Genomic DNA, 114,173 nt, shown 5'->3' with positions numbered 1-114,173 from the left:
TTGAGCTGGTCCATCGCCCGATCCTGATCGTTGATCTTCTGCTTCAGGTTTGAAATCTCGCTGCTGTTCGAGCTGGAGCTCGAGCCACTGTTGCGCTTGAGGTCTTCGACCTGACGGCCAAGTGTGTCCAATTCACGATCCTGCTCTTTGACTTTGTTCTTCAGCTCATCGATTTCCTTGCTGCTGGCACTGCTGCTCGAACCGCTGTTGCGTTTGAGCTCTTCAATCTGGCGCGACTGATCATTGACGGTGTCGCGCATCTTTTTCAGTTCATCGATGCTGATGTCGCTTCTGATGACGACCTCTTTGCCGTAATCGTTGTGAATCAGAGAAACCTTGTCGCCATAGGAGGGGCTGCTGGTGCTCAGTTCAACGGCCATTGCACTGGCCGGCAGGGCCAGTGCAGCCATTAAAGTGGTGACGGAGACAATGGAGGACATCTTCGAAAAGCTGCGCATCACTGGTTTTCCTTGTGAACAGCGGAGAGGGTGCCGAAGTGGCACATCGCTATGACTCGAAATCCACCGTTATGTTCCGCAGGTCAACTTTTTGTGGGAGAGATGTAAAGAGCCGTGTAATTCGTCATGCAAACGTCCTATATTCGGTGCCTGCATGAGCATCGCCCAGCAGTTTTCAGATGATCCCGAATGGTTCCGAAGGCCGGACAAACCGCGTCAGAGAGATCCTTGATGATCCAGATCCATCCTCCATTCTTACGATCAGCGAGAACGCCATGACCGAATTAACTCAAGAGCAACGTCACGAACAAGCGCTGGAGAAATACAAACTCGATGCGCCGCAGCTATTGGAAGAGATCAAGGATCTCAGTCCCGATGATCAGAAAGATCAGATCCAGTGGGCGTTCGAAGACGAAGCCGAAGCTCAGGGCTTGCAGCCGTGGGAGTTGACGCTCAAGTACACGAGCACGCCAGAGGAGTTCGAGGCGCAGCGTCTGGTGCTGCACAAAGAGGCGGCCGAAGTGCTGGGCGTCGAGTGGCAAGAGTATTGCGAGATGAATAATCTGGTGGTCTGAAACAAAAACGCCAGCCTCAACCGGGCTGGCGTTTTTTATCGCGTGAAGGTCTTAGAGACTCAGGCGCATCGACAGATCCACCGCTTTGACATCCTTGGTCATCGCGCCAATCGAGATGTAATCGACCCCGGTCTCGGCGATCGGCAGCAGCGTGCTTTCGTTGATACCGCCGCTGGCCTCCAGTTTTGCCTTGCCGCCGTTCAGGCGCACGGCTTCGCGCATGTCGTCCAGGCTCAGTTCGTCGAGCATGATGATGTCCGCGCCGGCCGCCAGTGCTGCTTTGAGCTCATCCAGACTTTCCACTTCGATTTCCACCGGTTTGCCCGGGGCGATCTTGTGCGCGGCGGCAATGGCTTGCGCGATGCCGCCGCTGGCAGCGATGTGGTTTTCCTTGATCAGAAACGCGTCGTACAAACCGATGCGGTGGTTATGGCAACCGCCGCAGGTCACCGCGTATTTCTGCGCCAGGCGCAGGCCCGGCAGGGTCTTGCGGGTGTCGAGCAGCTTGACCTGAGTGTCGGCCACGAAGTCCGCCAGGTATTGCGCATGCGTTGCCACGCCAGAGAGCAGTTGCAGGAAATTCAGAGCACTGCGTTCGCCGGTCAGCAGCGAACGGGCCGGGCCTTCCAGATGAAACAGCGGCTGATTGGGCTTCACCCGCTCGCCATCAGTCACCTGCCAATGCACGGCCACCCGTGGATCGAGTTGGCGAAATACCGCATCGACCCACGCGGTGCCGCAGATGACGGCCGCGTCCCGGGTAATGATGGTGGCTTTGGCCAGGCGTTCGGCCGGGATCAGTTGCGCGGTGATGTCGCCGCTGCCGATGTCTTCGAGCAACGCACGGCGCACGTTGGCTTCGATTTCGGCGGTCAAATCGGCGAGACGTAGATTCGGCATAACGGGCTCCACAAACAAAGTGGGTCGATTATAGGGGCATGGCACGAACCAACCCAAGGCGGGAACGCGCGTGCTGGTCTGCATTCGGTCGATTTTATGTGAGCAAACCCGGCGAACGCGCGGTCATTGCAAGGTAGGCGGGCATAGGGGAAACCCTGACGCCTCTGGCGCTGGAGACATCTTTTGCAAGATAATCCGCCTTGCATTTGACGTCATAGCTTTGACATCTCCTGCGCTCGAGGTTTGTGCTCAAAGAAGAATCACCGTTCCAGGAGGCTTGGATGCACAACGACGGGAAAGTAGTGCCTTTGCACAAGGCCGCTACCGATCAGGCGAATCACTCGCCGCTCGCCCGCCTGCCAGTGATTCTGCTTCAGGTTCGCGACAAGGCTGCCCAGCAACTTCGCCAGGGTTTGCAGGAGCTGTTCGATAACGCCGATGACACCTTGTTTGAAATGGCCGACCGCGCACGCAACGACGTCGAGCAGAATATCTTTTTCGAAGCCATGCGCGACCTGCGCCTCAAGCGCAAGAACATTGAGCGCGGCTTTCTCGAACAGTTCTTCGAAGCCTTTGTCGGCCTCACTCAATACGATTTCACGCACAACACGCTACCGCACGCCCTGATTTACGAAGACCTGGCACCGCGCACCGATGACATGGAGCGCAATGTGGCGGTTGAAACCATGGTCGGTCGAGTGCTCAAGCGCGATGGCTTCGCGCTCGATCAACTGAGCACCCGGTTCAACGCGCTGCTCGGCAACACCCTTGACGATCAAACCAACCCGCTCGGCCCGGCGCTGCTCTGCGAGTATTTCCTGCAAGCCGGACGCAACCTCGGCGTGGAGATCAAGGTCAAGTTGATCCTGCTTAAACTGTTCGAGCGCTATGTACTGGCGGACACGGAACAACTTTATGCCGAAGCCAATCAACTGCTCAGCGCAACTGGAGTGTTGCCGGACCTGAAACCGGCACCGGCGCGGCGAGCTATCGATCGTGCTGCGGCCACGGTGGACAGCGAAGAAAGCCAGGGCCCGCCGCCCGCGGACGACAGCGTGCAGGAAGTCTTCGCCGCGCTGCAGGCGTTGTTGTTGCAGGTGCGCGGCAGTGTCGCGCCGACTCTGGAACCCAGCGTTTGCGCCCAGCCGATCACCACCCGCGACCTGCTGCGCCTGCTGTCACACTTGCAGCAATACGTGCCGGCGTTGGCAGCGCAAGACGATTTCGATCTGCGCAATCAGCTCGAACAGTTGCTGACGCGGGTCAGTGTCAAAAGTGGCAAATCGCGGATTGTCGGCGGCGCAGACGAAGACGTGATCAACCTGATTGCCATGGTGTTCGACTGCATTCTCGATGACCGCAATCTGCCGGACTTCCTCAAGGCCTTGATCGCCCGCTTGCAAATCCCGATGCTCAAGGTGGCGGTGCTGGATAAGAGTTTCTTCAGCCGCAGCAGCCATCCGGCGCGGCGATGGGCTGGGGCAATTGTGACGGTGATGCGCGCGACAGTTTGTATCAGCGTATCGAACAAGTGGTGCAGCGCTTGCTGACGGATTTTGTCGATGACCCGGCGATTTTCTCCGAGTTGCTGGCCGACTTCCTCGCTTTCACCAGCGACGAACGTCGTCGCAGCGAGTTGCTCGAACAGCGATTACGCGATGCAGAAGAGGGCCGGGCGAAAACCGACCTGGCGCGGCGCCGAGTCGAGCAGGCGCTGAATCAGGCACTGTTGGGTAAAGTCCTGCCACCGTCGGTGGTGACGTTCGTGCAGGACGCCTGGAGCAAAGTGCTGCTGCTGACCTGCCTCAAGCATGGCGATCAATCCGCCGAATGGCAGGCCGATGTGCAAACCATGACGCAACTGATCTGGAGCGTGCAACGGCATGAAGACGAGCAATCGAGCCTGCGTCTGCTGGCGCTGGTACCGGGGTTGCTCAAGTCATTGCGTGATGGCCTGAACGGTTCGGCGTTCGACCCGTTTGCCACCAGCGAATTTTTCAGTGAGCTCGAAGCCTTGCATGTTCGCGTGCTGGAGCGTTCCGCAGAGGCGGATGAGGCCACGGCGCTGGTCGAGGTGTCGCAGCAGATCGTCTTGCAAACCGCTGATGAGGACGGCATGGCGCTGGTTCGTTTGCCTTGCGATGACGCCGGGCTGCGTCAGGTCGCTCAACTGCGTCTGGGCAGTTGGGTGGCGTTCGAGGAAGATGAGGAACATACCCTGCGCTGCAAACTCGCGGCGATCATCGAAGCCACCGGCAAGTATGTGTTTGTCGACCGCACCGGGATGAAAGTGCTGGAGCGCAGCCGTATCGGCCTGGCCCTTGAGTTTCGCCGTGGTGCGGTACGCGCATTGGACGACACCTTGTTGTTCGACCGGGCGCTGGAGTCGGTGCTGGGCAATCTGAGGCGACTCAATCGCGCCAAGTGATCGCGCGCCGGGGGCCGATCACGGCATACTGGGCGCCAACACAGTCGGCGTTGAAGGAATCGGTATGCAGTTGGATCCCGCTAGCGGGTGGTGTCACGGGGTGCAGGTCTGCCCATCGCCCAACTTCAATGAACGCCCTGCGGGCGAAATTTCCCTGTTGGTGATCCACAACATCAGTCTGCCGCCTGCGCAATTCGCCACCGGCAAGGTGCAGGACTTTTTCCAGAACCGTCTGGATGTCACCGAACATCCCTACTTTGCAGGTATTGCCGACCTACGAGTCTCGGCGCATTTTCTGATCGAGCGTGACGGCAAGGTCACCCAGTTTGTCTCCTGTCTTGAGCGGGCGTGGCATGCGGGCGTGTCGATTTTTGACGGGCGCGAAACCTGTAACGATTTTTCCGTGGGCATCGAACTCGAAGGCACCGATGATCTGCCGTTCACCGATGCGCAATATCAGGCACTGACAAGGCTGACGCGGCAGTTGCAAACAGCATTTCCGGCGATCACCGGCGCACGCATCTGCGGACACAGCGACATTGCACCCGGGCGCAAGACCGATCCTGGCCCGGCATTCGACTGGGCGCGTTACCGCGCTGCCCTGGCACAAGAGGAAGGACAATGAGTTTTCTGGTGTTACTGCTGGCAGTCTGGGTCGAGAAGTTCTCGGCCCTGCGCCATCGGGTTCAACGCGATGGCGGATGGATCCGCGAACTGAACAAACTCGAAAGCAGCGCGCGATTGGCCAATCGGCCGTGGCTGGTGCTGACGATTCTGGTGTTGCTGCCGGTGGCCTTGCTCGGCTTGTTGCTGGTGGTGCTGGAGCCTGTGGCTTATGGCTTGCTGGCCTTGCCGGTGCACTTACTGGTGGTGATTTACAGTCTGGGGCGCGGCGACTTGCTGGGCGGTCTCGGGCCGTTTCGCGATGCCTGGCGCCGTGAGGATCTGCAAGCGGCGGCCCATGTTGCCAAGCGTGATCTGGATATCTGCGCCGACAGTGGCGAGCAATTGCTCGATCAGGTCCAGGGCCATTTGTTGTGGCAGGCCTATCAGAGCTTCTTTGCGGTGATCTTCTGGTATTTCGTGCTCGGCCCGGTGGCTGCGCTGGCCTATCGCTTGTTGGCGCTGGCCGAAGAACATGGCCAGAACCCGGCACTGGTTGAACGGGCCGCGCAACTGCGCCATGCCTTCGACTGGGTGCCGGTGCGATTGTTGGCGGCGAGTTTTGCCCTGGTGGGCAACTTCGTTGCGGTCAGTCGGGTGATGCTGCATGAACTGTTGAACTGGAACATCAGTGCTGCGCAACTGATCAACAAGGTCGGATTGGCGGCGGGGGAGATCCCGCCACCTGCGGTGGGCCCTGAAGGCATCAACACCCTTGATTGCCTGTGGGAACTGCTGCTGCGTGCGGCGGTGCTGTGGTTTGCCGGGTTTGCCTTGTGGACAGTTCTGATTCACTGATAGAGGGTGCCGAGGGAGTCATTTCCCTCGGCACACCCCGCCGTTAACCTTAAGTTACAAAAACTCCCTTCGTTTTGAGCTATACAGAGATGGCGCTCGATAGTGGCTATCTGCTGTCGCCCCGCGCCTGCCAATAAAAACAAGAAAAACCAAGGGAGACTTCCAGTGAAGAGCTTGCTCTATCCCGCCGTCTCGCTGATGAACCGTCTGAGCTTCGGTATGAAGTTCAGCCTGATCAGCGTGCTGTTCCTGGTGCCGATGCTGGTGACCAATTTCTATCTGGTACGCGATTCCTATCGTGAGTTTCAGGGCACCCGAGTCGAATTGCAGAGCCTCGACCTGCTGGGCAGCAGCCTGGCCTTGCGCCGGGATCTGGAGACCCTCAACAATCTGGTGCAAATCAACGTCACCCTCGGCCAGTCCGGTAAGGCGAGTAACGTCGAGTCGCAGATCACCACCCTCGAACAGACGGTATTGGCTCGCCTGCAAGGGTTGACGGCGATGAGCGACGATCCTGAGCAGATCAAGGTATTCGACGGCAAGCGCGATGAAATGCTTGCTGCATTCAAAGCCCAGCAAGCGGAACGCTCGCTGCAAAGCAAAAGCGCCCTGATCGCAAAGCTCTTGGCCAGTGCGCAGATTTTCAGCCAGATCATCAGCAGTCAGGCCGGGTTGAGCCGCGACAACCAGGGCGATATCCGTCAGCTCAGCGAACTGGTGACCCTGATCACACCGACCGTCACGCAGACCCTTGGCGACGGTCGGGCCATGGGTTCGTACTCGTTGGGCCAGGGTTTTCTCAACAGTTCGTCGAGCACCCGTTTTGACGAGTTGCTGGTGCAGATCGAAAAGCTCCAGGCCGAGTACGGTTTGAAATTGAAGGATGCCCTCGGCGCCAGCAACGTGGCGCGTGAAGCCCTCAGTGCTCAGGCCGACAGCAGCAAGGCGTCGCTCAAAGAGGCCAGCGAGTTGTTCGAAGAGCAAGTGGTGATGGCCGACACCCTGGATGCGCCGTGGCAGGCGTTTTACGACCAGGTCACCGTTCTGATGGACAAAACCTACCTGCTCAACGAAGCGACGTTGAAATTCCTCGACACCCAATTGCAGCAGCGCCTGGTGCAAAACCGCACGCACATGGTCTTGCAGGCTGTGGCGTTGTCGGTGGTGTTTGTGCTGATCTTCTATCTCTACGGCGGCTTCTACGCCTCGACCCGCACCACGCTCAAGCGCCTCGGCGCGATGATGGACAAGGTGGCGGCAGGCGACATGACGGTTAATTTCAAGGCCAATAGCCGCGATGAACTGGGCGAATTGGGCGAGGTGTTCAACGGCACGGTGAAGAAGATTCATGACTTGATCGAGCGCGTCGGCCAAACCGTTGGCGAAGTCGAGCGTCAGGCCGGGCAAGTGGAGGATGTCTCTGCACAAAGCAATCAAGCTGTCGCCGGGCAACGCTCGCAGATCGAGCAAGTGGCGACCGCGATGAACCAGATGTCGGCCACCTCGCTGGAGGTGGCACGCAGTGCCGCAGCAGCGGTAAGCAGCGCCCACAGCGTGAATGAAGAGACAGTCAGTGGGCGCTGCCTGGTTGAGTCGCAGCAGGGCAGCATTGCTGCGCTGGCCAGCGAAATCGACCAGTCAGTGCAGGTGATCAACCAATTGGCCAGCGACAGCCAATCGATCAGTCGCGTGCTGGAAGTGATCAAAAGCATTGCAGAACAGACCAACCTGTTGGCGCTCAACGCCGCAATCGAAGCGGCCAGGGCCGGGGAACAGGGGCGAGGTTTTGCGGTGGTGGCGGACGAAGTTCGCACGCTGGCCAAGCGCACGCAGCAATCGACTGAAGAAATCGAGCAGATGATCGGCAAGCTTCACGGCGGCGTCGGTGCCGCCGTCAAAGCCATGGGTGTCAGTCATCAGATGGCCAATGGCACGGTGGGGCAGTCGGAAAAGGTCCAGCAGGCGCTGGAAAATATACTCGGCGCTGTAGGCATGATCGTCGATCAGAACCAGCAGATTGCCGCTGCGGTGGAGCAGCAGACGGCGGTGGCCCATGACATCGACCAGAACATCGTCGAGATCAACCGCGCCGGTGAGCGTACCGCGCAAGGCGCGCACCAGACCGAGAACGCCAGTCGGGCGTTGTCGGCTCAAGTCGTGGAACTCAAACACCTGATCAGCGCGTTTCGCGTCTGATTCATGAAACACCTTGTTTCCTGTGGGCGTGGGCTGTCCGCTCCCACAGGTCCGGTTTTTTGTCTGAATGGCTTGTAGTCCTTGCTTGCCAGCCTATGTAAGACATTTCTTGTTTTTCTCCATGCTCTGGCATTTCGCCTTCGATCAACCAAGATCACGCTTCACAAGGCTGCATGGAGAAGGCCGCTAATGACTGTTGCAGCTCTGGGCATCCAGGGCCACTGCGCCCACTGCCAGATCACCCTGGTGCTCAAGCCCTGGCAACTCAATGCCATCGCAATCAATGAACCGTTCACCTGCCAGCATTGCCACAAAAGCCTGGAGCTGCGCTGCCCGCAACAGATCAAACGCTTCAAGTCTCTCGATTCGCTGGCGTTGTTGCGCTTTGGCGTGTCAATAACGGCGTGCATTGCGTTGCTGTTGGCGTTGGTGATGGAGTGGATAGGGCTGCTGAGCGTCACCGAGCAGTTGAATGCGTCGCTGATAACTATTTTTCTGTACTTCGTTGCCGTTCGATACGCGCGTCAGCGCCAGCATCTGACGCTGGTGCTAGAAGCCGCCAAGGCTCACGGCGACTGATTACCAGCCAAACACTTCGCAGCTGTTGGCCGTGCTGGCGTCGGCCAGTTGTGGCGCACTGATGTTCATCAGTGCGGCCAGCGCCTCGCAGATCGCCGGCAAGTGCGCCGGGCTGTTGCGCTGGCCGGGAAACATCGCGGGCGGCATGTCCGGTGAGTCGGTTTCCAGCACGATCGAATCCAGCGGCAGATCCGCCAGCACCCGATGCATGCGCAACGCTTGCGGCCAGGTCGGCGCGCCGCCTAAACCCAGTTTGAAACCGAGTTTGATGTACTCGCGCGCCTCTTCACGGCTGCCGGCAAACGCGTGGATGATCCCTGCACGTTTCAATCGAAAACGCTTGAGCGTGGCAATCACCGCCGCGTGGCTGCGGCGTACATGGATCAGCGCCGGTAATTCAAAGTCCGCCGCCAGTTGCAACTGCGCCTCGAACAGCGCCTGTTGGCGTTCGCGGTCGAGGGTTTCGATGAAGTAATCCAGACCGATCTCGCCCACCGCACATAACTGTCGATGGCTGCGCAACCGCGTCAGCCAGTCGCCGAGTGTCTGTAAATCTTCGGGGCGATGCTGATCCAGATACACCGGGTGCAAACCGAACGCCGCGTACAGATCAGCATCGCTTTGCACCAGATCCCACACCCGTTGCCAGTTGCCCTCATGGACGCCCAGCACCACCATCCGCCGCACCCCGAGGGCGCGGCTTTCGGCCAGCAACGCCGAGCGATCGGCGTCGAAATCGGGAAAATCCAGGTGGGTGTGGCTGTCGATCAACTCCACGGTTCAGCCCTGGTGAATACGCTGCTTGAAGGTCCGCGCGATGGCCTGCACGCCGGGCTTGTACTCCGACTGCTCGACCGCCGCCAGGGCCAGTTCCAGCGCCTTGTCGGCGATCAACTGGTGCTGCTGGGCCATGGCATTGACCGGCAGCGGCAGGAAGTCCAGCAACTGCGTATCGCCGAACGTGCCGAGGCGCAGCGGCCGCGACTTGAGCGGGAAGTCATGCAGCGCATCGAACACCCCCTGCAACAGCACGTAGGACGTGGTCACCAGCGCGTCAGGCAAATGCCCCAGGCGTTGCAGGAGCTCTTCCATCAATTGCTTGCCGCATTCGCGGCTGAACGATTCGGCGTGTTCGACCAGCACTTCGCCTTGGAAATCGGCGAGGGCTTGTTTGAAACCGGCGGCACGCTCCTGGCTGATGCTCAGCTCAGCACGGGCACCGAGCAACACGATCTGCTTGGGCTGCGGATCGAGCAGGCTCTGGGTCAGGTGCAGACTGGCTTCGCGGTCGTCGCTGATCACCGAGCAGAAATGCTCCGGTTCCATGACCCGGTCGATGGCAATGATCGGCAGCCCCTTGGCCTGCAACTGACGATAACTGTCGTCACCGGCCGGCAGGCAACTGGCGACGATCAATGCATCGCAGCGGCGCGCCTTGAACAGTTGCAGCAATTGGCGCTCGCTGTCCGGCGCATCGTCGGAACTGGCGATCAGCAACTGATAGCCGCGCGCCCGCGCACCTTGTTCCAGCAGTTTGGCAATTCGCGCATAACTGGGGTTTTCCAGATCCGGCAGGATAAACCCCAAGGTGCGCGTATGCCGACTGCGCAGCCCGGCCGCCTGAGGGTTGGGCGTGAAGCCGTGCTGCTCGACCACCGCACGCACACGCTCGACGGTGGCGGTGCTGATGCGTTGCTGTTCGGCCTTGCCGTTGATGACGTAGCTGGCGGTGGTCACGGACACTCCGGCCAACCGCGCGATATCACTGAGTTTCAACCCGGTATTTCCTTGTGTTTTCGAGCTTGCCGCGAAATTTTCGCCAATCCTACCCGATTAGGACAGACGACTATTGCCGGCGCGCATCCGACAAGTTGGACTTCAAGGATGAGACATTATCGAGTAACGTGCCGATCAATCTAGATTAAACGTTTCAGCAAGCGTATTTTCTACGTTTTAGACGCCTTTGACCGGTTCTGCCGTGAAACCGCCAAAAATGCCCCTGAAAAGGAAGCTGACAAGCGCCTAAGCTGCAACCATTCAAAACAATACCTGGCACCTTCATGTGCCAAAAAGGAGATCGCATGCTCGAGCTCACTATAGAGCAGATATCCATGGGCCAATCGGCTGTGGATAAACCCGCTGCCCTGCAATTGCTGGCCAATCACCTGGTCGCCGATGGATTGGTCGCCGACGGATACCTCGCCGGATTGCAGGCTCGCGAAGCCCAGGGCTCGACCTTTCTCGGCCAAGGTATTGCCATCCCGCACGGCACCCCCGAGACCCGCGACCAAGTGTTCGCCACTGGCGTGCGCCTGATGCAGTTTCCCGAGGGCGTGGATTGGGGCGATGGTCAGATCGTTTATCTGGCCATCGGTATCGCCGCCAAATCCGATGAACACCTGCGCCTGTTGCAACTGCTGACCCGCGCCCTCGGCGAGACCGATCTGGGCCAGGCCCTGCGCCGCGCCAGTTCCCCCGAAGCGCTGCTGAAACTGCTGCAAGGCGCGCCGCAGGAATTGGCGCTGGACGCGCAGATGATCGGCCTCGGTGTCTCCGCCGACGATTTCGAAGAACTGGTCTGGCGTGGCGCGCGTCTATTGCGTCAGGCCGATTGCGTGAGCAACGGCTTTGCCGGTGTGTTGCAGCAAGTCGAAGCGCTGCCGCTGGGCGATGGCCTGTGGTGGCTGCACAGCGAACAAACGGTGAAACGCCCGGGCCTGGCTTTTGTCACCCCGGACAAACCGATGCGTTATCTCGGCCAACCGCTCAGCGGTCTGTTCTGCCTGGCCAGCCTGGGCGAAGCGCATCAGGCCTTGCTTGAGCGCTTGTGTGCGTTGCTGATCGAAGGTCGCGGTCACGAACTGGGTCGTGCCACCAGCAGCCGTAAAGTCCTCGAAGTGCTTGGCGGTGAATTGCCGGCCGACTGGCCGAGCGCACGTATTGCGTTGGCCAATGCCCACGGTTTGCATGCGCGTCCGGCGAAGATCCTCGCGCAACTGGCCAAAAGTTTTGATGGCGAAATTCGTGTGCGCATCGTCGACGGTCAGGACAGCGCCGTGTCGGTGAAGAGCCTGAGCAAACTGCTGAGCCTGGGCGCCCGTCGTGGTCAGGTGCTGGAGCTGATCGCCGAACCGAGCATCGCCGCCGATGCGTTGCCCGCCTTGTTGGCCGCCATCGAAGAAGGCCTCGGCGAAGAAGTCGAGCCGTTGCCGGCCGTGAGCCAGCAACGCGAAGTGGTTGCCGATATCGCCGAAGTCGTGGTCGCCCCGGCGTCCGGCAGCCTGCTGCAAGCGATCCCGGCGGCACCGGGCATCGCGATTGGCCCTGCGCACATTCAAGTGCAACAAACCATTGATTACCCGCTGCGCGGCGAGTCCGCCTCCGTCGAACGCGAGCGTCTCAAGCAGGCGCTGAGCGATGTGCGCGGTGATATTCAGGGCCTGATCGAACGCAGCAAAGCCAAAGCCATTCGCGAGATTTTCATCACCCATCAGGAGATGCTCGACGACCCGGAGCTGACCGACGAAGTCGACACGCGCCTCAAGCAGGGCGAAAGCGCTGAAGCGGCGTGGATGGCAGTGATCGAAGCCGCGGCCAAACAGCAGGAGTCGCTACAGGACGCCTTGCTCGCCGAGCGTGCGGCGGATCTGCGTGATATCGGTCGCCGTGTATTGGCGCAACTGTGTGGCGTGCAGACGCCGAGCGAGCCGGAGCAACCGTACATTCTGGTGATGGACGAAGTCGGCCCGTCCGACGTGGCGCGGCTGGACCCTGCGCGCGTGGCGGGGATTCTCACCGCTCGCGGCGGTGCCACCGCGCACAGTGCAATCGTTGCGCGGGCTCTGGGGATTCCAGCGCTGGTCGGCGCCGGCGCGGCGGTGTTGCTGCTGGCGCCGGGCACGCCGTTGCTGCTGGACGGTCAGCGCGGTCGCCTGCATGTCGACGCCGATGCCGCAACCCTGCAACGCGCCGCCGAAGAACGCGACACCCGTGAGCAGCGCCTCAAGGTGGCCGCCGAACAACGTCATCAACCGGCGCACACCACCGACGGCCACGCCGTCGAAGTGTTCGCCAACATCGGCGAAAGCGCTGGCGTCATCAGCGCGGTGGAGCAGGGCGCCGAAGGCATCGGTCTGCTGCGCACCGAACTGATTTTCATGGCCCACCCGCAAGCGCCGGACGAAGCGACTCAGGAAGCCGAATACCGCCGCGTTCTTGATGGCCTCGCCGGGCGGCCGCTGGTGGTGCGTACGCTGGACGTTGGCGGCGACAAACCGCTGCCGTATTGGCCGATCGCCAAGGAAGAAAACCCGTTCCTCGGCGTGCGCGGCATTCGCCTGACCTTGCAGCGTCCGCAGATCATGGAAGCGCAACTGCGTGCCTTGCTGCGTTCGGCGGACAACCGTCCATTGCGCATCATGTTCCCGATGGTCGGCAGCGTCGAAGAGTGGCGTCAGGCCCGTGACATGACCGAGCGTCTGCGCCTGGAAATCCCGGTGGCCGATTTGCAACTGGGGATCATGATTGAAGTCCCATCCGCCGCGTTGCTCGCGCCGGTGCTGGCCAAAGAAGTCGACTTCTTCAGCGTCGGCACCAACGACCTGACCCAATACACCCTGGCCATCGACCGTGGTCACCCGACCCTGTCGGCCCAGGCTGACGGCTTGCACCCGGCGGTGCTGCAACTGATCGACATCACCGTACGCGCGGCCCATGCCCACGGCAAATGGGTGGGCGTGTGCGGTGAACTGGCGGCGGACCCGTTGGCGGTGCCGGTGCTGGTTGGCCTTGGCGTCGATGAGCTGAGTGTGTCCGGACGCAGCATTGCCGAGGTCAAGGCGCGCGTGCGCGAACTCAGCCTGACCCAGGCGCAAACCCTTGCTCAACAAGCCCTCACCGTGGGCAGCGCCAATGAAGTGCGTGCATTAGTGGAGGCCCTGTAATGGCCAAGATTCTCACCCTGACCCTCAACCCGGCGCTGGACCTCACGGTTGAGCTGCCAGTGCTTGCGCCCGGTCAGGTCAACCGCAGCGACGAAATGCACACCCACGCCGCTGGCAAAGGCGTGAACGTTGCGCAGGTGCTGGCCGACCTCGGGCATCAACTGACGGTCAGCGGTTTTCTCGGCGAAGACAACCTGCAAGCGTTCGAAACCCTGTTCGCCAAGCGCGGTTTTGTCGACGCGTTTATCCGTGTACCGGGTGAGACGCGCAGCAATATCAAAGTCGCTGAAAGCGATGGTCGCATCACCGACATCAACGGCCCTGGGCCGTTGGTCGATGCAGCCGCGCAGCAGGCGTTGCTTGAGCGTCTGGTGCAGATTGCGCCGGGGCATGACGCGGTCGTGGTCGCCGGCAGTTTGCCGCGTGGCGTGACTGCGCAGTGGTTGCGCGAATTGATCGAGCGGCTGAACTCGCTTGGCCTGAAAGTCGCCCTCGACTCCAGCGGCGAAGCGTTGCGCCAAGCGTTGAAGGCCAGCCCTTGGCTGATCAAACCGAACACGGAGGAACTGGCCGATGCCTTGGGTTGCGAGGTGGTTTCCCACGCCGCCGAGGCTCAAGCGGCGAGTCGACTGCACGCTCAAGGCATCGAGCATGTCGTGATCTCCCACGGTGCCGACGGTGTGAACTGGTTCAGTGTCGGCTCGGCGCTGCACGCCTCGCCGCCCAAGGTCAGCGTGGCCAGCACCGTCGGTGCCGGCGATTCGCTGCTGGCCGGCATGCTCCATGGTTTGCTCAGCGCCGACACGCCTGAGCAGACCTTGCGCACGGCCACCGCGATTGCGGCGATGGCGGTGACGCAGATCGGTTTTGGCATCAACGACGCCGCGCAACTGGCGCAGCTCGAACAGGGCGTGCGCATTCGCCCCCTGACAGAACAATAAGAGGGTTTGTCATGAAGTTAGCCATTGTTACGGCCTGCCCGAACGGCATGGTCACCAGTGTGCTGTGCGCCCGTTTGCTTGATGCGGCAGCGCAGCGTCAGGGCTGGAGCACCAGCGTTGAAGTGGTTGATGCGGCGCATCCGGAACGCGAATTGTCGGCGGCGACCATTGAGGCGGCGGAGTGGGTGTTACTGGTGGCCACCGGCAACGTCGACATGACGCGGTTCGTCGGCAAACGACTCTTTCAGATTGCCCCGGCACAAGCCCTGCAGGACGTCGAAGGCGTACTGCGTCGCGGTGCCGAAGAAGCCGAAGTATATGTCGCAACCGAAGCCGCCCCTGCTGCGGTTGCGCAACGTGCACCGCGCATCGTCGCCATCACCGCATGCCCGACCGGTGTCGCCCACACCTTTATGGCGGCCGAAGCGTTGCAGCAAACGGCCAAGCGTCTGGGCTATGAACTGCAAGTCGAAACCCAAGGTTCGGTGGGTGCGAAAACACCCCTGAGTGCGACAGCGATTGCCGAGGCGGATGTGGTGTTGCTGGCGGCGGATATCGACGTTGCCACCGAGCGTTTTGCCGGCAAGAAAATCTACCGCTGTGGCACCGGCATCGCGTTGAAACAGTCCGAAGCGACGCTGAAAAAAGCCCTCGCCGAAGGCCAGCAGGAAAGCGCTGCCAGCGAGGGCAAGGCCCCGGTCAAGTCGGAGAAAACCGGCGTCTACAAACACCTGCTGACCGGCGTGTCGTACATGCTGCCGATGGTGGTGGCGGGTGGTTTGATGATTGCCCTGTCGTTTGTCTTTGGCATCACCGCGTTCAAGGAAGAAGGCACGCTGGCGGCGGCACTGATGCAGATCGGCGGCGAGACCGCGTTCAAGTTGATGGTGCCGCTGCTGGCCGGTTACATCGCTTACTCGATTGCCGACCGTCCAGGCCTGGCGCCGGGGATGATTGGCGGCTTGCTCGCCAGCACCCTGGGCGCCGGGTTTATCGGCGGAATCGTCGCCGGTTTCATTGCCGGTTACGCGGCCAAGGCGATCAGTCGATATGTCGCGCTTCCGCAAAGTCTTGAAGCGTTGAAACCGATTCTGATCATCCCGTTGTTCGCCAGCCTGTTCACCGGTCTGGTGATGATCTACGTGGTCGGCAAACCCGTAGCGCAGATGCTCGCGGCGCTGACGCATTTCCTCGACAGCATGGGCACCACCAATGCGATTCTGCTGGGTGTGTTGCTCGGCGGCATGATGTGCGTCGACCTCGGTGGGCCGATCAACAAAGCCGCGTATGCCTTTTCGGTGGGGCTGCTCGCCTCGCAAAGTTATGCGCCGATGGCCGCGACCATGGCGGCAGGGATGGTGCCACCGATTGGTCTGGGTATTGCCACGTTCATCGCCCGACGCAAGTTCGCCCAGACCGAGCGCGAAGCGGGTAAGGCGGCGTTCGTGCTGGGGCTGTGCTTTATCTCCGAAGGGGCGATTCCGTTTGCCGCGAAAGACCCGCTGCGGGTGATCCCGGCGAGCATCGCGGGCGGTGCGTTGACCGGCGCGCTGTCGATGTACTTCGGCTGCAAACTGATGGCGCCGCACGGTGGCTTGTTCGTGCTGGCGATTCCGAATGCGATCAATCATGCGCTGCTTTATCTGCTGGCGATTGTCGCCGGTAGTTTGCTGACGGCGGTGGTGTACGCGACGGTCAAACGTCCCGAGTCCGTCGACCTCACAATGGCACCGGCGAAGGCCTGACGTACATCCCCTGTGTGTGAGCTTGCTCGCGAAAGCGGTGCGTCAGTCGATTCGATGTTGGCTGATACGACGCCTTCGCGAGCAAGCCCGCTCCCACATGGGGGGGGCTGATGTCATGCCGGGTTCATAAACCCGTGCTTTAGTTTTCCTTTTTCCAGGGAGAACACCATGAGCGATTTCAACCTCGGTCGCCGTCGTGTCATGCAAGCCGTGGGCGCGGGGCTGTTGATGCCGGGGCTGGCGCCGGCGGTGATCGCGTCCGTCAAGGATCGTCCGCAACTGACCGATGGCGTGCAGTCCGGCGACCTGCAAGGCGATCGGGCGATGATCTGGAGTCGCAGTGATCGTCCGGCGCGGATGGTGGTTGAGTGGGACACGCGCAGCCTGTTCGGCAACCCCCGCCGATCTGTCTCGCCACTGGCCGACGCCCGCACTGATTTCACCGCTCGTGTCGAGCTGACCGGGTTGCCCGCCGATCAGGCGATTTTCTATCGTGTTTACTTTGAAGACGCGCAGACCGGCATCGCCAGCGAACCGTGGTTCGGCCATTTTCGCAGCGTGCCGACGGCCAAGCGTGATATTCGATTCGTCTGGAGCGGCGACACCGTCGGCCAGGGTTTTGGCATCAACCCGGACATCGGTGGCATGCGTATCTACGAAGCCATGCGTCTGCGCCTGCCGGACTTCTTTATCCACAGCGGCGACACCATCTACGCCGACGGCCCGGTGCCGGCGCAGCTTGTGACGGAAGGGGGGCGGGTGTGGCGCAACATCACCACTGAAGCGAAAAGCAACGTCGCGCAGACCCTCGACGATTATCGGGGCAACTACCGCTACAACCTGCTGGATGAAAACATCCGCCGCTTCAATGCCCAGGTGCCACAGATCTGGCAGTGGGACGACCATGAGGTGGTCAACAACTGGTCACCGGGCAAGCAACTGGATGAGCGCTATCAGGAGAAAGATATCCACACGCTGGTGGGCCGAGCGCGTCAGGCCTGGCTCGAATACGCGCCGATGCGTTTGCAGACCGCAGACGGTGGCGGGCGGATTTATCGCAAGCTCAGTTACGGGCCGATGCTTGATGTGTTTGTCCTCGACATGCGCAGTTATCGCGAGGCCAACGATGACAACCTGGGGGCGGCGAAACCGTTTCTTGGGCGTGCGCAACTGAACTGGCTCAAGCAGGGTCTCAAGGGCTCGCAAGCGCAATGGAAAGTGATCGCCGCTGATATGCCGATTGGTCTTGGTGTGCCCGATGGCGAGGTCAGTCCAGGTGTGGCGCGTTGGGAAGCAGTGGCCAACGGCGATCCGGGACCCGCGCAGGGGCGTGAGCTGGAAATTGCCGAATTGCTCGGATTTCTGCGGGCGCAGCAGGTGCGCAATTTTGTCTTTCTCACGGCCGATGTTCACTACTGCGCGGCGCATCACTATCACCCGGATCGTGCGGCGTTTCAGGATTTCGAACCGTTCTGGGAGTTTGTCGCCGGGCCGTTGAATGCCGGGAGTTTCGGGCCTAATCCGCTGGACAAGACCTTTGGGCCTGAGGTGGTGTTCGAGAAAGCCCCGCCGGCACAGAACACTTCGCCGTTTGCCGGGTTTCAGTTTTTTGGCGAGGTGAATATTGAAGGGCAGAGCGGGGAGATGAGCGTGGTGTTGCGCGATCTGGATGGGGTGGCGGTGTTTGAGCGCAAGTTGCAGCCAGTCTAATCACCGCACACCCTGTGGGAGCGAGCAGGCTCGTTCTCACAGGGGGGATGGGGCACGGTCAATAAACGTCGCGGCGGTATCGGCCCTGTTCGATCAGGCTTTCAACTTCAGCAGCACCAAGGACTTCACTGAGCACTTGATCCACGCCTGATGCCATTCCCTGCAAGCTGCCACAGATAGAGATGACAGCACCGTCGGCCAGCCATTTTTTCAGTTCATCGGCCGATTCACGCAAGCGATCCTGTACATAAATCTTCTCGGCCTGATCCCGCGAAAACGCCAGATCCAGTCGCTCCAGATCACCGTTGATCAACCACTCCTCCAGCTCCGTTCGACAGAGGAAGTCGTGCTCACGATTACGCTCGCCAAACAGTAACCACTGGCGTTGCTGACCGTCGGCAATACGCGCTTTGAGCAAACTGCGTAACCCGGCAAGGCCCGTGCCGTTGCCCAGCAGAATCATGGGCACTGGCTCGTTCGGCAAGTGGAAACCGCTGTTGCGGCGCACTCGCAGACTGATGCTGCCACCCACCGGCGCGTGTTCGGTCAGCCAGCCGGAACCAATGCCAAGGCTGCCATTGGCGTGTTGTTCCTGACGCACAATCAGCTCCAGCACGCCATCGGCGGGAATCGAGGCAATCGAGTATTCGCGCATCGTCAGCGGCACCATCGCGTCGACCAGCGCCTGCGCATGCAGGCCGACCAGATGCGCGCGGTGCTCCGGCAACTGACGGGTGGCCAGGGCGACCTCCAGCGGCTCTTCCAGGCCATTGATGATCACCTTGGTCTCGCCGCGAATACCGAGGCCGTCGAGGAAGTGTTCGATGGCCCAACCGCCGTTGCGCGGCAGCACTTCTACCAGGTCACCGGCCAGCCAACTGCTGGTGTCCGGTGCGCTCAGAGCGATCAGAAAAACCGGCGAGCCGCTGCTGTCCGGGTTCATCCGCTCGCGGCGCAGCAGCGTCCAGTTGTCGTAGTTCGGCGCTTGCCAGGTGTCGACCGGTGCTTGCCCGGTGATCTGGCCGAGCTGGGTTTGCCAGTGACCCAGGGCGTAGGGATCAGCGCTGTCGACTTCCACGGGGGCGAACAAGGTCTTGGCGCCATGCTCGCTCAGCCATTGATGCAAGCGCCGGGCGAAGCCGCAGAAGTGCGGGTACTGGCGATCGCCAAGGCCCAGCACCGCATAGTTCAGGCTGTCGAGTGTCGCCGCGTGGCTGAGCACTTTGCGCTCGAAACCGCGGGCGCTGTCTGGCGCCTCGCCGTCGCCGAAGGTACTGACGACAAACAATGCGTTGGCCGACTCACGCAGATCCTGCTCACTGACGGTTGCCAGCGGTTGCACGTTCACCGACATCCCGGCGGCTTGCAACTGGCCTGCGCTCTGCCACGCCAGTTGCTCGGCGAAACCGCTCTGGCTGGCGAAACCGATCAACCACGAAGCCGCATCGCCGGCCGGTTGTTCAAGGCCTTTGCGGGCATTGTGGATCTGCTGCTTCTTGCGCCGACGATCCAGATACAACAGCCATCCCGTGATGAAGAACAGCGGCATGCACACCGCAGCGAGGGTGATGATGAGCCGCCCGACAAGGCCGAAATAGCTGCCCACGTGCAGCGCATAAAGGCTGGTCAGCAGTTGCGCCTTGAAACTCTTGTCGGCGTAGCGATCAACGCGTTTGACGATGCCGGTGGCCGGGTCGAGGGTGATCTGGTTCAGCGCGCGATCATGGGGCGAACGGTCGAGCAGGTAGAACACCGTCGCCGGTTGGCCAGCCACGGGCGGCATGCGGATGTTGTAGGCAGACAGGCCCGGGCCGGCGGCGCTGTAGATGCTGCTCCACATCGCCATGTAGTCGGCGGTTGGCGCCGGACCCTCTGGCGCCGGACCGCGGCCACCGCGCACGCGCTCGTTCTGCGGTGCGTCGGACAGCAGTTTGGTCAGGCCTTTGTTGTACCACTCGTACGACCACGACAACCCGGTCAACGCCAGCAGCAAATACACCAACAGGCACCAGGTTCCCGCCACGGAGTGCAGATCCCAATTGAACGCGCGGCCCTTTTTCTTCCAGTCCAGGGTCAGCCACACGCGCCACTTGTTCCACTGGCGCGGCCAGCGCAGGTAAAGGCCGGACAGGCAGAAGAACAGCAGAATCAAGGTGCAGGCGCCGGTGATGGTGCGCCCGGTGTCGCCCATGGCGAGGAAACGGTGCAGTTGCAGCATCAGGCCGAAGAAGTCCTGGCCGGTTGCGTCACCCTTGAACTCTGCGGTGTACGGATCGAAGTAGCGCATCTCGCCGCGACGTTGGCCTTTTGGCGGAGTGAAGAACACCTTTGCGGCGTTGCCGCTGTCGGTCTCGACCCAGAGCATCGAGACTTTCTTGCCCGAAGTGGCCTCGATGCGCTCCACCAGTTCGACCGGCGGCAGGACCCCGGCGACGTGTTTTTCCACCTGCAGCACCGACGGGTTCAGCGCTCGCAGGATTTCGTCCTGAAACGAATAGGCCGCACCGGTAATGCCCATCAAGGCCAGCACCAGCCCTGCGGTGATGCCAAAAAACCAGTGCAACTGGAACAGGGTTTTCTTTAACACGTCACTCGCCGTCCGTTCGGAAATTGTCATCACGGCGCGCATTATGCCGTGGCTTATCGAGAAGCGTTCTTTATTACGCACAAAAGCCCCGTTCAACTGAATGAACGGGGCCGTACCTTGCGGCGCATTCCTTGTGGGAGGGGGCTTGCTCGCGAATGCGTCATGTCAGTCGATATCTATTTCTCTGACACACCGCTTTCGCGAGCAAGGCCGCTCCGACATTTACAGCATTGATCAAAAGTGGAAATTGGTGCTCAACAGTGCCGTACGGCCCGCCGCCTGGTTGGCGAAGTGGGTCGCGAAGGCTTTGTCGTAATAGGTTTCGTTGGTCAGGTTCTGCACGTTGAGTTGCAGGTCGACGTTCTTGGTCAGCTTGTAGGCCGCCATCGCGTCGTAACGCACGTACGAATCGACCAGGGTGGTGTTGGCCACGCTGCCGAACACCTCATCGACGTAGAACGCACCGCCACCAATGGTCAGCTTCGGTGTGACCTGATAAGTGGTCCACAGGCTCGCGCTGTTTTTCGGCGTGTTGGGCAGTTGGTTGCCGTCGTTGGCCTTGCCCATCGGGCCGCCGTCGACCTGCTCGCTGTCCATGTAGGCGTAACCGGCGAACACTTGCCACTGTTCGGTGATCTTGCCGCTGGCCGACAGTTCGATACCTTGTACGCGGGTTTTTCCGGCGTTCTCGTACGACGTGGTATCGACTTGCACGCGAGCGTTATCTTTCTCGGTGCGGAAGACATCAGCCGTCAGCGACAAGCGATCGTTGAGCAGATCCCACTTGGTGCCGATTTCGTAGTTCTTGGTGGTTTCCGGCTCCATGTCGCTGCTGAGCAAGTTGCCGGCGCGGTTCGGGGTGCCGCCCAACGGGTTGCCTTCCTGGCCTTCGCCGAGGGTGTTGCCCGGCGGGGTGGCGGAGGTGGCATAGGATGCATAGATGCTGCCGTTATCCGCTGGTTTGTAGACCACGCCGAACTGACCGGTAACGAACTCGCTGGTGTCATCACCCTTGGAGGTGGTTTTGCCGGCCGCGGTGTAGGTTTTGTATTCGGTGTCGAAGTGGTCGTAACGCAGGCCCATGTTCACAAGCCATTGCTCGGACAGTTCCAGGGTGTCGAACACATACAGCGCGTAAGTGTTGGCCTTGGTGTCGGTGCCGGCGTAGTTGCGCGAGATAGCGCCGTTCCACGGATCGTTCGGGTTCGGGTTCGACAGCGAGGTGCAGTTGTAGCCGCTCGACGCGCCGATCATCGACGGCGTGCAGTTATTGTTGACAGCGGTGGTGCGCGGCGTGGTGTCGGTGTTGACGGTGTACGAGGACTTCTGGCCTTGCTCGCGGGTGTATTCGACGCCGGTGGAGAAGCTGTTCTTGAAACCGGCGACGTAGAAGTTGCCGAACAGGTCCGTCTGGTTGGTGGTGGTCTCGGTGTTGCTCACGCGAGTGTTCGCCCGACGCCAGACGCTGCCGTTGTTGACGTTTCCTTTGCTGTCGTCCGGCTGGGTCAGGATGTAATCCTGCATGCTGGTGCCGTGGCGCAGGGTGTTCTTGATCGTCAGCGAGTCGCTCAAATCGTGCTCAATGGCGAAGGTCGCAGTGTCGGTGCGGCCCTTGCGGAAATCGCGATCCAGACCGTAGAAATTGCTGTGGTCACCGCCGGCGTACGGCTTGTCCGGGTTGGATTTGCTGCGTGCTGCCGAACCACCGGCTGGAATGGTGTACGGCACGCCCGAGTCCGGTGTGTCGTTGCTTTCCAGATGGTAGTAATCGAGGTTGACGCGGGTGTCGGTGCCCAGGCCGAACGCCAGCGACGGCGCGATGCCCCAACGGTCGTAATCGACCTTGTCGCGGCCGGCGACGTTGCTTTCGTGGCTCATCAGGTTCAGACGCCCGGCAGCGGTGTCGCTGAACTGGTAGTTGCCGTCCAGGGTGTAGCGCTGGGTCTGGTCTGAGCCCCAGGTAAAACCACCGTCGAACGAATCGCCCAGGTGGGCTTTCTTGCTCACCAGGTTGATGCTGCCGCCGGCTGCGCCGCGACCACCGATGGCCGAGTTCGGGCCCTTGCTGACTTCGATGTTTTCGACGGCGAAGATCTCGCGGCTCTGCGAACCGGTGTCGCGCACGCCGTCCAGGTAGGTGTCGCCCTGGGCGTCGAAGCCGCGGATGAACGGACGATCACCCTGCGGGTTGCCACCCTCACCGGCACCGAAGGTGATGCCCGGCACGGTACGCAGCGCATCCTGCATGTTCAGGGCGCCGGTGTCTTTGAGCACTTGTTGCGGGATCACGGTGACCGAGCGCGGTGTGTCGACCAGCGGCGCGGTGTACTTGGGCGAGGAGGCTTTCTCGACCTGGTAGGACGTGGTGTCCTGCACTTCGCCGGTGATGGCGGTGGCGTCCAGGGCGATGGCATTGCCAGAGGCTTTGCTGTCGGTCTTTTCGGCGGCGAATACCATGTGGCCCGCGGAGCCTGCGGTGATTGCCACGCCAATTGCAGAGGCGAGCAAACGTGGTGAACTGACCGGTATTTGAGCGTGTTGACGTGCCATTTGAATTCCCCTCCCCAAGGATTTGAGGCGGCGGAATATAGGGTAAACAGGTATTTGTATCAATTGCGAAATATTGTTATTCGCACCAAATTTACATTCTTTACAATTTGGCCTTACGGTTTTTACTGATTCATTCGTCTGGGTGTTTTACATGGTCAATAAGAATCAATACCATTGGCAATCTTTTACCATCAGGTACGTTTGCCATGCTGCTGCACATTCCCGGCCTGTTCGCGAAAGAAGAAGTGCAGCGCATCCGCCAGGCGCTCGAAGAGGCGGACTGGGCCGATGGCAAGATCACCGCCGGCTACCAGTCGGCCAAGGCCAAACACAATCTGCAATTGCCTGAAGGCCACCCACTGGCCAAGGAAATTGGCGCAGCGATGCTTGAGCGGCTGTGGAAAAATCCGCTGTTCATGTCCGCCGCGCTGCCGCACAAAGTGTTCCCGCCGTTAGTGAACTGTTACACGGCCGGCGGCAGTTTCGACTTCCACATCGACAACGCCGTGCGCCAACCGAAGGGCAGCATCGAGCGGGTGCGCACTGATCTGTCGGCCACGCTGTTTTTCAGCGAGCCTGCGGATTACGACGGCGGCGAACTGGAAATCCAGGACACCTTCGGCACCCAACGGGTGAAGCTGCCCGCAGGCGATATGGTGCTGTACCCCGGCACCAGTCTGCACAAGGTCAATGCGGTCACTCGCGGTGCGCGTTATGCGTCGTTCTTCTGGACGCAAAGCCTGGTGCGCGAAGACAGCCAGCGCGCGCTGCTGTTCGAGATGGACGGCGCGATCCAGCAACTCACCCAGGACATGCCTGATCACCCATCGCTGATCCGCCTTACCGGCACGTATCACAACCTGCTGCGGCGCTGGGTCGAGGTATGAGTTTTAAACTGCGTCGCGAGGAAATCCTCAGCGGTGAACAACTCAGCGCCATGCTCGAAGAAAGCCCGGCCCGTGCCGCGCAGGCGATTTTGCTGGCGGCGGGTGAGGGCGAAGTTGAAGCCCAGGCGTTGCTGGGGCAGATCCTTCTGGAGGGGCAGGGCATTGCCAGGGATCAGCCGTTGGCGCTGCGCTGGTTTGGCATCGCCGCCGGGCGCGGCCACTTGATGGCGCGCAATATGCTCGGGCGGTGCCATGAGCATGGTTGGGGGTGTGGCGCAGATGCGTCTGTTGCGGCGCAGCATTATCGGATCGCCGCGGATGCCGGGCTGGATTGGGCGATGTACAACCTCGCCAATTTGCTGGCGACCGGGCGCGGTGTGGTGGTGGATCATTTGCAGGCGCTGGCGCTTTATCGGCGCGCGGCTGAACGAGGCCATGCGAAATCGATGAATCTGCTGGGGCGTTATCTGGAAGAAGGGCAGGCATGTCCGGCGGATCCGGTCATGGCGCGCGAGTGGTATCGACGTTCGGCCAAGGGCGGGGATTTTCGCGGGCAGTTCAGTTTTGCCGCAGTGTTGGCGGGGGAAGGGCGGATTGATGAGGCGGTGGTTTGGCTTGAGAAAGCCTTGGCTGGCGGTAATCTGAATTTTCTGCGGGTGGCAAGCAAGACGCTGTTAAATGCAACAGATCCAGAGATTCAGGCGTTGGCCTCCAGGTATCAACAGCGTACGGATGAGCTGAGCCGCAGCGCATAACCCTTGTGGGAGCGGGCTTGCATCGACGCACAAAAAAGCCCACGACATGTCGTGGGCTTTACGCATTACCGGTTCAACAATTACACGTAATACGATTTCAGCGGCGGAAAGCCATTGAACTCAACCGCGCTGTAGCTGGTGGTGTACGCACCGGTCGACAACCAGTACAGACGATCACCAATCGCCAGGTTCAGCGGCAAGCCGTACTTGTAGTTCTCGTACATGATGTCGGCGCTGTCGCAGGTCGGGCCTGCGATCACCACTTCTTCCATCTCGCCTTTCTTCTCGGTCCAGATCGGGAACTTGATCGCCTCGTCCATGGTTTCGATCAGGCCGGAGAACTTGCCCACATCGGTGTACACCCAGCGCTCGACGGCGGTGCGCGATTTACGTGCGACCAATACCACTTCGCTGACCAGGATGCCGGCGTTGGCGATCAGCGAACGGCCCGGCTCCAGAATGATTTCCGGCAGGTCATCACCGAAGTCTTCTTTCAGGAAACGGATGATTTCTTCAGCGTAGGTTTCCAGGCTGTTGGTGCGGGTGATGTAGTTGGCCGGGAAGCCACCGCCCATGTTGATCAGCTTCAGGTGAATGCCGTCTTCTTCTTTCAGACGTTCGAAAATCACTTTGACCTTGGCGATTGCCGCGTCCCAGACGCTGATGTCGCGCTGCTGTGAACCGACGTGGAACGAGATGCCGTAAGGCACCAGGCCCAGGTCTCGGGCGAGGATCAGCAGGTCCATGGCCATGTCGGTCTGGCAGCCGAATTTGCGCGACAGCGGCCAGTCAGCGGTGGTCGAGCCTTCAGTGAGGATGCGCACATACACTTTCGAGCCCGGTGCAGCCTTGGCGATGTTGCGCAGGTCGGCTTCGGAGTCGGTGGAGAACAGACGCACGCCCTTCTCATAGAAGTAGCGGATGTCCTTGGATTTCTTGATGGTGTTGCCGTAGCTGATACGGTCGGCGCTGACGCCGCGATCCATCACTTTGTCCAGCTCGTAGATCGAGGCGATGTCGAAGCTCGAACCTTTCTCTTTGAGCAGGTCGATGATCTCGACGGCCGGGTTGGCCTTGACCGCGTAGTAGACCTTGGCGAATTCGAAACCGGCGCGCAGGTCATCGTAGGCCTGGCTGATCATCGCGGTGTCGATCACCACGAACGGGGTTTCCTGTTTGTCGGCGAACGCCTTCATTTTGTCGAATGTAGCGCGCGCGAAATAGTCTTCGACCTGGATCGACATGCTGGGAGCTCCTATGGGCAAACAAGTAAAAACAATGGGTGCAAATGAACGTCCTCCGTATCCCCACTTTGGTTCGCCTACTTCCCAAGGTATGTCGCCGAAAGCAAAAAGGCCACGGGCGCCGATGCTGCCCTTGGCCTTGCTGTCTCGTCGTCAGTACTTGAGCCGGATGGATCGTTTCCAGCATGGACGTTCGGCGCGAACTTTAGGGCGTGAGGGGCCTGAGATCAACAAAAAATGTCGCGTTTTTGCACGCTTCCGTCGTGCGGTCTTCCACCGGTACTGATGTAACCGACCGACATGACAGGCTGATGTTCCCTCGAGCATGGATTTGCGTAGTTGGTATGGCTGGAAAAAACGGAAATAAGCCACAGACGTTTAATTCCAAAAAAGCCTTGAGACAACCGTCAGGACTAGTATTTCTGACAGGTGTCTAGACGCGGTTTTCTTTCTAGGATGAGGGCGCCGATTAGTTCTGAAAGAAAGTCTGGTGATCGGCGAGCACAGTATTTTTTGTTATTGGAAATGGCTCCGTCGACCCGTTTGCATGATGGGGGGAGTGCGCCTGTCTATCAATTCAAGCGGATGCTGGGGTAACAAGGATGAATAGAATATTACTGTGGCTAGTTGTATTGACTCTGTCAGGTTGTGCCACTCACGAAGTGGTTCAGCCGTCTGTTCCCGTATCGCGAGAGGAAGTGCTCGGGACCGCATCGACTGGGGTGATGGGCGCCGGCACCGGGCCACAGATTGCCGCCTATCTCACGGAGGCCTACCACAACAAGCTGAACATGTGCCGAAATAACCCTTCAGCCCCGGCATTCCTGTGTTCCGGGGTCATGTTGAGAGCCACTCAACACTCCACACAGTTTCATTTCTGGAACCCTAATCCAACGTCTACCGGCGTGTCTTTTTCCTATTTGCGGGCGGATGCGAAGTTCAGCAAGTTGGTCTTCGGTTATCACAACGGATTTATCTTGTATCCGTACTTTTTCAAACCCGTGGGTAAAATAGAACCAGAGATACTTTGTTTCTTTCCGGTGGACGGTGCAACGACCCCGCGCGCAGATCAGGGCTGCGGTCAAAGTCCGGGAATAGTTTCCAGTCGACCCTGCCAGTCACAAGGGATCAATACGGCCGCGCAATACATCGCGCATTACAATCAGCAAACGAACAAATACGGGCATCTGTGCGGCTTTGATGTGAGCGACGATTTGAATCAGGCAGCCACCACCGCTTTCAATGAGGCAATCAAGGCCCAGGGGATGGGCGGCACGTTCGCCTTCAATACGCAGAACGAGTTCCGGCTGGCCAAGTGGGGGCAGAATCTGGGCACGACGTTGCCAATCGAGGCGGTGTTCTACATCGGTGACGCCGGCAAGGCCGGTGCGCAGTATGACCAGCAGGATTTCAAGAACCAGACAGGTATCTGGATTCCGGCAATCAGGATCACGCTGCCCCAGACGCCATCGGCTGATGTGCGGTTCGAGTTCATTGCCGGTGACCAGGCCATCTCTTCCTGATCCATTCAATTGTGCCGTGCCCTGCCAGAGGGGCACGGCACATCAGCGCTCTATCAGGCCAGCGCTGTCTCGGCGGGGGAGATGATGCTGGTCTTGCCACCGCGGGATTTGCCGGAACTCAGATACTCGGCAATCGACTCCTGCGTGACCTCGCCCAGGAACACCCGCTCGGCGTCCAACACCGGCAACCACGAACGATTGAACTCGTACATGCGCGACAGCAGGATGCGCAAATGCTCGTCATACGCCGCCGTGGCGTTGAACTCACGCAGGAACTGCGCGCAGGTGCCGGTCTGGCGGTGCAGGTCGCGGCGACGCACATAACCCAGCGCCTTGTTCTCGGCACAGGTGACCACGACGTAGCGGCGGTCATGTTCGTCCATCAATTCCAGCGCATCGGCCACCGGGGTTTCCGGGCTCACCGACGGCGCGTTGTCCGCCGCGTCTTCTGCCTTGACCAGCAGCAGGCGCTTGAGGGTGCTGTCCTGGCCGACGAAGTTGCTGACAAAGTCGTCCGCCGGGTGTGCGAGCAGGGTGTCCGGGTGATCGATCTGCAGCAGTTTGCCGGCGCGGAAGATCGCAATCTTGTCGCCGAGTTTGATCGCCTCGTCGATGTCGTGGCTGACCATGATGACGGTCTTGTTCAGCGCGCGCTGCATCTCGAAGAACTCGTTCTGGATCATCTCTCGGTTGATCGGGTCGACCGCACCGAACGGCTCGTCCATCAGCAACAGCGGTGCGTCCGCCGCCAGCGCACGAATCACGCCGATGCGCTGTTGCTGGCCACCGGACAATTCACGCGGATAACGATGCAGATACTGCTTGGGCTCAAGCTTGATCATGCTCATCAGTTCACGGGCGCGGTCGTGGCATTTCTGTTTGTCCCAGCCGAGCAACTTCGGCACCACCACAATGTTCTCTTCGATGGTCATGTTCGGGAACAGACCGATCTGCTGGATCACGTAGCCGATGTTGCGGCGCAGGGTCACTTCGTCCAGGTCGGTGGTGTCTTCACCGTTGATCAGGATCTTGCCCGAAGTCGGTTTGATCAGGCGGTTGATCATCTTCAGCGTGGTGCTTTTGCCGCAACCCGATGGCCCGAGGAACACACAGATTTCGCCTTCATTGACGGTCAGGCTCACCGAGTCCACGGCTTTGATGTCTTTGCCGTTGCTTTGGAAGGTCTTGCTGAGGTTTTGAAGTTCGATCATTTGAGGAGTCCTTTTGGAGTCAGCGCGCGTTGCAGCCACTGCAGGAGGAGGTCGGCGAAGATCGCCAGAAGACTGACCAGCAGCGCGCCGACGATGAGCATCGACATGTCACTGCGGCTGATGGAGGCGAGGATCAACACACCGAGACCGCCGGCGCCGACGGTGGCGGCGATGGTCATCACGCCGATGTTCATCACCACGGCAGTGCGCACACCGGCGAGGATCACCGGTACCGCAATCGGCAACTCGACCATGCGCAGGCGCTGGCCGAAGGTCATGCCGATGCCGCGTGCGGCTTCACGGATGCCCGGTTCGACGCCGGTCAGGGCCAGGTAGGTGTTGCGCATGATCGGCAGCAGTGAATAAAGGAACACCGCCGTGATCGCCGGCATCGGGCCCAGGCCTTGGCCGAACTTGGAGTAGAACGGCAACAGCAGGCCGAACAGGGCAATCGACGGCACGGTCAGCAGCACGGTGGCGCTGGCCTGTAAAGGGCCGGCGAGGCTCGGAAAGCGGGTCATCAGAATGCCCAGCGGCACACCGGCGACAATCGCCAGACTGACGGCGATCCCCACCAAAGAAATGTGCTGCAAGGTCAGGTGCAACACCTGCTGCCAGTCAAGATGGGAAAAGGCGTTCAAGAATTCCATGACGTTTCCTCCCTTCAATTCAATGGATGTTGGCGCAGGAAATCAGCGGCCACAGCGGATGGGCTTTCATGATCGACATCGACCCGCGCGTTGAGCCGGCGCATGGTTTCGTCATCAAACAGTTCGGCCAGCGGCTTGAGTTGCCCGGCCAGTTTCGGGTGGGCGTCCAGATAGGCCTGGCGCACCACGGGCGCGGCGGTGTAGTCCGGGAAGTAATGCTTGTCGTCCGCCAGCAATTTCAGATTGAAGGCGCTCAGGCGACCGTCCGTGGTGTACACCAGGCCGGCGAACACTTGGCCATTGCGCAGGGCGGTGTAGACCAGACCGGCGTCCATCTGGCGGGTGTTCTCGCGTGTCAGGTTCATGTCATAGAGCTTGACCATGCCGTCCAGGCCGTCGGAGCGGTTGGCGAACTCAGTGTCCAGAGCCACCAGATGATTGGCCTCGGCCTCATCCCGCAGCACGGTGTTCAGTTCGCTGATGCTGTTGATCTGCGGGTACTGGTCGGCGATTTTTTTCGGCAGGGCCAGTGCATAGGTGTTGCTGAATTTCGACGGTGCGAGCCAGGTCAGGCCTTTTTTGGCATCGAGTTCTTTCACCCGAGCGTAGGACTGTTCGCTGTCGAGTTTTTCGGTGACATGGTTGTAGGACACCAGCGACACCCCGGTGTACTCCCAGAGCATGTCCAGTTGGCCACTCTCCTGAGCGCTGCGCGCCAGATTGCTACCCAGCCCACCGGTGATTTGCGCGTCGTAGCCTTTGCTGCGCAGGTACTGCGAGGTGATTTGCGCCAGCAGGGTTTGTTCGGTGAACACCCGGGCGCCAATGCGGATAACCGGTTTGTCGGCGGCTTGGGCGATTCCTGCGAACAGCAGGGCGCAGCCTAAAATCAAGCTAAGTCGTTTCATGAAGATTCCTTTGCCGGGGCTTAAGACGGGCGCAAGCCGCGTTCGAGCCAGAGTCGACTGCCCAGGGTGACAGCGCCATCGAGCAGCAGCGCCAGTAAGGCGGTACACGCGGCGCCGAGCAGCAGTTGCGGCTGATTGTTCAGCGCGATACCCGGGAAGATCAGGCTGCCAAGGCTGTTGGCGCCGATCAGAAACGCCAGCGGCGCTGTCCCGACATTGATCGCCAGCGCCACACGCACACCACCGACGATGATCGGCACGGCATTGGGCAACTCGACTTTCCACAGCACCTGACGCGGGGTCATGCCGATGCCGACGGCGGCTTCTTTGAGTGAACCCTGAACGTTTTTCAGGCCTTCGTAGGTGTTGCGCACAATTGGCAACAGTGACGCGAGGAACAGCGCGAAGATCGCCGGGCCGCTGCCGATGCCCAGAATCCCCAGGGCAATTGCGAGTACGGCCAACGGCGGCACGGTGTTGCCGATGTTGAAGATCTGCATGAAGCGTTCGGCGCGCCCGACCATGCCTGGGCGACTGAGGAAGATGCCGGCGGGGATGCCCACGACGAGGGCAGCGAGCATTGAAGCGAGGACGAGAACCAGATGAGCTTGCAGGTAAAACAACAAATCGTCGCGGTAGTGTTCGATCGTGTTGATGCCGATCCAGTGGACCAGCAGGGCCAGGAGCGCGATCACCACCGCACCTCCCATCAGCCCTTTGCCATAGCGGATAGCCACAGGCGGACTCCTTTTTTTTAGTCGGCGAACGCCATCCTGCGTGGCAGGCCAAACCTTGGCTGCCGGGAAAAAACGTTCGCGAGAAGCAGCTCCCTCAGCACCGGCAAAAAGCGGTCTGAAAGCGAGCCATGAGCGCAGCCTCGTCAGGCTAACTTGCTGATTTTTCAGCCCCTGACGAAACGTCGTAACAGGGGATGGACGTCTCCGTGCTTTAAAAGGTTCCCATCCGAGACAGCATTTGGCCACCCCTGATGTGCTCAACGGTTCGGTTATTGTCTGGACTTGGGCTATAATCGCGGCCCTTTTTTGAATCACCGCCAGGCGATTTCCCATGACCAACCAGGCCGCCGAAGTCGCGAAACGCCGCACTTTCGCCATTATTTCCCACCCCGATGCCGGTAAAACCACGATCACCGAAAAGCTCCTGTTGATGGGCAAGGCGATTGCGGTGGCCGGTACGGTGAAATCCCGTAAATCCGACCGCCATGCGACATCCGACTGGATGGAGATGGAGAAACAACGGGGTATTTCCATTACCACGTCGGTCATGCAGTTCCCGTATCGCGATCACATGGTCAACCTGCTCGACACCCCGGGCCACGAAGACTTCTCCGAAGACACCTACCGCACTCTGACGGCAGTGGACTCGGCCTTGATGGTCCTCGACGGCGGTAAGGGTGTTGAGCCACGGACCATCGCGCTGATGGACGTTTGCCGTCTGCGAGACACGCCGATCGTCAGCTTCATCAACAAACTCGACCGTGACATCCGCGACCCGATCGAACTGCTCGACGAAATCGAAGCCGTTCTGAAGATCAAGGCGGCGCCGATCACCTGGCCGATCGGTTGCTACCGCGACTTCAAAGGCGTGTACCACCTGGCCGACGACTACATCATTGTCTACACCGCCGGTCACGGTCACGAACGCACCGAAACCAAGATCATCGAGAAGCTCGACTCCGACGAAGCCCGCGCGCATCTGGGCGACGAGTACGACCGCTTCATCGAGCAGTTGGAACTGGTACAGGGCGCCTGCCACGAGTTCAACCAGCAAGAGTTCCTCGACGGCCAACTGACCCCGGTGTTCTTCGGTACCGCACTGGGCAACTTCGGTGTCGACCACGTGCTCGACGCCGTCGTTGACTGGGCGCCGCGCCCGCTGGCACGCGTGGCCAACGAGCGCACCGTGGAACCGGTCGAAGAGAAGTTCTCGGGCTTCATCTTCAAGATCCAGGCGAACATGGACCCCAAACACCGTGACCGCATCGCCTTCATGCGTATCTGCTCCGGCAAGTACGAAAAAGGCATGAAGATGCGTCATGTGCGTACCGGCAAGGACGTGCGCATCGGCGACGCCCTGACGTTCTTCTCCTCCGAGCGTGAGCAACTGGAAGAGGCGTTTGCCGGCGATATCATCGGCCTGCACAACCACGGCACCATTCAGATCGGCGACACCTTCAGCGAAGGCGAAGCGCTTGGTTTCACTGGTATTCCGCACTTCGCCCCGGAACTGTTCCGTCGCGTGCGTCTGCGTGACCCGCTGAAATCCAAGCAACTGCGCCAGGGGCTGCAGCAGTTGGCTGAAGAAGGCGCGACCCAGGTGTTCTTCCCGGAGCGCAGCAACGACATCATTCTCGGTGCCGTCGGTGTGCTGCAGTTCGACGTGGTCGCCAGTCGCTTGAAAGAGGAATACAAGGTCGAGTGCTCGTATGAGCCGATCACTGTTTACTCGGCGCGCTGGATTGAATGCGACGACAAGAAGAAGCTTGAGGAATTCTCCAACAAGGCTGTGGAAAACCTGGCAGTCGATGGCGGTGGGCACCTGACTTACCTCGCTCCGACGCGGGTTAACCTGGCGTTGATGGAAGAGCGCTGGCCGGATGTGAAATTCCGTGCGACGCGTGAGCATCACTAAGCGCTGAATTGTTTTGTCCAAAGCCCCCTAGGTGTATGCCTAGGGGGCTTTTTTTGCTTGGTTGGTTTGGGTGTATATCCGTTTCTGCGGGTGTTGCGGCTGACGGTTTCGCCCTTACGGCGACTCACTTTTTTTACAAACGCCTAAAAAAAGTAAGCAAAAAAACGCTTGCTCCTACGTGCGGCCCGCTCGCTGGGGCTCGGGGTTCCTTCGCTGCGGGATTGATCCGGGGGGCATCGCCTCCGGTTTGCTGCGCTGCACCTCCTCTCGATGTGTTTGGCTTCGCCAAACGGTCGCTGCGCTCCCATCCCCGGATCAATCCCTCCACTCAGCCTTCCGACGTCGCCCGTGGATCAAGGTCAAGAGCTGCAGCCGAGCTAACGCTCATCCTGTTGAGTGGTGAGTAGCAGAGGGGATACGCGTTCTGCTCATGCTTTTTTGTGTGCGAGCCTGCTCGCGAAGGCGGCCTGACGGCCGACCATTTTCTGACTGAGTGCCTTCAATCTGCCTGATCTGCCGAAGGTTGCACCTGCATGGGGCTGTAGGGCGACTCCGTTTTTTGTGATCTCGACATACTTGAGCGCGACAATCCGCGAGCTGACCGTTAGTGTCTCAGGTTTGCGAAAGTCGCTTTGAGAGGTCAAAGGAATGACAAGTCGGCTGACTTACCTGCTGCGACTCAATGGCTATTTTGGCGTAATGGCCTGGGTGCTCGCGGCGCTGCTGTTCATCAATCGCCTCAGCAGTATGGTCAAGCTGTTCATGGCGTTGTATCTGCGTCAGGAGCTGGGGCTGGCGATTGAAACCGTGGGCTGGCTGCTGTCCGGTTACGGCGCGGGGCTGTTGATCGGTTCGATGGTCGGTGGGTTGCTCAGTGATCGCTTTCCCACGGCGCGGCTCACGGCGGCGCTGTTTTTCCTGTCGGTATGGACCCTGATCCTGTTGGGGTTGGTCACCGACGTGCCGTGGCTTGCGGCGTTATTGCTGTTGAGCGGTGTGCTCGACGGGGCGATCCGCACCCTGCATCAACGGTTGATCATGGAGTATTGCGAGGTTGCGCAGCGTTCGCGTGCGCAAGCTTTGAGCCGGGTTGCGAGAAATCTCGGGATGGCCGCTGCCGGGGTGGCTGGCGGGGTGTTGGCGCAGACGGATTTTCGCTCGGTGTTTTTCGCCAGTGCGGCGATGACGCTACTGGCGTTGCTCTGGTTTGTCCGCACGACCTGGCGTCGACCGGTGTTGATCGTTGAGGCGTCAGCCGACGCGGGCTCCGGCGCATCCTCTGCGTATCGCGACAAGGCGTTTCTCTGGTTGCTGGCAGCGGCGGTCTTGCTCGGCATGGCGTTCGATACCGTCTACAGCACGCTGGGCAACTATCTGCGTGACTACTACCACTTGAGCACAGAAGCCATCGGTTGGCAGTTCGCGCTCAACGCGATACTGATTGTGGCCCTGCAGATTCCGCTGTCCCATTGGGGCGAACGGTGGGGCATGCGGCGGCAACTGGTGGCCGGCAGTCTGTTGCTGGCTATCGGGCTGGGCATGTTGCCGTTGGGCACCGGACTGTTTTTCGTCTGCCTGTCGACGGTGGTCTGGACACTGGGCGAAGCGCTGTTCATGCCGCCGCTCAATGTGTTGGTCATGCAGCATGCACAGAGTGGCAAAGGCGGGCAGTACTTCGGTCTGTTTTTCATGAGCTGGAGTGCGAGCGCACTGGTATCACCGGTGCTGAGCGGTCAAATGTACGGATACTTTGGCGGGCACAGTGTCTGGCTGGTCAGTGCGACGCTGGCGCTGTTGGCCATCCCGCTGATTTATCAGGCCACTCACACACGCGTCTCGGACGGGCCTTAAGGGCAGGCCGGCGTCCTTTAGCGGCTCCGGCTATTGGCGTTATTCGAAACCAGTCTTTGTGTCGAGGGTATTTCTGCCGGCTGCTGAGTGTCTTGTCTGGTGAGCCCGGCGGATCGGAACTAGATTTCATTCATCGCCGGATCGGCATGTTTGTCTCACCCGCAGAGGATGGAATCGATCATGAAAAACAGATTGCTACGCGTTTTGCTGCTGTTGAAAGTGATGGTGATGTTCTCCCTCGGCACCGCGACGGCTTGGGCCGAGTGCGAGGATCACGATGCCCAGGCCTTCAGCGGGCAGGTGGGGCACAGCGGGCTGATGCTGGCCAAGTCTGATTCTGAGGGCGGTGATAAAGGCCAGGGCGGCAGCGAAGGCGATGATGATTCGACCACCGACGAGCCGGCCACCGACGACAGTGACGAAGGCGACAGCCAGACGTAAATGGCAGACAAAAGAAAACCCCTTCTACCTCGACTGATGCGCAATCGAAGCGGAAGGGGTTTGGTTAACACTTTGACTCTAAGTCCAACACAATCTCTGTGGGAGCGGGCTTGCATTTGCCTCGGGATTTGCTTACGCCGCGCCGTCGAGGAACTGCTCGGCGTAGTGGCACGCCACCTGCCGGTTGTCGAGCTCGCGCAGGGCTGGCTCTTGAGTGCTGCAACGCTCGGTCGCATACGGGCAACGCTTGTGGAACGCGCAGCCTGCGGGCGGGTTGAGCGGGTTGGGCAATTCGCCGACGATCTTGATTTTCGGCTTGTCCGGATCCGGGTGAATCGTCGGGGTCGCCGACAGCAGCGCCTGGGTGTAAGGGTGCAGAGGACGATCATAGATGGCGTTTTTCGGACCCATTTCCACCGGGCGACCGAGGTACATCACCATCACGTCATCGGCCACGTGTTGCACCACCGCCAGGTTGTGCGAGATGAACACGTAGGCGGTGTTGAACTCCTGCTGCAGATCCATGAACAGGTTCAGCACCTGCGCCTGAATCGACACGTCCAGCGCCGAAGTCGGTTCGTCCGCCACCAGCACTTTGGGTTGCAGCATCATTGCTCGGGCCAGGGCGATACGCTGGCGCTGACCGCCGGAAAACATGTGCGGATAACGCTGGTAGTGCTCGGGACGCAAGCCGACCTGCTTCATCATCGCCTGGACTTTCTCGCGACGTTCGGCGGCGGACAGGTTGGTGTTGATCAGCAGCGGCTCGCCGAGCTGATCACCGACTTTCTGCCGTGGGTTCAACGACGCGTACGGGCTCTGGAACACCATCTGCACGTCTTTGCGCAGTTGCTTGCGCTGGGCCTTGTCGGCACCGGCCACTTCCTGGCCGGCGATTTTCAAGGAGCCGGACGACGGCTCTTCAATCAGGGTCAGGGCGCGGGCGAGGGTCGATTTGCCACAGCCCGACTCGCCGACAACCGCGAGGGTCTTGCCGGCTTCCAGTTCGAACGACACGCCGTTCAGCGCGCGCACGGTGGCGTGGCCCTTGAACAGGCCACGGGAGACTTCGTAGTGACGGGTCAGGTCGCGGGCGGTAAGTACGACGGCCATTACGCCACCTCCTGGTTCAGCGGGTAGAAGCAGCGGGCGAGGCTGTGGCTTTTCGGGTCAAGGGTCGGACGTTGCGCGCGGCAGCTGTCCTGCACGTACGGGCAGCGCGGCGACAGCAGGCAGCCCTGCGGACGGTCGTAACGGCCCGGGACGATGCCCGGCAGCGTCGCCAGACGCTCGGCGCCCTGGCTGTGCTCCGGAATCGCCTTGAGCAGCGCTTCGCTGTACGGGTGCGCCGGGATGTCGAACAGTTGTGGCACCTGACCGACTTCAACGGCTTGGCCGGCATACATCACGCACACGCGCTGGGCGGTTTCAGCCACGACCGCGAGGTCGTGGGTGATCAGCACCAGGCCCATGTCCTGTTCTTTCTGTAACGCCAGCAGCAGATCCATGATCTGCGCCTGAATCGTTACGTCCAGTGCAGTGGTCGGTTCGTCGGCGATCAGCAGTTTTGGCTCGCCGGCAATCGCCATGGCGATGGCGACGCGCTGGCTCATACCGCCGGACAGTTGATGCGGGTAGGCGTCCATACGGCTGGCGGCGCCCGGGATTTCCACTTTTTCCAGCAGTTCGATGGCACGTTTACGCGCTTGCTTGCCGGACATTTTCAGGTGCAGGCGCAGCACTTCTTCGATCTGGAAACCGACGGTGTAGCTCGGGTTCAGTGCGGTCATCGGGTCCTGGAACACCATTGCCAGGTCTTTGCCGACGATCTGCCGGCGCTGGCGGTTGCTCAGGGTGAGCATGTTCTTGCCGTCGAAATTCAGGGCGTCGGCCGTGACGATCCCCGGGTGCTCGATCAGGCCCATCAGGGCCATCATGGTCACGGATTTGCCCGAACCGGACTCGCCCACGATCGCCAGTACTTCGCCCTTGTCGACTTTGAGGTCGAGGCCATCGACCACCGGCACGGCGGTTTTGTCGCCGAAGCGAACGTTGAGATTCTTGATTTCTAGCAGTGACATGGGAATCTCCTCAGGCGGCGTTCTTGAGTTTCGGGTCCAGCGCATCGCGCAGACCGTCGCCCATCAGGTTGATTGCCAGCACGCTGAGCAAAATGGTCAAACCAGGCAGGCTCACCACCCACCAGGCGCGTTCGATGTAGTCGCGGGCCGAGGCCAGCATGGTGCCCCACTCAGGGGTTGGCGGTTGTACGCCAAGGCCGAGGAAGCCCAGGGCGGCGGCATCGAGAATCGCCGAGGAGAAGCTCAGGGTCGCTTGTACGATCAGCGGTGCCATGCAGTTGGGCAGCACGGTGATGAACATCAGGCGTGGCAGCCCGGCACCGGCCAGGCGCGCGGCGGTCACGTAGTCGCGGTTCAGTTCGCCCATGACGGCGGCACGGGTCAGACGCACGTAGGACGGCAGCGATACCACAGCAATCGCAATCACGGTGTTGATCAGGCCAGGGCCGAGGATGGCGACAATCGCCACCGCCAGCAGCAAGGACGGCAGGGCCAGCATGATGTCCATCAAACGCATGATGGTCGGGCCGAGGACTTTGGGGAAGAAACCGGCGAACAGACCCAGCAGGATGCCCGGGATCAACGACATCACGACCGAAGACAAACCGATCAGCAGCGACAGGCGCGAACCCTGGATCAGACGCGACAGCAAGTCGCGACCCAGTTCATCGGTGCCGAGCAGGAACTGAATCTGCCCGCCTTCGAGCCACGACGGCGGCGTCAGCAGGAAGTCACGGTATTGCTCGCTCGGGTTATGCGGTGCGACCCACGGCGCGAACAGCGCGCAGAAGACGATCAGCAGCATGAACAGCAAACCGGCAACTGCGCCCTTGTTCTTGGAGAAGGCTTGCCAGAATTCTTTGTACGGTGACGGGTACAGCAGGCTTTGATCCACGTCGGACGCGGCGGTGGCTGCTGAGGAAGTTGGAGTGCTCATGGGTAATTGACCTCAGCGCTGATGACGGATGCGTGGGTTGGCAAAGCCGTAGAGGATGTCCACTACGAAGTTGACCAGAATCACCAGGCAGGCGATTAACAGGATGCCGTTTTGCACAACCGGGTAGTCCCGGGCGCCGATGGCTTCGATCAGCCATTTACCGATGCCGGGCCAGGAGAAGATGGTTTCGGTCAGAACCGCACCGGCCAGCAGCGTGCCGACTTGCAGGCCGACCACGGTCAGGACCGGAATCAGCGCGTTACGCAAACCGTGGACGAACACCACGCGTGCCGGCGACAGGCCTTTGGCCCTGGCAGTGCGGATGTAGTCTTCACGCAGGACTTCGAGCATCGAGGAGCGGGTCATCCGCGCGATCACCGCCAGCGGGATGGTCCCCAGCACGATGGCCGGCAGGATCAAGTGATGCAATGCGTCGAAGAATGCGCCGACGTCATCGGCCAGCAGCGTGTCGATCAACATGAAACCGGTGCGCGGCTCGATGTCGTAGAGCAGGTCGATCCGCCCGGACACCGGGGTCCAGCCCAGGCTCACCGAGAAGAACATGATCAGGATCAGGCCCCACCAGAAGATCGGCATCGAATACCCCGCCAGGGAGATGCCCATCACCCCATGGTCGAACAGGGATCCTCGCTTGAGTGCCGCAATCACCCCGGCCAGAAGGCCCAGAATGCCGGCGAACAGCAGGGCGGCCATGGACAGTTCCAGGGTCGCCGGGAAAAGGGAGGTGAACTCGGTCCAGACGCTGGTGCGCGTACGCAGGGATTCGCCGAGATCGCCGTGAGCCAGTTTGCCGATGTAGTCCAGATACTGGGCATACAGCGGTTTGTTCAGACCTAGGCGTTCCATTGCCTGAGCGTGCATTTCGGGATCGACCCGACGTTCGCCCATCATCACTTCCACGGGGTCGCCCGGAATCATGCGAATCAACGCGAAAGTCAGCAAGGTGATGCCGAAAAACGTGGGGATCAACAACCCCAGTCGGCGGGCAATAAAACTAAACATCTTGTGTGGTACCTCATCAGCCGGTTAGGCGTACCCGGCTTCCCTGGGGTCAGGGAGGCCGGGCGTTTCTTATCTACTTCACCTGGGTGGTGGCGAAGTTATTAGTTGTCAGAGGGCTGATGTGGTAGCCCTCTACGTTGTTGCGCATTGCAGTGAACATCCGGGTGTGGGCCATGCTGATCCACGGTTGGTCCTGATTAAACAGGACCTGGGCTTGCTCGTAGAGTTTCGCGCGTTCGGCCGGATCTACTTTAGCCCGTGCTTCATCCAGCAGAGCCTGGAATTTCTCGTTGCACCAGCGCGCGTAGTTCTCGCCATTCTTGGCCGCCTCGCAACTGAGCATAGGCGTCAGGAAGTTGTCCGGATCGCCATTGTCGCCCGCCCATCCGGCCGAGACCATGTCGTGCTCACCGGCCTTGGCGCGTTTGAGCATTTCGCCCCATTCCATCACGCGGATGTCGATCTTGATCCCGACTTTCGCCAGGTCAGCCTGCATCATCTGCGCGCCGAGCATCGGGTTGGGGTTGGTCGGGCCGCCGCCGTTGCGGGTAAACAGGGTAAACGTGGTGCCTTCTGGAACACCGGCTTCCTTGAGCAGGGCGCGAGCCTTGTCGAGATCGCGAGGCGGGTTCTTCAAGTCATGGTTGTAGCCCAGCAGCGTCGGTGGGTACGGGTTGACTGCGACGGTGGCGTTACCTTTGCCAAACAGCGCGTTGACGTAGGCTTCCTTGTCGAAGGCGATGTCGATCGCTTTGCGCACCCGCACGTCGCTCATGTATTTGTGCTGGGTGTTCATGGCGACATACGACACGGTCATCGCGTCGAGTTCGGCGACTTTCAGGTTGCTGTCTTTCTTGATGCTCGGGATGTCATCCGGCTTCGGATACAGCGCAATCTGGCACTCGTTGGCCTTGAGTTTTTGCAGGCGCACGTTGTTGTCGGTGGCAATCGCCAGAATCAGCGCATCGGCCGGTGGCTTGCCACGGAAATAGTCCGGGTTGGCCTTGAACCGTACTTGAGCGTCCTTGGCGTAACGCTGGAAGATGAACGGGCCGGTGCCGATCGGCTTGCTGTTCAGGTCGCCGGTCTTGTTGGCCTTGAGCAACTGGTCGGCGTATTCGGCCGAGTAGATCGAGGAGAACGCCATGGCCAGGTCGGCCAGGAACGGCGCTTCGCGGCGGGTCAGGGTGAACTTGACCGTGTTGTCGTCGACTTTTTCTACGCTTTTGAGCAGTTCCTTGAAGCCCATGCTTTCAAAGTAGGGGAAGCCCACGCTCGACAGTTTGTGCCACGGGTGATTCGGGTCCAGTTGACGCTGGAAGCTCCAGACCACGTCGTCGGCGTTCATGTCGCGAGTCGGCTTGAAGTAATCGGTGGTGTGAAACTTGACGCCTTTGCGCAGGTGGAAGGTGTAGCTCAAGCCGTCATCGCTGATGTCCCAGGAGTCGGCCAGCGCCGGTATCACTTCGGTGGTGCCGGGCTTGAAGTCCGCCAGCCGGTTGAAGATGGTTTCGGCCACCGCGTCGGCTGTGACTGCAGTTGTGTACTGGACCATGTCGAAGCCTTCCGGACTGGCTTCGGTGCAGACCACCAAGGGTTTGGCCGAGACGCCGATGGCGGCGCTCAACAACGCGGCAGCGACGGCCGCACGTAGGGGAAGCATTTTCATCGATAACCCTCTGCAATCGGTTGAAGACAAAAAACCGAACGGCCGACTCTTCATGAGTCAGCCGTCGGTTAGCGTTTTTACAGGATGTTGAACGGAATGGTGGTCACGAGACGGAACTCGTTGATGTTGCCGTCAGCCTGGTGCTCGCTGGCGCGGTGAGTGGTGTACGTCGCACGAATAGCGGTGGCCTTGAGCGGGCCGCTCTGCACGGCGTAAGAAGCACCGACGCCGTATTCATAGTGGCTTTCGCCATTCATCAGGCTCAGGTCGCCGCGTTTGGCTCCTGGATCGGTGTAAGCCGTGCCACGGTAGTGAGTGCCGTCGATGCCCCAGCCGCGCGCCTGGTAGATGTTGAACTTCAGGCCAGGTACGCCGTATTCAGCCATGTTCAAGCCGTAAGCGATCTGGAAGGATTTCTCGTTCGGGCCGTTGAAGTCCGACAGCAGGGAGTTGGCCAGGTAGATGCCGTTGGTTTCGTGCAGGTAGTCGAAGTACTCGTTGCCGTTCACTTCCTGGTACGAGAAGGTCAGGCTGTGGGCCTGGTGAGTCAGGCCGAGCGACAGCGAGTAGGTGTCGTTGTCGATGTTGCCCATCAACTTTTTGCCTTCGTCGACAGTCTTGTAGTAGTTCAGACCGGTGGTCAGGCTCAGGACCTGGCTGTCACCCAGTTCGTGGGTGGCGCCGAAGTAGTACTGGTTCCAGAAGTCTTCAACGTTCGCGACATACAGGCTGGTTTTCAGGCTCTTGAGCGGCTGGTAGTTCAAACCGGCTGTGTAAACCTTGTCGGTTTCAACACCAGTGGCCGAGTACTCGGAACGGAATTTCGACAGGCTCTGTTCGGTACGTGGCGAGACGCGGTCGAAACCGGCCAGGTCAAACGACAGGTTGCTGAATTCTTCGCTGTGCAGGCTGATACCTTCGAAGCTCGAAGGCAGCGGACGGTTGCCGATGACATCGACGATCGGCGTGCTGAAGTTCTGGCGACCGGCGGTCAGGGTGGTGTTCGATACGCGGAACTTGACGTTGGCCAGACCCAGTTTGCTCCACTGGCCGACAGCGTCGCCGTCGGAGTCGGCGAGGGTGCGGTTGGAGCCGCCAGCGATGTCCTTACGGTCACGATCCAGAACGATGGCGTTGTAGGCGGCCACTTCAGTGCTCACGCCAACGGTGCCTTGGGTGAAGCCCGAGGTGTAGTTGACGATGGTGCCCTGAACCCAGTTGATACGACGCGGGGTTTTGGTTCTGACCTGTGGCGTGGTGTTCTTGTCGCTGTTCTTCACGTAGCTGAAACTGTCGTCACGACGCTTCAGTTCATTGGCATAAAAGTTACGGGTTGTGCCGCCCAGGCTCTGTCCATCAATAAAGCCTTTGGCCTCGCTTTGGGCGCTACTGCCGGCCAGGGTAGTGGGGACGAACTCCTGACTGACAGGTTCTGCATACGCCGTGGCGGTGATGCTGCTGATGGCCAAAGCCAGTATCGCGGTGCTGCTCAGTTTCATGGGTGAAGCTCCTTTACTTTCTTTTTATACCGGTCTTTTTTTGGTCGTCCGGCTATTTGGTTTAGAACTCAATCACACATCGCAAACGTTTGCCAAAGGCCGGATTGGCGAATTTCGGCAAAGCGCTTGCGTGAGGGGGATAGACGGCCCCCCTCAGCATTGCGGCTAATCGGTTGGGTTAATCGATACTGACGCCCGAGAACACGTTGCGACCGAAGGGGCTCACCTTGAACCCTTCAACCCGGGTGCTTAACGGTTGGTTGACCGTCGAGTGGGCGACAGGCGTGATCGGCACTTGCTGCTTGAGCAACTGCTGCGCCTGTTTGTAAAGCGCGGTGCGCTGGTCGCGGTCGGTGACGACCTTGGCCTCTTTGATCAGCTTGTCGTAAGCCGGATCGCACCACATCGAGTAGTTGTTGCCACCAATGGCATCGCAGCTGTACAGCGTGCCGAGCCAGTTGTCCGGGTCACCGTTGTCACCGGTCCAGCCGATCAGGCTGACGTCGTGTTCGCCATTCTTGGTGCGCTTGATGTACTCGCCCCATTCATAGCTGACGATCTTCACTTTCAGACCGATTTTCGCCCAGTCGGCCTGGAGCATTTCGGCCATCAGTTTGGCGTTCGGGTTGTACGGACGCTGCACCGGCATCGCCCACAGGGTGATCTCGGTGCCTTCTTTCACGCCGGCAGCCTTGAGCAACTCTTTGGCTTTTTCCGGGTTGTAGGCAGCGTCTTTGATCGTATCGTCGTAAGACCACTGGGTCGGTGGCATGGCGTTGACCGCCAGTTGGCCGGCGCCTTGGTAAACGGCGTTGAGAATCCCCTGTTTATTCACCGCCATGTCCAGCGCCTGACGCACTTCGAGCTGGTCGAACGGTTTGTGGCGCACGTTGTAGGCGATGTAGCCGAGGTTGAAACCCGGCTTGGAGATCAGTTGCAGTTTTGGATCGCTCTTCAGCGCGTCGACATCAGCCGGGCGTGGATGCAGGGTGATCTGGCATTCGCCAGCCTTGAGCTTTTGCACGCGCACCGAGGCGTCGGTGTTGATCGCGAAAATCAGGTTATCGAGCTTTACCCGGCTCGGGTCCCAGTATTGTTTATTAGCGGTGTAACGGATGTTCGAGTCTTTCTGGTAGCTCTTGAACACGAACGGGCCGGTGCCGATCGGCTTCTGGTTGATGTCGCTCGGCTTGCCTTCGGCCAACAGCTTGTCGGCGTATTCGGCGGACAGAATGGCGGCGAAGCTCATGGCGATGTTCTGGATGAACGCGGCGTCAACGCTGTTGAGCGTGAACTCCACGGTCAGTGGCCCGGTCTTTTCGACCTTGGCAATGTTCTTGTTCAGGCTCATCCCGTTGAAATACGGGAACTCGGTCGGATAAGCTTTACGGAAGGGCTGTTGTGTATCGAGCATGCGATTAAACGTGAACAACACGTCGTCGGCGTTGAAATCGCGGGTCGGCTTGAAGTAAGGCGTTGTATGAAATTTCACACCTTCACGTAGGTGAAAGGTGTACTTGAGACCATCCTCGGAAATATCCCACTTGGTAGCCAGACCTGGGACGACATTGGTCGCGCCTTTTTCGAACTCGACCAAACGGTTATACAGCGGCTCGGCGGCATCGTTATCGGTGGCCGTCGTGTATTGCGCGGTATCAAAACCCGCCGGGCTGCCTTCGGAGCAGAACACCAGGCTTTTGGGTGCGGCGAAACTGGCGGACGTGGCGGCCAACAGGCCGGCGCCCAGCAAAGCGGAAAAAACCAAGGTATGGCGCATGACGCTCCCTCTTTTTTAGTGTTTTTCGATGCGCTGCGATCCCATCCGGGGACGTTGTGGCTGCATCAAGCTCAAACCAGTGCGGACAGCAAACCGTTAGCCCACACAGTCACTGGTCAGAACCCGACGGTAGGGGCCGTGGGTCTGGCAGTAAATGCGTAAATGCCTGAAACCTCGTAGGAAAAGTCGACGCGTCCTATGCCGTTGCAGTAATCCGCAGCGGAATTGGATGTAGGCAATTTCCTAACTTTCCGGCAGGTAAAACAACGGCGACGTCAAAAACGTCGCCGTTGCAATGCCTTATTTGCTGACGCTGACGCCGTAGAAGGAATTCAAACCGAATGGGCTGATCTTGAAATCCTGCACGTTGGCGCGCATGGGTTGGTACACCGTCGAGTGAGCGATAGGTGTCATTGGGACTGCATCTTTGAGGACGTGTTGCGCCTCTTTGTACAGTTCGGTGCGCTTGGCCTGGTCGGTTGTGCGCTTGGCTTCCTTGACGAGGCCGTCGAACTTCTTGTCGCACCACTTGGAGAAGTTGTTGCCGCTGAGCGAGTCGCAACCGAACAGCACGTTCAGCCAGTTGTCCGGATCACCATTGTCACCGCTCCAGCCAATGATCATGGCCTGGTTCTCGCCACCTTTGGAGCGCTTGATGTACTCGCCCCATTCGTAGCTCTGGATCTTGACGTTCAGACCGATCTTCTTCCAGTCCGACTGCAGCATCTCAGCCATCAGTTTGGCGTTCGGGTTGTACGGGCGTTGTACCGGCATTGCCCACAACACGATCTCGGTGCCTTCCTTGACGCCGGCTTCCTTGAGCAGCTCTTTGGCTTTCTCAGGGTCGTACTTGGCGTCCTTGATGGTGGTGTCGTAAGACCACTGGGTCGGTGGCATGGCGTTGACGGCCAACTGGCCAGCGCCCTGGTAAACCGAGTCGATGATCTGCGGCTTGTTCACCGACATGTCCAGCGCCTGGCGCACACGCAGGTCAGCCAGAGGGTTTGGCTCGTTGCTGCCTTTGACCTTGTCCATCACGTTGTAGGCGATGTAGCCCAGGTTGAAACCCGCCTGGTCAGGCATTTTCAGCGACTGGTCTTCTTTGAGGGCTTTCAGGTCGGCCGGGCGCGGGAACAGGGTGATCTGGCACTCGTTCTTTTTCAGCTTCTGAATGCGTACCGACGGGTCGGTGGTGATGGCGAAGATCAGGTTGTCGATCTTCACATCGTCAGGCTTCCAGTAGTCCTTGTTCCCGGTGTAACGGATGTTGGAGTCTTTCTGGTAGCTCTTGAACACGAACGGGCCGGTGCCGATCGGCTTCTGGTTGATGTCGGCAGCCCTGCCTTCCTTGAGCAGCTTGGCAGCGTACTCGGCGGACTGGATCGAGGCGAAGCTCATGGCCATGTTCTGGATGAACGCAGCATCCACTTCTTTCAACGTGAACTTGACGGTGTGGTCGTCGACTTTATCGATCTTGGTGATGTTGGTGTCCATCCCCATGTCGGTGAAGTACGGGAATTCGGTCGGGTACGCCTTACGGAACGGGTCATCCTTGTTAATCATGCGATTGAAGGTGAACAGCACGTCGTCGGCGTTGAACTCACGAGTCGGCTTGAAATACGGGGTGGTGTGGAACTTGACGCCTTCACGCAGGTGGAAGGTGTACGTCAGGCCGTCATCGGAAATGTCCCACTTGGTCGCCAGGCCAGGAATAACGGCGGTGCCGCCGCGCTCGAACTGGGTCAGGCGGTTGAACATGGTCTCGGCTGAGGCGTCGAAGTCGGTTCCGGTGGTGTACTGGCCTGGGTCGAATCCGGCCGGGCTCCCTTCGGAGCAGAACACCAGGTTAGTCGCAGCGGATGCGAAAGGTGCGGAGGCTAACAAGCCTGCGCCGACTAAAAACGGAATGACCGCGTGTTTAAGCATGTTGGCCTCATGATTTGTTGTCATTTTTTAGTTGTGAGGTACGACCTCGTGAGTCGTGCCTGCGGATACTTATGCAGGGGCCATACCCATTGCAAGATGCAGAGCGACTGTCGGCCTTAAACCGTGGCACGAACGTACCTTAATGTCGCATATGTGTAAAAGTTGACGCATTTGACCGTTTGCGGGCGATTTTTTCGGTGCAAACAGGGCCCCAAAATGGTGCGCCGGTCACGTTGTGCGCGCCGCCTTGGGGCTTGGTGTTACTTATTTATACCCACACCGTAGAAGGGTGTAAGGCCGAATGGGCTAATACGCAAGTCCGTGACTTCCTTGTGCAGCGGCTGGAACACCGTCGAGTTGGCAATCGGTGTAATCGGTGCCTGTTGTTTAAGAATTTGCTGGGCCTGTTGATACAGTTTTACCCGTTGCGACTTGTCGGTGGACACCTTGGCTTGCTGCACGAGTTTGTCGCAGGCCGGGTCGCACCATTTGGCGTAATTACTGCCTTTCACCGCCGTGCAGCTGTACAGCACACCGGGCCAGTTGTCCGGGTCGCCGTTGTCACCTGTCCAGCCGTAGATCATCGCGTCGTGTTCGCCATTCTTGGCACGCTTGATGTACTCACCCCATTCATAGCTGACGATGTTGGCCTTGATGCCGATTTTTGCCCAATCCTGCTGGATCATCTGCGCTGACATTCGCGCGTTCGGGTTCGAGGCGCGTTGCACTGTCATCGCCCAAAGGTTGATGGTTGTACCGGGCGCAACCCCGGCTTCCTTAAGTAGCGCCCGGGCTTTGGCCGGGTCGTAGGGGGCGTCCTTGATCGTCGGGTCATACGACCATTGCGCCGGGGGCAAGGCGTTTTGTGCCAACTGGCCGGCACTTTGATAAAGCCTGCGGGGCTGGGCCGCGTGCGGGGGGTACTTGTCTCCGCTTTAGGCTGCGATCTGTTGCTGTGGGAACTGCTAGCGATGGCGGTCTGACAGCCGACCCATTTCTGGCGGGTGTACTCGGTGCAAACTGTGGGAGCGGGCTTGCTCGCGAAGAGGCCCTTTCAGTCACCCGATTACTTCGGTTTGTTTAGAAATGTGTGAAATCACCAGAACCTTCCCACTAGGTTTTCAGGTTGTCCGTCGGACGTGCGATCTCTAGGCTTTGGTTGTCGCTGAAGGTTCAGCGATCGGGTGTGAGAACCTGGGAAAAATTAGTTATTCAGTCCTCGTATCAGCATAATTGCCGCCAGCGTACTCGCTGTCTGCAAATGCGTTATGGCGGCTGTGTTTGGGCAGACTTCGGTCTGGCCGGTTTTCCTATTTTCCGGTTTCTCACCCCGCACATAGCTGCCACCCACTTCGCCGCGTGAGAAACGGCAGGTGATGGCTCCCATTTGCAAAATAGGATTTTCCGGTAGGAGTGAGCCTGCTCGCGATGACGCCAGAACAAACAACACAAATCCCGGACACAAAAAAACCGGCGATCATGCTCTGATCGCCGGTTTTTCATTCAGCCCACATCACATCACGGCATCAGCACTTCAATCGAGCCATCCGCGGTCATGTTGACCTGGCTGGTGCCGGCTTCGACTTCCGGGGTAACCGGCGCTGAATCCATGCCCGCTGCTTTCATCATCATCGGGCCGCGCAGGTACGGTTGTGGGTAGCCATTGCTGTTGAGGTTCAGGTTGACGATTTTGTAGCCCTTGCCGCCCAGTGCGTCGGTGGCCAGTTGGGCGCGGGCCTTGAAGGCGGTGACGGCTTCTTTGAGCAGGGCGTCTTCACTGGCCTTGCGGGTCGGGTCGGCGATGGCGAAGTCCATGCCGCCCATTTTCAGGTCGGTCAGCAGTTCGCCGGTGAGTTTGGACAGGGCGGCGAAGTCGGCGCTTTCCAGGCGCAGTTCGGCGCGTTCGCGCCAGCCGGTGATTTTCTGGCCCTTGGTGTCGTAGATCGGATAGCTGTTGCGGCTGCCCTGGCGCAGGGTGATGTCTTTGACTTGCTTGGCCTGGGCCAGAGCCTTGTTCATGGTGGTGCTGACGTCGGCGGCGAGTTTGGCCGGGTCGGTGTTTTGCTCTTCCGTGTAGAGGGTCACGATCATCAGGTCGCGGGCCACTTCCTGGCTGACTTCGGCGCGCAGGGAAATCTGGTTGTAGTGCAGCTCATCGGCGGCCAGGGCCGGGAGGCTGGCGATGCTGCCGACGGTCAGGGCGAGAAGGGCGGCGCTGCGGCGAAATGTGTGCATGAAGGCTCCTTGATGGGGGCGCAGGTGTTGGGTGGGGGCCTGCGTGAAACCATCAGACTCTAGCTTTTATGATCCGGTTCGCCCAGTTACAACTTCTATACAGATGCCCGGGGCTGCCGCGCAACCATTTGCGAGCAGGCGTTCTTATAGCCGCCGAAAATCTTTTCGCCATGTGGTCGTTTGCCGCACTTTCGCCTCTCGGGGGCGCGGCTTGGTTATACTCCGTGCGATTCGCCTGGAGCGCTCATCAGGAGAGCTCATGCTCGCCCCCGTACAACTGACTTCCGCCACTCGCCAGAACCTCTGGCGGCTGACTTTTATCCGCACGCTGGTGCTCGCCGCGCAGGCCGGGTCCGTAGGCTTGGCCTATTGGCTGCAACTGTTGCCGTTGCCGTGGGTGCAACTGGCGATGACGTTGGGCTGTTCAACGCTGCTGTGCGTGTTTACCGCCGTGCGTTTGCGCACTTCGTGGCCGGTGACTGAGCTTGAATACGCTCTGCAATTGGCCTGCGATCTGGTGATCCACAGCGCGCTGCTGTATTTCTCCGGTGGTTCGACCAACCCGTTCGTTTCCTATTATCTGGTGCCGCTGACCATTGCTGCGGTGACGCTGCCCTGGCGCTATTCGGTGGTTCTGTCCGGTATCGCACTGGCGCTGTACACCCTGATGCTGACGCGGTTCTACCCGCTGGAAACCTTGCCGATCGCCCGGGAGAACCTGCAGGTCTATGGCATGTGGCTGAGCTTCGCGCTCGCGGCGGCGGTGATCACGTTCTTTGCTGCGCGCATGGCCGAGGAGCTGCGTCGTCAGGAGGAACTGCGTGCGATTCGGCGCGAGGAAGGTCTGCGCGATCAGCAATTGCTCGCCGTTGCCACCCAGGCCGCCGGCGCTGCTCACGAATTGGGTACGCCGCTGGCGACCATGAGCGTATTGCTCAAAGAGATGCAGCAGGATCATCCCGACCCGATGCTGCAAGACGATCTGAAGGTGCTGCAGGATCAGGTCAAGCTCTGCAAGGAAACCCTGCAGCAGTTGGTGCGCGCCGCGGAGGCCAATCGGCGTCTGGCCGTCGAGATGCAGGACGTCACGGTCTGGCTCGACGAAGCGTTGAATCGCTGGCACTTGATGCGTCCGGAGGCCAGTTATCGCTTCCAGCGTCTCGGCCAGGGTGCGGTGCCGCGCATGGCGCCGCCGCCGGATCTGACCCAGGCACTGTTGAATCTGCTCAACAATGCCGCCGACGCCTGCCCGGAGAACCTTCAGGTGACGCTGGATTGGGACGCGGAAAACTTGACCATCAGCATTCGGGACCATGGCGCCGGTGTGCCGCTGGCCATCGCCGAGCAGATTGGCAAACCGTTTTTTACCACCAAGGGCAAAGGTTTCGGCCTGGGCCTGTTTTTGAGCAAGGCCAGCGTGACACGCGCCGGCGGCTCAGTGAAACTCTATAGTCATGAGGAAGGCGGCACGCTCACCGAGCTGCGCCTGCCTCACGGTGCCCGAGGAGAGCAAAATGAGTGACGAAATCCAAGTGGAAGGCGAAGAACTGCCGCATTTGCTGCTGGTCGACGACGACGCGACTTTCACCCGAGTCATGGCGCGCGCCATGGCCCGCCGCGGCTTTCGCGTCAGCACTGCCGGTTCCGCCGAGGAAGGCCTGACCATCGCTCAGGCCGATCTGCCGGACTACGCTGCGCTCGACCTGAAAATGGACGGCGACTCCGGGCTGGTATTGCTGCCGAAGTTGCTGGAGCTGGACCCGGAAATGCGCGTGGTGATCCTCACCGGTTATTCGAGCATTGCCACGGCGGTCGAAGCGATCAAGCGCGGCGCCTGCAACTACCTCTGCAAGCCGGCCGACGCCGACGACGTGCTCGCCGCGCTGCTCTCCGAGCACGCCGACCTCGACAGTCTGGTGCCGGAAAACCCGATGTCGGTTGATCGCCTGCAGTGGGAGCACATCCAGCGCGTGCTCACCGAGCACGAAGGCAACATCTCCGCCACGGCTCGCGCCCTGGGCATGCACCGCCGCACCCTGCAGCGCAAACTGCAGAAGCGCCCGGTTCGTCGCTGAACCTGCGCTGAACGACTATCGCCAGCCCTCGCGATAAAACGCACCGATCATTTATGATCGGTGCGTGTCTGTTCTCTTCCATATCGAGCCTTATCCATGAATCCGAACGCTGAACATTCCGCGGTCAACGATGCTGTGCGCGGCCAGTTTTTTCGCAAAGTGTGGGCGATGATCACGCCTTACTGGCGCAGTGAAGAGAAGGTAAAGGCCTGGACGCTGCTGATTGCGGTGATAGCGCTCTCGCTGCTCAGCGTAGGGATCTCGGTGTGGTTCAACACCTGGTACAAGGATTTTTACAACGCTTTGCAAAAGAAGGACGAAGCGGCGTTCTGGCATCTGATTCTGTACTTCTGTGTGATCGCGGCCGTGGCGATTGTCGGTGCCGTGTACAGGCAATATCTGACGCAGATGCTGACGATCCGCTGGCGGGCGTGGCTGACCGAAAAGCATTTCTCGCGCTGGCTCGCCGACAAGAATTATTACCAACTGGAGCAGGGCGGTTACACCGATAACCCGGACCAGCGGATTTCCGAAGACCTCAACAATTTCACGTCCAACACCCTTGAACTGGGTATCGGGCTGTTGCGCAATATTGTCAGTCTGGTGTCGTTCTCGATCATTTTGTGGGGCGTATCGGGCAGCATCGAACTCTATGGCATCACCATTCCCGGCTACATGTTCTGGTGCGTGCTGGTTTACGCCGTGGTGGGTAGCTGGCTGACGCATTTGATCGGTCGTCGCTTGATCGGTCTGAACAACCAGCAACAACGCTTTGAAGCTGACCTGCGTTTTTCCATGGTGCGGATTCGCGAGAATGCCGAGAGTATCGCGTTGTACAACGGCGAACCGAATGAGAACCGTCACTTGAGCAACCGTTTCGGCATGGTCTGGCATAACTTCTGGGACATCATGAAAGTGTCCAAACGCCTGACGTTTTTCACCGCCGGTTATAGCCAGGCTGCGATTATCTTCCCCTTCATCGTTGCTTCGCCGCGTTACCTCGCCGGCAAGATCGAACTGGGCGAGTTGATGCAGATCAGCTCGGCCTTCGGCAACGTTCAAGAGAGCTTCAGCTGGTTTATCAACGCGTACCAGAGCCTTGCTTCCTGGCGCGCCACCTGTGATCGTTTGCTGAGTTTCCGGCAGGCAATGACCGACAACGAAGACCGCCCGCCGGCCATTGATGTGCAAAATCAAGGCAGTGAGCTGAAGGTGCATGACCTGGGGCTGGATCTGGCCGACGGTCGTCATCTGTTGACCCGTGCCGACATGACCGTTGAGCCGGGCGAGCGCGTCATGCTCAGTGGCCGTTCCGGCAGTGGCAAGTCCACGCTGCTGCGCGCGATGGGGCATTTGTGGCCGGCGGGGCACGGCAATATTCGTCTGCCAGCGGCGCGTTATCTGTTCCTGCCGCAGAAACCCTATCTGCCCATCGGCACCCTGCGCGAAGCGCTGAGTTATCCACAGCCGGGCGATACCTATGCGCCGCAGCGTTATGCACAGGTGCTGGAAACCTGTCGGTTGCCGCATCTGGTAGCCCGTGTCGATGAAGCCAATCACTGGCAGCGCCTGTTGTCGCCGGGCGAGCAACAGCGCTTGGCCTTCGCCCGCGCGCTGCTCTATGCACCGCAATGGCTGTACATGGACGAAGCCACGTCGGCAATGGATGAAGAAGACGAAGCGACGCTGTATCAGGCACTGATCGATCAGTTGCCGGGGGTAAGCATCGTCAGCGTCGGCCATCGCAGCAGTCTGAAGCGCTTCCACCCACGGCATGTGCGAATCGACAGCGGCCATTTGGTTGAGCAAACCGTAACGGCATGATCACGACACAAATCCTGTGGGAACTGGCAAGCCAACTCCCACAGGATTTGTGGTGTTAACGGAAAGTGATCGTACAACCCGCTTGAGCTATGATGCCAACCAAGCCGAATTTTCGAGACCCGATACAAACCATGGAAAACCTGATCGACACCCCGCGCCTTCCGCGCAAGCGCCGCAGCCTCGCACAGGAATTAGTGACGGTGCTGAGTGAGCAGATCCGTGATGGCCTGCTCAAGCGCGGCGACAAGTTGCCCACCGAGTCGGCGATCATGCAAGCCCATGGCGTCAGCCGCACCGTGGTGCGTGAGGCGATTTCCCGACTGCAAGCGGCCGGGCAAGTGGAAACCCGTCATGGCATCGGCACTTTTGTACTCGATACGCCTAGCCCCAGCGGCTTCCGTATCGACCCGGCCACGGTCGTCACCCTGCGTGATGTGCTGGCGATTCTTGAATTACGCATCAGCCTTGAAGTGGAGTCCGCCGGCCTCGCTGCACAACGCCGCAGCCCCGAGCAACTGGCGACCATGCGCGCTGCCCTCGATGCGCTGAACGATAGCGTGTCCCATGCCAGTGATGCCGTCGCGTCGGACTTTGCCTTCCACCTCGAAATAGCCCTGTCCACCGGCAACCGCTACTTCACCGACATCATGACCCACCTGGGCACCAGCATCATCCCGCGCACGCGGCTGAATTCGGCGCGTCTGGCCCATGATGACCAACAGCACTACATGAATCGCCTGAGCCGCGAGCACGAAGAAATCTACGACGCGATTGCCCGCCAGGATTCCGATGCGGCCCGTGCGGCCATGCGTCTGCACCTGACCAACAGCCGTGAAAGACTGCGCCAGGCCCATGAAGAGGCGCAGGCGCAGGGGTGATTGCTGTTTAGCGTTCGAGCTTCACACGCAGCATGTCGGAGCTCCCGAGATTCTGCCCTGCTCTTGCCACGGTGTAGTGCAACTCGGCAGTGGTACCCTCAGTGAAATCTTTCGCGAATACTTCTTTGGGAATGAGGAACTCAAGTACCCCGGGTACTTCTGTCACGTTCATGTTCCCTGACCAGGCGTTACTGGTCTTGACTTTGAAAGTAACCACGTCTCCTAGAATTATGTTTTCCGGGTTTGAGGTAAAGACTACCTGCCCATGAGCAAAGTCTTCCAATGTGTCCACCTTAAGTACACCATCCTGTGCCTCCTTGAGTACTGGAGGATCCAATGCTTTTACTTGTGCAGTCATGATCAAATTCCTTTTCACTGTCCCTTCAAACCGTTGAATAAGCGCAGATAAGGCATTGCACTGTCGGAGCCGGTTCGTTAACTCCTCAGCCATTAAGGCCGAGATCTGCAATGGCTGGCGCCTGTAAGAAATACCAGTCCAGACGAACGGTCGATGTCTTCTAAAGGCGCGCCCGATCGGAGGCGCGTCAGGAAATCAGGCTTCAATACGCAGCATCAACGGGGCCGAAAACGGTTCCATGCTTGATTCATCCTGAAACTTGTAGCGCAGTTCGATTTCGCAATTCACATACGTCTGCAGCACTTCCTTTGGAATCTGCAATTCGATGCCCGTCAGTTTTTCCATCTCGTCCTCGGCGTCATCCCAGGTGCCGGTGTCGACTTCTTCGCCCGCCCATTCAGGCTCTTCGGGGTCTTCGCCGAGAATGGCGTAGACGCTCCAGTTGGCCGCAAAGTCGCTGGAGTCCGGGACCTCAACGATCAGGTGATCGCTCAGTTCCGATAGGTTCACGGTTGCCGTCTCTGGTGAGTGAGGCAGAAATTGCACAAGTGTGGGTGAGACAAAAGTCATGAGGGGGGCTCTCCGTGCGTAGTGCGCCGTGATCCATTCACGGCGGTTCTGCACGGTAAAAGACTCTCCCAGAAGGTGTTTTAAACCGTTCATTTCCAGCCATTTCAAAGCCCCCCTGCGGCAGTCCCTACAGGGGGGGGGCGGATGTTGTCAGTGGCGCGGCATAATTGAACGGTCGACCCTTACAGCGAGGAGGCCGGCAATGGGGTTGGCATCAAAGGTTGCATAACCTTGGGCATCCACCGTCGCCCGGGCAATTGGCAGGCCTTTGGCCAATAACTCCAGAGGCGCGCCCTTCAGTGATTGGCCCGAGGCCAGTTCCAGTTTCAGTTTGATCGTCATGGTCAATCTCCTTGATTGGTGTTGCCGCTGGGGTGGTAATCCTTGAGCAGCAGGTACGTGCTCCAACCCCACCAGTCGTCGACGGTCGCGGTGTCGTTGAGGTTGTTTACATCCCTGCGCCGCAGCACCTTGCTGCCCTGTGTGCGAAACAGCGCCGGGAAATTGTTTGCCGGGTTCAACACAGCCGTCAGATCCGGCAGCCGTTGCAGTGCAGAAAACGCGGACGGTACGGGCTTTTTTCCGCTGAGATACGCCGCAAACACTTCGTCCGCCGAGGCTTGCACCGCTTGATTGACCTGCTGGCGGTTGTCGGCGTCGGTGGCTTCGAAGTAGCGCTTGTCGCCGAACGCACGCCATTGATCGCCATAAGCGTTGCGCACGCTGAGGCCGAATTTGCTGTCCTCGTCGTGCATGAAACGCGTAATCAATGAACCCAGATCGCTCGGCGTGACCGCAGCAGCCAACGCCTTGCGTGGCACACGCAGGTGGCCGGAGGAAAACAGGTCGGTGAGGAAGTGGTCGGCAAACGCGTTCATCGCGTAAGCCCGTTCCAGTTGCTGCTCATCGTGATTGGCGTGGGCGGCCATGGCGGTTTGCAAGGCCGCAGTGTGGCCGGCGATGTAGGCCAGTTTTGCCCATTCACCGAAATGATCAGCATTGTTCGCCGCCAGTTTCAAATAGCGCCCCAGTGGAAACAGCGCCGAGATAAAACTGCCGCCACCGGTGATTTTGTTCCACTCCTCGGACAACGTATCTCCTAACGCGTCATAGGCCTCGTGGGGTTGTTTGCCGTCCTTTATTGCCTGTTTAACCGCGTCGATCTCTTTTTGCATGACCGCGAGAATCTGTGTTGCTTCGGCCCTTGAAGCGGCAGTGACCGCGAGAGAATTGAACGCCGCGTTGAAGCGTTGCAGGCGGTCGACCGGTGTTGCGCCTTCGTTGATCGGCTGATCGACGATGCCGTAGAAGTCGCCGCCCAGCGCCAGCACTTGGCCGTAGGTGAGCGCCAAGCCATTGGGCAGATGCAATGGCACGTTTTGCGCGAGGATCGGTTGGGCGTCTTCGGCGAAGCGCAGCAGTGTGTTGTCGCCGATGGCCGTGTGTTCAGCGCCCTCAAACCGTGCTTGCAGCTTGCCCTTCAAGGCTTGATCGGGGAGGGCGGTGGCAGGCTCTACATCGCTGTGGGCATCGGCGATGTGCAGCACCAGATGTGGATCTTCGGTGCTGAAGTCGATGCCGGATTGAGTAAACAGATCATCAAAACGGGCAATGACCGGTTTGGGTTTTTCCTGGGATTTGGTTTGTAGACCGGACATTTCTATCTCCTTGATATGTCGTCGGCTGGTTTTAGTTTGCTGTATGGATATACAGTAAATTTCACTTTAGTCGAGAAAACTCCTACGTCAAGGATCGATCTTGTCCGACAAAAAAACGTGCCCTGCGATGAAATGCAGTTGACGGTTATTTTTTAAGTTGTACGATGACCTACAACTTCGGCGAAGGCTGAACGATTCAACCACAACAATATTGCTACCCAGGGTGTTCGAATAATGAATCCACAAGAACTGAAGTCCATCCTCTCCGCCGGTCTGCTGTCTTTCCCGGTCACCGATTTCAACGCGCAGGGTGATTTCAACCGCGCGGGCTATATCACGCGTCTGGAATGGCTGGCCCCTTATGGCGCCTCGGCATTGTTCGCCGCCGGCGGCACCGGTGAGTTCTTCTCCCTGGCCGCCAGCGAATATTCGGAAATCATCAAGACGGCCGTCGACACCTGCGCGACCAGCGTGCCAATCCTCGCTGGCGTTGGCGGTTCGACCCGTCAGGCCATCGAATACGCTCAAGAAGCCGAGCGTCTGGGCGCCAAAGGCCTGTTGCTGCTGCCGCACTACCTGACCGAAGCGAGCCAGGACGGGGTTGCCGCCCACGTTGAAGCGGTGTGCAAATCGGTCAACATCGGGGTGGTCGTCTACAACCGTAACGTCTGCCGCCTGACTGCGCCGCTGCTGGAACGTCTGGCCGAGCGCTGCCCGAATCTGATTGGTTACAAGGACGGTCTGGGTGATATCGAGTTGATGGTGTCGATTCGTCGCCGCCTCGGTGATCGCTTCAGCTACCTGGGTGGTCTGCCGACTGCCGAAGTCTACGCCGCTGCCTACAAGGCGCTGGGCGTGCCGGTTTACTCGTCGGCAGTGTTCAACTTCATTCCGAAAACCGCGATGGATTTCTACCACGCGATTGCCCGCGAAGATCACGCCACCGTCGGCAAGATCATTGACGACTTCTTCCTGCCGTACCTGGACATCCGCAACCGCAAGGCTGGTTATGCCGTGAGCATCGTCAAGGCAGGCGCCAAAATCGCCGGCTATGACGCAGGCCCGGTGCGGGCACCGCTGACCGATCTGACGGGCGAAGAGTACGAAATGCTCGCCGCGCTGATCGACAAGCAAGGTGCGCAATAACACCTGAAAAATGCGAGGCCGCTGAGCAATCAGCGGCTTTTTGCGTGAAGGTTTTAAGTTTTGAGGGCTGCGCTGTGACCAATGCAAAACGCTATGACAACTACATCAACGGTGAATGGGTTGCCGGTGCCGACTACTCGGCCAACATCAACCCGTCCGAGCTGAACGACACTATCGGCGATTTCGCCAAGGCTGACCTGACTCAGGTTCACGCCGCCATCGACGCCGCTCGCGCAGCGTTTGCGGCGTGGTCGACCTCGGGGATTCAGGCCCGTCACGATTCGCTGGATAAAGTCGGCACTGAAATTCTCGCCCGCCGCGAAGAACTCGGCACCCTGCTGGCCCGGGAAGAGGGCAAAACCCTGCCCGAAGCCATCGGCGAAGTGACCCGCGCCGGTAATATCTTCAAATTCTTCGCCGGTGAATGCCTGCGACTGTCCGGCGACTACGTGCCGTCGGTGCGCCCGGGCGTCAACGTCGAAGTCACCCGCGAAGCGCTGGGTGTGGTCGGTCTGATCACCCCGTGGAACTTCCCGATTGCGATCCCTGCTTGGAAAATCGCCCCGGCCCTGGCCTACGGTAACTGCGTGGTGCTGAAACCGGCGGATCTGGTGCCGGGCTGCGCCTGGGCGCTGGCCGAAATCATCTCCCGGGCCGGTTTCCCGGCCGGCGTGTTCAACCTGGTGATGGGCAGCGGTCGCGTGGTGGGCGAAGCCCTGGTCAACAGTCCGAAAGTCGATGGCATCAGCTTCACCGGTTCGGTTGGCGTCGGGCGGCAGATTGCGGTCAATTGCGTCTCGCGTCAGGCCAAGGTTCAGCTGGAAATGGGCGGCAAGAACCCGCAGATCATTCTCGACGACGCCGACCTCAAGCAAGCGGTCGAGTTGTCGGTGCAGAGCGCGTTCTACTCCACCGGCCAACGTTGCACCGCATCGAGCCGCTTGATCGTTACCGCCGGCATTCACGACCAGTTCGTGCAAGCCATGGCCGAGCGCATGAAGTCGATCAAGGTCGGCCACGCGCTGAAATCCGGCACCGATATTGGCCCGGTCGTCTCGCAAGCGCAGCTTGAACAGGACATGAAGTACATCGACATCGGCCAGTCCGAGGGTGCTCGTCTGGTCAGCGGCGGTGGTTTGGTGACGTGCGATACCGAAGGCTACTTCCTCGCCCCGACGCTGTTTGCCGACAGTGAAGCGTCGATGCGTATCAGCCGTGAAGAGATTTTCGGCCCGGTGGCCAACATCGTGCGCGTGGCTGATTACGATGCTGCGCTGGCGATGGCCAATGACACTGAATTCGGCCTGTCGGCGGGTATCGCCACCACGTCGCTCAAGTACGCCAACCACTTCAAGCGTCACTCCCAGGCCGGGATGGTGATGGTCAACCTGCCGACGGCCGGCGTGGATTACCACGTTCCGTTCGGCGGGCGTAAAGGTTCATCCTATGGATCTCGTGAGCAAGGCCGCTATGCGCAAGAGTTTTACACGGTCGTGAAGACCAGCTACATCGGTTCCTGATCTATGGGAGCTGGCCGGCCAGCTCCCACAAAAGACAGACCCAACAAGATTCACCCGCGCATAAAAATAATCAGTGGGAGTACATCTACATGCAATCGTCCAAGCCGACTCACGTCCGCTATTTGATCCTGCTCATGCTGTTTCTGGTGACCACGATCAACTACGCCGACCGCGCAACTATCGCTATCGCCGGTTCCAGCCTGCAAAAAGACCTCGGTATCGACGCGGTCACCCTCGGTTACATCTTCTCTGCATTCGGTTGGGCCTACGTGGCCGGGCAAATTCCCGGCGGCTGGCTGCTCGATCGCTTCGGCTCGAAAAAAGTCTATGCCCTGAGCATTTTCACCTGGTCGCTGTTCACAGTGCTGCAAGGCTTTGTCGGTGAGTTCGGCATGTCCACGGCCATCGTCGCGCTGTTCATGCTGCGCTTTTTGGTCGGGCTGGCTGAGGCGCCATCCTTCCCCGGCAACGCACGCATTGTGGCGGCGTGGTTCCCGACCGCTGAACGCGGCACTGCTTCGGCGATCTTCAACTCGGCGCAATACTTTGCCACGGTGCTGTTCGCGCCGCTGATGGGCTGGATTGTCTATTCCTACGGCTGGGAGCACGTGTTCATTGTCATGGGCGTGTTCGGCATCGTCTTCTCGCTGATCTGGCTGAAGGTTATCCACAGCCCGCGCCAACACCCGATGGCCAACGAAGCGGAAGTAACGTTCATCGCCGACAACGGCGGCATGGTCGATATGGATCAGAACAAAGGCAAAAAGGCTGACGGCCCGAAGTGGGACTACATCCGCCAACTGCTGACCAATCGCATGATGCTTGGCGTGTACCTGGGCCAGTACTGCATCAACGGCATCACGTACTTCTTCCTGACCTGGTTCCCGGTGTATCTGGTGCAAGAGCGTGGCATGACCATTCTCAAGGCCGGTTTCATTGCCTCGTTGCCCGCCATCTGTGGTTTTATCGGCGGCGTGCTGGGCGGGTTGATTTCCGATCACCTGCTGCGCAAGGGCCACTCGCTGACCTTCGCCCGCAAGGCGCCAATCATTGCCGGCCTGCTGGTGTCCAGCAGCATCGTCGCTTGCAACTATGTTGATGTTGAATGGATGGTCGTTGGCTTCATGGCGCTGGCCTTCTTCGGTAAGGGCGTTGGCGCACTGGGCTGGGCGGTGGTATCCGACACGTCGCCAAAACAGATCGCCGGTCTGAGCGGTGGGCTGTTCAACACCTTCGGCAACATTGCTTCGATCACCACGCCGATCGTGATCGGCTACATCATCAGCTCCACCGGTTCGTTCAAATGGGCGCTGGTGTTCGTCGGTGCCAACGCCTTGGTGGCGGTGTTCAGCTATCTGGTCATCGTCGGCCCGATCAAACGTGTGGTGCTCAAAGAGCCACCCACCCAGGGTGGTTCTGAAACCACGGGTAAATTGTCTCAAGCGCATTCCTGAGGAGCGGCGTCATGCAGTTGATTGAACATTCCGACTCGCCGCGCTACATCCGCCTGCACGAGCGGGACAATGTAGTGATTGTGGTCAATGACCAAGGGGTACCGGCCGGTACTGAGTTTCCGGATGGCCTGGTGACGGTGGATTTTGTGCCGCAGAGCCACAAGGTCACGCTGCAAGACATTCCCGAGGGCGGGCACGTGATTCGCTACGGCCAGATCATTGGCTACGCATTGCAGCCGATCCCCCGTGGCAGTTGGGTCAAGGAAGATCAACTGCGCATGCCGACCGCGCCGCCGCTGGACAGTTTGCCGCTCTCCACCGAGGTGCCGGACGCTCAGGCGCCGCTCGAAGGCTTCACTTTCGAGGGGTATCGCAACGCTGACGGCACTGTTGGCACGCGCAATATTCTCGGGATCACCACCACCGTGCAGTGCGTGACCGGCGTGCTTGATCACGCGGTGAAACGCATCAAGGATGAGCTGCTGCCCAAGTACCCGCACGTCGATGACGTGGTCGCACTGACCCACAGTTACGGCTGCGGCGTGGCGATCACCGCCACCGACGCGTACATCCCGATTCGCACGGTGCGCAATCTGGCGCGCAACCCGAACCTGGGGGGCGAGGCGTTGGTGATCAGCCTGGGGTGCGAGAAATTGCAGGCCGGGCAGGTCATGCACGAAGACGACGCTTCGGTTGATCTCAGTGATCCCTGGCTGTATCGCTTGCAGGATTCCAGTCACGGTTTTACCGAGATGATCGAGCAGATCATGGCGTTGGCCGAAGTCCGTCTGAAGAAGCTCGATCAGCGCCGCCGGGAAACCGTGCCGGCGTCCGAACTGATCCTCGGCATGCAGTGCGGCGGCAGCGATGCGTTCTCCGGCATCACCGCCAACCCGGCGTTGGGGTATGCCTCGGACTTGCTGCTGCGGGCGGGGGCGACGGTGATGTTTTCTGAAGTCACCGAAGTGCGCGATGCGATTTATCTGCTGACGTCCCGGGCCAAGACCAAGGCGATCGCCGAGGAACTGGTCCGCGAAATGGACTGGTACGACCGGTATCTGGCCAAGGGTGAAGCGGATCGCAGCGCCAATACCACGCCGGGCAACAAGAAGGGCGGGCTGTCGAACATTGTCGAGAAGTCCTTGGGCTCAATCGTCAAATCCGGCAGCAGCGCGATCAATGGCGTGCTTGGCCCGGGCGAGCGCTTCAAGCACAAGGGTTTGATTTTCTGTGCGACCCCGGCCAGTGATTTTGTCTGCGGCACATTGCAGTTGGCGGCAGGGATGAACCTGCATGTGTTCACCACTGGGCGCGGTACGCCTTATGGGCTGGCGATGGCGCCGGTGGTGAAGGTCTCGACGCGTACCGAGTTGGCGCAGCGCTGGCCTGACTTGATCGACATTGATGCCGGGCGGATTGCCACCGGGCGGGCGTCCATCGAGGAGTTGGGTTGGGAGTTGTTCCACTACTACCTGGACGTGGCGAGTGGCAAGCAGCAGACGTGGGCGGAGAAGCACAAGCTGCACAACGACATTACGTTGTTCAATCCGGCGCCGATTACCTGAGACCGCGTCATCGTTCTTCGCGAGCAAGCCCGCTCCCACAGGGAAATGCATTTCAAATGTGGGAGAGGGCTTGCTCGCGAAGAGTGACTCACAGACGCCGGAGAACTTGTGGCTTATCATTAGGCCCCTAACGACGCTCACCCAAGGCTCTGCGGCATGCTGGCTATTTTCCTCGAAACCCTGAACATCACCGCGCCGGTATTTGCCATGCTGTTTCTCGGTGTGCTGCTCAAGCGCATCGACTGGATCAACGACAACTTCATCCATACCGCGTCGGCACTGGTGTTCAATGTTTCCATGCCGGCGTTGCTGTTCCTCGGCATTTTGCATGCTGACCTGCACGCCGCGTTGCAACCGGCGTTGCTGATCTACTTCTCGCTCGCCACCCTGGCCTGCTTCGCCATTGCCTGGGGCTGGGCGATTTTCAGATGCCCGCGTGAAGATCGCGGTATCTATACCCAAGGCGCATTTCGCGGCAATAACGGCGTCATCGGTCTGGCGCTCGCCGCCAGTATGTATGGCGACTACGGGATTTCCCTCGGGGCGATTCTCGCCGCGTTGGTGATCCTGTTTTACAACACGCTCTCGACCATTGTGCTGGCGGTGTACAGCCCGGTGATCAAGTCCGATCCGTGGAGCATCTGTAAAAGCGTGTTCAGCAATCCGCTGATCATCAGCGTGATTGCGGCAGCGCCGTTTGCCTATTTCAAGATCAGTCTGCCGGGGTGGCTGGAAACCTCGGGTCAGTATCTGGCGCAGACCACCTTGCCGCTGGCGTTGATCTGTATTGGCGGCACGCTATCGCTGGCGGCGTTGCGCAAGAGCGGCAGCATGGCGCTGAGTTCGAGTCTGGTGAAGATGATCAGTCTGCCGCTGCTGGCAACGGTCGGTGCCTGGCTGTGGGGGTTCCGCGGGCCGGAGTTGGGGATTCTGTTTCTTTATTTTGGCAGCCCGACGGCGGCGGCCAGTTTTGTCATGGCCCGGGCGGCACAGGGCAATCATGAACTCGCGGCAGCGATCATCGTGCTGACCACGTTGATGGCAGCGGTGACCACCAATTTGGGGATCTTCATTTTGCAGTGGGGTGGGTGGATCTGACCTGAGATTCAAAGGGGCGTTGGGCAACCTGCAATCGCCCACATTTGCAATGCTTGCCCCTGTGGGAGCGGGCTTGCCGGCGAAGACGTCAGTCCGGTCACTCAGGTTTCCGGTAACTGTCGATCACCTCCTGCGCCGCGCGAAACGCGTCAATCGCCGCTGGCACGCCGGCATACACTGCGCAATGCAGCAACGCCTCGCGAATCTCTTCGACCGTGCAGCCATTGTTCAACGCGCCGCGTACGTGACCTTTCAACTCTTGCGGGCACTTCAACGCCGTCAGCGCGGCAAGGGTGATCAAACTGCGGGTTTTGAGCGGTAAACCTTCGCGATTCCACACGCCACCCCAGGCATGTTCATTGACGAAGTCCTGCAGCGGCTGGGTGAACTCGGTGGCGTTGCCCAGCGCGCGATCAACGAATGCATCGCCCATTACCTGGCGGCGGATTTCAACCCCGGATTGCTTCGAATCGGTCATGGCACATCCCTCTTGTGGTGTTGGCGTCGCCAAGCGATGACTGACGTGAACAGCAAAAACGTCAGCAGCGTCGGCAAAACGTAAAACAGCATCAGCCGCTCGAGTTTGCCGGCCAGTGGCATGCCGGTGGTGAACGACACCACATGCAACCCGTACGCCAGATACAAACCGAGCAGCAACAGACCTTCGGCGCGGGTCACCCGGTAGCCGGAATAGAACACTGGCAGGCTCAGCACGGCGACGCCGAGCATCACCGGCAGGTCGAAATCCAGCGCGTTGGGTGAGACCGACAACGGTGTCGGTGCGATCAATGCGGTGATGCCAAGCACACCAAGCAAGTTGAACAGGTTGGCGCCGATCACGTTGCCTACGGCGATGTCCCGTTGCCCGCGCAATGCCGCGATCAGCGACGTGGCGAGTTCCGGCAGCGAGGTGCCTACGGCAACCACCGTCAGACCAATGACACGTTCGGAAAAACCAAGATCGGTCGCCACCACAACAGCAGCGCCCAACAGCAGGTGCCCGGCGAACACCAGCATCGCCAGACCGACGAGGATCATCAGCGAACTGCCGATCCAGGACGTCTGCGTTGCTTCGCCGTGTTCCGAGTGCGGTCGTGTCGAATGCCGTGACTGGCGCAGCAGTAAACCCAGGTAAAGCGCCAGTGCGGTCAGTAGCAGGAAACCGTCGAAACGACCGATTTCCTCATTCCAGGCCAGGACGAACACCAGCAGACAGGCGCCGATCATCAGCGGAATGTCCAGGCGCACCAGTTGTCGCGACACGCGCAGCGGAATGATCAGCGCCGACAAACCGAGGGTCACGAGGATGTTGAAGATGCTGCTGCCGACCACACTGCCGACGGCAATGTCAGGGTTGTGTGCCAGCGCGGCTTGCAGGCTCACCGCCATCTGCGGTGCGCTGCTGCCCAGGGCAACAAGGGTCAGACCGATGATCAGTGGCCGTACATTCAGTCGCGCGGCCAGGCGCACGGCTGCACGCACCATCAGTTCGGCGCCGAAGATCAGCAGGCACAGCCCGGCAAGCAGTTCGATCACGCTGATCAGTGGTAGATCGGTCAGTCCGAAAATGGTCGGCACTCCATCAGTCGTCGAGGGCCTGCACGCGAACCCGTGCGGTGCCGCTGCGCAGCATACCGAGTTGTTCGGCCGCCTCGCGAGACACATCGATCAACCGCCCACGGGTATGCGGGCCGCGATCATTGATGCGCACTACGACTGATTCATCGTTTTTCAGGTTGGTGACCTTCACCCGCGTGCCGAAGGGGAGCTGGCGATGGGCGGCGGTCAGGGCATTCTGGTTGAACGGCTCGCCACTGGCGGTCCGTTTACCGTGGTGCCTGGCACCGTAATAGGAGGCGACGCCGGTCTGGTCGTAACCGTGCGGGTCGATGATGTCGGTGCTGGCGCAACCGGCCAGTAAAGAGAGCAGGGCGCAGGCGCCGAGCAGGTGTTTCATTCGAAAGCTCCCAATTAACAATGTGGGAGCGAGCCTGCTCGCGAAGAGGCCATCACATTCAATATCTCTATTGGATGTCATGACGCTTTCGCGAGCAGGCTCGCTCCCACAGGGATCGGAGCCAGGCTTTGGCTCTGGCTCCATTGTGGTCAGCCTTCGAGCTTGCTTTTCAGCAGTTCGTTCACTTGCTGCGGGTTGGCCTTGCCCTTGGAGGCTTTCATGGCCTGACCGACGAAGAAGCCGAACATCTTGCCGCGCTTGGCTTCGTCTGCCGCGCGGTATTGCTCGACCTGCTCGGCGTTGGCCGCGAGCATTTCGTCCAGCACTGCCGAGATCGCGCCGCTGTCGGTCACTTGCTTGAGGCCGCGCTTTTCGATGATCTCGTCAGCGCTGCCTTCACCGTTGGCCATCGCTTCGAACACTACCTTGGCGATTTTGCCGGAGATGGTGTTGTCCTTGATGCGCTGCAACATGCCGCCCAACAGCTCAGCGGAAACCGGCGACTCGTCGATGTCCAGGCCTTGTTTGTTGAGCAGGCTGCCCAACTCGACCATCACCCAGTTCGCCGCCAGTTTGGCGTCGCCGCCGATGGCTGCAACTTTCTCGAAGTAGTCCGCTTGCTCACGGCTGGTGGCCAGCACGTTGGCGTCGTAGGCCGACAGACCGAACTGGCTCTGGAAGCGCTCGCGTTTTTGCGGTGGCAGTTCCGGCAGGGTGGCGCGCACCTCGCCGAGGAACGACTCTTCGATGATCACCGGCAGCAGATCCGGATCGGGGAAGTAACGGTAGTCGTTGGCTTCCTCTTTCGAACGCATCGGACGGGTCTCGTCCTTGTTCGGATCGTACAGGCGGGTCTGCTGGATCACTTTGCCGCCGTCTTCGATCAGCTCGATCTGACGCTGGATCTCGGAGTTGATCGCCTTCTCGATGAAACGAAACGAGTTGACGTTCTTGATCTCGCAGCGTGTGCCGAACTCAACCTGGCCTTTCGGACGGATCGACACGTTGCAGTCGCAACGCAGCGAACCTTCGGCCATGTTGCCGTCGCAGATGCCCAGATAACGCACCAGCGCGTGGATCGCCTTGACGTAAGCCACGGCTTCCTTGGCGCTGCGCATGTCCGGCTCGGAAACGATTTCCAGCAGCGGCGTACCGGCACGGTTCAGGTCGATGCCGGTGGCGCCGTTGAATTCTTCGTGCAGGCTCTTGCCGGCGTCTTCTTCCAGGTGCGCGCGGGTGATACCGACACGTTTGACCGTACCGTCTTCCAGCGCGATGTCCAGGTGGCCCTTGCCGACGATCGGCAATTCCATCTGGCTGATCTGGTAGCCCTTCGGCAGGTCAGGGTAGAAGTAGTTTTTACGGGCGAACACGTTGTGTTGACCGATCTGGGCGTCAATCGCCAGACCAAACATCACGGCCATGCGCACGGCTTCCTGGTTCAGCACCGGCAATACGCCGGGCATGCCCAGGTCGATCAGGCTGGCCTGCGTGTTCGGCTCGGAGCCAAACGTGGTGGAACTACCGGAAAAGATTTTCGACCGGGTGGTGAGCTGAGTGTGAATCTCCAGCCCGATCACGACTTCCCATTGCATGTGTGTCTCCTCAGAAGCCGGTTGGGGTGCGAGTGTGCCAGTCGGTGTTCAACTGATACTGGTGCGCAACGTTGAGCAAACGGCCTTCCTGGAAATACGGCGCGAGCAACTGCACGCCCACTGGCAGACCGTCGACAAAACCGGCCGGCATCGACAGGCCCGGCAAGCCCGCGAGGTTGGCGGTGATGGTGTAGACGTCTTCCAGATAAGCCGCGACCGGGTCGCTGTTCTTGGCGCCAAGTTTCCAGGCCGGGTTCGGCGTGGTCGGGCCGAGGATGATGTCGACCTCGTTGAAGGCCGCCATGAAATCGTTCTTCACCAGGCGACGGATCTTCTGCGCTTTGAGGTAGTAGGCATCGTAGTAACCGGCGGACAGTGCGTAGGCACCGACCATGATCCGGCGCTGCACTTCGGTACCGAAACCTTCGCCACGGGAGCGCTTGTACAGGTCGATCAGGTCTTTCGGGTGCTCGCAACGGTGGCCGAAACGCACGCCGTCGAAACGCGACAGGTTGGAGGAGGCCTCTGCCGGCGCGATCACGTAGTACGCAGGAATCGCGTGCTGCATGTTCGGCAGGCTGATGTCCTTGATCACGGCACCGAGCTTCTGCAACTCTTTGATGCTGTTGTGGATCAGCTCGGCAATGCGCGGGTCGAGACCGGCGCTGAAGTATTCCTTCGGCACGCCGATGCGCAGGCCTTGCAGCGACGTATTGAGGCTGGCGGAGTAATCCGGCACGGGCTCATCGATGCTGGTGGAGTCGTTCTGATCGAAGCCGGCCATGCCTTGCAACAAAATAGCGCAGTCTTCGGCAGTGCGCGCCAACGGGCCGCCCTGATCGAGGCTGGAAGCGTAAGCGATCATGCCCCAGCGCGAAACACGACCGTAGGTCGGTTTCAGGCCGGTGAGGTTGGTGAATGCAGCTGGCTGACGGATCGACCCACCCGTGTCAGTGGCGGTCGCCGCTGGCAGCAGACGAGCGGCAACTGCCGCCGCCGAACCACCGGACGAACCGCCCGGCACGTGTTCCAGGTTCCACGGGTTTTTCACCGCGCCGTACCAGCTCGACTCGTTGGCCGAACCCATGGCGAATTCGTCCATGTTGGTCTTGCCCAGGGTCACGGCGCCGGCAGCCGCCAGTTTCGCAACCACGGTGGCGTCGTAGGGCGCTTTGAAGTTGTCGAGCATCTTCGAGCCGCAGCTGGTGCGAATGCCCTGAGTGCAGAACAGGTCTTTGTGAGCGATCGGCGCACCGAGCAGGGCGCCGCTCTCACCGTTGGCACGGCGGGCATCGGCGGCTTTCGCCTGCTCCAGCGCCAGCTCTTCGGTGAGGCTGATGAAACTGTTGAGCTGAGGATCGAGCTGGGTGATACGCGCCAGCAGGACTTTGGTCAGCTCTTCGGAGGAAAACTTTTTATCGGCGAGACCGCGGGCGATCTCGGCCAGAGTCATTTGATGCATTGCAGGCTCTTTCCCTTTAGTCGATGACTTTCGGAACCAGATACAGGCCGTTTTCGACCGCTGGTGCGATGGACTGATAGGCCTCGCGATGATTGCTTTCGGTCACGACGTCGGCGCGCAGGCGCTGACTGGCTTCCAGCGGGTGGGCCAAAGGCTCGATACCGTCGGTATTGACGGCCTGCATTTCGTCGACCAGCCCGAGAATGCTGTTGAGGGCGGAAGTAATGTGCGGAAGATCGGCATCATTAAGGCCAAGACAGGCCAGATGAGCGATTTTTTCCACGTCGGAGCGTTCTAGCGCCATCGGGATTCTCCAGTGGAAAACAGAACGGACGGCGTCCGTGTGTTAGATTGTCGGAACACTACCGCACTTCTACGGTCATAAGGCCGCGATTGTGGGGCTTGGTGCACAGAAAAGCGGCCAATTTAACATATTGGCGCCTTGCCCAAAATCCCTGTCGTTGTTAGAGTTTGCCGCACTTTTTTACCCACGCGTTGCCTAGGGTCCCTTTCCCATGTTCAAGAAACTGCGTGGCATGTTTTCCAGCGATCTTTCCATTGACCTGGGCACTGCCAACACCCTTATTTACGTGCGCGAGCGCGGTATCGTCCTGAATGAACCATCGGTTGTGGCCATTCGGACACACGGTAACCAGAAAAGTGTCGTTGCTGTCGGCACCGAGGCCAAGCGCATGCTCGGCCGTACACCGGGCAACATTGCTGCCATTCGTCCGATGAAGGACGGCGTAATTGCCGACTTCAGCGTCTGCGAAAAGATGCTGCAATACTTTATCAACAAGGTTCACGAAAACAGCTTTCTGCAGCCTAGTCCTCGTGTACTGATCTGCGTTCCATGCAAATCCACCCAGGTTGAGCGTCGCGCCATCCGTGAGTCGGCCCTTGGCGCCGGTGCCCGTGAAGTGTTCCTGATCGAAGAGCCAATGGCTGCTGCGATCGGTGCCGGCCTGCCGGTAGAAGAGGCTCGCGGCTCGATGGTCGTGGATATCGGTGGTGGTACCACTGAAATCGCACTGATCTCTCTGAACGGCGTGGTCTATGCCGAATCCGTGCGCGTTGGCGGCGACCGCTTCGACGAAGCGATCATCACCTACGTGCGCCGTAACTACGGCAGCCTGATCGGTGAATCCACCGCTGAGCGCATCAAGCAGGAAATCGGTACGGCCTACCCGGGTGGCGAAATTCGCGAAGTCGATGTTCGCGGTCGCAACCTGGCCGAAGGCGTTCCACGCGCATTCACCCTGAACTCCAATGAAGTGCTGGAAGCTCTGCAAGAGTCCCTGGCAACCATCGTTCAGGCCGTGAAAAGCGCGCTGGAGCAATCGCCGCCGGAACTGGCTTCCGACATCGCCGAGCGCGGCCTGGTGCTGACCGGTGGTGGCGCGCTGCTGCGTGACCTCGACAAGTTGCTGGCTCAGGAAACCGGTCTGCCGGTGATCGTTGCCGAAGATCCGCTGACCTGTGTTGCTCGCGGCGGTGGCCGTGCATTGGAAATGATGGATAAGCACACCATGGATCTGCTCTCCAGCGAATAAGTCGCCGATTGCAATACGTGGGTGAGCGCGCAGGCAGCACTTTGCAGTGCTGCCTGTTGGCGTTTATCTTCTGTCAGTCTTCATCCAGGCCGGTTTGATGCCGTATGAATAAACAGAACATTTGCCTGGGAGGAGCGGCTTATTAAACCGCTTTTCGCCAAGGGCCCTTCGTTGGGCGTTCGCCTGCTGGTGCTGGCCGTGCTCTCGGTCGCACTGATGGTGGTCGATGCGCGTTTCGGTCTGCTCAAGCCTGCACGCAGCCAGATGTCGCTGGTGCTGATGGACGCTTACTGGATCACTGACCTGCCCGGTCGCTTGTGGGAAGGTGTCGCCAGCCAGTTCGGCAGCCGCACCGAGCTTGTCGCCGAAAACGAAAAACTCAAAACCGAAAACCTGCTGCTGCAGGGGCGCATGCAAAAGCTAGCGGCCCTCACCGAGCAGAACGTTCGGCTGCGCGAGTTGCTCAATTCCTCCGCGCTGGTCAACGAAAAGGTCGAAGTGGCCGAGTTGATCGGCATGGACCCCAATCCCTTCACCCATCGCATCATCATCAATAAAGGTGAGCGCGACGGTGTGGTCCTCGGTCAGCCGGTGCTCGATGCGCGTGGTCTGATGGGGCAGGTGGTCGAGTTGATGCCTTACACCTCCCGTGTATTGCTGTTGACCGACACCACTCACAGCATTCCCGTGCAGGTAAACCGTAACGGTCTGCGGGCGATTGCCAGCGGCACCGGCAACCCGGAGCGCCTGGAACTGCGTCATGTGGCGGATACCGCCGACATCAAGGAAGGCGATCTGCTGGTCAGTTCCGGTCTCGGCCAGCGCTTCCCGGCGGGCTATCCGGTCGCAACCGTGAAAGAAGTGATTCACGATTCCGGCCAGCCGTTTGCCATCGTCCGTGCGGTGCCGACGGCAGCGCTCAATCGTAGTCGCTACATGCTGCTGGTATTCAGCGACAATCGCACCGCCGAAGAGCGCGCCAACGATGCAGCGCAAGCGCAGGAGGATCTGGATGCGCAGGGCGGTGGCCCGATGATGCCGGCGACTGTGCCGAAAACCGCACCCGCAGCGGCTGCAACGCCTGCCGCCACACCTGCAACGCCCGCCGCCGCTGCCGGTGCTACCCCCGTGAAACCACCTGCGAACAAACCGCCCGCCGCTGCAAAACCACCTGCGAACCAACCTGCTGCCCGGCCAGCGGCCAAACCGCCTGTCGCCGCGCCGGCCACCACCGGGAGACAAGAGTAATGGTCGGGGCTACCGCATCGCGAAACGGCTGGATCGTCTGGCTGACATTTCTCATCGGCATGCTGCTCAGCGTGTCGCCGCTACCGCAATTCATGGAAATTCTTCGCCCGCTTTGGCTGGCCTTGCTCCTGACATTCTGGGCGCTGTACATGCCGCATATGGTCGGCATGGTCACCGCGTTCTGTCTGGGGCTGGCTGAAGACGTGCTCTACGGCACGTTGCTTGGGCAAAACGCGCTCATCCTCACGTTGATCACTTTCCTGGTGTTGTCATTGCAACAGCGCCTGCGAATGTTCCCGATGTGGCAGCAGTGTCTGGTTATCCTGGTGATTTTCGGCCTCGCGCAACTCGTCCAGTTGTGGCTCAGCGCTTTGACTGGCAACCGCCAGCCGACCCTGGCGTTGCTGCTGCCGGCACTGGTCAGCGCCTTGCTTTGGCCTTGGATCAGCTTTGCTTTGCGTGGATTGAGCCGGCGCTACAAAATCAATTGATCCGGTGAAGCAAGGCACTGAACAGGGAGATGTTTTGATGAAGCCGCTTTACCTCGCCTCTGGATCGCCGCGTCGGCGTGAGTTGCTCACGCAGATCGGCGTTCCGTTCCACGCCATCAGCGCGGACATTGATGAAACCCCTCTCCCTGAAGAATCGCCTTCGGCATACGTTGAGCGCCTGGCACGCGGCAAGGCCGAGGCCGGGCGTCGTACGCTCGCGTCCGACCTGGCATGCTGTGTCCTGGGGGCCGACACCGCCGTGGTGTTCAACGGCAAAATTCTCGGCAAACCGGTGGACGAAGCTGACGCATGCGCCATGCTGATGCTGTTGTCCGGCAAGGAGCATGAAGTGCTGACCGCCATCGCGGTGCTTGAAGACCTGCATTGCGAGTCGCGGGTGGTGCGCAGTCTGGTGCGGTTCCGTCCGATCAGCGGTGAAGAGGCTGGCGTCTATTGGGCCAGCGGCGAACCCCGGGACAAGGCCGGAGGTTACGGCATTCAGGGGCTCGGCGCGGTGTTTGTCGCGGGGCTCAATGGCAGCTATTCGGCGGTGGTCGGGTTGCCTGTTTGCGAAACCGCAGAACTGTTGGGCCATTTCGGCATACCCTGTTGGCAAAACCTGAGCGCGCAATGAGCGTCGTATGAATCCAGATGCGGCCATTATCGTGAACATGCCTGAACGAGATCCTGCCATGAGTGAAGAGATTCTGATCAACATCACGCCGATGGAGTCGCGCGTGGCGGTGGTCGAAAACGGTGTGCTGCAAGAAGTCCATGTCGAGCGCACGCAAAAACGCGGGATCGTCGGCAATATCTATAAAGGCAAGATTGTCCGGGTGCTGCCGGGTATGCAGGCTGCGTTCGTTGACATCGGCCTGGATCGTGCAGCGTTCATTCACGCAGCCGAAATCTCCGTGCGTGAAGGCCCGGCGGTGGAGAGCATCAGCGCGCTTGTGCACGAAGGCCAGAGTCTGGTTGTACAAGTCACCAAGGACCCGATCGGCTCCAAAGGCGCGCGTCTGACCACGCAACTGTCGATTCCGTCGCGCTATCTGGTGTACATGCCGCGCACCGCTCACGTCGGTATTTCCCTGAAAATCGAAGAGGAGGCCGAGCGCGAGCGGCTCAAGCAGGTGGTCAGCGACTGCGTGGCCAAAGAAGGCATCAAAGAGGCCGGCGGCTTCATTCTGCGTACCGCCGCCGAAGGTGCCGGGGCCGATGAGATTCTCATGGACATTCGCTACCTGCGACGCCTGTGGGATCAGATCAACGAGCAGATCAAAACCATCGCAGCGCCAAGCGTGATCTACGAAGACCTCGGTCTGGCCCTGCGCACGTTGCGTGATCTGGTTAACCCGAAGATCGAGAAAATCCGCATCGATTCTCGGGAAACCTTCCAGAAAACCACGCAATTCGTCGCCGAACTCATGCCGGAAATCGCCGATCGTCTGGAACACTATCCGGGCGAGCGACCGATTTTCGATCTGTACGGTGTCGAAGACGAAATCCAGAAAGCCCTTGAACGCAAGGTTCCGCTCAAGTCCGGCGGTTATCTGGTAGTCGATCCGGCCGAGGCCATGACCACCATCGACGTCAACACGGGCGCGTTCGTCGGCCATCGCAATCTCGAAGAAACCATCTTCAAGACCAATCTCGAAGCGGCCACCGCGATTGCCCGGCAGATGCGCCTGCGCAATATGGGCGGGATCATCATCATTGACTTCATCGACATGGAAGATGAAGAGCACCAGCGCCAGGTATTGCGCACGCTGGAGAAACAACTGGAGCGTGATCACGCCAAGACCAACATCATCGGCATCACCGAGTTGGGCCTGGTGCAGATGACTCGCAAGCGCACCCGCGAAAGTCTTGAGCAAGTGCTGTGCGAACCGTGCAGCAGTTGTCAGGGGCGCGGCAAGTTAAAGACGCCTGAGACCATCTGTTACGAGATTTTCCGCGAGATCCTTCGTGAAGCCCGGGCCTATCAGGCCGAGGGTTATCGCGTGTTGGCGAACCAGAAAGTGGTGGATCGTTTGCTTGATGAAGAATCAGGTAACGTCGCCGAGCTTGAAGGGTTTATCGGCCGCACCATACGCTTCCAGGTGGAAACCATGTATTCCCAGGAACAATACGACGTGGTGCTGCTCTGAATTCCTGCATCACCCTTTTTCAACAGCGGCTGGCCTCAGCTTTTCGCAGTTTTTTTGCCATGGGAGCCAACTGACATGGACCGTCTGACACGTATTCTGGCCGCACTCACCCGATGGGGGCTGAGCCTGTGCGCGTTGGTTCTGGTGTTGATGGCGTTGTATGTCAGCCTTGGCCGCGAACTGACGCCGCTGGTGGCCGAATACCGCGCCGAGATCGAAGACAAAGCCAGCACCGCCCTCGGTATGCCACTTCAGATCGGTGAACTGGAGGGTAACTGGAAGGGATTTGCGCCGATCCTGCTGGCCCATGATGTGATGGTCGGTGACGGCGCCAATGCCTTGCGCCTCGATCGGGTGCGGGTGGTGCCGGATCTTTGGGCCAGTCTGCTGGCTCGTGAAGTGCGTATTGCCCATCTGGAACTCAATGGTCTGAAAATCAGCCTCAAGGAAACGCAGGACGGCAGTTGGGCGCTGGAAGGCTTGCCGGTGCAAAAGGATCAGCCACTGGATGCGGAGCAACTGTTCAATCGCTCGCAAATGATTCGGCAGTTGTCTGTCCTCGATAGCCAAGTGACCCTGCAGCCACTGGATCACGCGCCGATGACCCTCACCTATGTTGGTCTCAATCTGAAAACCGGTGCCAGTCGTCAACGCCTCGACGCACGCTTGACCTTACCTGATGGTCAACCGGTCGCGCTGAGCCTGCGCACGCGGATTCGCGCGGGCCTATGGCAGGACAGCGCCCTGGAAGGCTACGTCAGTCTGCCGCAAAGTGACTGGTCGAAGTGGCTGCCCGAGCGCCTGACCCGGCAATGGAATTTCTCCGAGATCAAGGCCGGCGGCGAGCTTTGGGTGAACTGGGCTGAAGGCACTTTGCAAAGTGCGGCGCTGCGTTTGAATGCCCCGCAACTCAATGGCGCTTACGCCGAGCGCAAGCCGATCCAGATCAACGATCTGGCGCTCAATGCCTACTACGAAAACAGCGCCGATGGCGCCACCGTCACTCTCGATTCGCTGGCGATGAACTTCGGTGAAACCCGCTGGGAATCTCGCGTGCAACTCCAGCAGACACGCGCTACCGACAAGGTCGACGAACGCTGGCATTTGCAGGCCGATCGTCTCGATCTGACACCGATCACGCCGCTCCTCAACGCATTGGGCCCGCTACCGCAGGGGGTTGCCACGGTGGTCGAGCGCCTGAAAGTGACCGGCGTGCTGCGCAACGTGCTGCTGGATTTCCGTCCGAATGCCACTGACGGTACAAAGTTCGGCTTCGCTGCCAACCTCGACAGCGTCGGTTTCGATGCCTATCACGGCGCGCCGGCGGCACGAAATGTCAGCGGTAGCCTGACGGGCAACCTCGACGGTGGCGAGTTGCGCATGGACAGCAAGGATTTCGTCCTGCACCTGGATCCGATTTTCGCCAAACCCTGGCAGTACATTCAGGCCAACGCCCGACTGACCTGGAAGCTCGACAAGGACGGTTTCACTTTGATCGCGCCGTACCTGAAGGTACTGGGCGAAGAAGGCAAGATTGCCGGCGACTTCCTGATCCGCCTGCATTTTGATCACAGCCAGGAAGACTACATGGACCTGCGGGTCGGTCTGGTCGATGGCGACGGTCGCTACACCGCCAAGTACTTGCCGCAAGTCCTCAGTCCGGCACTCGACGAATGGTTGCGCACGGCAATCCTCAAAGGCGCGGTGGATCAGGGCTTCTTCCAGTATCAAGGGTCTCTGAGCAAGAACGCCGGGGACGCCGACCGCAGCATCAGTCTGTTCTTCAAGGTGCATGACGCCGAACTGGCCTTCCAGCCCGGCTGGCCGCATGTGAGCAAGGTCAGTGGCGATGTGTTCATTGAGGACAGTGGTGTGCGAATTCTGGCCAGCGAGGGCCAATTGCTCGACACCCGGATCAGCGACGTTTTCGTCAATATTCCCCATGTGCCTGCCGGACAACATACGCATATGTTCCTTGATGGGGCATTTGCCGGCGGTTTGGGGGATGGACTGAAGATTCTTCAAGACGCACCGATTGGCACGGGTGAAACGTTCGCCGGCTGGGAAGGTGCGGGCGACCTGCAGGGCAAACTCAAACTGGACATCCCGCTGGACAAGGGCGGCGATCAGCCGAAAATCCTGGTCGACTTCACGACTGCCAATGCGCGGCTGAAACTGGCCGAGCCGAAGCTGGAACTGACTCAACTCAAGGGTGATTTCCGTTTCGACAGCGCCAAAGGCCTCAGTGGTCAGAACATTGCGGCGCGAGCGTTCGATAAACCGGTCACCGCGCAAATTTTTGCCGACGGTAGTCCTGGCAAACTCAAAACCCGGGTCGCGGCATCGGGGCAGGTCGAGGTCAAGAAACTCACCGACTGGCTGGGTGTGACACAGCCGTTGCCAGTGTCCGGGACGATTCCCTATCAGTTGCAACTGAACCTGGACGGCGCCAACAGCCAGTTGATGGTCAGCTCCGGAATGAAAGGCGTCGCGGTCGATCTGCCGGCACCGTTCGGCATGGCGGCGGATGTCGGTCGTGACACGGAGTTGCGCATGACCCTGCAGGGGCAGGAGCGGCGTTACTGGGTCAATTACGGTCAACTGGCCAATTTCACCTTTGCCGCGCCGCCGACCCAATTCGCCGAGGGGCGCGGTGAACTGTTCCTCGGTGCAGGCCAAGCCGTGCTGCCGAGCGCCAAGGGCTTGCGAATTCGTGGTGTGCTGTCGGAACTTGATATCGCGCCGTGGCAGGATCTGCTCAACAAGTACGCCGGGCAGGACCCGGGTGGCAGTGCCAAGCAACTGCTCAGTAGCGCTGACTTCAAGGTCGGCAAGTTGACGGCGTTCGGTACCACGCTGGATCAGGCCTCGGTGCAGGTCGATCGTAAATCCGCGGCGTGGAACCTGGCGCTCGACAGTCAGCAGGTCAAAGGCTCTGCCAGCCTTGCCGACGCGAAAAACACGCCGATTGGGGTCAACCTTCAGTATGTGCGTTTGCCGGCACCGGATCCGAAGGCGCAGGCCGACGAGAACTCTCCTGATCCGCTGGCCTCGGTTGATCCTGCGAAAATCCCCGCGCTGGATATCACCATCAATCAACTGTTCCTGGGCCAGGACCTGGTCGGTGGCTGGTCGCTCAAGGTGCGACCGACCGGCAAAGGCATCGCGCTGAATAACCTCGACATGGGCCTCAAAGGCATCCTGTTGCAGGGCAATGGCGGTTGGGAGGGCGCGCCGGGTGCGACCAATAGCTGGTTCAAAGGCCGGATTAGCGGCAAGAACCTTGCCGATGTTCTCAAGGGTTGGGGCTTTGCGCCGAGTGTGACCAGTGAAGAATTCCATATGGATGTCGATGGCCGCTGGCCGGGCTCGCCCGCGTGGCTGGCGACCAAGCGTTTTTCCGGCACTCTGGATGCGTCGCTGAACAAGGGCCAGTTTGTCGAAGTGGAGGGCGGAACACAGGCATTGCGGGTGTTTGGTTTGCTCAACTTCAACGCTATCGGCCGTCGTTTGCGTCTGGATTTCTCCGACTTGTTCGGCAAAGGCTTGAGCTACGACCGCGTCAAAGGATTACTGGTGGCGAACAACGGTGTGTATGTGACCCGCGAACCAATTCGTTTGACCGGGCCTTCGAGTACCTTCGAACTGGACGGTACGCTGGATCTGGTCGCCGATCAGGTTGATGCCAGGTTGTTGGTGACCTTGCCGGTGACCAACAACCTGCCGATTGCCGCACTCATCGTTGGCGCACCGGCGATCGGTGGTGCGCTGTTCCTGATCGACAAGCTGATCGGTGATCGTGTGGCGCGCTTCGCCAGCGTGAAATACACCGTCAAAGGTCCATGGAAAGACCCGAAAATCACGTTCGACAAGCCTTTTTGAACAGCCAGTCCCTGAACCGATGGAGTAGCATGGCCGCTTACCTCTTGCGGAGTTCGCCATGTCTTTAGCGGTCATTCAAATGGTCAGCCAGAGTGACGTGCAGGCCAATCTGGCCCAGGCCCGACGCCTGCTCGAACAGGCGGCGGCCGGTGGCGCGAGGCTGGCCGTGTTGCCGGAAAACTTCGCCGCCATGGGCCGTCGCGACATCGCCGACATCGGTCGAGCCGAAGCATTGGGCGAAGGGCCTATCCTGCCGTGGTTGAAACAGACCGCCCGTGACCTCAGGTTATGGATAGTGGCCGGTACGTTGCCGTTGCCGCCCTTCGATCAGCCGGAGGCCAAGTCACATGCCTGCTCGCTGCTGGTCAATGATCAGGGCGAAATCGTTGCACGGTATGACAAGTTGCATCTGTTCGATGTCGATGTAGCGGACAATCGCGGCCGTTACCGCGAATCCGATGACTATGCTTATGGCAGTAGCGTGGTGGTGGCGGACACGCCGGTCGGCCGAGTCGGTCTGACAGTGTGTTACGACCTGCGCTTCCCGGAGTTGTACAGCGAATTGCGCGCTGCCGGTGCCGAGTTGATTACCGCACCGTCAGCCTTCACCGCGGTGACCGGTGCGGCGCATTGGGATGTGCTGATTCGCGCGCGGGCCATCGAGACTCAATGTTATGTGCTGGCGGCAGCGCAGGGCGGGATACATCCGGGGCCGCGGGAAACCTTCGGTCACGCGGCGATCATCGACCCGTGGGGCCGCGTGCTGGCGCATCAGGATCAAGGCGAAGCGGTGTTGTTGGCCGAACGCGATAGCGATGAACAAGCGTCCATCAGGGCGCGGATGCCGGTGACGAGTCATCGGCGGTTTTTCTCGCAGGGCGCACAGCGGCCTGCCTCAGAACACGAATTTAAGGCGTAAACCTATGAGCGAGTTGTTGTCCTCAGTCAGTGATCACCTGTTGGCGCCCGGCGGCGTGACGATCGAAAGCCTGCAAGGCGTGCTTGGCGATCTGGCCGGCCCGGGCATCGATGCCGCCGACCTGTATTTCCAGGGTCAGATCTCCGAGTCTTGGGCGCTGGAAGATGGCATCGTCAAGGAAGGCAGCTTCAACCTTGATCAGGGTGTGGGTGTGCGGGCGCAGTCCGGTGAGAAAACCGGTTTCGCCTACAGCAACGCGATCACCCTTGAAGCCCTCGGCGCTGCGGCGCGAGCGGCCCGTTCGATCTCCCGCGCCGGGCAGAACGGCACGGTGCAGGCATTTACCAGCCAAGACGTTGCGCAACTGTATGCGCCGGACAATCCGCTGGAAGTGCTGAGCCGTGCCGAGAAGGTCGAGCTGCTCAAGCGCATCGACGTGGCTACCCGCGCACTCGATCCGCGTATCCAGCAAGTCAGCGTGAGCATGGCCGGGGTCTGGGAGCGGATTCTGGTGGCTTCCACTGATGGCGGTCTGGCGGCGGATGTGCGACCGCTGGTGCGCTTCAACGTCAGTGTGATCGTTGAGCAAAACGGCCGTCGCGAGCGTGGCGGGCATGGCGGCGGCGGGCGTACCGACTACCGTTATTTCCTCGCCGAAGACCGCGCCATGGGCTATGCCCGTGAAGCGCTGCGTCAGGCGCTGGTGAACCTCGAAGCGATTCCGGCGCCGGCTGGTACTTTGCCGGTGGTGCTGGGTTCGGGCTGGTCCGGCGTGCTGCTGCACGAAGCGGTCGGCCACGGTCTGGAAGGCGACTTCAACCGCAAAGGCAGTTCCGCTTATAGCGGCCGCATGGGTGAAATGGTTGCTTCAAAGCTCTGCACCATTGTCGATGACGGTACCTTGAGCGGCCGTCGCGGCTCGCTGAGCGTCGACGATGAAGGTACGCCGACCGAGTGCACCACGCTGATCGAAAACGGCGTACTCAAGGGTTACATGCAGGACAAGCTCAATGCACGCCTGATGGGCGTGGCCCGCACCGGTAACGGGCGTCGTGAGTCCTATGCACATCTGCCGATGCCTCGGATGACCAACACCTACATGCTGGGCGGCGAAAGCGACCCGGCAGAAATCATTGCTTCGGTGAAGAAAGGCATCTATTGCGCCAACCTCGGTGGCGGTCAGGTCGACATCACCAGTGGCAAGTTCGTGTTCTCCACCAGCGAGGCCTATCTGATCGAAGACGGCAAGATCACTGCGCCGGTCAAAGGCGCGACGTTGATCGGCAACGGCCCTGAGGCGATGAGCCGGGTGTCGATGGTCGGTAACGACCTGGCGCTGGACAGCGGTGTGGGGACGTGTGGCAAGGATGGACAGTCGGTGCCGGTGGGGGTTGGCCAGCCAACGCTGAAAATCGATGCGATCACCGTGGGTGGCACGGGCGCATAAGAAAAGATGGAGCTTTGGGTGGCGCGCAGGGCGACCACCCAGTGACGAATATCAACGCAGACCGCGTTGAGTCTCGTCCAGCTCACGGATGTATTTGAAGATTTTACGGCTGGAAGCAGGAGGTTTGTTTTGCGCAACCTCGTGCTGAGCCTGACGGATCAGGGAACGCAGTTGCTGGCGATCGGCGTCCGGGTAGTCGACGACGAATTTCTCCAGCACGGCATCGTCGCCCGCGATCAGGCGATCACGCCAGCGTTCGAGATTGTGGAAACGCTCGTTGTACTGACGAGTCGAGGCATCGAGTTGATCGAGCAGAGTCAGAATCGCGTCAGTGTCCTGATCGCGCATCAGTTTGCCGATGAACTGCAAATGCCGCTTACGCGCGATATTCGCGGTGTGCTTGGGCGCATCGGCCAAGGCCCGGCGCATGGCGTCGGTCAGCGGCAGTTTTGCGATCAAGTCAGGCTTGAGTGTTGTAAGGCGCTCGCCGAGGTCAACCAGAGCATGCAGCTCGCGTTTGACCTGAGATTTGCTTTTTTCTCCCGTATCGAGGGAGTCGTCGTAAGAATCAACCATGGTGGCAGTCCGCAAAGAAACGCCGCCATGATAACCAGTCGGGGGCCGCTTGTCCGGCCCGGTCGCTCGATGGCCCCCGCCGAAAGCAGAATTTGAGTGGAGATGAGCATGAGTGCAGTTCAAAGCGTCGGCCCGCAGGCATTGCCGGCACTGCAGGAACAAGTCGAGCAGATCATCGCCGAAGCCAAGCGTCAGGGCGCCAGTGCCTGTGAAGTGGCGGTGTCGCTGGAGCAGGGCCTTTCGACATCGGTCCGCCAGCGCGAAGTCGAAACTGTCGAGTTCAACCGCGATCAGGGCTTTGGCATCACGCTGTACGTCGGTCAGCGCAAGGGCTCTGCCAGCACGTCTGCCACGGGGCCTGAGGCGATTCGCGAAACCGTTGCCGCCGCACTCGCCATTGCCAGGCACACCTCCGAGGACGAAGCTTCGGGCCTCGCTGATGCTGCGCTGATGGCCAGGGATCAGCAGGATTTCGATCTGTTCCACGAATGGGATATCACGCCGGAGCAGGCCATCGAGAAGGCTTTGATCTGTGAGGCGGCGGCATTTGATGCTGATGCGCGGATCAAGAATGCCGATGGCACCACCCTCAGCACCCATCAAGGCTGCCGCGTTTACGGCAACAGCCATGGTTTCATTGGTGGCTACGCGTCGACGCGACACAGCCTGAGTTGCGTGATGATCGCCGAGGCCGACGGCCAGATGCAGCGCGATTACTGGTACGACGTGAACCGTCAGGGCACTTTGCTGGCGGATCCGGTAAGCATCGGCCAACGCGCTGCACAACGGGCGGCGAGCCGTCTGGGGGCGCGTCCGGTGCCGACTTGCGAGGTGCCGGTGCTGTTTTCTGCAGAACTGGCAGGCGGTTTGTTTGGCAGTTTCTTGTCGGCGGTATCCGGCGGCAGTCTGTATCGCAAATCGTCGTTCCTGGAAGGCACGCTGGGGCAGAAACTGTTCCCGGAATGGCTGACCATCGACGAACGTCCGCATCTGATGCGTGCCATGGGCAGCGCCTGGTATGACGGTGACGGCCTGGCGACTTATGCCAAACCGTTTGTCGAAAAAGGTGAGTTGGTGTCGTACATCCTTGGGACCTATTCCGGTCGCAAGCTCGGTATGCCGAGTACGGCCAACGCTGGCGGCGTACACAACCTGTTTGTCACTCATGGCGATGAGGATCAGGCCGCACTGCTGCGGCGCATGGGGCGTGGGCTGTTGGTCACCGAGTTGATGGGCCATGGTTTGAATATGGTCACGGGTGACTATTCGCGCGGGGCGGCGGGATTCTGGGTCGAGAACGGCGTAATCCAGTTCGCGGTGCAGGAAGTGACTATCGCCGGCAACATGCGCGATATGTTCAAGCAGATCGTCGCGGTCGGTAACGATCTGGAGCTGCGCAGCAATATTCGCACTGGTTCCGTGTTGATCGAACGGATGACGGTGGCGGGCAGCTAAGCCCCGCCCGCGACACAAAAAAGGCGCGCCATCCGATTGGGTGGCGCGCCTTTTTTATGCCGGCCCCTGGCACTGCCGAGGCTGCGATTTTTTGATTGTTCGACGATCAGCCACCTTCGTCGAAGAAGTTGTTGATCAACGCCACCAACGCATCCAGCGCTTCTTGTTCCTGATGTCCTTCAGTACTCAAATAGATTTTTGTGCCCTTGCCGGCAGCCAGCATCATCATCGCCATGATGCTTTTGCCATCCACTACCGTTTCTGGTGTGCGGCCTACTCTGATCGTGCAATCCGGATACTGACCTGCAACCCCGACGAACTTGGCCGACGCCCGGGCGTGCAAGCCCAGTTTGTTGATGATTTCGATTTCCAGAGCAGGCATCGCGGTGTGAATCCTTTAAGTGAGGTCGCGGTGGCGAACCTGGACGTTCTTCAGGGTTTTGTGCAGGGCCTGACCCAGGCGTTCGGTCAGGTAGACGGAGCGGTGATGCCCGCCGGTGCAGCCGATGGCAATGGTGACGTAGGCGCGATTGCTCGCGGCGAAACGCGGCAGCCATTTGTGCAGGTAGGCGTAAATGTCCTGGAACATTTCCTCGACTTCCGGCTGCGCCGCCAGGTATTCGGCCACCGGCGCATCGAGACCCGATTGCGCGCGCAGCTCTGGCTTCCAGTACGGGTTGGGCAGGCAGCGCACGTCGAACACCACGTCTGCATCGACCGGCATGCCGCGTTTGAAGCCGAATGACTCAACGAGAAATGCTGTTCCGGGTTCAGGCTGATTGAGCAGGCGCAACTTGATGGTGTCGCGCAACTGGTACAGGTTCAGGTGGGTGGTGTTGATCTTCAGGTCGGCCAGATCGGCGATTGGGCCGAGCAGGGCGGTTTCATCGCTGATCGCTTCGGCCAGTGAGCGGTTGGCAGTGCTCAGTGGATGACGCCGACGGGTTTCCGAAAAACGCTTGAGCAGGGTTTCTTCGTCGGCGTCCAGATAAAGCACATCGCACTGGATGTGGCGGCTGCGGACTTCTTCCAGCAACTCGGGGAAACGCGAGAGATGGCTCGGCAGGTTGCGCGCATCGATCGACACGGCCACCAGCGGTTGTGCCAATTCGGTGTGTATCAGTGCGCGTTCAGCCAGTTCTGGCAACAAGCCTGCCGGCAGGTTGTCGATGCAGTAGTAACCGCTGTCCTCAAGGACATTCAGTGCGGTGCTTTTGCCCGAGCCGGAGCGGCCACTGACGATGATCAAGCGCATGATTAATGCCTGTTCTGCTCTTCCAGTACCACTTGGTACAAGGCTTCACTGCCGGCAGCGCTGCGCAGTCTTTCGCGTACTTCCTTGCGGTCGAGCATGCTGGCGATTTGACGCAGTAACTCCAGGTGCGCATCGGTAGCGGCTTCTGGGACCAGCAGTACAAACAACAGATCAACGGGGGCGCCGTCGATCGCATCGAAATCGATAGGGGCGTCGAGGTGAAGCAGAGCGCTGACAGGCTCAATGCAACCCTTGAGGCGACAGTGAGGAATGGCGATGCCGTTGCCAAAACCGGTGGAACCGAGTTTTTCACGGGCAATCAGGGCCTCGAAGACATCTTGCATCTCCAGCGCCGGCACTTCGCGGGCGATCAGGTTGGCAATTTGTTCGAGGGCTTTCTTTTTACTGCCGCCCGGCACGTTCACAAGAGAACGGCCGGGGGTCAGGATATTTTCAAGTCGGATCATGGAGTGGGGGGTTATCGACCGGTAGCGCCCTGGAGCAGGCTCTGGGTCTTTTCCTTATGCTTTTTGAGTTGTTTATCCAGCTTGTCGGTCAGGGCGTCGATCGCGGCGTACATATCGGTATGTTCCGCGTTGGCGACCACTTCACTGCCGGGAATATGCAAGGTGGCTTCGATTTTCTGCTTGAGCTTTTCGACACACATCGTGACTTGTACGTTGGTGATCTTGTCGAAATGGCGCTCCAATCGTTCGAGTTTCTCGTTGATGTAGGTGCGCAGAGGTTCGGTCACTTCCAGTTGGTGTCCACTGATGTTGACTTGCATACAGCTTCTCCTTCGTTGCCAGTGCATAAAGCGGCAGGCTGGATAGCCTGCCACTGGAACGCTGTAACGTGGCTTACATCAACCGCTTGCGTTCGCTCGAAGGCGCGATCCCGAGGGACTCGCGGTACTTGGCGACGGTGCGGCGAGCCACCTGAATGCCTTGTGCCTCCAGTAAACCAGCGATCTTGCTGTCACTCAACGGCTTTTTCTGATTTTCCGCAGCAACCAGTTTTTTGATGATCGCGCGGATCGCCGTGGACGAGCATTCACCGCCTTCGGAGGTGCTGACGTGGCTTGAGAAAAAGTATTTCAGTTCATAGATACCGCGCGGGGTATGCATGAACTTCTGCGTGGTCACTCGGGAAATCGTCGATTCGTGCATGCCAACCGCTTCGGCGATGTCATGCAGCACCAGTGGCTTCATGGCTTCGTCCCCGTATTCCAGAAAGCCGCGTTGATGCTCGACGATCTGGGTGGCCACTTTCATCAGGGTTTCGTTGCGGCTTTGCAGGCTCTTGATGAACCAGCGGGCTTCCTGCAACTGGTTGCGCATGAAAGTGTTGTCGGCGCTGGTATCGGCGCGTCTTACGAAGCCGGCATACTGGGCGTTGACCCGCAGGCGGGGCACTGATTCCTGATTCAGTTCGACCAGCCAGCGTTCATTGTCCTTGCGCACAATGACGTCAGGGACGACGTATTCGGCTTCAGTGGATTCGATCTGAGAGCCCGGACGCGGGTTGAGGCTCTGCACCAGTTCGATGACTTGACGCAGTTCATCTTCCTTGAGCTTCATGCGCCGCATCAACTGGTTGTAATCGCGGCTGCCGAGCAAGTCGATGTAGTCGGTGACCAGACGTTTCGCTTCAGTCAGCCATGGTGTCTTCGCCGACAACTGGCGCAGTTGCAGCAACAGGCATTCGCCGAGGTTGCGGGCGCCGATGCCAGCGGGTTCAAACTGCTGGATGCGGTGCAGAACGGCTTCGATTTCGTCCAGTTCGATGTCCAGTTCCGGGTCGAACGCTTCGAGGATTTCTTCGAGGGTTTCGTCCAGGTAACCCTGGTTGTTTATGCAGTCGACCAGGGTGACGGCGATCAGTCGGTCGGTGTCTGACATCGGCGCGAGATTGAGCTGCCACAGCAGGTGGCTTTGCAGGCTTTCACCGGCGGAGGTGCGAGTGGTGAAGTCCCATTCGTCGTCATCGCTGCTGGGCAGGCTGCTGGCACTGGTCTGGTAGACGTCCTCCCAGGCCGTGTCGACCGGAAGCTCGTTGGGGATACGCTCGCTCCATTCGCCATCTTCCAGATTGTCCACCGTCGGAGCGGTTTCCTGATAGGACGGTTCCTGAATTTCGGTGTTGGGCTTTTGCTCGGCGTTGTCGGCCAGAGGGTCCGAGTTATCGAAGTCGTCGCCTTCTTCCTGGCGTTCGAGCATCGGATTGGATTCCAGGGCCTCCTGGATTTCCTGTTGCAGATCCAGGGTCGACAATTGGAGCAGACGGATGGCCTGTTGCAGCTGCGGTGTCATCGTCAGCTGCTGGCCCATTCTCAAGACTAGCGATGGTTTCATGGCAGGGGCTTAACACCTTATTCGCCGGCGCACATGCGCCATCCACTACAGAGCGCCGAAGCGCCAAACTTAAGCAAATTATATGCCTGAAACTGAAGTGTTTGCCTAGAGCGTTGTAACAATTAAAGCGTATTAAATCCTGCTTGAATCGATACAGCGCCCGCGCGTCTCTCCGGGCGCTGTCGCGTTTACAGGCGGAACTCGTGACCCAGATACACTTCCTTGACCAGATCGTTGGCCAGGATGGTTTCTGCGTCGCCTTCGGCAATCAACTGGCCGTCGTTGACGATGTAAGCGGTTTCGCAGATATCCAGCGTCTCACGCACGTTGTGGTCGGTGATCAGTACGCCGATGCCCTTGGCCTTGAGGTGGTGGATGATCTGCTTGATGTCGCCGACCGAGATCGGGTCGACACCGGCGAACGGTTCGTCGAGCAGGATGAATTTCGGTGCGGTTGCCAGAGCACGCGCGATTTCAACTCGGCGGCGTTCACCACCGGACAGGCTCATGCCCAGGTTGTCGCGGATGTGGCTGATGTGAAATTCCTGCAGCAGGCTTTCCAGCTCCTTGCGACGGCCGGCCTTGTCGAGCTCCTGGCGAGTCTCGAGGATGGCCATGATGTTGTCGGCCACCGACAGCTTGCGGAAGATCGAGGCTTCTTGCGGTAGATAGCCAATACCTGCCTTTGCGCGACCGTGCATTGGCTGGTGGCTGACGTCCAGATCGTCGATCAGCACGCGGCCCTGATCGGCCTGTACCAGGCCGACAATCATGTAGAAGCATGTGGTCTTGCCGGCACCGTTCGGGCCGAGCAGGCCAACAATCTGGCCGCTGTCGATCGACAGGCTGACGTCACGCACGACCTGGCGGCTTTTATAGGCCTTGGCCAGATGCTGAGCTTTCAGAGTGGCCATTACTGGGTTTTCTCGTCGGTTTTCTTCTTCGGCTGGATCACCATGTCGATGCGCGGACGCGACTCGGTGACCTTGCTGCCGGTGGCACGGCCGGCACTGGCCAGTTTCTTCACCGTGTCGTAGACGATTTTCTCGCCTTGGGTGATGTTGTCGTCCTTGTCGACAACCTTGGCCTTGTCGATCAGCACGACGCGGTTCTGCGCTGCGTGGTACTGGATCGTTACGCCCCAGCCTTGAACGGGTTTCTTGTCGCCGGCGGTTTGCAGTTGCTCGAAGTAGGCAAGGTTGCCCACCGAGGTCACCACGTCGATGTCACCGGCCTGAGTGCGAGTGATGGTCACGGTGTTGCCGGTAACCTTCATCGAGCCCTGAGTGATGATCACGTCGCCTTTATAGGTGGCAACGCCATTCTTGTCGTCCAGTTGGGCATCGTCGGCCTGAATGCGGATCGGCTGCTCTTGATCGTTCGGCAGAGCCCAGGCGCTCACGCTTCCCAGTGCTGCGCCCAGACTGAGCAAAATAGGGAGGGTTTTAACGAGCCTCATACTGTCCTCTTACGTTCGATAGCAGGTGTATCCTGCTTTCCTTCAGATACGCTTTCATTCCCACGCCAGTCGATACACCCCCAGCGCCGTCGATTCTAACGGGTTGCGCGGTCTGCGCATATTGCTGCTGCGGGAACACCGTCATGCGAGTCGACGTGATCAGGGTGTCGCGGTTCTTTTCATCGGTGCGCTTGACGCGTACCGAGTCGATCAACTCGACTTCGGTGCCGCCCGAGTTCACTTCGCCGCGCTCACTGGTCACGTGCCATGGGAACGCTGTCCCGCGGTACATGTTCAGGTCGGGCTTGGTCACCAGCGTGATGTCGGTCGCCTTGACGTGTTCGGCCTTGTCGGACGTCATTTCATACTGCACTTTGCCGTCCGGAAGGTATTGCAAGGTATGCGTGTTGGTCGCATACCAGTCGATAGGGGTGTCTACCGACGAGGTTGGCGGTTTGTCGAGAAAGCGTTCCGGGCTGATGTTCCAATAACCGACCGCCGCGAATATCGCGGCTATACAGGCGAAGAGCAGGAAGTTACGAAATTTTTTGCTGAACATTTTTTGGCTCACAGGTACGCGGCGTTGGCCGCATCGAGGCGGCCCTGGGCGCGCAGGATCAGTTCGCAGAATTCACGGGCGGCACCTTCGCCGCCGCGGGCCCGGGTCACACCATGGGCGTGTTCGCGGACGAAATCAGCGGCGTTGGCCACGGCCATGCCCAAGCCTGCGCGGCGGATCACCGGCAGGTCGGGCAGGTCGTCACCGAGGTAGGCGACCTGTTCATAGCTTAGGCCCAGTTGCTCAAGTAGACCGTCCAGAACCACCAATTTGTCTTCGCGGCCCTGAAACAGGTGCGCGATGCCGAGGTTTTTCGCTCGGCGCTCGACCACGGACGTTTTACGGCCGCTGATGATGGCGGTCTGCACGCCAGCGTTCATCAGCATTTTGATGCCTTGACCGTCGAGGGTGTTGAACGTCTTGAACTCGCTGCCGTCTTCAAGGAAGTACAGGCGTCCGTCGGTAAGGACGCCGTCGACGTCGAAAACCGCCAGTTTGATCGCTTTTGCGCGTTGCAGCAGATCGGTGCTCATTACATCACTCCTGCGCGCAGCAGGTCGGAGAGGTTGAAGGCGCCGACCGGGCGATCTTCCTCATCGACAACTACCAGCGCGTTGATTCGGTGGTCTTCCATGATTTTCAGGGCTTCGGCGGCGAGCATCTCGGGTCGGGCGGTCTTGCCGTGGGCTGTCATCACCTGGTCGATGGTCGCGCTGCGGATGTCGATGCTGCGATCCAGCGTGCGGCGCAAATCGCCATCGGTGAAAATCCCGGCGAGCTTGCCGTCGGCTTCAAGAATCACGGTCATGCCCAGACCCTTGCGGGTCATTTCCATCAGAGCGTCCTTGAGCAGAGTGCCGCGTTGCACTTGTGGCAGCTCTTGCCCGCTGTGCATGACGTTTTCCACTTTCAGCAACAGACGACGACCCAGCGCACCGCCCGGGTGAGAGAAAGCAAAATCTTCAGCGGTAAAGCCGCGCGCTTCCAGCAATGCAACGGCCAGGGCGTCACCCATGACCAGTGCAGCGGTGGTCGAGGACGTCGGCGCCAGGTTCAGCGGGCAGGCTTCGTGCTCGACGTGAACGTTGAGGTTGACCTCGGCAGCCTTCGCCAGTGGCGAGGCCGGGTTGCCGGTCACGCTGATCAACTGGATGCCCAGACGCTTGATCAAAGGCAGCAGGGTGACAATTTCGTTGGTCGAGCCGGAGTTCGAGAGGGCCAGGATCACGTCATCGCGAGTGATCATGCCCATGTCGCCGTGGCTGGCTTCGGCCGGATGTACGAAAAAAGCCGGGGTGCCGGTGCTGGCCAGGGTCGCAGCAATCTTGTTGCCGACGTGTCCGGACTTGCCCATGCCGACCACCACCACACGGCCCTTGCTGGCCAGAATCATCTCGCAGGCGCGTACGAAATCGGCGTCGATATGGGGCAACAAGCCTTCTACGGCTTCCATTTCGAGGCGGATGGTGCGTTGTGCCGATTGAATCAGGTCGCTGGATTGGCTCATGTCAGAAATCGTATAGCCCGATGAAAAGGCGGCGATTATAGCGGTTATGTTGCAAAGCCTCACGCAAGTTCGTCGTGCTTTAGCATTCCCCGCGACCAAAACCCGGCAAAACGGCCTCCAGTCTCCCCCTTACCGTTGAATACAGCCCGGTACAAGCCTTGGGCGCTTGGCCTTTGCAGTGATATAGTTCGCCGCCAGTTCGGCCTGCCCGGGATGTAAGTGCTTTTTAAGTAGAGCCAGGCGTCCGAGTGAGAGGCTGCATCGCAAGGAGTTTAGATGAGTGCCGATAACGCCTACGCGGTCGAGCTGAAGGGAGTCTCCTTCAAGCGCGGTGCGCGCAGCATATTCAATAACGTCGATATCCGCATCCCGCGCGGCAAGGTCACCGGCATCATGGGGCCTTCCGGGTGTGGCAAGACCACCCTGCTGCGGTTGATGGGCGCACAGTTGCGTCCTTCCAGTGGCGAAGTCTGGGTGAACGGTCAGAACCTGCCGCAGCTTTCGCGCAGCGATCTGTTCGATGCACGCAAGCACATGGGCGTGCTGTTTCAGAGCGGTGCGCTGTTCACCGATCTCGATGTTTTCGAGAACGTCGCTTTTCCCCTGCGCGTTCATACCCAATTGCCGGAAGAAATGATCCGCGACATCGTCCTGCTCAAGCTGCAGGCCGTTGGCTTGCGTGGCGCCATCGAGTTGATGCCCGATGAGCTGTCTGGCGGCATGAAGCGTCGCGTGGCTCTGGCTCGCGCAATTGCGCTCGATCCACAGATCCTCATGTACGACGAGCCGTTCGTGGGCCAGGACCCGATCGCCATGGGTGTGTTGGTACGCTTGATCCGTCTGCTCAATGATGCGCTGGGAATCACCAGCATCGTGGTGTCCCACGATCTGGCCGAAACCGCGAGCATTGCCGACTACCTCTATATAGTCGGCGACGGTCAGGTGCTGGGGCAGGGCACGCCGGACGAATTGATGAACTCGCACGAGCCGCGTATTCGTCAGTTCATGACGGGCGATCCTGACGGCCCGGTGCCGTACCACTTTCCAGCGACGGATTACCGCGCAGATCTTCTGGGGAAGCGCTGATGCGCAGAATTTCATTAATAGAACGCGTACGCCGGTTCGGCGAAGCGGCGATCGACGCCATTGCGGTGTTTGGTCGTGCAACGCTGTTCCTGTTTCACGCCTTGATCGGTCGTGGCGGCATCAGCGGCGGTTTTGGCCTGCTGGTCAAACAGTTGCATTCGGTGGGCGTCATGTCGCTGGTGATCATCGTGGTCTCCGGTATCTTCATCGGCATGGTGCTGGCGCTGCAGGGTTTCAGCATTCTGTCGAGCTACGGTTCGGAGCAGGCGGTAGGGCAGATGGTTGCTCTGACCCTGCTGCGTGAACTGGGCCCGGTGGTGACGGCGCTGTTGTTTGCCGGGCGTGCCGGTTCGGCATTGACCGCAGAAATCGGCAACATGAAATCCACCGAACAGCTTTCCAGCCTGGAAATGATCGGTGTCGACCCGCTCAAGTACATTATCGCGCCGCGTTTGTGGGCCGGTTTCATCTCCCTGCCGGTGCTGGCGATGATTTTCAGCGTGGTGGGCATCTGGGGCGGCTCGTGGGTGGCTGTCGACTGGCTGGGCGTGTATGAAGGCTCCTATTGGGCGAACATGCAGAACAGCGTGAACTTCACCAGTGATGTGCTCAACGGTGTCATCAAAAGTATCGTTTTCGCCTTCGTAGTGACCTGGATCGCCGTATTCCAAGGCTATGACTGTGAGCCCACTTCCGAGGGGATCAGTCGTGCCACCACCAAGACCGTAGTGTTTGCCTCGCTGGCAGTGCTCGGCCTGGACTTTATTCTGACCGCTTTGATGTTTGGAGATTTCTGATGCAAAACCGCACCCTGGAAATCGGTGTCGGCCTGTTCCTGTTGGCAGGGATCCTGGCTTTGCTGCTGCTTGCTTTGCGGGTCAGTGGCCTGTCTCCGACTTCGACCACCGACACCTATAAACTTTATGCCTACTTTGACAATATCGCCGGTTTGACGGTCAGAGCCAAAGTGACCATGGCCGGCGTCACGATCGGCAAGGTCACGGCAATCGATCTGGATCACGACAGCTTCACGGGTCGGGTGACTCTGCAAGTGGATAAAAACGTCGACAATCTGCCGACCGACTCCACCGCGTCTATCCTGACCGCTGGGCTGCTGGGCGAGAAGTACATCGGTATCAGCGTGGGCGGGGAAGACACCCGTCTGAAGGATGGTGGAACCATTCACGACACGCAGTCGTCACTGGTACTGGAAGACCTGATCGGTAAATTCCTGCTCAATACCGTTAGCAAAGACGCCAAATGAGGAGCTTTTGAATGATCTCTACCTTGCGACGTGGACTGTTGGTACTGCTTGCGACATTGCCATTGATGGGCACTGCTGTGGCGGCGCAGTCGGCGCATGATCTGGTTCAGGACACCACGAACCGGATGTTGGCTGATCTGGCGGCCAATAAAGAAAAGTACAAACAGGATCCGCAGGATTTCTATACCGCGCTGAACACCATTGTCGGCCCTGTGGTGGATGCCGAAGGCATTTCCAAAAGCATCATGACGGTCAAGTATTCGCGCAAGGCGACGCCGGCACAGATGCAGACGTTCCAGGAAAACTTCAAGAAAGGCCTGTTCCAGTTTTATGGCAACGCCTTGCTTGAATACAACAACCAGGGCATCACTGTTGATCCGGCCAAGGACGAGTCCGGCGATCGCACCAGCGTCGGCATGACCGTAAAAGGCAACAACGGCGCGATCTATCCAGTGCAGTACACGCTCGAGAAGATCAACGGCGAGTGGAAACTGCGCAACGTGATCATCAACGGTATCAACATTGGCAAGCTGTTCCGTGATCAGTTCTCTGATGCGATGCAGCGCAATGGCAACAACCTGGACGCGACCATCAACGGTTGGGCCGGTGAAGTCGCCAAAGCCAAAGAAGAAACCGACAAAGCTGCCGTGAAGCCAGCGCAATGAAAGAGGCGGCAGTGCGTATGAGTGATGTCGATGAGCTTTTGCTCAGCGGAGTGCTGGACTACCGCACCGGGCCTGACCTGCGCAAGGAAGGGCAGGCGCTGATCAAGTCCAGCAAGGCTTCGTCGCTGGTCATCGACTGCTCGGGCGTAAAGAAGTCCAGCAGCGTCGGTTTGTCGTTGCTGCTGTGCTTCATGCGCGATGCTCAAGCCGCCGGCAAGGCTGTCAGCATCCGGGCACTGCCCGATGACATGCGCGAAATCGCTCAGGTCAGCGAGCTGACCGAAGTGCTGGCGCTACACTGAATTCGCATCGATAAAGAAGCCCCCCGTCAGAGTCCTGCCATGCGGGGTTCGCAGGCGCGGGGCTTTTTTGTATGATGTCCGACCCGTGCGCACAGGGCGCCGATTGAGGTTGAGCATGCAGGCCGTAGAAGTGAAGAGCTTCCTTGAAGGAAAGCTGCCCGGAACGTTGGTAGAAGTTGAGGGCGAAGGCTGCAATTTCCAGCTGAACGTGATTAGCGATGAACTGGCGGCGTTGAGCCCGGTGAAGCGTCAGCAGCAGATCTATGCCCATTTGAACCCATGGATCACCGATGGCAGCATCCATGCGGTCACTATGAAATTTTTCAGCAGCGCGGCCTGGGCCGAGCGCACCTGAGCCTAAGGGCGTCGAGATTCTTATGGATAAACTGATTATTACTGGCGGCGTTCGTCTTGATGGCGAAATCCGCATCTCCGGGGCAAAGAACTCCGCCCTGCCGATCCTGGCAGCCACCCTGCTGTGCGATGGCCCGGTGACCGTTGGCAACCTGCCTCACCTGCACGACATCACCACGATGATCGAGCTGTTCGGTCGCATGGGCATTGAGCCGGTGATCGACGAGAAACTCAGCGTCGAAATCGACCCGCGCACCATCAAGACCCTGATCGCTCCGTACGAACTGGTGAAAACCATGCGTGCGTCGATCCTGGTGCTGGGCCCGATGGTTGCCCGTTTCGGTGAAGCCGAAGTCGCCCTGCCTGGCGGTTGCGCCATCGGCTCGCGTCCGGTCGACCTGCACATCCGTGGCCTGGAAGCCATGGGCGCGGTAATCGACGTCGAAGGTGGCTACATCAAGGCCAAGGCGCCTGAAGGCGGCTTGCGCGGCGCGAGCTTTTTCTTCGATACCGTGAGTGTGACCGGTACCGAAAACATCATGATGGCTGCTGCTCTGGCCAAGGGCCGCAGCGTGCTGCAGAACGCCGCGCGTGAGCCTGAAGTGGTGGACCTGGCGAACTTCCTCAACGCCATGGGCGCCAAGGTTTCCGGTGCTGGCACCGATACCATCACCATTGATGGCGTCGAGCGTCTGGGTTCGTGTTTCTACAAAGTCATGCCTGACCGTATCGAAACCGGCACCTATCTGGTGGCCGCTGCAGTGACCGGCGGTCGTGTGAAGGTCAAGGATACCGATCCGACCATCCTCGAGGCGGTTTTGGAAAAACTCCGTGAAGCCGGCGCAGAGGTCACCAGCGGTGAAGACTGGATCGAGCTGAACATGCATGGCAAGCGCCCGAAAGCGGTCAACGTGCGCACTGCGCCGTACCCGGCGTTCCCGACTGACATGCAGGCACAGTTCATCTCGCTCAACGCCATTGCCGAAGGCACTGGCGCAGTGATCGAGACGATCTTCGAAAACCGCTTCATGCACGTCTACGAACTGCACCGCATGGGCGCCAAGATCCAGGTCGAGGGCAACACCGCCATCGTCACCGGTACTGAAGTCCTCAAAGGCGCGCCAGTGATGGCAACCGACCTGCGTGCTTCGGCAAGCCTGGTGATTTCGGCGCTCGTTGCCGAAGGCGATACCCTGATCGACCGCATCTACCACATCGACCGTGGTTACGAGTGCATCGAAGAAAAACTGCAGATGCTGGGCGCCAAGATCCGTCGCGTTCCGGGCTAATAGCTGCTGCATGGGCACAAGGATGTGCCCGTTGAATTCGTTTTGAATCGAGCCGGTATCGGCTCGATGTGTGTCCGGCGCCGATTGCGACCGGACATGAGTACCTTGATAAGGACTGACGTTTCCCATGTTGACCATCGCACTGTCCAAGGGCCGCATCCTTGACGACACCCTGCCGCTTCTCGCTGAAGCGGGCATCGTGCCGACCGAGAATCCGGACAAGAGCCGCAAGCTGATCATCCCCACGACGCAGGCAGACGTACGCCTGCTCATCGTGCGCGCCACCGACGTGCCGACCTATGTCGAACATGGCGCGGCCGACCTCGGCGTGGCCGGTAAAGACGTGCTGATGGAATACACCGGCCAGGGCCTGTACGAGCCACTGGATCTGCAGATTGCCCAGTGCAAACTGATGACCGCCGGCAAGATCGGCGCGGTCGAGCCCAAGGGCCGTCTGCGCGTGGCGACCAAGTTCGTCAACGTCGCCAAGCGTTACTACGCCGAGCAGGGCCGTCAGGTCGACATCATCAAGCTTTACGGCTCGATGGAACTGGCACCGCTGATCGGTCTGGCCGACAAGATCATCGACGTGGTCGACACCGGTAACACCCTGCGCGCCAACGGCCTGGAACCTCAGGAACTGATCGCCACGATCAGCTCGCGTCTGGTGGTCAACAAAGCTTCGATGAAAATGCAACACGCCCGCATCCAGGCGTTGATCGACACCCTGCGCAACGCAGTGGAATCGCGACACCGCGGCTGATCTACCAGCGCGACCTTGAGCCGCGCCCGTCTATCCGCCTCATAGCCAGAATCTCAGGTGCCCAAGCGGAAACGACTGCTAAGTTAGGGCGCCTGAGTTTTTGCCATTCCTATGAGGCTCTCGCTATGACCGCACCGACTGCAATTCGCCGACTCAACGCTGCTGATCCGGATTTCGCGCATCATCTGGATCATCTGCTGAGCTGGGAAAGTGTGTCTGACGACTCGGTCAATCAGCGCGTGCTGGACATCATCAAGGCTGTGCGCGAGCGCGGTGACGCGGCGCTGGTCGAGTTCACCCAGAAGTTCGACGGTCTGGAAGTGGCCTCGATGGCTGACCTGATCCTGCCGCGCGAGCGCCTGGAACTGGCCCTGACCCGTATCACCGTGGCGCAACGCGAAGCCCTGGAAAAAGCCGCAGCCCGGGTGCGCAGCTACCACGAAAAACAGAAGCAGGATTCCTGGAGCTACACCGAAGCCGACGGCACGGTGCTGGGCCAGAAGGTCACGCCGCTCGATCGCGCAGGCCTCTACGTGCCGGGAGGCAAGGCGTCGTACCCGTCGTCGGTGTTGATGAACGCGATTCCGGCCAAGGTCGCCGGTGTGACCGAAGTGGTCATGGTCGTGCCGACCCCGCGTGGTGAAATCAACGAGCTGGTGCTGGCAGCGGCGTGCATCGCGGGCGTCGACCGGGTGTTCACCATCGGCGGCGCACAAGCCGTTGCCGCGCTGGCCTATGGCACCGAAAGCGTGCCGCAGGTCGACAAAGTGGTCGGCCCGGGCAACATCTATGTAGCGACAGCCAAGCGCCACGTTTTTGGTCAGGTCGGTATCGACATGATCGCCGGCCCTTCGGAAATTCTCGTAGTGTGCGACGGTCAGACCGATCCGGACTGGATCGCCATGGACCTGTTTTCCCAAGCCGAACACGATGAAGACGCCCAGGCGATTCTGGTCAGCCCCGACGCCGAGTTCCTCGACAAGGTTGCCGCGAGCATCGACAAACTGCTGCCGACCATGGATCGCGCGACCATCATCGAAACCTCGATCAATGGTCGCGGTGCGCTGATTCATGTGCGTGACATGGCGCAGGCGATCGAAGTCGCCAACCGTATCGCGCCGGAGCACCTGGAGTTGTCGGTCGCTGACCCGCAAGCCTGGCTCCCGCAGATCCGCCACGCGGGTGCGATTTTCATGGGCCGTCACACCAGCGAAGCCCTGGGCGACTACTGCGCGGGCCCCAATCATGTATTGCCGACCTCCGGCACTGCGCGGTTCTCCTCGCCGCTGGGCGTGTATGACTTCCAGAAACGTTCGTCGATCATCTTCTGCTCCGAGGCCGGCGCGTCGGAGCTGGGTAAAACCGCATCCGTGCTGGCCCGTGGCGAATCGCTGAGTGCCCACGCGCGCAGCGCCGAATACCGCATCATTGACGACAAGCAGGGGAACTGAGCATGAGTAAATTCTGGAGCCCGTTCGTCAAGGATCTGGTGCCTTATGTGCCGGGCGAACAGCCGAAGCTGACCAAACTGGTCAAGCTCAATACCAATGAAAACCCCTATGGCCCGTCGCCAAAAGCCCTGGCGGCGATGCAGACCGAGCTCAACGACAACCTGCGTCTGTACCCGGACCCGAACAGCGACCTGCTGAAAAACGCGGTCGCCAACTACTACGGCGTGCAGAGCAATCAGGTGTTCCTGGGCAACGGTTCGGATGAAGTGCTTGCGCACATCTTCCACGGTTTGCTGCAACACGATCAGCCGCTCTTGTTCCCGGACATCAGCTACAGCTTCTATCCGGTTTACTGCGGGTTGTACGGCATCAAGTTCGATGCGGTGCCGCTGGACGCGCAGTTCCAGATCGATCCGGCGGACTACGCCAAGCCGAACGGCGGGATCATTTTCCCCAATCCGAACGCTCCGACCGGTTGCCTGCTGGCACTGGACGCGGTCGAGCAAATCCTCAAGGCCAGCCCGGATTCGGTGGTGGTGGTCGATGAGGCTTATATCGATTTCGGCGGCGAGACGGCCATCAGCCTGGTGGGTCGCTATCCGAACCTGCTGGTGACGCAGACCCTGTCCAAATCCCGTTCACTGGCGGGCCTGCGGGTCGGTCTGGCGGTGGGGCATCCGGACCTGATCGAGGCGCTGGAGCGGATCAAGAACAGCTTCAACTCGTATCCTCTCGATCGTCTGGCGAATGTCGGTGCAGCAGCGGCGTTCGAAGATCGCGAGTATTTCGACAAGACGTGTCGCTTGGTCATCGAGAGCCGTGAATGGGTGATTGCGCAGTTGCGGGCCAAGGGCTTTGAGGTGCTACCGTCGGCGGCGAACTTCATCTTCGCCCGGCATCCGCAACATGACGCCGCAGGGCTGGCGGCCAAATTGCGTGAGCAAGGCGTGATCGTGCGGCACTTCAAGCAGGCGCGGATTGCGCAGTTCCTGCGGATTTCCATCGGCACGCCGGAGCAGAATCAGGCGTTGATCGACGGGCTCGGCGACCTCTGAACCGCTTTCGCGAGCAAGCCCGCTCCCACAGTGGATTTGTGCACGACACAGATCAAATGTGGGAGCGGGCTTGCTCGCGAATGCAGCGCCGCGAATCCTGAGCCTTACTCGTGATGTGGCTCCCCCAAAAACGTCAGCGAACTGAACAACCCTCGACTGTTCACATCAACACTGTCCTTCACCGGCACCTCAACCTGCGCGGCAATCACATTCAACCCCTCATTTCGTACCAACACCTGCGCGCGCCCGTCCTTGTCGGTCTCGGTGCTCAGCGTATTCGGCGCGCTCCGATAATCGCCGATCAACTTCACGCCCGCTGCCGGTTTGCCATCGAGCAAAACCCGTACCGGCAATGAATTCCCCGGCCCGACGGTTAGCGGATCGACCTCCGGCAAAATCAGCAGTTTGATCTGATCGAGCTTGGGCAACTTCGCTCCCGGTTGATAAATCGCCAGGCTGTATTTGAACGTCTGCGTCGCTTCGATTGCACCGGGCACTTTGCTGCGACCTTCGTTGATCCACTTCTTGTCAGCCGTTTGTGACCACATCCCGTTGTTCAGCGCCACCGCCATGACCGCCGGCGTTTTCAGCGGCTTCAGGCGGGCGTGATCGGCAAGGCGCTCGACGCTGACCGGGATCATCTTGCCGCCCGCGTCATAGGCCCACGCGCCGCTGATTTTCTGGGCCTTGAAGGCATTGTCTTCGGCGCCGTGGCCGTAGATCACTTCGATGTTGCCGCGGCGTTGTTCTGTCCACAGGCCATGGGCTGTGGCTTGTGTGGCGAACAGCGCGGCGAGGATCAGGAGGGTTTTACGGTATTGCATGGTGACGTCCTTTTACAGGTTGAGTGTCAGGCTGACGGTGAAATTGCGCGGTTCGCCGGGGTTGACCCAGTAGTTGCTGTACGAGCGCTCGTCGTATTTTTCGTCAAACAGATTGTTCAGGTTCAGGCCAACGGTGACGTTGTCGCTGGCCTTGTAATGGGCCAGCAGATCGACGGTGTGATAGGCCGGTAATTCGAAGTCACTGCCTGACTCACCCGAGCGGTCACCGACATACGTAAACGCTGCGCCGACGTCCGAGCCGCGCAGGTGACCATCCTGAAATTCGTAAACACCGAGCAAACTGCCGCTGCGCTTGGCCACGCCGAGAATTCGGCTGCCAGTGGCAATCACCGCGTCGCCCTTGGTCACTTCGGCGTCGATGTAGGCAAATGCCCCGATCACCCTTACGGCATCGGTGACTTGCCCGGTCACTTGCAGATCGAAGCCACGACTACGCGCCTTGCCCATCGCACGGCTGGTGTCGGTGCCCGGGTCGAGGGCAAGGACGTTTTCCTTGTCGATGTGGAAGAAGGCGAGGGTGCTGCTCAGACGTTCGTCGAACAGTTCGTTCTTGATGCCGATTTCGTAGCCAACGCCTTCTTCCGGGGCGAAGGATTTGCCGGCGGCGTCGAGGCCGTTGTTCGGTTTGAAGGAGGTCGAGGCGTTGGCGAACAGGCCGGTATCGGGCGTCAACTGATAGAGCAGGCCGGCGCGCTGGGTGAGGGCATCGTGACTCTGTCGGCTGCTGGCACTGCGGGTTTTATCGTCGATGCGTTGGTCGAAATGTTCGAAACGCGCGCCGATCATCCCACGCAGTTTGTCCGTGAAGACGATTTGATCCTGCAGGTTCAGTGCGTGACTTTCGACGTGTTCGAAGAAGTCAGTGCCTGAGCGTGCGCCATCGGGTTTTGGCTGACCGTAGATCGGCCGGTAGATGTCGATGGCATACGGGCTGCCGGCGAGGGTCGTGACCCGTTCGTTCTTGCGATAGTTTTCGTATTCGGTGCCGATCAGCAGTTCGTGCTGCCAGGGGCCGAGGTCGAACAGGCCGCGCAGTTCCAGTTGGGTGATGCTGTCATGCCAGTTATTGTCGCGCTCGCGGTAACGGCGGTTGACGGTGTGGCCGTCGGCATTCAGCGCACGACTTTCGGAGGCGAAGCCCCAGAGTTTGCCTTCCTTGTAGTGGCTGGCCAGGCGTAGTTTCCAGCTGTCATTGAGGTGATGCTCAAGCGTGGCCTGCAGCAGGTTGTTGTGGTTGTCGATGTTGCCGTCGTTCGGTTCACCGAGGAAGGTCGAGCGCGACACTCCACTCGATGTATTGTTCGGCGCGACAATGCCGCGATCGAAGGTGGAGCTGTGACGGACGATTTCGCTTTCTACCAATAGCGACGTGTCCGGGTTCAACTGCCAACTGATCGAAGGCGCGACGAATACGCGCTGGCTGTCGACGTGATCGCGAAAGCTATTGTTGTCTTCGACCGCGAGGTTGATGCGCGACAGCACATCGCCTTGATCATCCAGTGGCGTGTTGATGTCCAGCGCGGTGCGATAACGATCCCAACTGCCGGCGCTGGTTTGCAGGGTGCTAAAGGCTTCAGCCTGCGGTTTCTTGGTGACGATGTTTACCGTGCCGCCGGGATCACCACGGCCATAGAGGCTGGCGGCGGGGCCTTTGAGCACTTCAATGCGCTCGATATTGGCCGCGTCCGGCGTGCTTGGATAACCGCGATTGGCGCTGAAACCGTCCTTGTAGAACTCCGACGTGGTGAAACCGCGCACGCTGTATTCGTAGAGGGTCAGGCCGCCGAAGTTGTTTTGCTTCGACACACCGCCGGCGAACTCCAGTGCGCGCTCGACGCTGGTGCTGCCCAGATCCTTGAGCACGCTGGCGGGCACCACGCTGATGGCTTGGGGGATGTCGCGGATCGCGGTATCGGTTTTGGTCGCGCTGGAGGAGCGTGTGGCGCGGTAGCCCTTGACCGGGCCGGTGGGGGATTCGTAATCGGAGGTGACGCTGATGGCGTCGAGTTCCAGCGGAATCTGATCTTCGGCGAAGGCCGGATCGCCCAATAAACCCAGGGGCAGACCGAGAGTCAGGCCCAGTAGAGAGGCCTTTGTTCGAGACGACATGTTATGTTGTTCCAATGGCTAAATTGAAACAATATAACATGCCTTTTGAGAATGTCTGTTATTCGCGCCATCGGCGCGAACAAAGTCCTACTGTTCTTTTTCCTGCACCGGTGCCGGTGGTGGGCGCAGGCCGATTTCAGCGGTGAGCTTGAGTTCTTTGCCGTTACGCATCACCTGAATCGTCACCTTGTCGGTGGGTTTGATCCGCGCGACCTGGTTCATCGAGCGACGACCATCGCCGGCCGGTTCGCCATCGATACTCAGAATCACGTCGCCCAGTTGCAGGCCGGCCTTCTGCGCCGGACCGTCACGGAAGATACCGGCGACAACAATCCCCGGGCGCCCTGACAGACCGAACGACTCCGCCAGTTCCTGGGTCAGCGGCTGCACTTCAATGCCCAGCCAGCCACGAATCACCTGACCGTGTTCGATGATCGACTTCATCACCTCCATCGCGAGTTTTACCGGGATGGCAAAACCGATGCCCTGCGAGCCGCCGGATTTGGAGAAGATTGCCGTGTTGATGCCGGTCAGGTTGCCATTGGCATCGACCAGCGCGCCGCCGGAGTTGCCCGGGTTGATCGCCGCGTCGGTCTGGATGAAGTCTTCGTAGTTGTTCAGGCCCAACTGATTGCGCCCGGTGGCGCTGATGATGCCCATGGTCACGGTCTGGCCGACGCCGAACGGGTTGCCGATGGCCAGCGCGACGTCGCCGATGCGGATGTTGTCGGAGCGCCCGACGGTAATCGACGGCAGGTTTTTCAAGTCTATCTTCAATACGGCGAGGTCGGTTTCCGGGTCGCTGCCGATCACACGGGCGAGGGTTTCGCGACCATCCTTCAGCGCGACGACAATCTGATCGGCACCGCTGGTGACGTGGTTGTTGGTCAGAATGTAGCCTTCCGGGCTCATGATCACGCCGGAACCGAGGCTCGATTCCATGCGCTTCTGCTTGGGCGAGTTGTCACCGAAGAAGCGGCGGAACTGCGGATCCTCAAACAAAGGATGCGCCGGTTTGTTGATGACTTTGGTGGTGTACAGGTTGACCACTGACGGTGCGGCAGTGGTCACCGCGTCCGCATAGGACACCGGCCCCTGCTGCACGCTGGTGGTCTGTGGGGCCTGTTGCAGGTTGACGTCAAGGCTCGGCAGCCCGACCCATTGCGGGTAACGCTGAATAATCAACAGAGCGATAAGCACACCGGCCAACAGCGGCCAGCCCATAAAACGTAGCGCCTTGAACATTAAGCACGTCCTGGAAAAGTTGCAGGCGGGGTCAGACCGCCCATAATGTCGCGCATTATACGAGGCCGCGCGCGCCTCTGAACGGGATATTTAGGAGTCTTTCATGGCCGTCGCCCTCAGCACCCTCGTCGAAGAAGCCGATCGTTACCTGGGCAGTGCAAAAATCGCCGACTATTGCCCCAACGGGTTGCAGGTCGAGGGCCGTCCGCAGGTGATGCGCATTGTCAGCGGCGTCACCGCCAGTCAGGCGTTGCTCGACGCCGCCGTCGAGGCCGAAGCCGATCTGGTGCTGGTGCATCACGGCTACTTCTGGAAGGGCGAGAACCCGTGCGTCACTGGCATGAAACAGCGTCGCCTGAAGACATTGCTCAAGCACGACATCAGCCTGCTCGCCTACCACTTGCCGCTGGATCTGCATTGCGAGGTCGGCAACAACGTGCAGTTGGCGCGCCAGTTGGACATCACCGTTGAAGGCCCGCTGGATCCGGACAATCTGAAAGTCGTCGGTCTGGTCGGCTCGCTGAACGAACCCGTCACTGCGCGTGATTTCGCCCGCAAGGTGCAGGACGTCATGGGGCGCGAGCCGTTGCTGGTCGAAGGCAGCGCGATGATCCGTCGGGTCGGTTGGTGCACCGGAGGCGGTCAGGGTTATATCGATCACGGGGTGGCGGCGGGTGTCGATCTGTTTCTCAGCGGTGAAGCGTCTGAGCAGACTTTCCACAGCGCCCGGGAAAACGACATCAGCTTCATCGCCGCCGGTCATCACGCAACCGAACGCTACGGCGTGCAGGCGCTGGGCGATTACCTGGCCAAACGCTTCGCCCTCGAACACATCTTCATCGATTGCCCGAACCCGATCTGACGTATCACATCGATCCAAGGTGGGAGGGGGCTTGCTCGCGAATGCGGTGTGTCATTCAAAAATGATTTCGACTGACCCTGCGCTTTCGCAAGCCAGCCCGCTCCCACAGAAGAGCGCTTGCTGCCCAAACGAGTGGGCATATTCATATGCTCTTTCGATCTAGTTGGCGTCCTGATTAGAAGAAGCTCGCTGTGCTAGGATTCCCCGCTCGAACACGGCCCGCTGGCCGTTCATAAGAAAGCTTTCGTGAGTAGCCATGGTCGACAAACTGACGCATCTGAAACAGCTGGAGGCGGAAAGCATCCACATCATCCGCGAGGTGGCCGCCGAGTTCGACAACCCGGTGATGCTGTACTCCATCGGTAAAGACTCCGCCGTGATGCTGCACCTGGCACGCAAGGCGTTCTTCCCGGGCAAACTGCCGTTTCCGGTGATGCACGTCGACACCCGGTGGAAATTCCAGGAGATGTACAAGTTCCGCGACAAGATGGTCGAAGAACTGGGCCTGGACCTGATCACCCACATCAACCCGGACGGCGTGGCGCAGAACATCAACCCGTTCACCCACGGCAGCGCCAAGCACACCGACATCATGAAAACCGAGGGCCTGAAGCAGGCGCTCGACAAGCATGGTTTCGACGCAGCGTTCGGCGGTGCCCGTCGTGATGAAGAGAAATCCCGCGCCAAAGAGCGCGTGTACTCGTTCCGCGACAGCAAGCACCGCTGGGACCCGAAAAACCAGCGTCCAGAGCTGTGGAACGTCTACAACGGCAAGGTCAACAAGGGCGAATCCATCCGCGTGTTCCCGTTGTCGAACTGGACCGAACTGGACATCTGGCAGTACATCTACCTCGAAGGCATCCCGATTGTGCCGCTGTACTTTGCCGCCGAGCGCGAAGTGATCGAGAAGAACGGCACGCTGATCATGATCGACGACGACCGAATCCTCGAGCACCTGTCCGATGAGGACAAAGCGCGCATCGTCAAAAAGAAAGTGCGTTTCCGTACCCTTGGCTGCTACCCGTTGACGGGCGCGGTGGAGTCCGAGGCTGAAAGCCTGACGGACATCATTCAGGAAATGCTCCTGACGCGAACTTCCGAGCGCCAGGGCCGTGTCATCGACCACGATGGCGCCGGCTCCATGGAAGACAAGAAACGTCAGGGTTATTTCTAAGGGGTTGTCATGTCGCACGTATCTGATTTGATCAGCGAGGACATCCTCGCCTACCTGGGCCAGCACGAACGTAAAGAGCTGCTGCGCTTTTTGACCTGCGGTAACGTCGATGACGGCAAGAGCACCCTGATCGGGCGCCTGCTGCACGACTCCAAGATGATCTACGAAGATCACCTGGAAGCCATCACCCGCGATTCGAAGAAAGTCGGCACCACCGGTGACGATATCGACCTGGCATTGCTGGTCGACGGTCTGCAGGCCGAGCGTGAGCAGGGCATCACCATTGATGTCGCCTACCGCTATTTCTCCACCGCCAAACGCAAATTCATCATCGCCGACACCCCCGGCCATGAGCAGTACACCCGCAACATGGCCACCGGTGCGTCCACCTGTGACCTGGCGATCATCCTGGTCGACGCCCGTTACGGCGTGCAGACCCAGACCCGTCGCCACAGCTTCATCGCGTCCTTGCTGGGCATCAAGCACATCGTTGTCGCCATCAACAAGATGGACCTCAAGGATTTCGATGAAGGCGTGTTCGAGTCGATCAAGGCCGACTACCTGAAGTTCGCCGAAGGCTTGAAGATGAAGCCTACCAGCATGCACTTCGTGCCGATGTCGGCCCTGAAGGGCGACAACGTGGTGAACAAGTCCGAGCGTTCGCCGTGGTACACCGGCCAGTCGCTGATGGAGATTCTCGAAACCGTGGAAGTGGCGGGCGACCGTAACTTCACCGATCTGCGTTTCCCGGTGCAATACGTCAACCGTCCGAACCTGAATTTCCGTGGTTTTGCCGGCACGCTCGCCAGCGGCATCGTGCACAAGGGTGACGAAGTCGTGGTGCTGCCGTCGGGCAAGAGCAGCCGCGTGAAATCCATCGTCACCTTCGAAGGTGAGCTGGAGCACGCAGGCCCCGGTCAGGCCGTGACGCTGACCATGGAAGACGAAATCGACATCTCTCGCGGCGATCTGCTGGTGCATGCCGACAACGTGCCGCCGGTCACCGACAGCTTCGAAGCGATGCTGGTGTGGATGGCTGAAGAGCCGATGCTGCCGGGCAAGAAATACGACATCAAACGCGCCACCAGTTACGTGCCGGGCTCCATCGCCAGCATCGTCAACAAAGTGGATGTGAACACCCTCGAAGAAGGCCCGGCGAGCGCGTTGCAGCTCAACGAAATCGGCAAGGTGAAGATCGCGCTCGACGCGCCGATCGCCCTCGACGGTTACGAGAGCAACCGCACCACTGGCGCCTTCATCATCATCGACCGCTTGACCAACGGCACCGTCGGCGCCGGCATGATCGTCGCGCAGCCCGTGACTCACGGCACCGCGACGCACCACGGCAAACTGGCCCATGTTGCCACCGAAGAACGCGCTCAGCGTTTCGGCCAGCAACCGGCCACCGTGTTGTTCAGCGGTTTGTCGGGCGCGGGCAAGAGCACGCTGGCGTACGCCGTTGAGCGCAAGCTGTTCGACATGGGCCGTGCGGTGTTTGTACTGGATGGTCAGAACCTGCGTCACGACCTCAACAAAGGTCTGGCGCATGATCGCGTCGGTCGCACCGAAAACTGGCGTCGTGCCGCGCATGTTGCGCGTCAGTTCAACGAAGCGGGCCTGCTGACGCTGGCGGCATTCGTGGCACCCAGCGAAGAGGGGCGTGAGCAGGCCAAGGACCTGATCGGCAAGGAACGTTTGCTGACGGTCTACGTCCAGGCTTCGCCGACTGTGTGCGCCGAGCGTGATCCGCAAGGGTTGTATGCGGCGGGTGGCGACAACATTCCGGGCGAATCCTTCCCGTATGACGTGCCGCTCAATGCTGATCTGGTGATCGACACCCAGGCGCTGTCGCTGGAAGAAAGCGTCAAGCAAGTGCTGGATCTGCTGCGCAAGCGTGGTGCGATTTAAGCGTTAGCTGCAAACCAAAAAGCCCGCCGATGAGCAATCATCGGCGGGCTTTTTATTTCGTGCCAACCCGGTCAACTGTGGGAGCGGGCTTGCTCGCGAAAGCGGTGGATCAGCCAGCATCAGCGTTGAATGGTAAACCGTATTCGCGAGCAAGCCCGCACCCACAGGAATCAATGGCGGTCTGGATATTCGCGGTGCATCTGTTCCAGCAGCGCATCCTTGTCCAGCCACAGCTGATTGATCCAGCCTTGAAACTGCAGGCGATATTCGCCGTCCTGGTCGTAGTTCTTGCCGATGAATTGCGGCGGGATCTTCAGCGCTTCAAAGTGCACCACGACATCCCGCACATTCCCACACAGCAGGTCCCAGAAACCCGGACGTCCGGCCGGATAGTGGATCGTCACGTTGACGATCGACTCCAGCTGTTCACCCATCGCATCCAGCACAAACGCAATGCCGCCGGCCTTGGGCTTGAGCAGGTATTTGAACGGCGATTGCTGTTGAGCATGCTTGCCTTCAGTGAAGCGCGTGCCTTCGACGAAGTTGAAAATTCCCACCGGGTTGTTGCGAAACTTCGCGCAGGTCTTGCGGGTGGTTTCCAGGTCTTTGCCTTTCTTCTCCGGGTGCTTTTCCAGATACGCCTTGGAGTAGCGCTTCATGAACGGAAAGCCCAGCGCCCACCAGGCCAGACCAATCACCGGCACCCAGATCAGCTCCTGCTTGAGGAAGAACTTCAGTGGCTGGATGCGCCGGTTGAGGACGTATTGCAGCACCAGAATATCGACCCAGCTCTGGTGGTTGCTGGTGATCAGGTACGAGTGTTGATAGTCCAGACCTTGCAGGCCGCTAAGGTGCCAGCGCGTGCGGCGCACCAGGTTCATCCAGCCTTTGTTGTTGCTGATCCAGGCTTGGTGGGTGTGGCGCATCAGCCAGCCGGCAATGCGCTGAGTGACGGCGAACGGCAAGGCCTTGACCAGCGCCACGCAGAACAGAAACGAGCACAGCACTATCGTATTGAGCGCCAACAGCAGCGAGGCGATCACGCCGCGCAGTGGTGCAGGTAGAAAGTCCAGCATTTACACATCCATAGGTCGGTTGGCGGCTTGGATCGCCGTGAGGGCGATGGTGTAGACGATGTCGTCGACCTGTGCACCGCGTGGCAAGTCGTTCACCGGTTTGCGCAGGCCTTGCAGCATCGGGCCGAGGCTGACGCAATCGGCGCTGCGCTGTACGGCTTTATGGGTGGTGTTGCCGGTGTTCAGGTCAGGGAACACGAACACCGTGGCGCGTCCGGCGACCGGACTGTTTGGCGCCAGTTGCCGCGCCACGTTCTCGTTGGCGGCGGCGTCGTATTGCAACGGGCCGTCGATCAGCAGCGAGTGCTGTTGCTCATGGGCGAGCAGGGTGGCTTCGCGGACTTTCTCGACTTCCTCGCCTGTGGCCGATTCGCCACTGGAGTAACTGATCATCGCCACGCGCGGGGTGATGCCGAACGCGGCGGCAGAGTCAGCGCTTTGCAGGGCAATCTCGGCCAGTTCGGCGGCGCTTGGGTGCGGGTTCATCACGCAGTCGCCGTAGACCAGCACTTCTTCGGGGAACAGCATGAAGAACACCGACGACACCAGCGTGCAGCCTGGCGCGGTTTTAATCAGTTGCAAGGCTGGGCGGATGGTATTGGCGGTGGTGTTGATGACACCGGAAACCAGCCCGTCGACTTCATCCAGTGCCAGCATCATGGTGCCGATCACCACGGTGTCTTCCAATTGTTGTTCGGCCATCGGCGCGTTGAGGCTTTTGGTCTTGCGCAGGGCGACCATCGGCTCGACATAGCGCTCGCGGATCAGGTCCGGGTCGAGGATTTCCAGCCCTGGCGGCAAGACGATGCCTTGGGCGCGGGCCACGGCTTCGACGTCTTCGGGTTTGGCCAGCAACACGCAACGGGCGATGCCGCGCTCCTGGCAGATCGCCGCTGCCTGCACGGTGAACGGCTCGCTACCCTCGGGCAGGACGATGCGCTTGTTGGCGGCTTGGGCGCGCTGGATCAATTGATAGCGGAACACCGCTGGCGACAGGCGCATTTCCCGTGGCGTGCCACAGCGCTGGTGCAGCCAGTTGGCATCAAGATGACTGGCGACGAAGTCGGTGATGATTTCCGCACGCTCGCGGTCATCGATGGGGATTTCCTTGTTCAGGCCATTGAGCAGGTTGGCGGTGTCGTAGGAGCCGGTGCTCACCGACAACACCGGCAGACCGGCCTGCAAGGCACCACGGCACAAGTCCATGATGCGCGGATCGGGCAGGGTGTCGCTGGTCAGCAGCAGGCCGGCCAGTGGCACGCCGTTGATCGCCGCGAGGCTGACGGCCAGGATGATGTCGTCGCGGTCGCCCGGCGTCACCACCAGCACGCCGGGCTTGAGTAGCTCGACGGTGTTGCGCATGGTCCGCGCGCAAATGATGATTTTGCTCATGCGCCGGGTTTCGTAGTCGCCGGCGTTGAGCACTTGCGCGCCCATCAGGTCTGCCACGTCACGGGTGCGTGGCGCGTTGAGTTCGGGCTGGAACGGGATGCAGCCGAGCAAGCGGAAATCGCCGTTGCGCAGTAATGGCGAGTGCTCCTTCAGACGTGCGGCGAAGGCCTCCATGCTCTCGTCGGTCTTGACCTTGTTGAGGATCACGCCGAGAACCTTCGGGTCCTTCGGGCCGCCGAATAATTGCGCCTGCAATTCGACACGGCCGGAGAGTTCGGCGAGCACTTCGTTTTCCGGTGCCGAGACCAGAATCACCTCGGCATCGAGGCTTTTGGCCAGGTGCAAATTCACCCGCGCGGCGTAACTGGCGCTGCGGGTCGGCACCATGCCTTCCACGACCAGCACGTCCTTGCCGACGGCTGCCTGCTGATAAAGGGTGATGATTTCTTCGAGCAGCTCATCGAGCTGGCCGTCGCCGAGCATCCGCTCAACGTGGGCCAGGCCCAACGGTTGTGGCGGTTTCAGACCATGGGTGCGGGCCACCAGTTCGGTGGAGCGCTCAGGGCCGGTGTCGCCCGGGTGCGGCTGGGCAATCGGCTTGAAGAAACCGACTTTCAACCCGGCTCGCTCAAGCATGCGCACCAGCCCGAGGCTTATGGAGGTCAGACCCACGCCAAAATCGGTGGGCGCGATAAAAAAAGTTTGCATGCGAATTCTCTAAGGGTGCATGGCAATGGCGATCATCTTTCTCTGACGATCTGCCGAAATTCAGTCGCCAAGGTTATCGCTAACCGAGCCTTGTGCGCACCAACCGCAGGCAAAGGGTTGGCCTATTTTTTCAATACGTTGCGCCGGATCCAGCACCCACGCCCGAGATTGCCAGGGTGGCTGGTGACGCAGGTGCTGAGTGTGGCCGCAGGAAAGCTCGACCACCCAGTGATCCTCTTCGTCCAGATGGAAGCCCGTAATCGTCGAATCCCGTTTGTCCGGGTTGTGTTCGCTTTCGCGCGATTGCTTCGCTAAACTTCGCCTTTCTAAATTCTTATGCAAAAGGTCTCGCCCCATGCTGATCGCCGCCAATAAGGCTGTCTCCATCGACTATACCCTGACCAACGACGCTGGTGAGGTCATCGACAGCTCCGCCGGCGGCGCTCCGCTGGTCTACCTGCAAGGCGCAGGTAACATCATCCCGGGCCTGGAAAAAGCCCTGGAAGGCAAAGCTGTTGGTGACGAGCTGGAAGTTTCCGTTGAGCCTGAAGACGCTTACGGCGAATACGCGGCCGAACTGGTCAGCACACTGAGCCGCAGCATGTTCGAAGGTGTTGACGAGCTGGAAGTGGGCATGCAGTTCCACGCTTCGGCGCCGGACGGCCAAATGCAGATCGTGACCATCCGTGACCTGGACGGCGACGATGTGACTGTTGACGGCAACCACCCACTGGCCGGTCAGCGCCTGAACTTCAAAGTGAAGATCGTTGCTATCCGTGACGCCAGCCAGGAAGAAGTCGCTCATGGTCACGTCCATGGCGAAGGCGGCCATCAGCACTGATTTTCTGCGCTAAGCTTTCGAGAACTGGAGAGGCGCCTGCGGGCGCCTTTTTAGTCCGCGGCTGTCCTTGGTAGCTTCGCCAAGTGGCCGTTTCGAGTAGAACACGGGAATCCTGGAGTTCGTCATGAGTGCTTTTCACGACCTTAAGTTGACAGCCCTGGATGGTCAGGAGCTACCGCTGGCGCCCTTCAAGGGCCACGTCGTGCTGGTGGTCAACGTCGCCTCCAAATGCGGCTTGACCCCACAGTACGCGGCGCTGGAAAACCTTTATCAGCAGTTCAAAAGCAAAGGCTTCAGTGTGTTGGGCCTGCCGTGCAACCAGTTTGCCGGTCAGGAACCAGGTACCGAACAGGAGATTCAGGAATTCTGCAGCCTCAACTATGGCGTGACGTTCCCGTTGTCGAGCAAGCTCGAAGTCAACGGTCACGATCGTCACCAGCTCTACCGCCTGCTGGCGGGCGAGGGAGCGGAATTTCCCGGTGACATCACCTGGAATTTCGAGAAGTTCCTGCTCGGCAAGGACGGCCGGGTGTTGGCCCGGTTCTCGCCACGCACGGCGCCAGACGATCCGACCATTGTTCATGCGATTGAAAAAGCGCTGAGCTGAAACCTGAAAATCGCAGCCATCGCGCTGCGATTTTTTTGCCTGCCTTTTGATCCTTAATCATTCAGATCAATAGTGCTTCCGCGCTGGCGTCACTATTCATATTATCGCCGTCATATGGCTTATGCCCTGTCGATAATGTTTTCGTGGAGCCTTGTGATGCCCGTTCAAGCCCTGTTCAAACCGTTCCACCTCGGTGCCCTCGAACTGCCGACCCGCGTGGTCATGGCGCCAATGACCCGTTCGTTTTCTCCGGGCGGCGTACCGAACTCCAAAGTCATCGAGTATTACCGCCGTCGCGCAGCCGCTGGTGTCGGCCTGATCATCACCGAAGGCACCACCGTCGGCCACAAGGCCTCGAACGGCTATCCGAACGTGCCGCACTTCTACGGTGAGGCCGCATTGGCCGGCTGGAAAAAAGTCGTCGACGCCGTCCATGCTGAAGGCGGCAAGATTGTTCCGCAACTGTGGCACGTCGGCAGCGTACGCCGTATCGGCACCGAGCCGGACGCCAGCGTGCCGGGTTACGGTCCGTCGGAAAAACTCAAGGACGGTCAGGTCGTGGTTCACGGCATGAGCAAACAAGACATTCAGGACGTGATCGCCGCTTTCGCTCAGGCGGCCAAAGATGCACAACGCATCGGCATGGATGGCGTGGAAATCCACGGCGCCCACGGCTATCTGGTCGACCAGTTCTTTTGGGAAGGCAGTAACCAGCGCACCGACGAATACGGTGGCAGCCTGGCCAACCGTTCGCGTTTCGCTATCGAACTTGTTCAGGCAGTACGCGCGGCGGTCGGCGAAGGTTTCCCGATCATCTTCCGTTTCTCGCAGTGGAAGCAGCAGGATTACACCGCACGTCTGGTGCAAACCCCGCAAGCGTTGGGCGAGTTTCTCAAGCCGTTGTCCGATGCGGGTGTGGATATTTTTCACTGCTCGACGCGGCGTTTCTGGGAGCCGGAGTTCGACGGGTCCGAGCTCAACCTGGCAGGCTGGACGCGTAAGCTAACGGGCAAACCGACCATCACTGTCGGCAGCGTCGGGCTCGATGGCGAATTCCTGCAGTTCATGGTCAACACCGACAAGGTCGCCCAACCGGCCAGTCTGGAGAACCTGCTGGAGCGTTTGAATAAAGAGGAATTTGATCTGGTGGCAGTAGGCCGTGCGCTGCTGGTGGACCCGGACTGGGCGCAGAAAGTGCGCGAAGGACGTGAGCAGGAGATTCTGCCGTTCAGCCGTGAGGCGTTGATGACGCTGGTTTAACGGGCGCCTTCATAGGCCCCTTCGCGAGCAAGCCCGCTCCCACAATTGAAATGCATTCCAATGTGGGAGCGGGCTTGCTCGCGAAGACGGCTCAAAGTCAGCGGTAATCAAGGCAATGTCGGCGCATTCGGCACCAACTGCTCCCCTTGGCATGCCCCACGCAAGTGACTTTCAAACTGTTCGATCACGGCCGCCCATCCTTGGCGACTCGCATGTTGCCGTGCATTCAGGCGCACGCAACGCAATGTCTCATGCGCCTCCAGCAACCACGTCGCCGCATCACAGAACGCCTCTTCATCGCCCGGCATCGCCAGTACGCCGTTATAGCCATGGCGAATATGCTGCGCCGCCGCAGCCTGATCGTAAGCCACCACGCCAAGCCCTGAAGCCAGTGCTTCGAGCACCACATTGCCAAAGGTTTCAGTCAGGCTCGGAAACAGGAACACATCACCGGACGCATAGTGCGCCGCCAACGCTTCACCGCGCTGCGCCCCAGAGAAAATTGCCTCGGGCAGATCTTTTTCCAGGGCCATACGTTGCGGCCCGTCGCCAACCACGATCAGCTTCAGATTGCGCTGTGGATAAGTGCTGCGCAGCTTTTCAAAGCAGCGTTTGAGCAAACCGAGGTTTTTTTCTGGCGCGAGTCTTCCTACATGAATCACAGCAATGTCACGCTCACCCAGCCCCCATTGCTCACGCAAAGCGTTCATGCGTTTGGTTGGGTGGAACAACTGGCTGTCCACGCCTCTGGACAACAACGCCAATCGCTCGAAATGCCGGCGCTCCAGCTCCAGTCGCTGGCTGACACTGGGCACCAGCGTCAGCGCCGAACGATTGTGAAACCAGCGCAGGTAATGCGTCAGCATCCGGGTCAGGAGACTGAGGCCGTACTGACTGGTGTATTGCTGGAAATTGGTGTGGAAACCGCTGACCACGCAAATCCCCAGACGCCGCGCCGCCCGTAACGCCGACAAACCGAGCGGGCCTTCAGTGGCGATGTACAGCACGTCCGGGCGCTGTTGCTTCCAGCGCCGCAGCAGTTTGTGCATCGACGACTGGCCCCATTGCAGCCCCGGATAACCCGGCAACGGCCAGCCACGACACAACAACACAGCATCGTCGTCACTGCGTTGCGGATCACAGCCCTGACGCGGCCGTACGAGGTCAACTTGATGGCCGCGCGCGCGCAATCCATCGCACAAGCGACCAAGGGTATTGGCCACCCCGTTGATTTCCGGCGGGAAGGTTTCGCTGATCAGAGTGATGTGTAGAGCTGTCGTCATGACCTCAGTGTCGGCTGAGGCCATGTCGCGCTTGTGACGGTCGGATGATGGATTTGTGACGGGGTCAGCGCTGCGTCACCAGATTCTCGGCCCCGCGCTCGCGTACCCAGAACAGCGTCGCACCGGCCACGGCGGCCGGCATCATCAGGATGTTGACCACCGGAATCAGCAGCACCAGGTAAACGATCCCGCCAAAACTCATGCTCTGCCAGCGCTTCTGCCGCAGCCAGGCGAGCATTTCGTTCCAGCCCAGTTTGTGGTTGTCCGCCGGGTAGTCGATGTACTGGATCGCCATCATCCACACGCCGAACAGCAGCCACAGGGGGGCGGCGACGATGTTCACCACCGGGATGAACGAGAGGATGAACAGGCCGATGGCCCGCGGCAGGAAGTAGCCGAGCTTGCGCATTTCCCGGGCGAGGGTGCGCGGGATCATCGCGATCAGTTCGCCCCAGCTGAACGCCGGGAAGTCATCGCTGCCGCGCACGACCACTTCGACTTTTTCCGCGAGGAAGCCGTTGAAGGGCGCGGCAATCACGTTGGCGAGCATAGTGAAGGTGAAGAACACCATCAACGCCACCAGCACCACGAACAGCGGCCAGAGGATGTAGCTGAGGAAACTCAGCCAGTCGGGCAGCGACGGCATCAGCGTATCGACCCACAGGCTGAACTGATGGCCGGCCAGATAGATCAATCCGACGAACAGCACCAGGTTGATTGCCAGCGGCAACAACACGAACAGGCGCAGGCCCGGGCTGAGAACCAGTTTGAGGCCTTCGCGCAGGTATTGCGGGCCGGACAGAACAGGGGCGGGCATAAGGGGCTCCGAGCAAGGGAAAACGCGCCGACCTTACCGACTTTGCAAGATGTGCGAAAGCGCGGCAGAGCGATCGACATTCACTGTAACAAAGACGTCCATCTCGTCAGTGGGTCGGCATAGAGACCACCTATGAGCTGGATTGTTAAACCGTATTTCCTTAATCTTGCCCCCCTCGATACGCTGCACCCAACTTTTTACAGGACTGTCGAGCTCAAGCCTTCCCCAAGGTTTTCCACGGTCCTTTTTTATTCCCGCCGGCAGTCCGGCGAACCGTGCCAGTTTTTCGGCCCGGTCAACAGGAGCAGGTCATGTCTGAAGTCCGTCATTCGCGAGTGATTATTCTCGGTTCCGGCCCTGCCGGTTACAGCGCTGCGGTATACGCGGCCCGTGCCAACCTCAAGCCTCTGCTGATCACCGGCATGCAGGCCGGCGGTCAACTGACCACCACCACCGAAGTCGACAACTGGCCGGGCGACGTCCACGGCCTGACCGGTCCTGTGTTGATGGAGCGGATGCGCGAGCACGCCGAGCGTTTTGAAACCGAGGTCGTGTTCGACCACATCAACGCCGTTGATTTCGCTTCCAAGCCCTACAGCCTGACCGGCGACAGCGCGACCTACACTTGCGACGCCCTGATCATCGCCACCGGCGCCAGCGCTCGTTACCTGGGCCTGCCATCGGAAGAAGCGTTCATGGGCAAAGGCGTTTCGGCCTGCGCGACCTGCGACGGTTTCTTCTACCGCAACAAGCCTGTTGCAGTGGTTGGCGGCGGCAACACCGCTGTTGAAGAGGCGCTGTACCTGGCCAACATCGCCAGCACTGTGACCTTGATCCACCGCCGTGATACCTTCCGCGCCGAGAAGATCCTGATCGACAAGCTCAACGCCCGTGTGGCCGAAGGCAAGATCATCCTCAAGTTGAACGCCAACCTCGACGAAGTGCTGGGCGACAACATGGGCGTGACCGGTGCGCGTCTGAAGAACAACGATGGCAGCTTCGACGAGATCAAAGTCGACGGCGTGTTCATCGCCATCGGCCACACGCCGAACACTTCGCTGTTCGAAGGCCAGTTGACCCTCAAGGACGGTTATCTGGTAGTGCAGGGCGGCCGTGACGGCAATGCCACCGCAACCAGCGTCGAAGGTGTCTTTGCCGCCGGTGACGTGGCTGACCACGTTTACCGTCAGGCCATCACCTCGGCCGGCGCCGGCTGCATGGCGGCACTGGACACCGAGCGTTACCTGGACGGTCTGCAGAACGCTTCGTTCTAAGATCGCAGGCACAAAAAAACCGGCTTCGCAGACTGTGTGAAAACCTAGCAATCTGCGCAGCGCTCAATGAAAATGCTCCGTATCGAAAGATACGGAGCATTTTTCGTTATGGCTTACATCCAAGGAGAGTCTCGCAGCCAGACCAGCCTGTTTCCGGTCTCGCTGGAAGAGTTGATCCCCGAAGAT

The 114,173-nt window shown here is 59.7% G+C and carries 98 protein-coding genes and 4 pseudogenes (1 of these 102 running past the window's edge); 52 read left to right on the top strand and 50 right to left on the bottom strand.

Annotated elements, in window-relative coordinates:
- Window positions 1–458: the 5' portion of a hypothetical protein gene (locus AACY11_RS05535; RefSeq protein WP_339431699.1), read on the bottom strand. 37 nt of this gene lie to the left of the window's left edge; 458 of the gene's 495 nt are visible here — the first part of the coding sequence; it begins with the start codon at window positions 456–458; its stop codon lies off the left edge, out of view.
- 275 nt (window positions 459–733) lie between these two features.
- On the opposite strand from AACY11_RS05535, the gene AACY11_RS05530 reads away from it, so the two are divergent.
- Window positions 734–1,033 (top strand): DUF6388 family protein, encoded by a 300-nt coding sequence (locus AACY11_RS05530; protein ID WP_339431700.1) that lies wholly within the window; start codon window positions 734–736, stop codon window positions 1,031–1,033.
- Between the two features lie 51 nt (window positions 1,034–1,084).
- On the opposite strand, the gene nadC is transcribed toward AACY11_RS05530, so the two are convergent.
- On the bottom strand, window positions 1,085–1,933 hold the full coding sequence (gene nadC / locus AACY11_RS05525; protein WP_339431701.1) for a carboxylating nicotinate-nucleotide diphosphorylase: 849 nt from the start codon (window positions 1,931–1,933) through the stop codon (window positions 1,085–1,087).
- Window positions 1,934–2,214: 281 nt separating this feature from the next.
- Between nadC and AACY11_RS05520 the strand changes: the two are divergent.
- The 6 genes and pseudogenes from AACY11_RS05520 to AACY11_RS05500 all read left to right on the top strand — a co-directional run bounded on the left by AACY11_RS05520 (window position 2,215) and on the right by AACY11_RS05500 (window position 8,597).
- Window positions 2,215–4,361 (top strand): annotated as a pseudogene (locus AACY11_RS05520) (DUF1631 domain-containing protein).
- A 64-nt stretch (window positions 4,362–4,425) separates the two neighbouring features.
- On the top strand, window positions 4,426–4,986 hold the full coding sequence (gene ampD / locus AACY11_RS05515; RefSeq protein WP_339494044.1) for a 1,6-anhydro-N-acetylmuramyl-L-alanine amidase AmpD: 561 nt from the start codon (window positions 4,426–4,428) through the stop codon (window positions 4,984–4,986).
- Window positions 4,983–5,822: a regulatory signaling modulator protein AmpE gene (gene ampE / locus AACY11_RS05510; RefSeq protein ID WP_339431703.1), complete on the top strand. Its 840-nt coding sequence runs from the start codon at window positions 4,983–4,985 to the stop codon at window positions 5,820–5,822. Before ampD ends, ampE begins: the two co-directional genes overlap by 4 nt.
- A gap of 198 nt (window positions 5,823–6,020) precedes the next feature.
- Window positions 6,021–7,112, top strand: a pseudogene (locus AACY11_RS28315) (methyl-accepting chemotaxis protein); the annotation flags it as partial.
- A gap of 333 nt (window positions 7,113–7,445) precedes the next feature.
- A pseudogene (locus AACY11_RS28310) lies at window positions 7,446–8,018 on the top strand (methyl-accepting chemotaxis protein); the annotation flags it as partial.
- A 189-nt stretch (window positions 8,019–8,207) separates the two neighbouring features.
- The gene (locus tag AACY11_RS05500; RefSeq protein ID WP_339431705.1) at window positions 8,208–8,597 is read left to right on the top strand and encodes a hypothetical protein; all 390 of its coding nucleotides are present in this window, start codon (window positions 8,208–8,210) and stop codon (window positions 8,595–8,597) included.
- Here the strand turns inward: AACY11_RS05500 and AACY11_RS05495 are convergent, their stop codons facing one another.
- A complete protein-coding gene (locus tag AACY11_RS05495; protein WP_339431706.1) occupies window positions 8,598–9,374 on the bottom strand; it encodes a TatD family hydrolase in 777 nt (258 codons plus the stop codon).
- Window positions 9,375–9,377: 3 nt separating this feature from the next.
- Window positions 9,378–10,373, bottom strand: coding sequence for a catabolite repressor/activator (cra, locus tag AACY11_RS05490; protein ID WP_339431707.1), 996 nt, complete (start codon window positions 10,371–10,373; stop codon window positions 9,378–9,380).
- 305 nt (window positions 10,374–10,678) lie between these two features.
- Here cra and ptsP point away from each other — a divergent pair, with 305 nt between their 5' ends.
- The 4 genes from ptsP (at window position 10,679) to AACY11_RS05470 (ending at window position 17,936) form a co-directional block, all read left to right on the top strand.
- Window positions 10,679–13,540 (top strand): phosphoenolpyruvate--protein phosphotransferase, encoded by a 2,862-nt coding sequence (ptsP, locus tag AACY11_RS05485; RefSeq protein WP_339494043.1) that lies wholly within the window; start codon window positions 10,679–10,681, stop codon window positions 13,538–13,540.
- The gene (gene pfkB / locus AACY11_RS05480) at window positions 13,540–14,481 is read left to right on the top strand and encodes a 1-phosphofructokinase (protein ID WP_339494042.1); all 942 of its coding nucleotides are present in this window, start codon (window positions 13,540–13,542) and stop codon (window positions 14,479–14,481) included. The genes ptsP and pfkB overlap by 1 nt, the downstream gene beginning before the upstream one ends.
- A gap of 11 nt (window positions 14,482–14,492) precedes the next feature.
- Window positions 14,493–16,226 (top strand): PTS fructose-like transporter subunit IIB, encoded by a 1,734-nt coding sequence (locus AACY11_RS05475; protein WP_339494040.1) that lies wholly within the window; start codon window positions 14,493–14,495, stop codon window positions 16,224–16,226.
- A 168-nt stretch (window positions 16,227–16,394) separates the two neighbouring features.
- Window positions 16,395–17,936 carry an alkaline phosphatase D family protein gene (locus tag AACY11_RS05470; RefSeq protein ID WP_339494039.1) on the top strand — a complete coding sequence of 514 codons (1,542 nt, stop codon included), beginning with the start codon at window positions 16,395–16,397 and terminating at the stop codon, window positions 17,934–17,936.
- A gap of 58 nt (window positions 17,937–17,994) precedes the next feature.
- On the opposite strand, the gene AACY11_RS05465 is transcribed toward AACY11_RS05470, so the two are convergent.
- Together AACY11_RS05465 and AACY11_RS05460 are read right to left on the bottom strand one after the other, a co-directional pair.
- The gene (locus AACY11_RS05465; protein ID WP_339494110.1) at window positions 17,995–20,523 is read right to left on the bottom strand and encodes a sulfite reductase flavoprotein subunit alpha; all 2,529 of its coding nucleotides are present in this window, start codon (window positions 20,521–20,523) and stop codon (window positions 17,995–17,997) included.
- Between the two features lie 234 nt (window positions 20,524–20,757).
- Entirely contained in the window at window positions 20,758–23,073 is a 2,316-nt protein-coding gene (locus AACY11_RS05460; protein WP_339494037.1) for a TonB-dependent receptor, read from the bottom strand.
- Window positions 23,074–23,279: 206 nt separating this feature from the next.
- Between AACY11_RS05460 and AACY11_RS05455 the strand changes: the two genes are divergently transcribed.
- Together AACY11_RS05455 and AACY11_RS05450 are read left to right on the top strand one after the other, a co-directional pair.
- Entirely contained in the window at window positions 23,280–23,960 is a 681-nt protein-coding gene (locus AACY11_RS05455; protein WP_339431713.1) for a Fe2+-dependent dioxygenase, read from the top strand.
- Window positions 23,957–24,715: a tetratricopeptide repeat protein gene (locus tag AACY11_RS05450; protein ID WP_339494036.1), complete on the top strand. Its 759-nt coding sequence runs from the start codon at window positions 23,957–23,959 to the stop codon at window positions 24,713–24,715. Before AACY11_RS05455 ends, AACY11_RS05450 begins: the two co-directional genes overlap by 4 nt.
- Before the next feature lie 80 nt (window positions 24,716–24,795).
- On the opposite strand, the gene AACY11_RS05445 is transcribed toward AACY11_RS05450, so the two are convergent.
- Entirely contained in the window at window positions 24,796–25,959 is a 1,164-nt protein-coding gene (locus AACY11_RS05445; RefSeq protein ID WP_008088754.1) for a type III PLP-dependent enzyme, read from the bottom strand.
- A gap of 725 nt (window positions 25,960–26,684) precedes the next feature.
- Here AACY11_RS05445 and AACY11_RS05440 point away from each other — a divergent pair.
- On the top strand, window positions 26,685–27,482 hold the full coding sequence (locus tag AACY11_RS05440) for a hypothetical protein (protein WP_339431715.1): 798 nt from the start codon (window positions 26,685–26,687) through the stop codon (window positions 27,480–27,482).
- Window positions 27,483–27,535: 53 nt separating this feature from the next.
- Here the strand turns inward: AACY11_RS05440 and AACY11_RS05435 are convergent, their stop codons facing one another.
- From AACY11_RS05435 to AACY11_RS05420, 4 genes are read right to left on the bottom strand one after another with little or no spacing between them, the layout of a single operon-like run.
- Window positions 27,536–28,693: an osmoprotectant ABC transporter ATP-binding protein OsmV gene (locus AACY11_RS05435; protein ID WP_339431716.1), complete on the bottom strand. Its 1,158-nt coding sequence runs from the start codon at window positions 28,691–28,693 to the stop codon at window positions 27,536–27,538.
- Window positions 28,690–29,343 (bottom strand): ABC transporter permease, encoded by a 654-nt coding sequence (locus tag AACY11_RS05430; RefSeq protein ID WP_221730077.1) that lies wholly within the window; start codon window positions 29,341–29,343, stop codon window positions 28,690–28,692. Before AACY11_RS05430 ends, AACY11_RS05435 begins: the two co-directional genes overlap by 4 nt.
- A gap of 14 nt (window positions 29,344–29,357) precedes the next feature.
- Window positions 29,358–30,251 (bottom strand): glycine betaine ABC transporter substrate-binding protein, encoded by an 894-nt coding sequence (locus AACY11_RS05425; RefSeq protein ID WP_339431717.1) that lies wholly within the window; start codon window positions 30,249–30,251, stop codon window positions 29,358–29,360.
- A gap of 20 nt (window positions 30,252–30,271) precedes the next feature.
- Window positions 30,272–30,961, bottom strand: coding sequence for an ABC transporter permease (locus AACY11_RS05420; protein WP_339431775.1), 690 nt, complete (start codon window positions 30,959–30,961; stop codon window positions 30,272–30,274).
- Between the two features lie 358 nt (window positions 30,962–31,319).
- Between AACY11_RS05420 and AACY11_RS05415 the strand changes: the two genes are divergently transcribed.
- From AACY11_RS05415 to AACY11_RS05405, 3 genes are all read left to right on the top strand, one after another.
- On the top strand, window positions 31,320–32,903 hold the full coding sequence (locus tag AACY11_RS05415) for a peptide chain release factor 3 (RefSeq protein ID WP_339431718.1): 1,584 nt from the start codon (window positions 31,320–31,322) through the stop codon (window positions 32,901–32,903).
- Between the two features lie 648 nt (window positions 32,904–33,551).
- The gene (locus AACY11_RS05410; RefSeq protein WP_339431719.1) at window positions 33,552–34,754 is read left to right on the top strand and encodes an MFS transporter; all 1,203 of its coding nucleotides are present in this window, start codon (window positions 33,552–33,554) and stop codon (window positions 34,752–34,754) included.
- 180 nt (window positions 34,755–34,934) lie between these two features.
- Window positions 34,935–35,195, top strand: coding sequence for a hypothetical protein (locus AACY11_RS05405; protein WP_339431720.1), 261 nt, complete (start codon window positions 34,935–34,937; stop codon window positions 35,193–35,195).
- Between the two features lie 132 nt (window positions 35,196–35,327).
- Here AACY11_RS05405 and AACY11_RS05400 read toward each other — a convergent pair whose 3' ends face one another.
- From AACY11_RS05400 to AACY11_RS05355, 10 genes and pseudogenes are all read right to left on the bottom strand, one after another.
- The gene (locus AACY11_RS05400; protein ID WP_339431721.1) at window positions 35,328–36,308 is read right to left on the bottom strand and encodes a peptide ABC transporter ATP-binding protein; all 981 of its coding nucleotides are present in this window, start codon (window positions 36,306–36,308) and stop codon (window positions 35,328–35,330) included.
- A complete protein-coding gene (locus AACY11_RS05395; protein WP_339466254.1) occupies window positions 36,308–37,276 on the bottom strand; it encodes an ABC transporter ATP-binding protein in 969 nt (322 codons plus the stop codon). Before AACY11_RS05395 ends, AACY11_RS05400 begins: the two co-directional genes overlap by 1 nt.
- Window positions 37,277–37,286: 10 nt before the next feature.
- On the bottom strand, window positions 37,287–38,213 hold the full coding sequence (locus AACY11_RS05390) for an ABC transporter permease subunit (RefSeq protein ID WP_221730070.1): 927 nt from the start codon (window positions 38,211–38,213) through the stop codon (window positions 37,287–37,289).
- Between the two features lie 12 nt (window positions 38,214–38,225).
- Window positions 38,226–39,236 carry an ABC transporter permease subunit gene (locus tag AACY11_RS05385; RefSeq protein ID WP_221730069.1) on the bottom strand — a complete coding sequence of 337 codons (1,011 nt, stop codon included), beginning with the start codon at window positions 39,234–39,236 and terminating at the stop codon, window positions 38,226–38,228.
- 73 nt (window positions 39,237–39,309) lie between these two features.
- Window positions 39,310–40,905, bottom strand: a complete 1,596-nt coding sequence (locus tag AACY11_RS05380) for an ABC transporter substrate-binding protein (RefSeq protein WP_339431723.1) — start codon at window positions 40,903–40,905, stop codon at window positions 39,310–39,312.
- Between the two features lie 77 nt (window positions 40,906–40,982).
- Window positions 40,983–42,404 (bottom strand): OprD family porin, encoded by a 1,422-nt coding sequence (locus tag AACY11_RS05375; protein ID WP_221730067.1) that lies wholly within the window; start codon window positions 42,402–42,404, stop codon window positions 40,983–40,985.
- Window positions 42,405–42,582: 178 nt separating this feature from the next.
- A complete protein-coding gene (locus AACY11_RS05370) occupies window positions 42,583–44,181 on the bottom strand; it encodes an ABC transporter substrate-binding protein (RefSeq protein ID WP_339494034.1) in 1,599 nt (532 codons plus the stop codon).
- Window positions 44,182–44,481: 300 nt separating this feature from the next.
- Window positions 44,482–46,107: an ABC transporter substrate-binding protein gene (locus tag AACY11_RS05365; RefSeq protein WP_339494033.1), complete on the bottom strand. Its 1,626-nt coding sequence runs from the start codon at window positions 46,105–46,107 to the stop codon at window positions 44,482–44,484.
- 260 nt (window positions 46,108–46,367) lie between these two features.
- Window positions 46,368–47,006, bottom strand: a pseudogene (locus AACY11_RS05360) (ABC transporter substrate-binding protein); the annotation flags it as partial.
- A gap of 619 nt (window positions 47,007–47,625) precedes the next feature.
- Window positions 47,626–48,342 carry an SIMPL domain-containing protein gene (locus tag AACY11_RS05355; RefSeq protein ID WP_339466250.1) on the bottom strand — a complete coding sequence of 239 codons (717 nt, stop codon included), beginning with the start codon at window positions 48,340–48,342 and terminating at the stop codon, window positions 47,626–47,628.
- Between the two features lie 259 nt (window positions 48,343–48,601).
- On the opposite strand from AACY11_RS05355, the gene AACY11_RS05350 reads away from it, so the two are divergent.
- The 4 genes from AACY11_RS05350 (at window position 48,602) to AACY11_RS05335 (ending at window position 53,119) form a co-directional block, all read left to right on the top strand.
- Complete coding sequence (locus AACY11_RS05350; RefSeq protein WP_221730062.1) at window positions 48,602–49,864, top strand: ATP-binding protein; 1,263 nt, start codon at window positions 48,602–48,604, stop codon at window positions 49,862–49,864.
- A complete protein-coding gene (locus tag AACY11_RS05345) occupies window positions 49,857–50,417 on the top strand; it encodes a response regulator transcription factor (protein WP_003221630.1) in 561 nt (186 codons plus the stop codon). The genes AACY11_RS05350 and AACY11_RS05345 overlap by 8 nt, the downstream gene beginning before the upstream one ends.
- 96 nt (window positions 50,418–50,513) lie before the next feature.
- Window positions 50,514–52,241: an ABC transporter ATP-binding protein/permease gene (locus AACY11_RS05340; protein ID WP_339494031.1), complete on the top strand. Its 1,728-nt coding sequence runs from the start codon at window positions 50,514–50,516 to the stop codon at window positions 52,239–52,241.
- Between the two features lie 131 nt (window positions 52,242–52,372).
- Window positions 52,373–53,119 carry a FadR/GntR family transcriptional regulator gene (locus AACY11_RS05335; protein ID WP_339466248.1) on the top strand — a complete coding sequence of 249 codons (747 nt, stop codon included), beginning with the start codon at window positions 52,373–52,375 and terminating at the stop codon, window positions 53,117–53,119.
- 7 nt (window positions 53,120–53,126) lie between these two features.
- Here the strand turns inward: AACY11_RS05335 and AACY11_RS05330 are convergent, their stop codons facing one another.
- The 4 genes from AACY11_RS05330 to AACY11_RS05315 all read right to left on the bottom strand — a co-directional run bounded on the left by AACY11_RS05330 (window position 53,127) and on the right by AACY11_RS05315 (window position 55,705).
- Window positions 53,127–53,477, bottom strand: a complete 351-nt coding sequence (locus AACY11_RS05330; protein ID WP_339431730.1) for a hypothetical protein — start codon at window positions 53,475–53,477, stop codon at window positions 53,127–53,129.
- A 195-nt stretch (window positions 53,478–53,672) separates the two neighbouring features.
- Complete coding sequence (locus tag AACY11_RS05325) at window positions 53,673–53,987, bottom strand: hypothetical protein (RefSeq protein WP_339431731.1); 315 nt, start codon at window positions 53,985–53,987, stop codon at window positions 53,673–53,675.
- Between the two features lie 210 nt (window positions 53,988–54,197).
- Complete coding sequence (locus AACY11_RS05320; RefSeq protein ID WP_339494030.1) at window positions 54,198–54,389, bottom strand: hypothetical protein; 192 nt, start codon at window positions 54,387–54,389, stop codon at window positions 54,198–54,200.
- A 2-nt stretch (window positions 54,390–54,391) separates the two neighbouring features.
- Window positions 54,392–55,705 carry a phospholipase gene (locus AACY11_RS05315; RefSeq protein ID WP_339431733.1) on the bottom strand — a complete coding sequence of 438 codons (1,314 nt, stop codon included), beginning with the start codon at window positions 55,703–55,705 and terminating at the stop codon, window positions 54,392–54,394.
- 234 nt (window positions 55,706–55,939) lie between these two features.
- Between AACY11_RS05315 and kdgD the strand changes: the two genes are divergently transcribed.
- The 5 genes from kdgD (at window position 55,940) to AACY11_RS05290 (ending at window position 62,488) form a co-directional block, all read left to right on the top strand.
- Window positions 55,940–56,851 carry a 5-dehydro-4-deoxyglucarate dehydratase gene (gene kdgD, locus AACY11_RS05310; RefSeq protein WP_339494028.1) on the top strand — a complete coding sequence of 304 codons (912 nt, stop codon included), beginning with the start codon at window positions 55,940–55,942 and terminating at the stop codon, window positions 56,849–56,851.
- A gap of 74 nt (window positions 56,852–56,925) precedes the next feature.
- On the top strand, window positions 56,926–58,371 hold the full coding sequence (locus tag AACY11_RS05305) for an aldehyde dehydrogenase family protein (RefSeq protein ID WP_339494027.1): 1,446 nt from the start codon (window positions 56,926–56,928) through the stop codon (window positions 58,369–58,371).
- A gap of 89 nt (window positions 58,372–58,460) precedes the next feature.
- On the top strand, window positions 58,461–59,825 hold the full coding sequence (locus tag AACY11_RS05300; protein ID WP_339431735.1) for an MFS transporter: 1,365 nt from the start codon (window positions 58,461–58,463) through the stop codon (window positions 59,823–59,825).
- An 11-nt stretch (window positions 59,826–59,836) separates the two neighbouring features.
- Complete coding sequence (gene garD, locus AACY11_RS05295) at window positions 59,837–61,390, top strand: galactarate dehydratase (protein WP_339431736.1); 1,554 nt, start codon at window positions 59,837–59,839, stop codon at window positions 61,388–61,390.
- 156 nt (window positions 61,391–61,546) lie between these two features.
- Entirely contained in the window at window positions 61,547–62,488 is a 942-nt protein-coding gene (locus AACY11_RS05290) for an AEC family transporter (protein WP_339494026.1), read from the top strand.
- Window positions 62,489–62,585: 97 nt separating this feature from the next.
- Here AACY11_RS05290 and AACY11_RS05285 read toward each other — a convergent pair whose 3' ends face one another.
- The 6 genes from AACY11_RS05285 to gatC form a co-directional block, all read right to left on the bottom strand.
- Complete coding sequence (locus AACY11_RS05285) at window positions 62,586–62,966, bottom strand: carboxymuconolactone decarboxylase family protein (RefSeq protein ID WP_221730050.1); 381 nt, start codon at window positions 62,964–62,966, stop codon at window positions 62,586–62,588.
- Complete coding sequence (locus tag AACY11_RS05280) at window positions 62,963–64,024, bottom strand: calcium/sodium antiporter (RefSeq protein WP_339494109.1); 1,062 nt, start codon at window positions 64,022–64,024, stop codon at window positions 62,963–62,965. Before AACY11_RS05280 ends, AACY11_RS05285 begins: the two co-directional genes overlap by 4 nt.
- A 46-nt stretch (window positions 64,025–64,070) precedes the next feature.
- The gene (locus tag AACY11_RS05275; protein WP_339494025.1) at window positions 64,071–64,445 is read right to left on the bottom strand and encodes a septal ring lytic transglycosylase RlpA family protein; all 375 of its coding nucleotides are present in this window, start codon (window positions 64,443–64,445) and stop codon (window positions 64,071–64,073) included.
- Between the two features lie 149 nt (window positions 64,446–64,594).
- A complete protein-coding gene (gatB, locus tag AACY11_RS05270) occupies window positions 64,595–66,040 on the bottom strand; it encodes an Asp-tRNA(Asn)/Glu-tRNA(Gln) amidotransferase subunit GatB (RefSeq protein ID WP_339494024.1) in 1,446 nt (481 codons plus the stop codon).
- A 10-nt stretch (window positions 66,041–66,050) separates the two neighbouring features.
- Window positions 66,051–67,502 (bottom strand): Asp-tRNA(Asn)/Glu-tRNA(Gln) amidotransferase subunit GatA, encoded by a 1,452-nt coding sequence (gatA, locus tag AACY11_RS05265; protein WP_339431741.1) that lies wholly within the window; start codon window positions 67,500–67,502, stop codon window positions 66,051–66,053.
- 16 nt (window positions 67,503–67,518) lie between these two features.
- Window positions 67,519–67,806: an Asp-tRNA(Asn)/Glu-tRNA(Gln) amidotransferase subunit GatC gene (gene gatC, locus AACY11_RS05260; protein WP_007915356.1), complete on the bottom strand. Its 288-nt coding sequence runs from the start codon at window positions 67,804–67,806 to the stop codon at window positions 67,519–67,521.
- A gap of 211 nt (window positions 67,807–68,017) precedes the next feature.
- On the opposite strand from gatC, the gene mreB reads away from it, so the two are divergent.
- From mreB to tldD, 8 genes are all read left to right on the top strand, one after another.
- Complete coding sequence (mreB, locus tag AACY11_RS05255) at window positions 68,018–69,055, top strand: rod shape-determining protein MreB (protein WP_015093487.1); 1,038 nt, start codon at window positions 68,018–68,020, stop codon at window positions 69,053–69,055.
- Window positions 69,056–69,196: 141 nt separating this feature from the next.
- Window positions 69,197–70,303 carry a rod shape-determining protein MreC gene (gene mreC, locus AACY11_RS05250; protein ID WP_339494108.1) on the top strand — a complete coding sequence of 369 codons (1,107 nt, stop codon included), beginning with the start codon at window positions 69,197–69,199 and terminating at the stop codon, window positions 70,301–70,303.
- Window positions 70,303–70,794 (top strand): rod shape-determining protein MreD, encoded by a 492-nt coding sequence (gene mreD / locus AACY11_RS05245; protein WP_339431742.1) that lies wholly within the window; start codon window positions 70,303–70,305, stop codon window positions 70,792–70,794. The genes mreC and mreD overlap by 1 nt, the downstream gene beginning before the upstream one ends.
- Before the next feature lie 37 nt (window positions 70,795–70,831).
- The gene (locus AACY11_RS05240; RefSeq protein WP_339494022.1) at window positions 70,832–71,428 is read left to right on the top strand and encodes a Maf family protein; all 597 of its coding nucleotides are present in this window, start codon (window positions 70,832–70,834) and stop codon (window positions 71,426–71,428) included.
- Between the two features lie 58 nt (window positions 71,429–71,486).
- A complete protein-coding gene (gene rng / locus AACY11_RS05235) occupies window positions 71,487–72,944 on the top strand; it encodes a ribonuclease G (protein ID WP_339431744.1) in 1,458 nt (485 codons plus the stop codon).
- Between the two features lie 75 nt (window positions 72,945–73,019).
- Window positions 73,020–76,826 (top strand): YhdP family protein, encoded by a 3,807-nt coding sequence (locus AACY11_RS05230; protein ID WP_339494021.1) that lies wholly within the window; start codon window positions 73,020–73,022, stop codon window positions 76,824–76,826.
- 58 nt (window positions 76,827–76,884) lie between these two features.
- Window positions 76,885–77,745: a carbon-nitrogen hydrolase family protein gene (locus tag AACY11_RS05225; RefSeq protein ID WP_339466231.1), complete on the top strand. Its 861-nt coding sequence runs from the start codon at window positions 76,885–76,887 to the stop codon at window positions 77,743–77,745.
- Between the two features lie 4 nt (window positions 77,746–77,749).
- The gene (tldD, locus tag AACY11_RS05220; protein ID WP_016771693.1) at window positions 77,750–79,192 is read left to right on the top strand and encodes a metalloprotease TldD; all 1,443 of its coding nucleotides are present in this window, start codon (window positions 77,750–77,752) and stop codon (window positions 79,190–79,192) included.
- Window positions 79,193–79,243: 51 nt separating this feature from the next.
- Here tldD and yjgA read toward each other — a convergent pair whose 3' ends face one another.
- Window positions 79,244–79,768, bottom strand: a complete 525-nt coding sequence (gene yjgA / locus AACY11_RS05215) for a ribosome biogenesis factor YjgA (protein ID WP_221730042.1) — start codon at window positions 79,766–79,768, stop codon at window positions 79,244–79,246.
- Between the two features lie 108 nt (window positions 79,769–79,876).
- On the opposite strand from yjgA, the gene pmbA reads away from it, so the two are divergent.
- Window positions 79,877–81,223 (top strand): metalloprotease PmbA, encoded by a 1,347-nt coding sequence (pmbA, locus tag AACY11_RS05210; RefSeq protein ID WP_445261973.1) that lies wholly within the window; start codon window positions 79,877–79,879, stop codon window positions 81,221–81,223.
- A 106-nt stretch (window positions 81,224–81,329) separates the two neighbouring features.
- On the opposite strand, the gene AACY11_RS05205 is transcribed toward pmbA, so the two are convergent.
- The 10 genes from AACY11_RS05205 to AACY11_RS05160 all read right to left on the bottom strand — a co-directional run bounded on the left by AACY11_RS05205 (window position 81,330) and on the right by AACY11_RS05160 (window position 88,357).
- The gene (locus AACY11_RS05205) at window positions 81,330–81,605 is read right to left on the bottom strand and encodes an HPr family phosphocarrier protein (RefSeq protein ID WP_339431748.1); all 276 of its coding nucleotides are present in this window, start codon (window positions 81,603–81,605) and stop codon (window positions 81,330–81,332) included.
- Window positions 81,606–81,620: 15 nt separating this feature from the next.
- Window positions 81,621–82,478 (bottom strand): RNase adapter RapZ, encoded by an 858-nt coding sequence (gene rapZ, locus AACY11_RS05200; protein ID WP_221730039.1) that lies wholly within the window; start codon window positions 82,476–82,478, stop codon window positions 81,621–81,623.
- A gap of 2 nt (window positions 82,479–82,480) precedes the next feature.
- The gene (gene ptsN, locus AACY11_RS05195) at window positions 82,481–82,945 is read right to left on the bottom strand and encodes a PTS IIA-like nitrogen regulatory protein PtsN (protein ID WP_339431749.1); all 465 of its coding nucleotides are present in this window, start codon (window positions 82,943–82,945) and stop codon (window positions 82,481–82,483) included.
- 11 nt (window positions 82,946–82,956) lie between these two features.
- Window positions 82,957–83,265: a ribosome hibernation-promoting factor, HPF/YfiA family gene (hpf, locus tag AACY11_RS05190; RefSeq protein ID WP_187676780.1), complete on the bottom strand. Its 309-nt coding sequence runs from the start codon at window positions 83,263–83,265 to the stop codon at window positions 82,957–82,959.
- 73 nt (window positions 83,266–83,338) lie between these two features.
- Window positions 83,339–84,832 carry an RNA polymerase factor sigma-54 gene (locus tag AACY11_RS05185; protein WP_339431750.1) on the bottom strand — a complete coding sequence of 498 codons (1,494 nt, stop codon included), beginning with the start codon at window positions 84,830–84,832 and terminating at the stop codon, window positions 83,339–83,341.
- 188 nt (window positions 84,833–85,020) lie between these two features.
- Window positions 85,021–85,746, bottom strand: coding sequence for an LPS export ABC transporter ATP-binding protein (lptB, locus tag AACY11_RS05180; RefSeq protein ID WP_008085069.1), 726 nt, complete (start codon window positions 85,744–85,746; stop codon window positions 85,021–85,023).
- Window positions 85,746–86,291 carry a lipopolysaccharide transport periplasmic protein LptA gene (gene lptA / locus AACY11_RS05175; protein ID WP_339431751.1) on the bottom strand — a complete coding sequence of 182 codons (546 nt, stop codon included), beginning with the start codon at window positions 86,289–86,291 and terminating at the stop codon, window positions 85,746–85,748. The genes lptB and lptA overlap by 1 nt, the downstream gene beginning before the upstream one ends.
- Window positions 86,278–86,850, bottom strand: a complete 573-nt coding sequence (lptC, locus tag AACY11_RS05170) for an LPS export ABC transporter periplasmic protein LptC (protein ID WP_339494018.1) — start codon at window positions 86,848–86,850, stop codon at window positions 86,278–86,280. The genes lptA and lptC overlap by 14 nt, the downstream gene beginning before the upstream one ends.
- An 8-nt stretch (window positions 86,851–86,858) precedes the next feature.
- Window positions 86,859–87,383, bottom strand: a complete 525-nt coding sequence (locus AACY11_RS05165; protein WP_339494017.1) for a KdsC family phosphatase — start codon at window positions 87,381–87,383, stop codon at window positions 86,859–86,861.
- Complete coding sequence (locus AACY11_RS05160) at window positions 87,383–88,357, bottom strand: KpsF/GutQ family sugar-phosphate isomerase (RefSeq protein ID WP_339431754.1); 975 nt, start codon at window positions 88,355–88,357, stop codon at window positions 87,383–87,385. Before AACY11_RS05160 ends, AACY11_RS05165 begins: the two co-directional genes overlap by 1 nt.
- Before the next feature lie 276 nt (window positions 88,358–88,633).
- Between AACY11_RS05160 and AACY11_RS05155 the strand changes: the two genes are divergently transcribed.
- The 10 genes from AACY11_RS05155 (at window position 88,634) to hisC (ending at window position 96,586) form a co-directional block, all read left to right on the top strand.
- Window positions 88,634–89,443 carry an ATP-binding cassette domain-containing protein gene (locus tag AACY11_RS05155; RefSeq protein ID WP_339431755.1) on the top strand — a complete coding sequence of 270 codons (810 nt, stop codon included), beginning with the start codon at window positions 88,634–88,636 and terminating at the stop codon, window positions 89,441–89,443.
- Window positions 89,443–90,240, top strand: a complete 798-nt coding sequence (gene mlaE / locus AACY11_RS05150; protein WP_221730031.1) for a lipid asymmetry maintenance ABC transporter permease subunit MlaE — start codon at window positions 89,443–89,445, stop codon at window positions 90,238–90,240. The genes AACY11_RS05155 and mlaE overlap by 1 nt, the downstream gene beginning before the upstream one ends.
- The gene (mlaD, locus tag AACY11_RS05145; protein ID WP_339431757.1) at window positions 90,240–90,707 is read left to right on the top strand and encodes an outer membrane lipid asymmetry maintenance protein MlaD; all 468 of its coding nucleotides are present in this window, start codon (window positions 90,240–90,242) and stop codon (window positions 90,705–90,707) included. The genes mlaE and mlaD overlap by 1 nt, the downstream gene beginning before the upstream one ends.
- Before the next feature lie 11 nt (window positions 90,708–90,718).
- Window positions 90,719–91,372: an MlaC/ttg2D family ABC transporter substrate-binding protein gene (locus AACY11_RS05140; protein WP_339466226.1), complete on the top strand. Its 654-nt coding sequence runs from the start codon at window positions 90,719–90,721 to the stop codon at window positions 91,370–91,372.
- Window positions 91,369–91,674 (top strand): STAS domain-containing protein, encoded by a 306-nt coding sequence (locus AACY11_RS05135; RefSeq protein WP_339431759.1) that lies wholly within the window; start codon window positions 91,369–91,371, stop codon window positions 91,672–91,674. The genes AACY11_RS05140 and AACY11_RS05135 overlap by 4 nt, the downstream gene beginning before the upstream one ends.
- A 115-nt stretch (window positions 91,675–91,789) precedes the next feature.
- A complete protein-coding gene (locus tag AACY11_RS05130) occupies window positions 91,790–92,029 on the top strand; it encodes a BolA family protein (RefSeq protein ID WP_007912386.1) in 240 nt (79 codons plus the stop codon).
- Window positions 92,030–92,051: 22 nt separating this feature from the next.
- Entirely contained in the window at window positions 92,052–93,317 is a 1,266-nt protein-coding gene (gene murA / locus AACY11_RS05125; protein ID WP_045122295.1) for a UDP-N-acetylglucosamine 1-carboxyvinyltransferase, read from the top strand.
- Window positions 93,318–93,444: 127 nt separating this feature from the next.
- On the top strand, window positions 93,445–94,080 hold the full coding sequence (gene hisG / locus AACY11_RS05120) for an ATP phosphoribosyltransferase (RefSeq protein ID WP_221730028.1): 636 nt from the start codon (window positions 93,445–93,447) through the stop codon (window positions 94,078–94,080).
- 125 nt (window positions 94,081–94,205) lie between these two features.
- Window positions 94,206–95,531, top strand: a complete 1,326-nt coding sequence (hisD, locus tag AACY11_RS05115) for a histidinol dehydrogenase (protein ID WP_339431760.1) — start codon at window positions 94,206–94,208, stop codon at window positions 95,529–95,531.
- Window positions 95,532–95,533: 2 nt separating this feature from the next.
- Complete coding sequence (gene hisC, locus AACY11_RS05110) at window positions 95,534–96,586, top strand: histidinol-phosphate transaminase (protein WP_339494016.1); 1,053 nt, start codon at window positions 95,534–95,536, stop codon at window positions 96,584–96,586.
- Window positions 96,587–96,690: 104 nt separating this feature from the next.
- Here the strand turns inward: hisC and AACY11_RS05105 are convergent, their stop codons facing one another.
- The 3 genes from AACY11_RS05105 to algW form a co-directional block, all read right to left on the bottom strand.
- Window positions 96,691–97,410: a DUF4198 domain-containing protein gene (locus AACY11_RS05105; protein ID WP_339431762.1), complete on the bottom strand. Its 720-nt coding sequence runs from the start codon at window positions 97,408–97,410 to the stop codon at window positions 96,691–96,693.
- 12 nt (window positions 97,411–97,422) lie between these two features.
- Window positions 97,423–99,540 carry a TonB-dependent siderophore receptor gene (locus tag AACY11_RS05100; protein ID WP_339431763.1) on the bottom strand — a complete coding sequence of 706 codons (2,118 nt, stop codon included), beginning with the start codon at window positions 99,538–99,540 and terminating at the stop codon, window positions 97,423–97,425.
- Window positions 99,541–99,627: 87 nt separating this feature from the next.
- Window positions 99,628–100,785 (bottom strand): Do family serine endopeptidase AlgW, encoded by a 1,158-nt coding sequence (gene algW, locus AACY11_RS05095; RefSeq protein WP_221730023.1) that lies wholly within the window; start codon window positions 100,783–100,785, stop codon window positions 99,628–99,630.
- A 103-nt stretch (window positions 100,786–100,888) separates the two neighbouring features.
- On the opposite strand from algW, the gene AACY11_RS05090 reads away from it, so the two are divergent.
- The 3 genes from AACY11_RS05090 (at window position 100,889) to cysN (ending at window position 104,729) form a co-directional block, all read left to right on the top strand.
- Window positions 100,889–101,647: a Nif3-like dinuclear metal center hexameric protein gene (locus tag AACY11_RS05090; RefSeq protein WP_339431764.1), complete on the top strand. Its 759-nt coding sequence runs from the start codon at window positions 100,889–100,891 to the stop codon at window positions 101,645–101,647.
- Between the two features lie 256 nt (window positions 101,648–101,903).
- A complete protein-coding gene (gene cysD, locus AACY11_RS05085) occupies window positions 101,904–102,821 on the top strand; it encodes a sulfate adenylyltransferase subunit CysD (RefSeq protein WP_098967227.1) in 918 nt (305 codons plus the stop codon).
- A gap of 9 nt (window positions 102,822–102,830) precedes the next feature.
- Window positions 102,831–104,729, top strand: a complete 1,899-nt coding sequence (gene cysN / locus AACY11_RS05080; RefSeq protein WP_339494015.1) for a sulfate adenylyltransferase subunit CysN — start codon at window positions 102,831–102,833, stop codon at window positions 104,727–104,729.
- 170 nt (window positions 104,730–104,899) lie between these two features.
- Here cysN and AACY11_RS05075 read toward each other — a convergent pair whose 3' ends face one another.
- The 3 genes from AACY11_RS05075 to AACY11_RS05065 are packed head-to-tail and all read right to left on the bottom strand — an operon-like array spanning window position 104,900 to window position 108,292.
- Window positions 104,900–105,805, bottom strand: coding sequence for an acyltransferase (locus AACY11_RS05075; RefSeq protein ID WP_339431766.1), 906 nt, complete (start codon window positions 105,803–105,805; stop codon window positions 104,900–104,902).
- A complete protein-coding gene (pta, locus tag AACY11_RS05070; RefSeq protein ID WP_339431767.1) occupies window positions 105,806–107,905 on the bottom strand; it encodes a phosphate acetyltransferase in 2,100 nt (699 codons plus the stop codon).
- A gap of 60 nt (window positions 107,906–107,965) precedes the next feature.
- Complete coding sequence (locus AACY11_RS05065; protein ID WP_339431768.1) at window positions 107,966–108,292, bottom strand: DUF3565 domain-containing protein; 327 nt, start codon at window positions 108,290–108,292, stop codon at window positions 107,966–107,968.
- On the opposite strand from AACY11_RS05065, the gene AACY11_RS05060 reads away from it, so the two are divergent.
- The 3 genes from AACY11_RS05060 to AACY11_RS05050 all read left to right on the top strand — a co-directional run bounded on the left by AACY11_RS05060 (window position 108,261) and on the right by AACY11_RS05050 (window position 110,613).
- Entirely contained in the window at window positions 108,261–108,746 is a 486-nt protein-coding gene (locus AACY11_RS05060; protein ID WP_150604393.1) for an FKBP-type peptidyl-prolyl cis-trans isomerase, read from the top strand. The two genes, AACY11_RS05065 and AACY11_RS05060, sit on opposite strands and share 32 nt — an antisense overlap.
- Window positions 108,747–108,870: 124 nt before the next feature.
- Window positions 108,871–109,353: a glutathione peroxidase gene (locus tag AACY11_RS05055; protein WP_221730017.1), complete on the top strand. Its 483-nt coding sequence runs from the start codon at window positions 108,871–108,873 to the stop codon at window positions 109,351–109,353.
- Window positions 109,354–109,509: 156 nt separating this feature from the next.
- Window positions 109,510–110,613, top strand: a complete 1,104-nt coding sequence (locus AACY11_RS05050) for an NADH:flavin oxidoreductase (protein WP_339431770.1) — start codon at window positions 109,510–109,512, stop codon at window positions 110,611–110,613.
- Between the two features lie 107 nt (window positions 110,614–110,720).
- On the opposite strand, the gene AACY11_RS05045 is transcribed toward AACY11_RS05050, so the two are convergent.
- Window positions 110,721–111,920, bottom strand: a complete 1,200-nt coding sequence (locus AACY11_RS05045; RefSeq protein ID WP_339431771.1) for a glycosyltransferase family 4 protein — start codon at window positions 111,918–111,920, stop codon at window positions 110,721–110,723.
- Between the two features lie 40 nt (window positions 111,921–111,960).
- Window positions 111,961–112,713: a sulfate transporter CysZ gene (cysZ, locus tag AACY11_RS05040; RefSeq protein ID WP_339431772.1), complete on the bottom strand. Its 753-nt coding sequence runs from the start codon at window positions 112,711–112,713 to the stop codon at window positions 111,961–111,963.
- A 311-nt stretch (window positions 112,714–113,024) separates the two neighbouring features.
- Here cysZ and trxB point away from each other — a divergent pair, with 311 nt between their 5' ends.
- Window positions 113,025–113,987, top strand: a complete 963-nt coding sequence (trxB, locus tag AACY11_RS05035) for a thioredoxin-disulfide reductase (RefSeq protein WP_339494014.1) — start codon at window positions 113,025–113,027, stop codon at window positions 113,985–113,987.
- Window positions 113,988–114,173: the final 186 nt, after the last annotated feature.

It is taken from the genome of Pseudomonas sp. RA_105y_Pfl2_P56 (genome assembly GCF_963970845.1).
GTDB lineage: Bacteria > Pseudomonadota > Gammaproteobacteria > Pseudomonadales > Pseudomonadaceae > Aquipseudomonas > Aquipseudomonas baetica_A.
Note: the sequence above shows the minus strand (reverse complement) of the source record. Positions and strands in the feature narration are given on the sequence as shown.

What these genes read in the sequence shown, in the direction of transcription:
- AACY11_RS05055 (WP_221730017.1), top strand. Translation starts at nt 108,871, where the DNA reads ATGAGTGCTTTTCACGACCTTAAGTTGACAGCCCTGGATGGTCAGGAG.
- murA (WP_045122295.1), top strand. Translation starts at nt 92,052, where the DNA reads ATGGATAAACTGATTATTACTGGCGGCGTTCGTCTTGATGGCGAAATC.
- AACY11_RS05060 (WP_150604393.1), top strand. Translation starts at nt 108,261, where the DNA reads ATGCTGATCGCCGCCAATAAGGCTGTCTCCATCGACTATACCCTGACC.
- AACY11_RS05320 (WP_339494030.1), bottom strand. Translation starts at nt 54,389, where the DNA reads ATGACGATCAAACTGAAACTGGAACTGGCCTCGGGCCAATCACTGAAG.
- AACY11_RS05130 (WP_007912386.1), top strand. Translation starts at nt 91,790, where the DNA reads ATGCAGGCCGTAGAAGTGAAGAGCTTCCTTGAAGGAAAGCTGCCCGGA.
- gatB (WP_339494024.1), bottom strand. Translation starts at nt 66,040, where the DNA reads ATGCAATGGGAAGTCGTGATCGGGCTGGAGATTCACACTCAGCTCACC.
- AACY11_RS05435 (WP_339431716.1), bottom strand. Translation starts at nt 28,693, where the DNA reads ATGATCGAACTTCAAAACCTCAGCAAGACCTTCCAAAGCAACGGCAAA.
- lptA (WP_339431751.1), bottom strand. Translation starts at nt 86,291, where the DNA reads ATGAGGCTCGTTAAAACCCTCCCTATTTTGCTCAGTCTGGGCGCAGCA.
- gatC (WP_007915356.1), bottom strand. Translation starts at nt 67,806, where the DNA reads ATGGCGCTAGAACGCTCCGACGTGGAAAAAATCGCTCATCTGGCCTGT.
- AACY11_RS05315 (WP_339431733.1), bottom strand. Translation starts at nt 55,705, where the DNA reads ATGTCCGGTCTACAAACCAAATCCCAGGAAAAACCCAAACCGGTCATT.
- AACY11_RS05275 (WP_339494025.1), bottom strand. Translation starts at nt 64,445, where the DNA reads ATGAAACACCTGCTCGGCGCCTGCGCCCTGCTCTCTTTACTGGCCGGT.
- hisD (WP_339431760.1), top strand. Translation starts at nt 94,206, where the DNA reads ATGACCGCACCGACTGCAATTCGCCGACTCAACGCTGCTGATCCGGAT.
- gatA (WP_339431741.1), bottom strand. Translation starts at nt 67,502, where the DNA reads ATGCATCAAATGACTCTGGCCGAGATCGCCCGCGGTCTCGCCGATAAA.
- AACY11_RS05460 (WP_339494037.1), bottom strand. Translation starts at nt 23,073, where the DNA reads ATGGCACGTCAACACGCTCAAATACCGGTCAGTTCACCACGTTTGCTC.
- AACY11_RS05375 (WP_221730067.1), bottom strand. Translation starts at nt 42,404, where the DNA reads ATGAAACTGAGCAGCACCGCGATACTGGCTTTGGCCATCAGCAGCATC.
- rng (WP_339431744.1), top strand. Translation starts at nt 71,487, where the DNA reads ATGAGTGAAGAGATTCTGATCAACATCACGCCGATGGAGTCGCGCGTG.
- ptsN (WP_339431749.1), bottom strand. Translation starts at nt 82,945, where the DNA reads ATGATCCGACTTGAAAATATCCTGACCCCCGGCCGTTCTCTTGTGAAC.
- pmbA (WP_445261973.1), top strand. Translation starts at nt 79,877, where the DNA reads ATGAGTGCAGTTCAAAGCGTCGGCCCGCAGGCATTGCCGGCACTGCAG.
- AACY11_RS05355 (WP_339466250.1), bottom strand. Translation starts at nt 48,342, where the DNA reads ATGCACACATTTCGCCGCAGCGCCGCCCTTCTCGCCCTGACCGTCGGC.
- AACY11_RS05205 (WP_339431748.1), bottom strand. Translation starts at nt 81,605, where the DNA reads ATGCCTGCTCTGGAAATCGAAATCATCAACAAACTGGGCTTGCACGCC.
- AACY11_RS05135 (WP_339431759.1), top strand. Translation starts at nt 91,369, where the DNA reads ATGAAAGAGGCGGCAGTGCGTATGAGTGATGTCGATGAGCTTTTGCTC.
- AACY11_RS05405 (WP_339431720.1), top strand. Translation starts at nt 34,935, where the DNA reads ATGAAAAACAGATTGCTACGCGTTTTGCTGCTGTTGAAAGTGATGGTG.
- AACY11_RS05450 (WP_339494036.1), top strand. Translation starts at nt 23,957, where the DNA reads ATGAGTTTTAAACTGCGTCGCGAGGAAATCCTCAGCGGTGAACAACTC.
- mlaE (WP_221730031.1), top strand. Translation starts at nt 89,443, where the DNA reads ATGCGCAGAATTTCATTAATAGAACGCGTACGCCGGTTCGGCGAAGCG.
- AACY11_RS05400 (WP_339431721.1), bottom strand. Translation starts at nt 36,308, where the DNA reads ATGGCCGTCGTACTTACCGCCCGCGACCTGACCCGTCACTACGAAGTC.
- AACY11_RS05430 (WP_221730077.1), bottom strand. Translation starts at nt 29,343, where the DNA reads ATGGAATTCTTGAACGCCTTTTCCCATCTTGACTGGCAGCAGGTGTTG.
- AACY11_RS05380 (WP_339431723.1), bottom strand. Translation starts at nt 40,905, where the DNA reads ATGAAAATGCTTCCCCTACGTGCGGCCGTCGCTGCCGCGTTGTTGAGC.
- lptC (WP_339494018.1), bottom strand. Translation starts at nt 86,850, where the DNA reads ATGTTCAGCAAAAAATTTCGTAACTTCCTGCTCTTCGCCTGTATAGCC.
- hisC (WP_339494016.1), top strand. Translation starts at nt 95,534, where the DNA reads ATGAGTAAATTCTGGAGCCCGTTCGTCAAGGATCTGGTGCCTTATGTG.
- AACY11_RS05100 (WP_339431763.1), bottom strand. Translation starts at nt 99,540, where the DNA reads ATGTCGTCTCGAACAAAGGCCTCTCTACTGGGCCTGACTCTCGGTCTG.
- tldD (WP_016771693.1), top strand. Translation starts at nt 77,750, where the DNA reads ATGAGCGAGTTGTTGTCCTCAGTCAGTGATCACCTGTTGGCGCCCGGC.
- AACY11_RS05160 (WP_339431754.1), bottom strand. Translation starts at nt 88,357, where the DNA reads ATGAGCCAATCCAGCGACCTGATTCAATCGGCACAACGCACCATCCGC.
- hpf (WP_187676780.1), bottom strand. Translation starts at nt 83,265, where the DNA reads ATGCAAGTCAACATCAGTGGACACCAACTGGAAGTGACCGAACCTCTG.
- AACY11_RS05365 (WP_339494033.1), bottom strand. Translation starts at nt 46,107, where the DNA reads ATGCTTAAACACGCGGTCATTCCGTTTTTAGTCGGCGCAGGCTTGTTA.
- nadC (WP_339431701.1), bottom strand. Translation starts at nt 1,933, where the DNA reads ATGCCGAATCTACGTCTCGCCGATTTGACCGCCGAAATCGAAGCCAAC.
- AACY11_RS05455 (WP_339431713.1), top strand. Translation starts at nt 23,280, where the DNA reads ATGCTGCTGCACATTCCCGGCCTGTTCGCGAAAGAAGAAGTGCAGCGC.
- yjgA (WP_221730042.1), bottom strand. Translation starts at nt 79,768, where the DNA reads ATGGTTGATTCTTACGACGACTCCCTCGATACGGGAGAAAAAAGCAAA.
- AACY11_RS05440 (WP_339431715.1), top strand. Translation starts at nt 26,685, where the DNA reads ATGGGCGCCGGCACCGGGCCACAGATTGCCGCCTATCTCACGGAGGCC.
- mlaD (WP_339431757.1), top strand. Translation starts at nt 90,240, where the DNA reads ATGCAAAACCGCACCCTGGAAATCGGTGTCGGCCTGTTCCTGTTGGCA.
- AACY11_RS05045 (WP_339431771.1), bottom strand. Translation starts at nt 111,920, where the DNA reads ATGGCCTCAGCCGACACTGAGGTCATGACGACAGCTCTACACATCACT.
- ampE (WP_339431703.1), top strand. Translation starts at nt 4,983, where the DNA reads ATGAGTTTTCTGGTGTTACTGCTGGCAGTCTGGGTCGAGAAGTTCTCG.
- AACY11_RS05155 (WP_339431755.1), top strand. Translation starts at nt 88,634, where the DNA reads ATGAGTGCCGATAACGCCTACGCGGTCGAGCTGAAGGGAGTCTCCTTC.
- AACY11_RS05075 (WP_339431766.1), bottom strand. Translation starts at nt 105,805, where the DNA reads ATGCTGGACTTTCTACCTGCACCACTGCGCGGCGTGATCGCCTCGCTG.
- AACY11_RS05140 (WP_339466226.1), top strand. Translation starts at nt 90,719, where the DNA reads ATGATCTCTACCTTGCGACGTGGACTGTTGGTACTGCTTGCGACATTG.
- AACY11_RS05225 (WP_339466231.1), top strand. Translation starts at nt 76,885, where the DNA reads ATGTCTTTAGCGGTCATTCAAATGGTCAGCCAGAGTGACGTGCAGGCC.
- AACY11_RS05390 (WP_221730070.1), bottom strand. Translation starts at nt 38,213, where the DNA reads ATGAGCACTCCAACTTCCTCAGCAGCCACCGCCGCGTCCGACGTGGAT.
- AACY11_RS05350 (WP_221730062.1), top strand. Translation starts at nt 48,602, where the DNA reads ATGCTCGCCCCCGTACAACTGACTTCCGCCACTCGCCAGAACCTCTGG.
- AACY11_RS05425 (WP_339431717.1), bottom strand. Translation starts at nt 30,251, where the DNA reads ATGAAACGACTTAGCTTGATTTTAGGCTGCGCCCTGCTGTTCGCAGGA.
- mreD (WP_339431742.1), top strand. Translation starts at nt 70,303, where the DNA reads ATGGTCGGGGCTACCGCATCGCGAAACGGCTGGATCGTCTGGCTGACA.
- AACY11_RS05300 (WP_339431735.1), top strand. Translation starts at nt 58,461, where the DNA reads ATGCAATCGTCCAAGCCGACTCACGTCCGCTATTTGATCCTGCTCATG.
- AACY11_RS05420 (WP_339431775.1), bottom strand. Translation starts at nt 30,961, where the DNA reads ATGGGAGGTGCGGTGGTGATCGCGCTCCTGGCCCTGCTGGTCCACTGG.
- cysD (WP_098967227.1), top strand. Translation starts at nt 101,904, where the DNA reads ATGGTCGACAAACTGACGCATCTGAAACAGCTGGAGGCGGAAAGCATC.
- lptB (WP_008085069.1), bottom strand. Translation starts at nt 85,746, where the DNA reads ATGGCCACTCTGAAAGCTCAGCATCTGGCCAAGGCCTATAAAAGCCGC.
- ampD (WP_339494044.1), top strand. Translation starts at nt 4,426, where the DNA reads ATGCAGTTGGATCCCGCTAGCGGGTGGTGTCACGGGGTGCAGGTCTGC.
- AACY11_RS05105 (WP_339431762.1), bottom strand. Translation starts at nt 97,410, where the DNA reads ATGCAATACCGTAAAACCCTCCTGATCCTCGCCGCGCTGTTCGCCACA.
- AACY11_RS05165 (WP_339494017.1), bottom strand. Translation starts at nt 87,383, where the DNA reads ATGAGCACCGATCTGCTGCAACGCGCAAAAGCGATCAAACTGGCGGTT.
- pfkB (WP_339494042.1), top strand. Translation starts at nt 13,540, where the DNA reads ATGGCCAAGATTCTCACCCTGACCCTCAACCCGGCGCTGGACCTCACG.
- AACY11_RS05345 (WP_003221630.1), top strand. Translation starts at nt 49,857, where the DNA reads ATGAGTGACGAAATCCAAGTGGAAGGCGAAGAACTGCCGCATTTGCTG.
- cysZ (WP_339431772.1), bottom strand. Translation starts at nt 112,713, where the DNA reads ATGCCCGCCCCTGTTCTGTCCGGCCCGCAATACCTGCGCGAAGGCCTC.
- AACY11_RS05500 (WP_339431705.1), top strand. Translation starts at nt 8,208, where the DNA reads ATGACTGTTGCAGCTCTGGGCATCCAGGGCCACTGCGCCCACTGCCAG.
- AACY11_RS05530 (WP_339431700.1), top strand. Translation starts at nt 734, where the DNA reads ATGACCGAATTAACTCAAGAGCAACGTCACGAACAAGCGCTGGAGAAA.
- AACY11_RS05370 (WP_339494034.1), bottom strand. Translation starts at nt 44,181, where the DNA reads ATGCGCCATACCTTGGTTTTTTCCGCTTTGCTGGGCGCCGGCCTGTTG.
- AACY11_RS05410 (WP_339431719.1), top strand. Translation starts at nt 33,552, where the DNA reads ATGACAAGTCGGCTGACTTACCTGCTGCGACTCAATGGCTATTTTGGC.
- AACY11_RS05340 (WP_339494031.1), top strand. Translation starts at nt 50,514, where the DNA reads ATGAATCCGAACGCTGAACATTCCGCGGTCAACGATGCTGTGCGCGGC.
- AACY11_RS05185 (WP_339431750.1), bottom strand. Translation starts at nt 84,832, where the DNA reads ATGAAACCATCGCTAGTCTTGAGAATGGGCCAGCAGCTGACGATGACA.
- AACY11_RS05290 (WP_339494026.1), top strand. Translation starts at nt 61,547, where the DNA reads ATGCTGGCTATTTTCCTCGAAACCCTGAACATCACCGCGCCGGTATTT.
- cysN (WP_339494015.1), top strand. Translation starts at nt 102,831, where the DNA reads ATGTCGCACGTATCTGATTTGATCAGCGAGGACATCCTCGCCTACCTG.
- AACY11_RS05395 (WP_339466254.1), bottom strand. Translation starts at nt 37,276, where the DNA reads ATGTCACTGCTAGAAATCAAGAATCTCAACGTTCGCTTCGGCGACAAA.
- AACY11_RS05090 (WP_339431764.1), top strand. Translation starts at nt 100,889, where the DNA reads ATGGCCGTCGCCCTCAGCACCCTCGTCGAAGAAGCCGATCGTTACCTG.
- AACY11_RS05470 (WP_339494039.1), top strand. Translation starts at nt 16,395, where the DNA reads ATGAGCGATTTCAACCTCGGTCGCCGTCGTGTCATGCAAGCCGTGGGC.
- rapZ (WP_221730039.1), bottom strand. Translation starts at nt 82,478, where the DNA reads ATGCGCTTGATCATCGTCAGTGGCCGCTCCGGCTCGGGCAAAAGCACC.
- AACY11_RS05285 (WP_221730050.1), bottom strand. Translation starts at nt 62,966, where the DNA reads ATGACCGATTCGAAGCAATCCGGGGTTGAAATCCGCCGCCAGGTAATG.
- hisG (WP_221730028.1), top strand. Translation starts at nt 93,445, where the DNA reads ATGTTGACCATCGCACTGTCCAAGGGCCGCATCCTTGACGACACCCTG.
- garD (WP_339431736.1), top strand. Translation starts at nt 59,837, where the DNA reads ATGCAGTTGATTGAACATTCCGACTCGCCGCGCTACATCCGCCTGCAC.
- AACY11_RS05065 (WP_339431768.1), bottom strand. Translation starts at nt 108,292, where the DNA reads ATGGAGACAGCCTTATTGGCGGCGATCAGCATGGGGCGAGACCTTTTG.
- trxB (WP_339494014.1), top strand. Translation starts at nt 113,025, where the DNA reads ATGTCTGAAGTCCGTCATTCGCGAGTGATTATTCTCGGTTCCGGCCCT.
- pta (WP_339431767.1), bottom strand. Translation starts at nt 107,905, where the DNA reads ATGCAAACTTTTTTTATCGCGCCCACCGATTTTGGCGTGGGTCTGACC.
- AACY11_RS05415 (WP_339431718.1), top strand. Translation starts at nt 31,320, where the DNA reads ATGACCAACCAGGCCGCCGAAGTCGCGAAACGCCGCACTTTCGCCATT.
- AACY11_RS05445 (WP_008088754.1), bottom strand. Translation starts at nt 25,959, where the DNA reads ATGTCGATCCAGGTCGAAGACTATTTCGCGCGCGCTACATTCGACAAA.
- algW (WP_221730023.1), bottom strand. Translation starts at nt 100,785, where the DNA reads ATGTTCAAGGCGCTACGTTTTATGGGCTGGCCGCTGTTGGCCGGTGTG.
- AACY11_RS05335 (WP_339466248.1), top strand. Translation starts at nt 52,373, where the DNA reads ATGGAAAACCTGATCGACACCCCGCGCCTTCCGCGCAAGCGCCGCAGC.
- AACY11_RS05385 (WP_221730069.1), bottom strand. Translation starts at nt 39,236, where the DNA reads ATGTTTAGTTTTATTGCCCGCCGACTGGGGTTGTTGATCCCCACGTTT.
- ptsP (WP_339494043.1), top strand. Translation starts at nt 10,679, where the DNA reads ATGCTCGAGCTCACTATAGAGCAGATATCCATGGGCCAATCGGCTGTG.
- mreB (WP_015093487.1), top strand. Translation starts at nt 68,018, where the DNA reads ATGTTCAAGAAACTGCGTGGCATGTTTTCCAGCGATCTTTCCATTGAC.
- AACY11_RS05330 (WP_339431730.1), bottom strand. Translation starts at nt 53,477, where the DNA reads ATGACTGCACAAGTAAAAGCATTGGATCCTCCAGTACTCAAGGAGGCA.
- AACY11_RS05050 (WP_339431770.1), top strand. Translation starts at nt 109,510, where the DNA reads ATGCCCGTTCAAGCCCTGTTCAAACCGTTCCACCTCGGTGCCCTCGAA.
- AACY11_RS05240 (WP_339494022.1), top strand. Translation starts at nt 70,832, where the DNA reads ATGAAGCCGCTTTACCTCGCCTCTGGATCGCCGCGTCGGCGTGAGTTG.
- kdgD (WP_339494028.1), top strand. Translation starts at nt 55,940, where the DNA reads ATGAATCCACAAGAACTGAAGTCCATCCTCTCCGCCGGTCTGCTGTCT.
- AACY11_RS05230 (WP_339494021.1), top strand. Translation starts at nt 73,020, where the DNA reads ATGGACCGTCTGACACGTATTCTGGCCGCACTCACCCGATGGGGGCTG.
- AACY11_RS05475 (WP_339494040.1), top strand. Translation starts at nt 14,493, where the DNA reads ATGAAGTTAGCCATTGTTACGGCCTGCCCGAACGGCATGGTCACCAGT.